Genomic DNA, 94,241 nt, shown 5'->3' on the forward strand with positions numbered 1-94,241 from the left:
CAAGGTGCCGAAGTCATGTGCGCAACCAGCGACCAGCGACGCGCGATCCCGGTCAGGCGGAGGCGCGCTCCGCCCGGTTCACCGCCGAAACGATCGCCTTGAGCGACGCTGTCGTGATGGACGGGTCGATGCCCACACCCCACAGGACGTCGTCGCCCACGGCGCACTCGACGTACGCCGCCGCGTTGGCGTCTCCGCCCTCGGACAGCGCGTGCTCGGCGTAGTCGAGCACGCGGACCTGGATGCCCACCTGCGAGATCGCGTCCAGGAAGGCGTCGATCGGGCCGTTGCCCGAGCCCGTCAGGGTCAGCTCGGACCCGCGGTCGAGCACGTCGATCTCCAGCGTGGCCGGCCCACCCTCGACGGAGGAGACCCGGGTGCCGCGCAGCTTGAGACGGCCCCACGGCTCCAGCCCGGGGTTCGTGTCCCCCTCGACCGGCAGGTACTCGTCGGTGAAGATGCGCCAGATGTCGCCGCCCGTGACCTCGGCCCCCTCGGTGTCCGTCACTTCCTGCACGGCCCGCGAGAACTCGATCTGGAGGCGGCGGGGCAGGTCGAGGGCGTGCTCGGCCTTCAGCAGGTAGGACACGCCACCCTTGCCGGACTGGGAGTTGACCCGGATGACGGCCTCGTACGAGCGGCCCACGTCCTTGGGGTCGATCGGCAGGTACGGCACGCCCCACACGAGGTCGTCGACGCCGACGCCGGCCGCCACCGCCTGGCCCTCCATGAACTCGAAGCCCTTCTTGATGGCGTCCTGGTGCGAGCCGGAGAAGGCAGTGAACACGAGGTCGCCCACGTAGGGGTGCCGCTCGTGGACCGGGATCTGGTTGCAGTACTCGACGGTGCGACGGATCCCGTCGATGTCGGAGAAGTCGATCTGCGGGTCGACCCCCTGGGAGAAGAGGTTCATGCCCAGCGTCACCAGGTCGACGTTGCCGGTGCGCTCGCCGTTGCCGAACAGGCAACCCTCGATGCGGTCGGCGCCGGCCTGGTAGCCCAGCTCGGCCGCGGCGACGGCGGTCCCGCGGTCGTTGTGCGGGTGCAGCGACAGGATGACGTTCTCGCGGTGGTCCAGGTTTCGCGACATCCACTCGATCGAGTCGGCGTACACGTTGGGCGTCGCCATCTCGACCGTGGCGGGCAGGTTGATGATCACCTTGCGGTCCGGCGTCGGCTCGAAGACCTCGATCACCGCGTTGCAGATGCGTGCCGCGAACTCCAGCTCGGTCCCGGTGTACGACTCCGGCGAGTACTCGTAGTACACCCGGGTGTCCGGGATGGTCTCCTCGAGCTTGCGGCACAGCCTGGCGCCGTCGAGCGCGATGTCGATCACGCCGTCCATGTCCGTGCGGAACACGACCTCGCGCTGCAGCACCGACGTGGAGTTGTACAGGTGGACGATCGCCTGCTTCGCGCCCCGGATCGACTCATAGGTGCGCTCGATGAGGTGCGCGCGCGCCTGGGTGAGCACCTGGATCACCACGTCGTCCGGGATGCGGTCCTCCTCGATCAGCATCCGGACGAAGTCGAAGTCCGTCTGGGACGCCGACGGGAAGCCGACCTCGATCTCCTTGTAGCCCATCTGGACGAGCAGCTCGAACATGCGGAGCTTGCGCTCGGGGTTCATCGGCTCGATGAGGGCCTGGTTGCCGTCCCTCAGGTCGACCGCGCACCAGCGCGGCGCCTCCGTGATGCGACGGTCCGGCCACGTGCGGTCCGGCAGCGAGAGCTCGATCTGCTCGTGGAACGGGCGGTACTTGTGTACCGGCATCCCGGACGGGCGCTGCGGGTTGTCCTCGATGATCCCGGCGGCAGTGCCGAAGACGGGGCTCCCGGTGACCGGGGCGGTGCTGTTCTCCATCGTGCGTCCTTCGTTTGCGGTGGACCTGGGGTCGGCCGGCACGACAAGTCCACCGCGGCGAGGGACCGGCCTTGTCAGGCCTCGCCGCGGCAGCGAAGGAGGAGGCTCATCGCCAGGTGCACATCGTCACTGTACCCCGGGCGCCGGTCGCGGGGTTCACTGTCCACATTCCGGCGCGGCGACCACCACTCAGACGCGCTTGGTCTCCAGGAACTCGGCGATGCGGCCGATCGCCTCCTCCAGCTGCTCCACTGCGGGGAGCATGACGAGCCTGAAGTGGTCCGGCCGCACCCAGTTGAACCCCGTCCCGTGCGTCACGAGGATCTTCTTCTCGCGCAGCAGCTCGAGCACGAGCTTCTCGTCGTCGTCCACCGGGTAGACGGCGGGGTCGAGCCGAGGGAAGCAGTAGAGCGCTCCCTGGGGCACCACCGTGGAGACGCCCGGGATCTCGTCGAGCAGCCGCACGGCCAGGTCCCGCTGCTCGCGCAGCCGCCCGCCGGGCAGCACCAGGTCCTCGATGGACTGGTGCCCGCCGAGCGCGGTCTGGATGGCATGCTGCGCGGGCACGTTGGCGCACATCCGCATGTTCGACAGCAGCGTCAGGCCCTCGAGGAAGTCCTTCGCAAGGTGCCGCGGCCCGGTGAGCACCACCCAGCCGGACCGGAACCCGGCCACGCGGTACGACTTTGACAGGCCGGAGAACGTCAGGCACAGCACGTCGTCGCCGGCGAAGGTGGCGGTGTGGTGGTGCACGGCCCCGTCGAACAGGATCTTCTCGTAGATCTCGTCCGACAGGAGCACCAGGTCGTGCTTCCGGGCGATCTCGACGAGGGCCTGCACCGTCTCGGCGGAGTACACCGCGCCGGTGGGGTTGTTCGGGTTGATCACCACGAGCGCCTTCGTGCGCGCCGTGATGCGCGACTCCAGGTCCGCCAGGTCGGGCGCCCAGCCGTTCGCCTCGTCGCACAGGTAGTGCACGGGCGTGCCGCCGGTGAGCGACACCGCGCCGGTCCACAGGGGGTAGTCCGGCGCGGGGACGAGCACCTCGTCGCCGTCGTCGACGAGCGCCTGCAGCACCATCGTGATCATCTCGGACACGCCGTTGCCGATGAACACGTCGTCCACCGTCACGTCGGCCAGGCCCCGGCCCTGGTAGTACTGGGCGACGGCGGTCCGCGCGGTGTAGATGCCGCGGGAGTCGCTGTACCCCTGGGCGTCGGGCAGGTGGTGGATGATGTCCTGCAGGATCGAGTCGGGTGCCTCGAAGCCGAACGGCGCCGGGTTGCCGATGTTCAGCTTGAGGATCCGGTGCCCCTCCGCCTCGAGGCGCTCGGCCTCGACGAGGATGGGGCCGCGCACGTCGTAACGGACGTGCTGGAGCTTGCGGGACTGGCCGATGTGACGCACGGGTGGATTCTGCCACCCTCGCCGGCTGCCTACCGCCGGCTTCGCAGCGCGGCGTCGACCGCCGGGTCGCCGAGCGCGCCCAGCCAGTCCAGGAGCGCCGGGTACGTGGACGGGTTGGCGGCGACCTGCGGGCGCAGGTGGGGCGCCTCCTGGACGATCAGGGCCAGGTCCGCGAGCGGCGTCGCGGGGTCGAGCGCCCGCGCGGCCGTCCAGCGCGGCGCGGCCGCCACGGGTGGCATCACGGCGGTCTCGCCGGAGATCACCTGCGTGTCCTGAACGGCCTGGCTGCCCGACGCCGGCCGGGTTACCTGCGTGTCATACCCCGCCTGGGGCGCGGCCTCCCGGGCGGGGGCGGCGGCCTGGGCAGGCGCGGCCTGGGCGGGCGCGGCCGGCTGGGCGGGGGCGACCGGCTGGGCGGGGGCGACCGGCTGGGCGGGGGCGACCGGCTGGGCGGGCGCGGCCGGCTGGGCGGGCGCGGCCGGCTGGGCGGGCGCCACGTCCCGGGCGGGCGCACCCGCCGGCCGGATGACGCCGCTCGACGTGACGCGTCGCGGCTCGGGCGGGCGGCGCGCCTCGGGCGGCGCGCTACGGACGGGCGCCGCGGGGAGCGACACCGGCGCGGGCGCGGCCTTGGCCACGGGCGGTTCCCACACGTACGCGCGTGTGCGGTCTGCGTCCGGGTCGCCCCCGATGCCGTCGGTCGAGAAGTGCTCGCGCACGGCCTGCGGCACCATGAGCGCGTACGCGACCGTGCCGGGCAGGCCGAACGCCAGAAGCAGGTCGACGACGTCGACCCCCGCTCCGGACTCGGACGTCGCCACGACGATCACGAGGCCGAGCACGCCGATGGCGCACACCGCCCCGACCGCGGGGACGTGCCCGGTGCTCGCGTCGCGGACGAGGGAACGCCGGGCGAGGACGGCCAGGGCGGCCACCAGCACGCCGAGCACGAGCCGCAGTACGAGCGTCACATCGAACCGCGGGGCGAGCAGGCCGGCGACGGCGCCGAGCGCCACGTAGCCGGCGAGGAGCACCACGACGCCGAGCGCCCGGACGGCGACGCGGACCCACACGTCGACCCCACGGTCCGGACTGCCGGTGACCTGCGCCTGGAGTCCGCGGCGGGCGGCGGGGCTCGCCGCGACGGCCGCGAGCGCCGGGAGCAGGACGAACCCGAACCTGGCCCCGTGCAGCGACTCCACGCCGGCGGTCGTGCCCGACGTCAGGACGAAGACTGTGGCGACGACGATGCCCGCCGCCACGAGCACGAGCCGCGACGCCTCGTCGCCGCGCACGGCGCCGGCGACGAGGAACCAGTCGAGGCCGAGCACGAGGAGGAGCGAGAGCACGGCCACCATGACGAGCGGGACACCGGGTCCGGTCACGAGCAGTACGACGAACGCGACGACCGCTCCCGCCGCGAGCAGCCCGCCGCCGCCGACGAGGACCGTGCGCCACCGCCGGGCGACCACGGAGTCCTGCTCGGACGGGCCGAGCTCGCTCTCGCGAGGTGCGGCAGCCAGGGCCGCGCCGGCGAGGCCGAGCCCGAGGCCGGTGCCCACCCCGCCGAACTCGCCGCCGTCGGCCCCGCTGGCGAGGTCGATCACGAGGTAGACGAGCGCGAGGAGCACGTACGGCGCGTTGGCCGCGACCCGGGCGCGCCGGGTTGCGTGCACGGTCCACGTGGCGGGCAGCGCGCCCATGCGGGCGAGGTACGGCAGCGCGAGCGAGACCAGGGAGGCGACCGTCAGGAGGACCACCTCGACCCGGTCGGAGCCGCGGTGGACCAGGTCCCACGGCAGCGCGAGCGACGTGAGCAGGGCGATCACGGCGATCGCGTCCCGCAGGTAGTCGCCCACCCGGACGTTCGCGAACGGGCCGCCGTCACGGCCGGTCGCGGGCGTCTGCTCGATCGGGTTCGCCGGGATGGCCTCGTGGGCCGATCCGTCGGCAGGTTGTTCCGTCATCCGTCACTCCTCGAAGGCGCCGCAGGTCGGGAAGAGGGGCGGCGCAGTACGTACGAAGTCGTTTCTACCTGCTTCCTCCCGGTGTGTCAGGCCGGACACCCCGGAGGAACGTCACACACACGAAAGGTCCACACAGCCGAGCGGTCAGATCCCCAGCTGGTAGACGCCCCAGTAGGCGAGCGTGACCAGCAACGCCGTGCTCGCCACGCACACCGCCCAGAACCCGAACGCCGCCACGACGGCGGCCACGCGGCCCCCCTCCGGCGGCCTGGCGGCGACCCGCCCGTGCAGCTCCCGCGCCCGGTTCAGCACGAGCGCGGCGCCGACGACGGTGACGAGCCCGAGGAGGCGGACCCCGATCCACCCGCCCTGCACCACGACCGCGTCCTTCTCGTAGTCCATGGCGAGGCGCGCCACCGCGACCAGGTAGGCGCCCAGCGCGACGGTCGTCAGCACGGCTCCCGCTCCGGTCACCGTGAGAGGCCCGCGCAGGCCCGGGGCGAGGATCGCACCCGGGTGACCCGTCCGGCGTCGGACCGCGGTGGAGCGGACCGCGACCCCGGCGAGGACGACGAGCGCCAGGACCAGCAGCCCCACCGCGCCGACCACGACGCCGAGGACGATGTCCCCGTTGCCATACCACTGCGGCTGCGGCACGGGCGCCGCCAGGTAGAGCTGGTTGGGCGTGGCGCCCGCCACCTGGGGCAGCGCGCCCGCCGTGCCCGGCAGGCCCTGGATCCACGTGGCGACATCTCGCGGGAAGTCCGGGACGAGCTCGCCGTTCACGTGCATGCCGTGGTTCGCGCCCTCGTAGAAGCGGACGGTCACGGGAGCGCCGTCACTGCCCGCCGTGTCAGCGAGAACCTGATGGGTGGCCTGCACGAGCGGCATCGACGCGTCGCCCGTGCCGTAGGTCATGAGGATCGGGGCCTCCTGACGCTCGAGCCACGGCCGCACGTCGAAGTCGGCGTACTCGAAGCCGCCACCCGGGAAGGTCATACCGACGGCGCGCGGGATGGCGCGGAACACCCCCGCCGGCACGTCGGTGTTGCGCAGGTAGTTGTCCACCGCGAACGCGGCCTGCTGGCGCGGCGGGACGACCGGCGCCGAGACGAGCACCTGGAACGCGAGCCGCCTGTCCTCGACCATCATGATCGGCGAGATCCAGGCGCCCTCCGACTCGGAGTACACCCCGACCAGGTCAGGATCGACACCGGGCACGCCCCGCAGGAGGTCGACCGAGTGCAGGTAGTCCCCGGCCATGGCGACGTAGTCCCGGTGCCGGGTGGAGTAGGTGTCGAGGCGCTTGTCGGGCACGAGGGTGACCACACCCGCGCTCGCCAGCTCGGTCGCGGCCGCCGTGAACGCCACGGTCGCCTTGCCGGTGCCCGCGCCATGGATGAACACCATGCCCGGGGCCTCGTCGGGGCCGTCCACGGGCTCGCGGAGGATCGCGCCGACCTCGGTCCCGTCCAGCGCGACGGTCATCTCGGTCTCACGCACCTCGAACGATCCGACGGCGTGCACCGTCGCGCCTGTCACGCCCCCGATCCGGGTGCTGCTCGTGACGGGTCGCAGGTGGTCGGTGACCGGCTCCGGCTCCCACTGCGGGCCCGCGACCGCGCCCACGACCGCGAGCACGACCGCGAGCGCGGCACTGGTGGCAGCCGTCCGGAAGATCACGTTCGGATGCTACCTGCCGGGTCCGACACTGCCCTGGTGAGACGCGCTCAGAAGCCCAGGCGGCGCAGCTGTCTGCGCGGTTCGTGTCGCGCTGCCAGTCCTAGAAGCCCAACCTGCGCAGCTGTTTGGGGTCGCGCTGCCAGTCCTAGAAGCCCAACCTGCGCAGCTGTTTGGGGTCGCGCTGCCAGTCCTTGGCGACCTTGACGTGCAGGTCGAGGTAGACGCGCGAGCCGAGGAGCGCCTCGATCCCCCGGCGCGCCTCCGACCCGACGGCCCGCAGCCGGGAGCCGCCACGGCCGATCACGATCGCCTTCTGCGACTCGCGCTCCACGAAGAGGTTCACGCGCACGTCCAGCAGCGGCGGACGGCCCTTGGCCGGGTCCCCCGAACCCTCCCGCTCGACGATCTCCTCCACCACGACCGCGAGGGAGTGCGGGAGCTCGTCGCGCACGCCTTCGAGTGCGGCCTCACGGACGAGCTCGGCGACCATCACCGCCTCCGGCTCGTCGGTCAGCTCGCCGCCGGGGTACAGCTCCGGCCCCTCGGGCAGGTGCGACACGAGGACGTCCTGCAGCTCGTCCACCTGGTAGCCGTCCTGGGCCGAGACGGGCACGATGTCCGCCCACTCCCGGTCGACCGCGTGCGCCAGCTCCTGGACGGAGAGCAGGTGCTCCAGGAGGGCACCCCGCTCGACCAGGTCGGCCTTCGTCACGACGGCGACGACGGGCACGGCCCGGCGGCCGCTCATCAGCTGGGCGAGCTGCGCCGCGATGTAGCGGTCGCCCGGGCCGACCTTCTGGTCGGCAGGCAGGCAGAACGCAATGATGTCCACTTCGGAGAGCGTGTCGCGCACCAGCTCGTTGAGCCGCTCGCCCAGCAGGGTGCGCGGCCGGTGCAGGCCCGGGGTGTCGACCAGGATGAGCTGGGCGTCCGGCCGGTGGACGATCCCGCGGATCGTGTGCCGCGTCGTCTGCGGCCGGCCGGAGGTGATCGCCACCTTCTGGCCGACCAGGGCGTTCGTCAGCGTGGACTTCCCGGCGTTCGGGCGGCCCACGAGGCAGGCGAAGCCGGACCGGTGCAGGCCTTGCCCGACGCCGGTCGCCCGGCCTGGGTGCAGATCGTCGCTCACGCGTGGTGTTCCTTCTCGTTCGTGCGGTCCGCGAGCGCGGACCGGTCGGGCTGATCGCCCTCGGAGTCGTCCTCTGGGTGGGCCGGGGCGACCCTGTGCACCAGGATCGTGGCGAGCTGCTTGCGGCGCCCTTCGACGCGCTCCCCCTCGAGGTGCAGGCCGCCGACCTCGGCCGCCGAGCCGGGCAGCGGCACCTTGCCGATCGTCTTGGCGAGCAGGCCCGCGACGGTGTCGACGTCGTCGTCGTCGAGGTGCCTGTCGAAGAGCTGGCCCAGGTCGTAGACGGGGAGCCGGGCGGGCACCCGGAACAGCCCGCCGCCGAGCTCCTCGACCTCCGGCACGGGAACCCGGTCGTGCTCGTCGGTGAGCTCGCCGACGAGCTCCTCCAGCAGGTCCTCGATGGTTACCAGGCCCGCGACGCCGCCGTACTCGTCGACGACGAGCGCGATGTGCGAAGCGTCCGCCTGCATCTGGCGCAGCAGGTCGTCGACCGGCTTCGACTCCGGCACGAAGGCCGCGGCGCGCGCGATCTCGCCCGCCGGGCGCGTCGCGGCGGCGTCGCCCGCCCCGGGGTCGTGCAGCGCGGCCACGACGTCCTTCAGGTAGGCGACGCCGACGACGTCGTCCACCGACACGCCCACGACCGGCACGCGCGAGAACCCCGACCTCAGGAACAGGCGCAGCACCTTCACCAACGGCGTGTCCGCCGTGACCGTCACCATGTCGGTGCGCGGCACCATGACCTCGCGGGTGATCGTGCCGCCCAGCTCGATGACGGACCGGATCAGCTCGCGGTCCTCCTCCTCGAACGCCTCGCTCTCGCCCACCCGTTCCGCGATGTCGCGCAGCTCGGCGTCGGTGAGCGGACCCGGGTCCGCCCGGGCCACCGACAGGCGCGTGAACCAGGCCACCGCGCGAGACGTGACCGTCAGCGGCCCGACCAGGGCGAGCAGCACCTGCACGGGATGCCGGAAGCCCAGCGCACGCGGGGAGACGCGCACGAAGACCACGCCGATCACGACGCCGGCCACGAGCGCGATCAGCATGACCGACCACTCCTGCGCGACCGCCTGCGCCACGAGCAGTGTCGCCGCCGCGATGGCGACCACCTCGGCGGTGACACGCACCAGCGCGAAGGACGCCACGGTCTCCGTCGGCTCGACGGCGAGCGCCTGGGCCTGCCGGACGCGGGCGGCACGCCCCTGGTCCAGCGCCTGCTCCGCCTCCACGAGGGCGTCGGCGAGAGACATGCGGGTGACGCGCAGCACCGCGGCCTCGCCGGCCGAGAGCACGCCCGCGAGGGCCAGGCCCACGACCGCCGTGACGGCCAGGGCGAGGGAGACGCCGGTCATCGCGTCGCGAGGAAGGTGAGGAGCAGCTTGCGCTGAAGGGCGAACATCTCCTTCTCCTCCTCGGGCTCGGCGTGGTCGTAGCCGAGAAGGTGCAGGATCCCGTGGGTGGTCAGGAGCAGCATCTCCTCGACCGTCGAGTGCCCGGCGACCTTGGCCTGCTCCACCGCGACGTCGGGGCACAGCACGACGTCGCCGAGCGTGCCGGGCGGCGACAGCTCGCCCTCGCGGCCCGGGCGCAGCTCGTCCATCGGGAAGGAGAGGACGTCCGTGGGGCCCGGCTCGTCCATCCACTGGACGTGCAGCTCGGACATCACGGTGGTGTCGACGAACAGGATCGACAGCTCCGACTGCGGGTGCACCCGCATGGCATCCAGCACGTAGCGCGCCAGCGCGGCGAACTCGGCCTCGTCGACCTCGAAGCCCGACTCGTTGTTGACCTCGATGCTCATGCTGGGGCCTTCACCGCCCGCCGCGCTGCGGCGTGCGGCGGTCCTGCGGCTGGCGGCCCGGCCGCTGGCCGCTCACCACGATGTCCCAGCGGGCGTAGGCGTCGATGATGTCGCTGACCAGCCGGTGCCGCACCACGTCCGCGGAGCCCAGCCGGCAGAACTCCACGTCGTCGACGCCGATCAGGATGTCCTCGACGACCTTGAGGCCGGAGGTCACCCCGCCCGGCAGGTCCACCTGCGTCGAGTCGCCCGTGATGACCATCCTCGAGCCGAAGCCGAGACGCGTCAGGAACATCTTCATCTGCTCGGTCGAGGTGTTCTGCGCCTCGTCGAGGATGATGAACGCGTCGTTGAGCGACCGCCCGCGCATGTAGGCCAGCGGGGCGACCTCGATGGTTCCCGCCTCGATCAGCTTGGGGACCTGCTCCGGGTCCACCATGTCGTGCAGCGCGTCGTACAGCGGGCGCAGGTACGGGTCGATCTTCTCGCTGAGGCTGCCCGGCAGGAAGCCGAGGCGCTCGCCCGCCTCCACGGCGGGGCGCGTCAGGATGATCCGGTTGACCTGCTTGGCCTGCAGCGCCTGCACGGCCTTCGCCATCGCGAGGTACGTCTTGCCGGTGCCGGCGGGCCCGATCCCGAACGTGATGGTGTTCGCGTCGATCGCGTCCACGTAGTTCTTCTGCCCCACCGTCTTGGGCCGGATCGTGCGGCCGCGGCTCGACAGGATGTTGAAGGTGAGGACCTCGGCCGGCCGCTTCGCCGTGGCGTCGGTGAGCATCGAGATCGATCGCGTCACGACCTCCGGCGTGAGCTGCGTGCCGGCCTCGACCACCTCGACGAGCTCGTCGAGCAGGCGGGACACCAGCACCACGTCACCGGCGGGGCCCGTCACTGAGATCTCGTTGCCGCGGGCATGGACGTCGACCTGCGGAAAGCCCTGCTCGATCGCCCGGAGCACCGAGTCCCGGCTCCCCAGGAGGCCAACCATCGGGACGTGCGACGGCACCACGATGCGGTGCTCGACACGGGCCGCGGACGCGGGGCGTCCGGCTGAGTGTGTGGTGGGTGTCGTTGTCATGAGCCGGCTGGCGCCGATGCACTCCTTCGGGGGGCGGTCGTGATGCTGTCCATCTTATCGACCGCGCCCGGTCCGCTCACGCCTATTCACCCGTGGTTCAGAACCCGGCGAGGTGCGTGCCGGACAGGACGTGCGCGTGCACGTGGAACACCGTCTGCCCCGCCTTGGGTCCGCAGTTGAAGATCATGCGGTACTGGCCGTCGGAGAGGTCCGAGGCCACCTCGTCGGCGAGAGACACGAGGTCGGCGAGCAGGGCCGGGTCGGACGCCGCGAGGGCGGACACGTCCGGGTGGTGCTCGCGCGTCACGACCAGCGCGTGCACCGGTGCCTTCGGCGCGATGTCGCGGAACGCGATCGCCGTCGCCGACTCCCCCACGAGCTCGGCCGGGACCTCGCCCGCGACGATCTTGCAGAACAGGCAGTCGGGGTCGGTCGTCGTCATGCGGGAAGGCTACCGGGGTCCGCACGGCCTCGCCCCTGCCTCCGTCACCGGACCGTAACATGTCCGATGTGCCGGAGTTCGGTCCTTGTGGGATGCTCTGCCGCATTCGACCCGCGCCCATGCTGTGCGACATTGTCTGCACACGTCGCGTCGTCGTGTCCGCCGTCACACATCACCGCACCTGCTGGAGGTCCGCGTGGCCTGGTTCATCGGCCAATCCCTCGCATTCATCGTCGTCGCCTTCCTGCTCGGCCTGCTCGTCGGCTGGCTGATCTGGGCACGCCGCACCGAACGCTCCACCGAGTCCCCGGCGGCGGAGGTGGAGGCGGCCACGACCGAGGAGCCGGCCCAGGCCGAGGAGCCCGCCGAGGAGGCCGTGGCCGTCGCCGTCGCGCCGGAGGCGGTGGAGGTCGTCGCGGCCGAGGTAGAGGCGGTCGAGGTGGCCGACGCCGCCGGCGCGCCCGTCGCGGCCGTCGCGCCCGAGAAGCCGGCCAAGCGCGTGCAGAAGCCCGTCAAGAAGGCGACCGGCGGCACGCCGGACGACCCGGAGCTCGACGAGGCCGTGGCGGCCGAGGTCGTCGCCGAGGCCGAGGCTGTCGCCCGCGCGGCGGCGGAGGGCACGGCGGAGGCCGGGGACGCGGAGGACGCCGACGCGCCGGGGGCGGGTCCCGAGGACGCCGCCGCGGCGGCCGCGGCGGACGCTGACGCGGACGCGACCGCCCGGCCCGAGGAAGCGGCCGCCGTCGTCGAGGAGCCGCAGGACCTCCAGCGCATCGAGGGCATCGGCCCCAAGATCGAGGCCGCGCTCAAGGCGGCGGGCATCACGACCTACGCGAAGGTGGCCGCCGCCACGGAGGCGGAGCTGCGCACCGCGCTGAGGGCGTCGGGCATCAGGTTCGCTCCGGCGGCGAGCTCGTGGTCGGCCCAGGCCGAGTACCTCGTGAGCAGCGACGAGAAGGGCCTCGAGGAGTACCAGGACTACCTCGTCGCGGGCCAGGACCGCGCCCGGAAGTTCGACGCGAAGGTGGACTACGCCGACGTCGACGAGATCGAGGGCCAGGCCGCCAAGGCCGCCGCGATCGCCCAGGACGACGCCGAGGCCGCCGCCCTCGCGGCCGCCCCCGAGCCCGAGCCGGAGCCGCAGGACCTGCAGCGGCTCGAGGGGATCGGCCCCAAGATCGAGTCCGCGCTCAAGGCGGCGGGCATCACGACCTACGCGAGGGTGGCCGCGGCCACGGAGGCGGAGCTGCGCGAGGCCCTGCAGGAGTCCGGCATCACGTTCGCCCCCGCTGCGGCCTCGTGGTCCGACCAGGCCCAGTACCTGGTCGACGGCGACGAGCTGGGCCTGGAGGAGTACCAGGACTACCTGGTCGGCGGGCAGGACCGCGCCCGGAAGTTCGACGCGAAGGTGGACTACGCCGACGTCGACGAGATCGAGGGCCAGGCCGCCAAGGCTTCCGCCCTTGCGCAGGACGACGCCGAGGCTGCCGCCGAGACCGAGGTGCCCGAGCCCGGGGTGCAGGCATGAGCCGTCGGCGCCGGGTGATCGCGCCGATCGTGGTCACGGTGGTGGGCCTCGGCGCGCTCACCGGCCTGCAGGACACGTACTTCCGCGCCGGCATGGTCGAGGACTCGCTCACCGCGGCGTCGCAGGTCGCGCTGGCTGATGCCGGCCTGGACGACGTCGAGGTGTCGTTCGCCGGGCGCGACGCGACGCTCGTGGCGTCGTCGGAGCGCGACGCGGAGCGTGCGGCGGAGGTCGTCGAGGCGGTGCGCGGCGTGCGGGTCGCGACGGCGACCGGCGGTGAGGTCGTGGTCCGGCCGGCCGTTGGGCCGTCGCCGAGCGCGTCCACCACGAAGAGCGCCGCGCCGAGCCCGTCGCCGAGCGCCACGCCGACGCCCACGCCCACGCCCAGCCCCAGCCCGACCGCGGCCACCGAGGAGCAGGTCCAGGAGCAGCTCGTCGCGATCCCGACGATCACGTTCGTGACGAACAGCGCCGACCTGACGCCCGAGGGGCGCGCGACGGTCCAGCAGGCCGCCGCGGTGCTCCTCGCCAACCCGCAGGTCAAGGTCACGATCGAGGGTCACACGGACTCCGTCGGCACCGAGGAGGCGAACCTGGTGCTGAGCCAGGCGCGCGCGCAGGCGGTGCTGAGCACGCTCGTGGAGCTCGGCGTGACGGCCGACCGGCTGGCCGCCCAGGGCTTCGGCGAGACGCGACCCACCGTGCCCGACACGACGCCGGAGAACCAGGCGACCAACCGCCGCGTGGACTTCATCGTGCAGCAGTAGCAGTAGCAGTAGCTGTAGCGGCCGCGGGTCGCCGCGGCGCGAGAACGACATGGTGGCCCCAACCCGCCCGGGTTGGGGCCACCATGTCGTTCTCCGTGGCTCAGAGAGCCCAGCGGCCCAGTCGCTCGCTCAGCAGCGCGATCGCGATCGGCCCGGCGGTCGAGGTCCGCAGCACGTGCGGCCCGAGCCGTGCCGCGACCGCCCCGGCCCCCGTGAGGGCCGCGAGCTCGCCCTCGCCGATCCCGCCCTCCGGCCCGACCACGACCAGCAGCTCCCGCGCGGGACCGCCCTCGGTCGGGACCGGCAGCGGCACCGAGGCGAGCGGCGTCGTCGCGTCCTCGTGCAGCACGACGACGGTGCCGCCCGCCTCCACGACCGCCGTCGTACGCGTGACGAGCGCCTTCGTCGTCAGCGCTGCCTCCACGACGGGCATCCGCGCGCGCCGCGCCTGCTTCGTCGCGGCCCGTACGGTGCTCACCCAGCGAGCCTGCGACTTGGCGGCCCGTTCCCCGCGCCACACCACGACGGACCGCTCGGCCTGCCACGGCACCACCACGTCGACCCCGACCTCGGTCGCGGCCTCGATCGCCATCTCGTCCCGGTCGCCCTTCGCGAGGGCCTGCACGAGCGTCAGCAGCACCGGCGGCTCGGGCTCGGTGACCACGCGCTCCACGCGCAGGTGCACCTCGGCGCCCGACACCGACTCGACGACGGTCTCGAGGCGCACCCCGGCGCCGTCGACGACGTCGATGCGCTCGCCCGGGCCGCGCCGCTGGACCACGCCCGCGTGCCGCCCCTCGGCGCCGTCGAGCAGGTAGACCGCGCCCGCCACGACGCCCGCCAGCGGGGAGGTCGTCGAACGCTCGGCGAGGAAGACCGGTGCGCTCACGTCACCGCCCGGAGAGCTTGTCGCGCAGACGCGAGAACACGCCGGGGTGCGCCGCGGACAGCCGCGGCTCCGGCCGCTCCTCGCCGCGCAGGCGGGCCAGCTCGCGCAGGATCGCCTCCTGCTCGTCGGACAGCGCGGTCGGCACCAGGACCTCGATGTGCACGTTGAGGTCTCCGCGCCCGCCGGCGTGCAGGTGCCCCACGCCCAGGCCCTTGAGGGTCAGGATCTGACCCGGCTGCGTGCCCGGACGCAGGTCGATCTCCTGCGCGCCGTCGAGCGTGTCGAGCTCGAGCACCGTGCCGAGCGCCGCGGCCGTCATCGGGACCTGGAGAGTGCAGTGCAGGTCGTCGCCGCGGCGCACGAACGTGTCGTGGGCGCGCTCGCGGATCTCGACGTACAGGTCGCCGGCGGGGCCACCGCCCGGTCCGACCTCGCCCTGGGCGGTGAGCTTGATGCGCGTGCCGGTGTCGACGCCCGCAGGGACGTTGACCGAGACAGTCCGGCGGGCGCGGACGCGGCCCTCGCCGGAGCAGTCGGCGCACGGCTCAGGGATCACGGTGCCGAAGCCGCCACAGGCGGCGCACGGCGCGGTCGTCATGACCTGCCCGAGGAACGAGCGGGCGACGCGCTGCACCGACCCGCGACCGTGGCACACCTCGCAGGTGTGGGCCGAGGTACCGGGGCGCGCACCGTCGCCACCGCACGTCGTGCACACGACGGCGGTGTCGACCTGCAGCTCGCGCTTCGTGCCGAACGTCGCCTCGACGAGGTCGATGTCGAGGCGCACCAGCGCGTCGTTGCCGCGGCGGGCGCGCGGCACCGGGCCGGACGGCTGCCCACCACCGAAGAACGTCTCGAAGATGTCCTGGAAGCCGAAGCCGTTGCCGAACCCTCCGCCGGCGCCGCCGCCCGGGGCGGTCGGGTCGACGCCCATGTCGTACTGCTGTCGCTTGTCAGGGTTCGACAGCACCTCGTAGGCGCGGGCCACGTCCTTGAACCCTTCCTCGCCCGTCTCGCCGGCCACGTCCGGGTGCAGCTCGCGCGCGAGCTTCCGGTAGGCCTTCTTGATCTGCTCGGGCGTGGCGTCGCGCGGGACGCCGAGGATCTCGTAGTAGTCGGTCACAGGTCTCTCTTCGCTGACGGTCGGTCGGCAGGTCGGATGGTCAGGTCCGGCGGGCGGTCGGGGCGGCCCCTGTCGGGCGCGCCCGTCGTCGCCCGACGGCGGTCGCGGGCGGGGGGGGCCCGGGGCCCCCCCCGCGGGGGTTGGGGGTGGGGGGGGGGGGCGCGCCGGCGCGCCCCGGGGGGGGGGCGCGGGCGGGGGGCCCGGGCCCCCCCCCGCGCTGGGTTCGGATGAGGTGTCGGGTGTCAGGTGGGCAGCACCCGCGAGAGATAGCGCGCGACCGCGCGCACTGCGGCGATGGTGCCCGGGTAGTCCATGCGGGTGGGGCCGATCGAGCCGAGGAGCGCGACGGTGTCGCCGTCGGTCCCGTAGCCCGTGGTGACGACGGACGCCTCCGTCAGGCCCTCGAGCCGGTTCTCGTGGCCGATCCGGACCGAGACGCCGGCCTCGACCGCCATCTCGGTGAGCAGCCCGAGGAGCACGACCTGCTCCTCCAGCGCCTCGAGGACGGGGCTCAGTCCCTGCTCGAACCGCATGCCCGCCCGGGCGAGGTTCGCCTGCCCCGCGAGCACGATGCGCTCCTCGCTCTCCTGCCCGAGGGTCTCGGTCACGAGCTCCGCCACGGCGACCGCGAGCGGCCGGTGCTCGGCCGGCACCGCGTCCGCGACGCGCTCGAACGCGGCGTCGAGCTGGCCGAGGCGCTTGCCGGCGGCGGCCGCGTTGAGCCGCGCGCGCAGCTCGCCGAGGGTGCCGTCGTCGAGGCCGGCGGCCACCTCGAGGAACCGCTGCTCCACGCGACCGGTGTCGGTGATGACGACGACGAGGAGGCGGTTCTCCCCCGTCGGCACGAGCTCCAGGTGCCGCAGGCCCGAGCGCCGCAGCGACGGGTACTGCACCACCGCGACCTGGCCCGTGAGCTGCGCGATGAGCCGGCCGGCGCGGGTCATCACGTCGTCCAGGTCGACCGAGTCGGACAGGAACGTCTCGATGGCTCGCTTCTGCGGCGCCGTCAGCGGCTTGACCTCGGCGAGCCGGTCGACGAACAGGCGATAGCCCTTGTCCGTGGGGATGCGGCCCGCGGACGTGTGCGGCTGTGCGATGTAGCCGGCCTCCTCGAGGGCGGCCATGTCGTTGCGGACCGTCGCGGGCGACACGCCGAGCCGGTGGCGCTCGGTGAGCATGCGCGAGCCGACGGGCTCGCGGGTGTGGACATAGTCCTCCACGATGGCCCGCAGGACGTCCAGCCTGCGCTCCTCGCTCACGGTGTCCACCTCCGTCCGACGTCGTCAGGGCACCGAGAGCCGGATCCGTCCGTCAACGGTCCCTCACCCGCCCCAGCACTCTCGCTGCCTGAGTGCCAATTCTACGCGTCGTCACCGACACCCCGAACGTCCGCCGCGCGTCGCAGCGCCGCCACCAACGGGCGGACCGCCTCCGCGAGCGCCTCGATGCTGTGCCGGCTCGCGGCGGTCGCGTTGGCCCACGCGTGCACGTGGCCGGTGACGACCTGGACGGAGACCGGCACGCCCGACTCGCGCAGCCGCTCTGCGTACCGCAGGCCTTCGTCGCGCAGCACGTCGAACCCCGCGACGGCGACGTGCGCGGGGGCCACGCCGGACAGGTCGTCGGTCAGGAGCGGCGAGACGCGCGGGTCCGCCATGAGCGTGGCGTCGGGGATGTACCGGAGGCGGTACCAGCCGAGCCGCGCGGCGGCCAGCGCGTACCCGTCGAACAGCTTCTCCGACGGGTACGCCCGCGTCAGGTCGGTCGCGGGGTACATCAGGAGCTGGAAGGCGGGCCCGCCGCCGTCGTCGTCCCGCGTGAGGTTGCTGACGACCGCGGCGAGGTTCGCGCCGGAGCTGTCGCCCGCGACGGCCACCGGCAGGCGCACGCCGGGGCGCCACAGCTCGGCGCCGCGCGCCCAGCGGAACGCGTCCACGCAGTCGGTGAGCCCCTCGGGGAACGGATGCTCGGGCGCGAGGCCGTAGTCGACGGAGAGCACCAGGAGCTTCGTGTGCCGGGCGATCGCCCGGCAGATCGGGTCGGCGGTCTCCAGGTCGCCCAGCACCCAGCCGCCGCCGTGGAAGTAGACGACCACGCCGTCCGGAGGCACGTCCGGGTCCCCCTGGTAGAGGCGGGCGCGGACCGGCCCGCGCGTCCCGGGGACGGTCACGTCCTCGACGCGCCCGACCTGCGGGCGGTCGCCGAGCAACCGTGCCTCGCGCGCGACGCGCGCCCGCGCACGCGCGACGTCCTCCTCCTCGCCGGCGCGGACGACCCGGCGCAGGCGGAGCGCGACCTGCACCTCGGGGTACAGGCGCTGCCCGTCCACGACGTGCGGCCGCCCGGCGAGCACCCGCAGGACCGGATCGGGCAGGCGTCCGACGGCGCGCACCACCACCCCGGCCGCGCGTTCGGTCCGCTCGTTCACGCCCCCACCTCCTGCCGCGACCGGGATCCCAGCCCCGTCCGGTCGACACTACCGCGCGGCCAGCGTCCGACGTCGGCCACGGGACACGCGGGCGCGCTTCCGCGGGCGGCGCGCGCAGCCGCCTAGGCTCGCGTCCGTGCGCGACGACCGCTACGGCTCCGACGTCCTGTCCCCCGCCTTCCCTGGCGCGTCCCGGGGGCGGCGCCCCGTCTCCCGCCCGGTGCCGGCCGAGGCGGGCCTCGTCGTGGAGGACGTCGGCACCGGCTGGGTCGGCGCCGTGGTGCGCGTGGAGAAGTCGGGCGGGATGCACCTGGTGGTGCTGGAGGACCGGCGCGGCCGCACCCGCTCGTTCCCGCTGGGCGCGGGCTTCTGGGTCGAGGGGCAGCCGGTCGAGCTGACCGCCCCGGTGACGAGCCGCGCCCCGGTCGCGCCGTCCCGCACGGCGTCGGGCTCCGTGGCGGTGCACGGGGCGCGTGCGCGCGTGGCCCGCGGGAGCCGCATCTGGGTGGAGGGCCGGCACGACGCCGAGCTCGTGGAGAAGGTCTGGGGCGACGACCTGCGCGTCGAGGGCGTCGTCGTGGAGATGCTCGACGGCGTGGACCACCTCGCCGAGCGCCTTGCCGGGTTCGAGCCCGACCCCGAGCGGCGCGTCGGCGTCCTCGTGGACCACCTGGTGCCCGGCTCGAAGGAGCAGCGGCTGGCCGACGAGGCCCTGCGCACGGTCGCCCCGGGGACCGTGCTGGTCCTCGGCCACCCGTACGTCGACGTGTGGCAGGCGGTCCGCGCCGAGCGGCTCGGCCTCGCCCGCTGGCCGGTGATCGAGCGTGGCACCGAGTGGAAGCGCGGCATCCTGCGCGAGCTCGGCTGGCCGGCCGACTCCCAGGAGGACGTGGCCCGCGCCTGGAAGCGCATCCTGGGCACCGTCCGGGACTACAAGGACCTCGACCCGGCCCTGCTGGGCCGGGTCGAGGAGCTGATCGACTTCGTGACCGCCTGAGACGGCGGGATCTGCCGGCCGGGGCCGGCGACGGAGCCTAGGCCACCGCGACCGGGCCGCCCGTCAGGCGACGGAACCCGTACGCGATCCCGATCATGATGATCGGGAGCGTGATGAACGTCCCGAGGCCGCACGGGATCGCACCGAGGATCGCCAGCCCGAGGCAGGCGAGCAGCAGCAGGAACACGGCCCCGAAGTTCTGGGCCACGAGCCGGAAGCTCGCCGTGAAGGCCTCCCAGGCGGGGAGCCCCTTGTCGTGGACGTTGTGGTACGTGAACGTCGCGAAGATGATGATCGCGAGGCCCGGCAGGATGCAGGCGACGAGGCCGACGAACGTCAGCACGCCGACGATCACGGCCGCCAGCACGACCACGCCCAACCGCTCTGTCGAGAAGAAGGACGCGAACGTGGGCTTCTCGCCCGACACCTCCTTCAGCGCCGCACGCACGCCGAGGGCCTGCACGACGGAGGACAGCAGCCAGCCGATGATCGAGAACAGCGTGCCGGTGACCGCCATGCCCGTCTGGACGAATGGTCGGCCCTCGAGGGCAGAGTCCATCTGGCGCTGATAGTCACCGAAGGAGGGGCCGGAGAACACGGAGCTGATCACCAGGAGGACCAGCACGAACAGGACCCACGGCAGGGCGTTGGCCTTGAACCGGTTCCAGGCGAAGCCGATGGCCTCTCCGACGGTGAACGGCGACACGGCGGCGGCGCCGTAGGCGCCCGCCGGCCCGCCGTAGGCGGGCACCCCAGGGTAGGGAGTCCCTGGGTAGGGCGCCCCGGGGTAAGGCGTCCCCCCTGGAGGGGTCACGCCGGGCGGGGGCACGTTCGGGTCCGGCATTCCGTACGGGCTGCCCGAAGGGGTCTCGCTGCCCATGCCCGACGTGCCGTAGGTGGGGGGCTCGGCCGGCGCCGGGGGCGCGCCGTAGGCCGGCGGCTCCTCCGGCGGGACGGGCTCACCCGGGACAGGCGGCGGCGCGGGCGTGCCCGGTATCGGAGGTACCGTCGGCCCGCCGGGGACGGGCGGCTCGTAGGCTGGCGGCTCGGGCGTGCCGGGCGACGGCGGTGGCTCGGGCGACGGCGGTGCGAACGGGTCGGGCTCCGCGGGCTGCGGCGGGGTCTTCTCCGGCTCGTCCGGGTCGGCCGGGTCGCGTGGCACGCCGCCAGGAGTGTTCTCGCTCATCGAATCCCTCTCGTCAGGACCTTCGGAGCCACTTTCGCCTGTCGGCGGGCCGGACGCGACCCGAACCGGGACCGGGACCTGCTCAGACGGGCTGCCCGCCGGTCAGACGCCCGTAGAGGTAGGCATTCATGAGGATCACGACGGGCAGAGCGACGAGCGTGCCGACGAAGCACGCGAGGACCCCGGCGACCGTGAGGACGAACAGCACCAGGACGGCCAGGACCGCCAGCCCGAGGTTCGCTCGGGCGAGCCCGACGGCGGACCGGATCGCGGTCACGCCGTCGGCGCCCTCGAGCACGGCGAACGGCGCCCACACCAGCGCGACGAGCGCCGCGAGCTGCACGACGAACCCGAGGACCGGCACGATGCCGAGCAGCGACAGGACCACCTGGACCGCGGCGAACACCGCGACGGCCGGCCAGCTCCGCACGGTGAAGAAGTCGCCGAAGCCCACCGTCCCGTTCCGGGTCGCGACGAGCGCTCCCTGGTACAGGAAGATGCTCAGGAAGGTCAGGAGGGCCGCACCCACGGCCCCGAGCACGACGCTGCCGGGAGTGGTCGCAGGGACGTCCACGGCTGCTCCCGTCGCGGCACGCTCGAGGTCCATGGCCATCTGGAACGACTCCATGAGCCCTGGCGACGTCACGATCACAGCCACCGCCGAGGCGATCACCGTCAGGAGCGTCATGACGACCCACACGCCCCAGCTCCGCCCGAACGCCGAGAACGCGTAGCCGAGCGCGCTGCCGATCGAGACCGGCTGCTCGGAGGCCGTGTTCCAGGCCGGCGGCACCTGCGGCGCGGCCGGCGGGCCGTAGGGCGAGGGTCCCGGGGTGCCGTACGCGGGCGGCTCCCCGGGCGGGGCGTACTGACCGTACTGGGGCACCGGGCGCTCGCCGGACGACGGCTCCGCGGACGGAGCGGGCGTGGCCGGCGGCGTGGCCGGAGCCTGCTCCGGCGTGTCCCCGCCCGTGGGCTGCTGCGGGTCGGGCGCAGGTCCGGCGGCATTGGTGTCGCTCATAGGGTCACCCTCCAGGCGTTCTGACGTAAAGGTACAAATCAGGTAAAGCGTATCGACTCAGGCGGGCTGTCCGCCGGTGAGCCGCACGTAGACATAGGCGGACATGAGCATCGACACGGGCACCGCCACCACGAGGCCGACGACGGGCACAGCGCCGGCGACCGCTGACACCGCCATGAGCCCGAGATACAGCATCGCGACCGTGCCGAGTTTCTGCGTCACGAGCCGATAGCTGGATCGCACGGCATCGACCAGCCCGAGCCCACGGTCGATCGCGAAGTACAGCGTGAACTGAGCCAGGAACGCGATCGCGACGCCGGGGAGATAGCAGAGCAGCATGCCGAGCGCGGTCGCGATGCCGAGCACGAGGCTGTCGACGAGCGCGTTCCCGTAGCGCGGCACCGCGAGCACGCTCTCCCCCGTGACCGGCGCGCCGCGCGCCACGCGCAGCGCCACGGAATACAGCACAGGCCCGAAGAGCCACAGCAGCACCACGCCGACGACCAGCAAGCCGGCGAAGGTGCCGTGCGGCACCTCGAAGGGGAGCTCCTCACCCTCCGCCTGGCCGACGAACGCCCCGAACCCGAGGGCCCACCAGAGCGTGAGCACCACGGCGACGACCATCGCGAGCAGGCTGTAGACGACCGACACCGCGGACAGCGGCAGCCAGTGCTTGCCGAAGCGGCTCCACGCCCAGGAGAACGAGTCGCTCAGGATCGACGACGCCGTCGGCGCGGCCGGCGCATACCAGGGCGGCGGCCCGTACCCGGAGGGTTCCGCCCCGGGCGCCGGCGCAGGAGCGGGCTGCTCCCGGGCCACGGCCGGAAGCGGCGCGCCGGGCGGCGCGTACGGGTTGTTCGGGTCGCTCATCGGTTCTCTCTCCAGGGCACGTCGTCGCAGGTGGCGCAACCATAGCGCCAGCCTCCGACATGACCTGCGGAGCTCCGGGTCAGGGCCGCCCGAACCGGCGTCAGTCCGTCAGCTCCCGCACGACGGCGTCGGCCAGGAGCCGCCCTCGCCGGGTGAGCTGCGCCCGCCCCGTCACTGCCGCGCGGCCGTCGAGCAGGCCGCGCGCGACGAGCCCGGCGACGGCCCGGCGGCCGCTCGCCGACAGCACGTCCAGGGACAGCCCTTCGCGCAGCCGCACGCCCAGCATCACGCGCTCGAGCTGCGCCTCCCCGGCGGTGAGCAGCTCGCGCCCCGCCCCTGGCGAGCTGCCGGCCTCGAGCAGCGTGGCGTACCGCCGCGGATGCTTCACGTTCCACCAGCGGACGCCGGCCGGGCCGTCGTCGTCGGATCCGCCGGACGCCGCCGCGACGTACGAGTGCGCCCCCGGGCCGATCCCCCACCAGTCGTCGCCGCGCCAGTACGCGAGGTTGTGCCGGCACGCGTGCTCGTCGCCACGCGCCCAGTTCGACACCTCGTACCAGGTCAGCCCGGCGGCCGTGAGCAGGTCGTCGGCCAGCTCGTACTTCGCCGCCTGGTCGTCCTCGTCGGGCAGGGCCAGCTCGCCCCGCCGTACCTGGACCGCCATCTTGGTCCCTTGCTCAACCACCAGGGCGTACGCCGACACGTGGTCCACGCCCGTCGCGAGCGCGGTCTCCACGGACGCCCGCCAGTCGTCGAGCGACTCACCGGGCGTGCCGTAGATGAGGTCGAGCGAGACGTCGAGACCGGCGTCGCGCGCCCAGCGCACCACGTCGGGGATGCGCCGCGGGTCGTGGGTGCGCTCGAGGGTCGCCAACACATGCGGCACGGCGGACTGCATGCCGAAGGACACCCGCGTGAACCCGGCGCGCGCCAGCACCTCGAGCGAGGCGGGCGTCACGGAGTCGGGGTTGGCCTCGGTCGTGACCTCGGCGCCGGGCTCGAGGCCCCAGGCCGAACGGATCCCGCCGAGGATCCGCGCGAGGTCCTCCGCGGGCAGCATCGTAGGGGTGCCACCCCCGAAGAAGACGGTCGAGACGGGCCGGTCGCCCACGCCCGCCCGCTCGAGGACGTCCTGGGCGAGCACGACCTCCCGCAGGGCGGTCGACGCGTACGCGACCTGCGACGCCCCGCCGCCCAGCTCGGACGCCGTGTACGTGTTGAAGTCGCAGTACCCGCAGCGCACCGAGCAGAACGGGACGTGCACGTACACCCCGAAGGCAGAGCTGCGCGGACCGCCGCCGACCTCGGGAGGCAACCCACCGTCGTCGGGCACGGGGACGCCCTCGGGAAGGGACGGCACGTTACTTCCGCTTCTCCTTGGCGTCCTTGGCAGCAGTCGACTCCGAGGAGAGCGCCGCGATGAAGGCGTCCTTCGGGACCTCGACGGACCCGATGGTCTTCATGCGCTTCTTGCCCTCCTTCTGCTTCTCGAGGAGCTTGCGCTTGCGGGAGATGTCGCCGCCGTAGCACTTGGCGAGGACGTCCTTGCGCATGGCTCGGATGGTCTCGCGGGCGATGACGCGGGCGCCCACCGCCGCCTGGATCGGCACCTCGTACTGCTGGCGCGGGATGAGGTCCTTGAGCTTGCCCGTCATGAGGACGCCGTAGTCGTACGCCTTGTCCTTGTGCACGATCGCGCTGAAGGCGTCCACCTGGTCGCCCTGCAGCAGGATGTCGACCTTGACGAGGTCGGCGGCCTGGTCGCCCGACGTGTCGTAGTCGAGCGACGCGTAGCCGCGCGTGCGGGACTTGAGGTGGTCGAAGAAGTCGAACACGATCTCCGCGAGGGGGAGCGTGAACCGCAGCTCCACCCGGTCCTCGGACAGGTAGTCCATGCCGAGCATCTCGCCGCGACGGTCGTTGCACAGGCCCATCACTGTGCCCACGAACTCCGACGGCGTGAGGATCGTGGCCCGCACCACGGGCTCGCGGACCTCCTTGATCTTGCCCGTCGGGAACTCGCTCGGGTTGGTCACCTTGATGACCGTGTTGTCGTCGAGAGTCACGTCGTAGACGACGTTCGGCGCTGTCGAGATGAGGTCGAGGTTGAACTCGCGCTCAAGGCGCTCGCGGACGATCTCCAGGTGCAGCAGGCCGAGGAAGCCCACGCGGAAGCCGAAGCCGAGCGCCACGGACGTCTCGGGCTCGTAGTTGAGCGCGGCGTCGTTGAGCTTGAGCTTGTCCAGCGCGTCGCGCAGCACGGGGTAGTCGGTGCCGTCGATCGGGTACAGGCCCGAGAACACCATCGGCTTGGGGTCGGAGTAGCCGCCCAGCGACTCGGTCGCAGGCTTGGCCGCGTTGGTCACGGTGTCGCCGACCTTCGACTGGCGCACGTCCTTCACGCCCGTGATCAGGTAGCCGACCTCGCCCACGCCCAGGCCCTTGGTCGGGATGGGCTCCGGCGAGATGACGCCGATCTCCAGCAGCTCGTGCGTGGCCCGCGTCGACATCATCGCGATGCGCTCGCGAGGGTTGAGGTTGCCGTCCACGACGCGCACGTAGGTGACGACGCCGCGGTAGGTGTCGTACACGGAGTCGAAGATCATGGCGCGCGCCGGGGCGTCCGGGTTGCCCACCGGCGCGGGCACCCGCTGCACGATCCGGTCAAGCAGCGCCTCGACGCCCACCCCCGTCTTGCCCGAGACCCGCATCACGTCGTCCGGGTCACCGCCCACCAGGTTGGCGAGCTCCTCCGCGTACTTCTCGGGCTGCGCGGCCGGCAGGTCGATCTTGTTCAGCACCGGGATGATCTCGAGGTCGCCCTCCATCGCCAGGTACAGGTTGGCGAGCGTCTGGGCCTCGATGCCCTGCGCCGCGTCCACCAGCAGGACCGCGCCCTCGCACGCCGCGAGCGACCGCGAGACCTCGTACGTGAAGTCGACGTGACCGGGCGTGTCGATCATGTTCAGCGCGAACGGCGTGCCGTCGACGTCCCACGGCATGCGCACGGCCTGCGACTTGATCGTGATGCCGCGCTCACGCTCGATGTCCATGCGGTCCAGGTACTGCGCGCGCGCCGCGCGCTCGTCGACGACGCCGGTCAGCTGGAGCATCCGGTCGGCGAGCGTGGACTTGCCGTGGTCGATGTGCGCGATGATGCAGAAGTTGCGGATCAGCTCGGCCGCCGTGGCGTTCGGCTGGATGCGCGCGATGGACGCGGCGGAGGGGATCGGGGGCAAGGCGGGTTGCTCCTGAGGAATCGGGTGGCTTCGGCCGGCTGGATGGACGACGCCGGACTGGTCGTCCCGGCGGTGACGTCGCGTTCCGCTCATTGTCCCACGGCGGCGGGAGCCGACGCGCAGGGCCGCGGCCGGGCGGTGGGTCACCCGTGTCGGTGGCGGGCGCTACCGTGCTGCCATGACGACGGTCGAGACCACGCCGGCAGACGGCGCCGACCCCGCGAGCATCGCGTACCTGCCTCTCCTCGCGCGCCTGCAGGGCGAGTTCCTTGCGGGGATCGCCGAGGCCGACCTCGCGGCGCCGGTCCCGGCGTGCGGCCGCTGGAAGGTGCGGAACCTGGTGGAGCACCTGGCCCGGATCCATCACTGGGCGGCCGCCCAGGCTCGCCGGACCACGGAGACCCCGCTGGGCCGCGGACCCTTCGACCTGGAGACGCTGTATGCGGACTGCGCTCGTGAGCTCCTCGAGACGCTCACCGAGCTGGGACCGCACGCCGACGCGTCCACGCTGGTCGGCAGGGGCCCTGCCAGCTTCTGGCACCGCCGCCAGGTGCACGAGACACTCGTGCACCTGCACGACCTGCGCGCCGCCGCTGCCGGGACGCCCGCCCTCGGCCTGGCGGATGCCGAGCCGCAGGTCTGGGCCGACGGCGTGGACGAGATCGTGACCATGTTCCAGCCGCGCCAGGTGCGGCTCGGACGCATGGAGCCCCTCCGCTTCCCCGTGCTCCTCCTCGCGGACGACGTGCCGGGCGCCCGGAGCTGGGTGCTCGGCTTCCCCGAACCGGACCGTGCGCGCGAGGTCGCGCCGGACGTCGTCGTCTCGGGCACCTCCGAGGCCCTGGCCCTCGTCCTGTGGCACCGGCTCACCCCCGAGGAGGCGGGCCTGACGGTGCAGGGCGACCGCAAGGACCTCGCCGCGGCCCTGGCGGAACGGCTCACGCCCTGACACGAGACGGCACGACCGGCCGAGACCCAGGACCTCAGGAAGACAGACCGGATCTCTAGAGTTTAAGATTGCCTGGTCTGGTTCGCTTGACCAGACCAAGTAGCGTCCCTACCGTCGAGGTGTGACCACGGTGAACGTGCAACAGGCCAAGACCAACCTCTCCAGCCTCCTGGCCCGCGCCGAGCGGGGCGAGGAGGTCATCGTCGCCCGCGCGGGCCGCCCCGTGGTCCGCCTCGTGCCAGTTGATGCGGTCCCCCCGCGCCAGTTCGGCACCGTGCCGATCGACCTTCCGGACGACTTCTTCTTCGCGCCGCTGCCGGAGTCGGAGCTTGCAGCATGGGAGTGACGTACCTGCTCGACACGCACACCCTGATCTGGCTGCTCGGAGCGCCACACCGGGTGGGGGCAGACGTCCGTGACGAGCTCGCCCGCGGCGAGAATCGGCTGCTCGTCTCCGCGGTCTCCGCCATGGAGGTCGCGACGAAGGTGCGGCTCGGCAAGCTCGACGAGGCAAAGTTCCTGGTGAGCACTTGGGAACAACGCATCGCTGACCTGCGCGCGGAGGAGCTGAGCGTCTCCCCGCCGCATGCTCTGCTCGCGGGGTCGATGGACTGGGATCATCGCGACCCGTTCGACCGGATGCTCGCGGCGCAGGCACTGGTCGAGAACGTCCCCCTCGTCACGGCGGACAGCGTCTTCTCCGGGCTACCCGGACTGCGCACGCGCTGGTAGCGCCCCTCACGCGATCCGCGTGATCTCCACCGTGACGTCCAGCGTCGAGCCGCCGCTCCCGGCGTACACGCCCTTGAGCGGCGGCACGTCCCCGTACTCGCGGCCCCTGCCCACCACGACGTGGTCCTCGCCGGCGAAACGGCGGTTGGTCGGGTCGTAGCCCACCCACTCGCCGGCCCACCACTCGACCCACGCGTGGGAGTCGCCCGCGACCGTCTCCCCGACGCCCGCGTCCCCCCTGGGGTGCAGGTAGCCCGACACGTACCGGGCGGGGATTCCCACGGAGCGCAGGGCACCGAGCGCGAGGTGTGCCATGTCCTGGCACACGCCCTTCTGGGCTTCCCACGCCTCCGCGGCGGGCGTGTGCACGGTGGTCACGCCCGGCACGTAGTCGAGCCGGTCGCGCAGGGAGAGACAGATCGCCTCCGCCGCCTCCGCGGGCGGCAGCCCGCCGGCTGCCTCCAGGGCGAGGGCGGCGAGGGCGGGCGGCGGCGCCGTGACGGGCGTCTCGGCGAGGAACGCGGCCTGCGCATCGAGCACGGCGTCGGCGGCGAGGTCCGTCCACCGCGGGGCGGCCCCGGCGGGCCGCCCGCCCTCCGAGTAGCCGGACGCCTCGATGATCGCCTCAGCGACGATCTCGAGGTGCCGGTGCGGGCGCAGCACCTCGAACGTGGTCACCGCAGTGCCCCAGTAGTCCGTGTACTCGGACATCCACGTCTGCGGACCGATGGCGAGGGTCGCGCCGAGGACCTTCTGCCGCGCGTCGTCGACGGGCCGCATCCGCGCCTCGTTGTACGAGGCGGTGACGGGCTCGGGATAGTCGAACCTGGTGGTGTGGACCACCTTCAGCACGGTCACAGCGCCTCCTCCACCCAGGCCGTCGTGGCCGGTGCCGGGAAATACCGATCCTTGATCGCGTTGCTCGCCCGGGCGCACGCCACCTGGACGCGCTCCATCGTGTCGGGCAGGTCGGTGAGCAGGTCGCCGAGACGCGCGAACTCGAGCTCGGATCGTACGAGGCCGAGCTCGCGCCGCGCCTCGTCGCTCACGAAGTGGCGCCCCTCGACGGGCTCGAGCGCGCGCAGCGCCCGCTCGGCCGCGTGCAGCGCGTACACGATGGAGCGCGGGAAGAGCCGGTCGAGGATGAGGAACCCGGCCGCGTCCTCGTCGGAAGCCCGCCCGCGGTACGTGCGCAGATACGCCTCGTACGCGCCGCAGGAGCGCAGCAGCGTGGTCCAGCCCGGGCCCGACGCACCCAGGCGGGCCTGGGTCGTGACGAGGCGGGCCGTCATGTCGGCCCGTTCGAGCGCCTGGCCGAGCACCATGAAGTGCCAGGTGGAGTCGCGCGGCGTCGCCGACTCCATGAGCCCCGCCACGACGGCGGCCCGCTCCCGCACCCAGGCGAAGAACTCGTGCGTGCCGAGCGCGCCCATGACGCGCACCTGGTTGCGGGTCGTGTTGAGGCACTCCCACAGGTCGGTGGAGACGATCTCGCGCGCCCGGCGGGCGTTCTCCCGTGCCGCGACCAGCGACCCCGCGATGGACGACGGGTTCGTCACGTCGTGCGCGAGCAGGCGCACCACCATGGCGCGGTCCACGTCCGACGCGTCGGCCGGAGCCGGGTGGTCCATGATCGCGAGCAGCGAGCGGCAGGCAGTCGCCTCGTCCGCCCAGGGATCTTCCGACAGCAGCTGGACATGGACGTCGAGGATGCGGGCCGTGTCGTCGGCACGCTCGACGTACCGCCCGATCCAGAACAGCGACTCCGCGATCCGGCTCAGCATGGTGCCCCTCCCGTGTCGTCCGTGGCCTGCTGCTGCTGTTGCTGCTGCTGGCCGGCCTGAGCGTCGTGAGGGTTGGTCGCGCGCGGCACGCCCGCCCGCGCTGCCGCCCCGCCCCGGGCCCCCGACGTCGGACGCGGGCCTCTCTGCGCAGGTGTGCCACCGGCATCGGCCGCCAGGACGGGCGACGTGACCCAGGTGTCCTTGGAGCCGCCGCCCTGTGAGGAGTTGACGACGAGCTGGCCCTCCGGGAGAGCGACCCGCGTGAGACCGCCGGGCAGCACCCACACCTCATCGCCGTCGTTGACGGCGAACGGGCGCAGGTCCAGGTGGCGGGGGCGGAACGTCCCGTCGACGAAGGTCGGTCCGGTGGACAGCTGGACGACGGGCTGAGCAATCCACCCGCGCGGGTCCTCCAGGATGCGGGTGCGGACGGCGTCGATCTCCGCGCGCGTCGCGCTCGGGCCGACGACGATGCCCTTGCCGCCGGACCCGTCGACCGGTTTGACCACGAGCTCGTCGAGGCGGTCGAGCACCTCGGCCCGGGCGGCCGGCTCCTCGAGGCGCCACGTGTCGACGTTCTTCAGGGCGGGTTCCTCGCCGAGGTAGTAACGGATGAGGTCCGGCACGTAGGTGTAGACGAGCTTGTCGTCGGCGACGCCGTTGCCGATCGCGTTCGCCAGCGTGACCGTGCCCCGGCGCGCGGCGTTGACCAGGCCCGGGACACCGAGCACGGAGTCGGCGCGGAACTCCACAGGGTCGAGGAACTCGTCGTCCACCCGTCGGTAGATGACGTCCACGCGCCTCGAGCCCTCCGTGGTGCGCATGTACACGCGGCCCGCGGAGCAGAACAGGTCGCGCCCCTCGACCAGCTCCACGCCCATGAGGCGGGCCAGCAGGGTGTGCTCGTAGTACGCCGAGTTGAAGACGCCCGGGGTGAGGACGACGACGGTCGGGTCGGGGACTCCGTCGGGCGCAGCGGCTGCGAGGGCGGCCAGGAGCCGCTGCGGGTAGTCCACCACCGGCTCGACCCGCAGGCGGCCGAACAGCTCGGGGAACGTGCGGACCATGGCGCGGCGGTTGCTCACCACGTAGCTCACCCCGCTCGGCACCCGGACGTTGTCCTCGAGGACCCGGTACTCGCCCTCCTCGTCACGCACCAGGTCGACCCCGCTGACGTGGCAGCGCACCCCGTTCGGCGGCTCGATGCCGTGCGCCGCACGCTGGAACTCCGAGCTCGACAGGATGAGGCGCAGCGGCACGACGCCGTCCTTGACGACCTCCTGCTTGCCGTAGACATCGGCGAGGAACGCCTCCAGGGCGCGGACCCGCTGGCTCACTCCCACCGCGATGCCGTCCCACTCGTCCAGCTCGATCACGCGAGGCACGCAGTCGAGCGGGAACGGACGCTCCTCCCCCGCGAAGTCGAAGGTGACGCCCTGCGCCAGGTACGACTTGGCGAGCGCGTCGGCACGCGCCGCCACCTCCTCAGCCGTGAGCCCCGCGAGGGTGGCGTGCACCTGCTCGTAGCGAGGCCGCAGGGAGCCCTCGCGGTCGATCATCTCGTCGAAGGCTCGCTGCAGTGGGTACCCATCGAACAGGTCGCTCATGTCGGCACACTACGGCGCACCGGACGACGGTGGGGTTCCGGTCATGTTTCGGTGTGATGACGGTATGGGCTGTGCCCGTCACTCGTCCTGCAGGACGGCGGCGATGCGGGCCTGGCTCGCGCGGGCGAACTCCGGCCACCGGTCCCAGTAATAGGGCAGCGCGATCACGGCCTCCACCAGGACCCAGCCCCGCGCCCGCTCCCAGGCGTCGTCGAGGCCGGCGGACGCCCGGAAGGCGGCGCGGGCCGTGCCGCGGAACAAGGTCCAGGCGGGGATCAGGTCGGCCGCCGGGTCGCCGACGCCGATCCCGCCCCAGTCGATGACCGCGGCGAGGCGCCGACCGTGGGCCAGCAGGTTCCCCGGCAGGAGGTCGCCATGGATCCAGGCGCCGCCCGACGCCGGCCAGGCACCCAGGGCACGGTCCCACACCCTGGTCACGGCTTCCGCCCCCGCCCGGCGACCGTCGCCGAGCGGCACCTCGAGCCGGCTGCCGGCCGCGACGCTCGCGCGGCGGACCGCGTCGTCGAGCCGCTCGAGGGGGACGCCGCGACTCGTGCCGTCCGTGACGGGGCCGCCCGCCGGATCGACTCCGCGCAGCGCGGTGACGAAGGCGGCGAGCGTGCGCGCGCCGCCGTCCTGGTCGGTATTGTCCGCAGTGGGCGGCTCGCCTGGGAGCCACGGCACGACGGACCACTGGAACGGGTAGCCGTCAGCGGGCTCGCCGACGGTCAACGGCGCAGGGACCGCGAGCGGCACGTGGGGCGCGAGGATCGGGAGCCAGCGGGCGTCGTTCACGGCCTGCTCCGCGGCCCAGGCGATCTTCGGCATCCGGACGAGCAGCTCGTCGCCGAGCCGGTACAGCAGGTGGTCCGTCCCGCCCGCGGGGCCCGGCGTCACCGCGAGGTGCGCCCAGTGCGGGAACTGCTCCGCGACGAGCCGCCGGACCTGGTCCGGGGTGGTCTGGACCTCGTCGTCGTGGAGCTGCGGCACGCTGCGACCGTAGGGGTGCGGATGCGGCCGGGCCGAGACTTTTCCGGGTGCCGGCGACGCGGGCGGCGCCAGCGGCGCGCACGACGCCCGCGACGCGGCGGCGCCGGCCACGCCCGAACCGGCGACCGTGCAGTGGTTCGGCCGATCTGCCCGGATGGGCCGATACAGTGCCTGGCGTGACTCGTAATCCCTGGCTCAGCCTGCTCGAGGACGTCGTCGAGGCCGTCAAGTCGTCCGTCGCCGAATCGCCCAAGGACACCGGCCGTGAGCCCGCACGCGTGCCCGCCCCCGGCCCGTCCGACGTGCCGGCACGACCGCGCCCGGCCCGCGCTCCGGCGTCGGCCGGCAGGGCGCCCCGGACCGTGGGCTACCCCGGTGACTTCGACGGGACCGTCGAGCCCGTCTACGCCCCCGACCTTGACGGTGAGCCCGACCCGGGCGAGGTCGTCTGGACCTGGGTCCCGTACGAGGAGGACCACGCCCAGGGCAAGGACCGACCGGTGCTGCTCGTCGGCCACGACGGGCCCTGGCTGCTCGCGCTGCAGCTCACGAGCCAGGACCACGACCGCGACGCCGAGCAGGAGGCGCGGGCCGGCCGGATCTGGTTCGACATCGGCTCGGGCCCGTGGGACCGCGAGGGCCGGCGGTCGGAGGTGCGGATCAACCGCGTCATCCGCGTGCACCCGGACGCGGTTCGGCGCGAGGGAGCGATCGTGCCGCGCGGAACGTTCGACGACGTCGTGAAGTACATGCACCGCGCGCTCGACCTGACGTGAAGCCTGTGACGTTCGCGGCGTCGTTACCCGGTCGGATCAGCATGAAGCGACACTGCTTGCACCGCCTCTGACCAGCGGTTCTGCTCGCCGCCGGACGTTCGTGACCGTGAGGCCGGGTTCACAGCCGCACGCCTCGGCCATGCCCGGGGATTCTGCTAACCTTGGTGGTTGCGTGTCCGCCCAGGTCGGCGGGCACCGTCCCAGCTCCTCTCCACGGGTTTCCCCACCCCAGTCCCGGAGCTGCGACCGCCCTCTACGACCTATCCGCTCGCCGCCAGGCGAACACACCAGGAAGTCCACACGTGGCAAACATCAAGTCCCAGCTCAAGCGCATCAAGACGAACGAGAAGGCGCGCCTCCGCAACAAGGCCGTCAAGTCTGAGCTCAAGACGTACGTGCGCAAGGTCCGCGAGGCCGTCGCCGCCGGCGACAAGGAGGCCGCGACCACGGCGCTCGTCGCCGCCACGCGCAAGCTCGACAAGGCCGTCTCGAAGGGCGTCATCCACACGAACCAGGCTGCGAACCGCAAGTCCTCGATCGCGAAGCAGGTCTCGTCGCTCTGATCGTGATGCCCGGGCTCTGCTGAGCCCGCAGCGCGAACTTCGTCAGGCGCCGCTCCTCCGTCCCCTCGCCAGGGACCACGGGAGCGGCGCCTTTCGTGCGCCCTCCCGCGGGTGACGCGCCGCGCGCTCAGCCTCGGCGTGCGCGGGAGATCGTCATCACTGCCCGTTCGACCGCGAACACAGGGTCGCGAGCCTCGCCCTTGACGTCGGCGTCCGCCTGCGCCACGGCCGAGATCGCGACGGCCAGCCCTTCGGGCGTCCATCGCCGCAGGTCCTTCTGCGCCCGGTCCACCTGCCAGGGTGCGAGACCGAGCTCACGGGCGGTCACTCCCCCGCCGCGCAGCGCCGCGACCTTGGCGAGCGTGCGCAGGCGCAGCGCCAGCGCGGCGACGAGCGGCACCGGGTCGACGCCGGTCGCGAGCGCGTGGCGGAGCAACGCAACGGCGGTTCCCGTGTCCCCCTCGACCGCGGCGTCCGCGACGCGGAACCCCGTAGCCTCGACGCGTCCGCCGTAGTACCGGTTGACGACGGCCTCGTTGATCGCTCCCGTCGTGTCGGCGACCAGCTGCGAGCACGCGGCCGCGAGCTCTCGCAGATCGTTGCCGAGCGCGTCGACGAGGGAACGCACGGCCGCGGCGTCGGCCCGACGGCCCGCTCCGCGGAACTCGTTCATCACGAACGACGCCTTCTCCGCGTCCTTCGTGACGGGGTCGCACGTCATGACCGGCGCACCGGTCGCGGTGATCGTGTCGAGCATCTTCTTGCCGCGCTGCCCGCCGCCGTGCACCACGATCACCGTGGTCTCCGGGTCGGGCCTTCCGACGTAGGCGATGATGTCCGCCATCAGCTCTTCCGTGCCGGCGTCCGCACCCAGGATCACGACGACCTTCGCCTCGCCGAACAGCGACGGGCTGGCGGCGACCGTGAGCTGCCCGGCCCCGTAGGTGGCCCCCTCGAGCTCGACCTTCTCGACCTCCGGGTCGCGCTCGCGGGCAAGCCGCACCACCGCGTCCACCGCCCGCTCGGTCAGGAGCGGCTCGGCTCCGCGCACCAGCACGACAGGTGCGAGCGTGGGCTCGTCCCAGGTGCGGGCGGGTGCGGTGGCACGGCTCTTGCGGGTAGCGGGAGGCACGAGCAAAGCCTGCCACGCCCCACCGACACGAGTCTTCGGTCGCAGTGGAGCGCTCGGTTCAGCAGCCCGCCAGCCCGATCTGCCCCTCGCGGACCACCAGCGCGAACGTGCCGCACTCGTCCGTGCGGACCACCGCCGCGCCAACACCTTCGTAGAGGCCGATCGCGATGTCCGTCGGGTGTCCGTAGGTGTTGCCCTCGCCGGACGACACGATCGCGACCGCGGGGCTCAACAGCTCAGCCAGGCCCGGCGACTGCACGCGCGAGCCGTGGTGCGCCACCTTCACGACGTCCACCGCCCCGGCACCGCGCCGCAGGAGACCGGCGAGCAGCGCCTCCTGCCCCGCGTCCTCCAGGTCACCGAGCAGCACGACGTCCAGGTCCGCGGTCCGGACGGCCAGCGCGACGCTCGCGTCGTTCGCGCCGTCGCCGCCTGCCTCCCCGCCTTCACCTCCGCCCGACGACGGCCGCTCGTCGTCCAGGCCCGCGAGCAGCACCTCCCACCTCGCGGTCCCGGCCGTCCCCGTCTCGCCGGCGGACGCCGCCCGCACCGGCACACCGGCCTCCTCCAGGCGCGCGACGGCCCACGCGGCGTTCGCGTCCGGCACAGCGAGCGGCGAGACGAGTGCCACGTCCACCTGCCGTCCCGAGAGCACGGCTGGCAGCCCGCCGACGTGGTCGGCGTGGAAGTGGCTGAGGACGAGCAGGTCGACGCGGGTGATCCCGAGGTCGTCCAGGCAGCGTCCGGCAGCGTCGCCATCCGGGCCGACGTCGATCACCACCGCCGAACGCGTTCCCGTCCGCAGGACGAGACCGTCGCCCTGCCCCACGTCGCAGGCCACCACCTGCCAGTCCCCCGGTAGCTCCGGCCCGGGACGCAACACCCGGGGAACCGCCACGCACGCCGCGGTGGCCGCGACCGCCACGACGACCGCGAGGGCAAGGAGGCGTGCCCGGGCGCCCGATCGGCGTCGGGCGGCGATCGCCCTGCGCAGGCCGGACCGTGCCGCATGGCGCCAGGCGTCGGGCCAGCCGCGGCGCGGCGAGGCCCGCAGCACCACCCAGAAGCCGGACAGCGTGACCGCGGCGAGCAGCAGCGCCCCGGCCGGTCCGCCCGGCCAGGGCAGCGAGGCACCGGGCAGCGCCGCGCCCCACGTCGCGACCTGCGCGATCCACCAGGTGGCGCCGCTCGCGGCCCACGCCACCGCGTGCGCGACCGGTGGAGCCCACGGTGCGAACAGCGTCGCGACAAGTCCGAGCACCGTCGCAGGCACGAGTGCGGGCGCCGCCAGGAGGTTGGCCGGCACCGTCACCGCCGAGACCGACGGCGAAAGGAGCACCAGGATCGGACCGCACGCTGCCTGGGCCGCCACCGGCACGGCGAGCGCGAAGGCGGGGACGCGTCCGATCCACGGCTCCAGCCGACGCCCGAGCGGCGCCACCAGCAGCACGAGCCCCGCGGTCGCGGCGGCCGACAGCGCGAAGCCGAACGATCGCGACAGCCACGGGTCGACGACCAGCAGCCCCACCGCGGTCGCGGCGAGCGCCGGCACCGCCTGGGACGGCCGGCCGATCGCCGTCCCGGCCAGCGCGAAGGCTGTCATGACGGCGGCGCGCAGCACGCTCGGCTCGGGCCGGACGAGAACGACGAACCCCGCCGCGGCAACCGCGAGCACACCGACGCGCGCCGCCCGCGGCATCCGCGCGGTCGCGCACAGCCCGGTCAAGACGGCGACCACGATCGCGAAGTGGCTGCCGGACACTGCCGTGATGTGCGTGAGGCCGGTGGTGCGGAGGGCGTCGGCGATGTCGGGCGGCAGCCGCGACGTGTCGCCGATGGCGGCGCCCGGGACCAGCCCGCGGCCCTGCGGCGACAGGTCCGCGGTGACGGCCAGCAGCGACGTGCTCAGCGTGTCCGCCACCCGCAGCAGACCGGCCGGCGGAGCCGTCTGCGCGACCCTCGTGGCGGCGACGCGCGCAGCCTCCGCGGCCCCCGGGTCCGCAGGGCGCGACCGGCCGGTCACCGTGACGAAGGCGCCGTACCGGGGAACGGCGGTGGACGTCACCTGGACGTGGCCTCCGGCCGGGGTGGCGACGCCCCGCGCCGACACGACGCGCGCCGCCAGCACCCAGCGCACCTCGGGCCCGGGTCCGATCGCGCCCAGGCCGCCCGACGGCAACCGGGTCGTGACGGGCTCCGGCTGGGCCACGACGGTGCCCGTCATCGTGACCACCGCACCCGCCGCGGCGAGCCGTTCCAGCGGCGCGCGACCGGCGAGCTGGACGTGCGCGCTCGCCACGACCGTGAGCAGGCAGGCGGATGCGAAGAGGGCGTGCGCGAGGGCAGCCGGCCGGAGATCGCCACGCCCGGCGGAGGCAGCAACCACGGCCCCTGCCGCGACGACGAGGGCGACCCCGAGGCCGAGGAGCACCGGCCACGTGCGCAGCGATGCCGGGCCGGTGACGAGCCAGGCCGCCACCCAGGTCGCGAGCGCCGCCGGAGCAAGACGCAGGTCTGTCATGAAGACTCTCCGGTGTCGTGCCCGGCGATCACCGGACGCGCACGGAGTCGCGGACCTTGTCCAGCAGGGCCGGTCCGATGCCGTCGACCTCCCCGAGCTCGTCGACGCTCGTGAACGGGCCGTTCTCGTCCCGCCAGGTGACGATCCGCTCCGCGATGACCGGGCCGACGCCCGGCAGCGTGTCGAGGAGGGCGGCGTCCGCCGTGTTCAGGTCGACGATCCCGTCGCCCGCTGCTCCGCCGGCCGCAGGCGCACCGGACCCGCCGCTGTCCGGGGCAGCGACCACCTCGCCCGCGGCCGGCACGCGGAGCTGTTCCCCGTCGGCCACCTCGCGGGCAAGATTGACGCCCGACAGGTCGGCGGTCGCGGTCGGCCCGCCGGCCGCCTCCACGGCGTCGGCGATCCGCGCCCCCTCGGGCAGCGTGACGAGCCCCGGACGGTTGACCTGCCCGACCACGTGGACGACGACCTCGCCCGCCGGGGCGGTCTCGCCCCCGCCGGCCGCACCGGGTCCGGTCTCGTCCGAGGAAGCGTCCGGCAGGCCTGCACCCGCGTCAGCACCGGCGACGTCGGCGGCGCCGGCAGGTGCCAGTCCCTGGACGTCGTCCACGGACCCGATCCCGCCGCTGAGCGCAAGGGCCGCGACGCCCGCGCCGAGCAGCAGCACCGCCACGGCCGCGACGACGGCGGTCCGGCCGCGCAGCGCCCAGCGGCGCCCGCCGTCCTCGCCCCGGAGGTCGCCCGGGTGCCCGTGCGCCGCCGCGTAGGCGGCGGCCACGCCCGCGGCGGACCGGCGCGCCCGCAACCGGTCGACGAGCTCCGCGGCCGGATCGTCCGGCTCGCCGACCGGCGCGAACGGCCACAGGTCGGGCGGCGGGCCTGGCGTCCCGTCGGGTGCCGGCCGGCCCCGTCCGCCTGCGGAAACCTCGGAGATCACGTCCATGCCGCGACCGTAGGCGCGGCGATCTGCCGGGCGGGCCGTCTCAGGGGCGCCTGTGCACAGGAACCTCTCGCGCACGGATGTGGTCGGCCACGCACCCGCGCAGCGCCATGGTCACGTGCCGTCGGCCGCGCGTACGAATCCCACGAGCCCGGAACGTGGGATCACCTCAGTGTGCGTGGTCCCCGAGGTCCGCGGTCACGACCGCGAGCGTCCCCGGCCCCACGTGCACACCCAGCACGGCGGAAAGGGGCGCGACCTCGACGTCGGCCCGCGTCCGTGTGCGCAGGCGCCCGGCCAGGACCTGCGCCCGGTCGGGCGCGCCGAAGTGCTGCACCGCGACGACAGGTCGCACCGCAGCGGCGACGTCGGCGGCGGCTTCCTCCAGGAGCCGCTCGGCGACGGCGGCGCGGGTGCGGACGCGCTGCAGCAGCTCGATCCGGCCGTCGCGCAGCCCGAGCACGGGCCGCACGCCGAGGACGGTGCCGATCGCGGCGGCCGTGCCCGAGAGCCGCCCGCCGCGCCGCAGGTGATCGAGCGAGTCGACGACGAACATGGCCCGGACCGTGCCCGCGACCTCGAGAGCGCGCGCGGCGACGTGGGCGGCGTCACACCCAGCGGCCGCGCACTCGACGGCGGCGCGGGCGGCGAAGCCGAGGCCGATGGCGGCGGTCCGGGAGTCGACGACCCGGACTGCGAGCGGCGTCCGGGCAGCGGCGGTCGCGGCCGACCCTACGGTGCCCGACAGCTCCCCGGACAGGTGCAGCGACACGACCGCGCGCGCCCCGTCGTCGGCGAGCATCCGGTACACGGCGGCGAAAGCCTCGGGTGGCGGCTGCGAGGTGGTGACCCGCTCCCCGCCGGCCACGAGCGCCGCGACCTCGTCGGGCGTGATGTCCACGCCTTCCTCGTAGGAGCGGTCGCCCACCAGCACCCGCAGCGGCACCACGACGGGCTGCCCGACGCCGGTCCCGCTGCCTCCGGAGCCGCCCGTCGGCAGGCATGCCGTCGAGTCGGTCACGACCCGGACGACGGGTCGCACCTCGGGCCGGGATCGTCGGATGGCGCGCATGTGCGCGCAACGATACCGACTCGCACCAGCTCACCCGATCGCGGACAGCACGATGCCCGGCGCCGGAAGACGGGTCCGGCGCCGGGCGTCGAGGTGAGGTCAGCGCTCCTCGCGGAAGTCCACGTGTCTGCGGACCATCGGGTCGTACTTGCGGATGACGAGCCGGTCGGGGTCGTTGCGCCGGTTCTTGCGCGTCACGTACGTGAAGCCGGTCCCCGCGGTGGAGCGGAGGCGGATCACGGGGCGCAGGTCGATCTTCGAGGCCATCAGCTGTCCTTCCCTGTGGTTGCGCGGGCGCCGTAGCGGCGCCGGAACTGCTCGACACGGCCGGCGGTGTCGACCACGCGGGACGAGCCGGTCCAGAACGGGTGACTGGCGCTCGAGACCTCGACGTCGACCACCGGGTAGGTGTTGCCGTCCTCCCACTCGATCGTGCGGGCCGGGCGGCCGGGCCCCGCAGGCGTGCCGGCGACCAGCGTGGACCGCGTGAGGAACGCGAAGCCCGCGCTCGCGTCGCGGAACACGACGGGCCCGTACTCGGGGTGGATGTCCTTCTTCATGGTGTCCTCCTGATGACCGATGTCGGATACCGCAACGTAACGAGAATCATTCTCATTCCATGGACCGCGGATGCCGCCACACGGCGATCGTGCGACCATCCGGTGTCATGATGAGAACGACTCTCGTTACCGGTTGGTGACGCCATGGCCACGCTGCTGATGATCGAGAGCTGGCTCCAGTCGACCGGCGTCAAGCTGCCACCTCTTCTCCGTGGGTCCGGACACCGCTACGTCCTGCTCGCTCGCGACCCGGCCATCTACCGCCTGCCCGGCGGCGGCACGCACCCCGTGCTGGAGCAGGCGGACGAGGTCGTCGTCGTGGAGACGAACGACGACGACGCCACCGTCGAGGCCGCTCGTGCGGTCGCGTCCCGACGCCGCATCTGCGGTGTGCTGACCACGTGCGACTACTACCTGCCTGTCGTCGCCCTCGTCTCCGCTGCCCTGAGCCTGCCCGGAGCCCCGCCCGACGTCCTGCGGGCGGCGACCCGCAAGGACCTCGCCCGGCGGGCGTTCGCCCGGGGCGGCGTGCCCGACGCTGCCCACGCCGTCGCCGGCACCTGGCGAGAGGCGCGCAAGGCGGCCTCCGACCTCGGTTACCCGCTCGTCGCCAAGCCGGTCGACCTGAACTCCGGGACCGCGGTGCGGCGCGTCGTCGACGAGACGAGCCTCGCGGACGCCTTCGCCGTGATCACGGGGCCGGAGCGGAACTCGCGTGATCAGCCGCTCGAGCGCCTGGTGCTCCTGGAGGCCGTCCTCGACGGCCCGGAGGTGAGCGTCGAGGCCGTCACGCAGGACGGCCGGACCCGGGTCCTCGGCATCACGGCCAAGACCGTGACCGAGGTGGCAGCGCCCCGCGGCGCCACCGGGTACATCGAGACCGGCCACCTCTTCCCGGCACCGCTGGACGACGTCACGCGAACGGCCGTGGAGTCGCACACCGTCGCCGCGCTCGCGGCGCTCGGCTACCGGCACGGCCTGAGTCACACGGAGCTGCGTCTCACCGCGGCCGGGCCGCGCGTGGTCGAGCTCAACCCGCGGCAAGGCGGCGGGTTCGTCTTCGACCTGGTCCGGCTCGTCACAGGCGTGAGCCCGCTCGCGCTGCTCGTCGATCTCTCGCTCGGGCGGGACCTGGACGCGACGCTGGACGGTTCGCGCGGGGGCGCCGCAGCCAGTGCCGCCGTCTCCTTCCTCATCTCTCAGGCCGACGGCGTGCTCCGCGGCGTCCGGGGGGCGGAGCACCTGGCCCACGATCCCCGGGTCGTCGCCTGGGAGATGCCGCAGCCGGGTCGCGTCGTGCTGCCCTCCGACAACAACGACCGCCTGGGCCACGTCCTGGTCGCCGACCGGACCGGCCGGCAGGCCAAGGCGTGGGCCGACGAGATCGTCGCCGGCCTGGTGCTGGACGTGGACCCCATCGGCTCCGACGCCGTGACGGCCTGACGCGCAGGCGAGCAGGGTCCGTCCGGAGGGACGGACCCCGCTCGCCCGCCCGAGGCGTCAGCCCTGCCGCGCCTTCCCGCGCGGGTTCAGCGTGTTGATGACGAAGACCTTCCCGCGGCGGCGGACCACCTTCGCCCCGGGCTTGTTCTTCAGCGAGCGGAGCGATGCGCGCACCTTCATGAGTCGTCTTCTCCCTTCACCAGCTGGACTTCGTGACGCCGGGCAGCTCGCCGCGCAGCGCCAGCTCGCGCAGCCGGATCCGGGAGAGCCCGAACTTCCTCAGGTGGGCGCGCGGGCGGCCGTCGACGGCGTCGCGGTTGCGCACGCGCGTGGCGCTCGCGTCCCGCGGCTGGCGGCGCAGCTCCTGTGCCGCGAGGGCCTTCTCTCCGGCCGTGGCGACCGGCGACGCGATGACACGCCTGAGCTCGGCGCGCCGCTCGGCGTACCGGGCGACGACGGCACGCCGTCGGGCGTCCGCGACGATCTTGGACGTCTTTGCCATCAGACCCTCTCCCCGCGAGCGAGGATCCTGGCCACCACCACGTCGATGCCCGCGCGGTCGATCGTCTTGATGCCCCGCGCGCTCACGCGGAGCTTCACGTAGCGCCCGAGGCTGGGCACCCAGTACCGCTTGCGCTGGATGTTGGGGTCGAAGCGCCGCTTCGTCCGCACGTGCGAGTGCGAGATGGAGTGGCCGAAGCCCGGCACGGTCCCGAGCACCTGACACCTGGCTGACATGGGAAAAGAACCTCCAGTTGTGAGAATCGTTCTCATCTACGGGGTAGAGTGAATCATGGAATGAGAACCATTATCAACATTGACACCGGAGGTCCCGTGTCCCACTTCCCCCTGAGCCTCCTCGCCACGACCGACCCCGTCGTGCGGGACAGCACGCTCTTCGGCCTTCTCGTCGACTCCCCCGGCCTGGTCGCCGTGCGCCACGACATCGTGGCGACCGAGGGCGCGCTGCGCCGCCTCGTCCTGGATGCGACGGGCGTGCTCGAGGACGTCACGATGCCCCTGGAGCACGCGTGCCTGTCGTGCGCGGTGCGGGAGGACGCCCTGCCGACGCTCGCCCGCCTCACGGACGACGGGCGGTGGACGAGCGCGCTGCTGGCCCTGCCCGTCAGCGCCGAGACCCTCCCGGCCGCACGCGCGCTGACGAGCGCGTGCTCACCCGGTGGACAGCTCGAGGGCGCCTACGTGTCCACGGTGGCCGCCGCCGTCGACCTCGGCACGCTGGCGGACGACCTGCTCGGCGACGACACGCTGGCCGAGCGGGGCCTCGCCCTCACCGACGACGACGAGCGATCGGTCGGCGAGGCGCTCGCCGCCCAGCTCGAGCACGCCGACCTCGTCGTCACCGCACAGGGAGGCACCACGCAGGGCGCCGCGCCGACCGGCTCGGGCCTGGTCGATCGCCTCCGGTCGACAGGGTCGCGGCGGGTCGACGGGCTGCACACCCTCACGCTCACGCACCTCCTCGCCGGCCGGCACGACCGGGCGCTGGGCGAACGGCGGGCGCACCCGCTCGCGGCGCGCTCCGCCGCCGGGTACCGGCGTGGTGCGGACGACACGAGCTGGACGCTCGAGCTGCGCTCGCCCCTGCCCTTCCACCCCGACCGGCTGCTCGACAGCATCGAGTCCCTCGGCGCCGGGCGCCTGCGGGCTCGCGGAGTGTTCCACGTGGCGGACCGCCCAGGAACGGCGTGCCTGTGGGACGGCGCCGGCGGTCAGCTCGCCGTCGCCACCCTCGGCCCGTGGGCCGAGGTGTGCGCCGGCACGACGCCGCAGACTCGCATCGTGATCGCCGGCGCCCACGACGGCGACGGTCTCGACGACCGGCCGCGCCTGCGCGAAGCCTTCCACACCGCGCTCGCCACGCCCGAGGAGCTGCGGCAACCCCGCCGATGGGCCGCGCAGGAGGACGTGCTGGCGCCCTGGCTGGGGGCGCGCCGCTGAGCCGGCGCCCGCTGGCTAGGCCGGGTCCTCCGGGAGCCACGTGAACCACGCCGGCTCCGGGACCTCCTCGAGGCGGCGCACGTCACCGCGGCGCAGCAGGCCCGCGCCGACGAGGCCCCGGGCCATCATGAGGGCGATGGCGGCCGCGCCCGGGGTGTTGAAGTGCGTGTTGTCGCGACGCCCGTCGTCGGTGTGGAGGAAGTACCGCGTGGTCTCCTCGGGGCCCAGCTGCTGCCACAGCGCGAGCGTCTCGCGCTGGACGTCGACGAGCGCCACCCCCTCGCTCGCGGCGAGGGCCCGCATCGCGTCGGGGTACTCGCCGTGGCTCGAGTACGCGTTGCCGTCGGCGTCGAAGCGCCGCCGCTCGGCGGGCGTCGCGAGCACGGGCAGGGCTCCCCGCTCACGAGCACCGTCCAGGTAGCGCGTCAGGTATTCCTGATAGGTGGACCACGGCTCGGTGTACCGCACCACGTCCGTCGCCTTCTGGTCGTTGTGCCCGAACTGGACCACGACCACGTCGCCCTCACGGAGCACGGCGAGGATCGCCTCGAGGCGGCCCTCGTCGACGAAGCTCTTCGAGCTCCTGCCGTTCCGTGCGTGGTTGGCCACGGTGATCCGGTCGGCGAGGTGGTACGGCAGCGCCATCCCCCAGCCGGTCTCGGGCGCCTTCGCCGCACTCTTGGGCGCGGCGGTGGAGTCTCCCGCGACGAAGATCGTCCGGCGGGGCCACGGGTGCGCCGGCTGGTCGGGCTCGTCGGCGGCAGCTTGTCCGGCGACCGCCGCGGCGAACGGGACGCTCGCCAGGCCGGCGAGCACGGACCTGCGGGTGATGTGGTGCGAGGTGGTCATGGGCGTCGTTGCCTCTCGTCCTCGGGAGCGCTCTCGTCCTCGGTGAGCGTCTGGGAAAGCGCTTGCCACCCTACCGGGACGACGACGACCGGGCAATGATCCGCCCGCTCACGACAGCGGCTGTCAGGGCGCGGCGGACAGCACCGGCGCAACGGGGTCCGGGGCCGGCCCGGCCGCCCGCTCCCTCACCGGTCCCGGCACCGCCAGCGCTGCGATCGCCGTCGTGATCGGGATGGCGAGCACGAGCCCGATCGAGCCGACGAGCGTGCGCACCACCTCCTCCGCGATCTCCCCCGAGCTGAGCGCAGCGACGGGCGACTGGTCGATGAGCCACACGGCCAGCAGCAGCGGCAGCGCCGCGCCGACGTACGCGAAGGCGATCGTGTAGACGGTGGAGGCGATGTGGTCGCGCCCGATCCGCATCGCCCGCGCGAACAGCACCGACCGGGGCGCGTCGGGCGCCACCTCCCGCAGCTCCCACACGGCGGACGCCTGCGTGATCGTCACGTCGTTGAGCACACCCATGCCGGCGAGCACGAGCCCGCACAGCGCGATGCCTCGCAGGTCGGCGCCGGGCGCGCTCATCGGCAGGTACTGGGCGGCCTCCGACGTCGCACCCGTGAGCTGGGCCGCGCCCGCCGCCCATGCCCCGATGCCCGCGGTGAGTGCGAGGCCGGCGAGCGTGCCGAGCAGGGCCGCGGACGTCCGGGCACTGAGCCCGTGCGCCAGGTAGAGCGTCACGAACATGACCAGGGACGCCGTCACCAGCGCGACCGGCAGGGCCGCCTCCCCGGCGAGCAGGGCGGGCAGCGTGAAGCCGAGCAGCACCACGAAGGCGAGGGCGAGGCCCGCCATCGCCGCGAGGCCGCGCCACCGCGCGACGAGGAGCACCACGAGCGCGTAGGCGCCGGCGAGGAGGCCGAGCGGCAGCTCCCGCTGGAAGTCCATGAACACGAGCGGGTCGACGGCCTGCGCCACCTCGGACAGGTCGAGCGCGATGATGCGGTCGCCCTCCTCCAGCGGGATCGTCGGCCCGGGCGACTGCATCGTCGACGCCTCACCCGACTCCAGCTCCACCGGGATGCTGCCCGTCGCCGGGTCGGCCGGGCCCGTCACGGTCACGTCGACGAACCGGCTGCCCTCCGCGACCACCGGCACCCTGTCGGGCACGTCGGACGCGTCGGGCCACAGGGCCCAGAGCCCGATCAGCGTCGCGAGCAGGGCCGGGACGAGCGCGGCCGCGAGTACCGCACGGGTCCGCGGGGCCGACGGGCCCGTCGGCCCCGCATGTGCGTGGGAGTGCGCCATGCAGGGCATCCTCACACACGGGAACGACGCCGGTGGCGCACCTCCACGGGGAGGCGCGCCACCGGCGTCGGACGTGCGGCGTCAGGCCGGGACGATGTTCACCAGCTTCGGCGCCCGGACGATCACCGTACGGACGCCACGCCCGTCCAGCGCCTTGACCACGTTCGGCTCGGCCAGGGCGGTCTCGCGCAGGTCGTCCTCGGAGATCGCCGGGGCGACCTCGAGCCGGGCACGGACCTTGCCCTGCACCTGGACCACGCAGGTCACGGTGTCCTCGACCAGGTAGGCGGGGTCGGCCACGGGGAACGGCTCGTAGGCCAGCGACCCCTCGTGCCCCAGCCGCGACCACAGCTCCTCCGCGATGTGCGGCGCGACCGGCGCCGTCATCAGGATCAGCGGCTCGACCACGGCACGCGGCACGCTCGACAGCCCCGTCAGGTGGTTGTTCAGCGTGATGAGCTTCGCGATGGCCGTGTTCGGGCGCATTCCCTCCATCTCGGTCCGGACGTCCGCGATCGCACGGTGCAGCGCACGCAGGGTCGTCGTGTCGGGCGCGTCGTCCGTCACGGTCACCTCGCCGGTCTCCTCGGAGACCACGTTGCGCCACAGCCGCTGCAGGAAGCGCTGCGACCCGACGACGGCGCGCGTGTCCCACGGGCGCGACAGGTCCAGCGGACCCATCGACATCTCGTAGACGCGGAACGTGTCGGCGCCGTACGCCTCGTACATGTCGTCCGGCGAGACGACGTTCTTCAGCGACTTGCCGATCTTCCCGTACTCGCGGTTCACGGGCTGCCCACGCCAGGTCCAGCCGGTCTGCTCGTCGCCCTCGACCTCGGCTGCGGGGACATACTGCCCGCGCGAGTCGGTGAACGCGTACGCCTGGATGTAGCCCTGGTTGAACAGCCTGCCGAACGGCTCCAGGCTGGTCACGACGCCCAGGTCGTACAGGACCTTGTGCCAGAACCGCGCGTACAGCAGGTGCAGCACCGCGTGCTCCACGCCGCCCACATACAGGTCGACGCCGCCGGCGGGCCCGCTCGTCGGGTTGTGCCGGGGACCCAGCCAGTACTCCTCCAGCGCAGGGTCGACCGCGTGCTCCGTGTCGGCCGGGTCCAGGTAGCGCAGGTAGTACCAGCAGGAGCCCGCCCAGTTCGGCATGGTGTTCGTGTCGCGGCGGTACTGCTTCGGGCCGTCGCCCAGGTCGAGCGTGACCTTGACCCAGTCCTCGTTGCGGCCCAGCGGCGCCTCCGGCTCGGAGCTCGCGTCCTCCGGCTCGAACGTGCGCGGCGCGTAGTCGGGCACGTCCGGCAGGTCGACCGGCAGCATGGCGTCGGGGATGGCGACCGGGCGGTCGTCCTCGTCCCAGACCACCGGGAACGGCTCGCCCCAGTAGCGCTGGCGGCTGAACAGCCAGTCGCGCAGGCGGTACGTCGTCGTGCCCTCGCCGACGCCGTTCGACTCCAGCCACGCGATCATCGCGGCCTTGGCCTCGGGCACGGACAGGCCGTCCAGGCTCAGGCGGTCCGACGACGAGGCGACCACGGAACCGTCGCCCGTGTAGGCCCCGGTGAAGTCCGCCGGGAGCCCGCCCTCCGGCTCCACCGTGCGGATCACCGGCAGCTCGTACGCCTCGGCGAATGCGAAGTCGCGCTCGTCGCCGCCGGGCACGGCCATGATGGCGCCGGTGCCGTAACCCATCAGGACGTAGTCGGCGGTGAACACCGGGATGTATGCGCCGTTGACCGGGTTCACGGCCAGGTGGCCGGTGAACACACCGGTCTTCTTGCCGGCATCCGCCTGGCGCTCCACGGCCGACTTGGCCGACGACTCCTTGCGGTAGGCCGCCACCGCCTCGATGGGCGTGGCGTTCCCACCGGTCCAGGTGTTGCGCGTGCCGTCGGGCCACGCCGCGGGCACCTCGTCCAGCAGCGGGTGCTCCGGGGCCACCACCATGAAGGTCGCCCCGAACAGCGTGTCGGGGCGCGTGGTGAAGACCTCGACCTGCGACCCGGCGCCCGCCGGGTCGGTCGTCCCGTCTGCGCCGAGCGTGTGGAACCGGACCTTGGCGCCCGTCGAGCGGCCGATCCAGTTGCGCTGCATCGACTTGACCTTCTCGGGCCAGTCGATCAGCTCCAGGTCGTCGATCAGCCGGTCCGCATAGGCGGTGATGCGCATCTTCCACTGGCGCAGGTTGCGCGTGAACACCGGGAAGTTGCCGCGCTCCGACCGGCCGTCCGCGGTGACCTCCTCGTTCGCCAGCACGGTGCCCAGACCCGGGCACCAGTTCACCGGCGACGAGTCCACGTAGGCCAGGCGCTGGGCGTCCAGCACGTCGCGCTGCTCCTCGCGGGACAGACCGGCCCACACCGCGCCGCCCGCGTTGTCGCCCTCGTGGCCGGGCACGGGGCGCGCGCCGGCGGCCAGCTCCGCCTCCAGCTCGGCGATGCGGCGGGCCCGGCCGCGGCCGCCGTCGGGCCGCGCGGCCTCGGCGTCGTACCAGGAGTCGAAGATCTGCAGGAAGATCCACTGCGTCCAGCGCACGTACTCGGGGTCGATCGTCGCGAACGAGCGGCGCTGGTCGTGCGCCAGGCCGGCGCGGCGCAGCTGCCGCTTGTAGGTGACGATGTTGCGTTCGGTCACCAGGCGCGGGTGCTCGCCCGTCTGTACGGCGTACTGCTCGGCCGGCAGGCCGAACGCGTCGAAGCCCATGGTGTGCAGCACGTTGTCGCCGCACATGCGGCGGAAACGGCCGACCACGTCCGTGGCGATGAAGCCCAGGGGGTGGCCCACGTGCAGTCCCGCACCCGACGGGTACGGGAACATGTCCATGATGAAGTACGGGTCCCCGGTCGCGTCCGCGCCGCCGGGCCCCTTCAGGTCACCGGTCGGGTTGGCGGCGTGGAAGGTGCCCAGCTCCTCCCACCGGTCCTGCCAGCGCAGCTCGATCTCCTGCGCGAGGGCCGGGGTGTAGCGGAATCGGGGCTCGTCCGGGGCGGACGATGCTGCGGCAGTGCGTTCTGCGGCGTCGGGCGTGGTCACCCGGCCGATTCTACCGACCGCCTCCGTGACGGCCTGCTGCGTCGTGGCGTGTGCGCTCATGGTGCTGCTCCTGTGCTCTGCGATCGGGATCCGGGCACGAAAAAGCCCCTCGCAGGGAGGGGCGGCCGCGCTGGGTGTGCCCGATCGGGGGCGAGGTCAGCGCGGCTGGATAAGGAGCGAGCGGATACGACTCATGGCACAACCGTACCGGCGCCCGTGCGACCGAGGCAACGACCTGTGGATGACACGCCGACAGCGGGCGCGCCGCCGACCAGGGCGTGTGAATCGCGGAGCGAGAGGACGACGGCGGCGAGGACGACTTCGGCGGTAGCATGCGGCTCTCTTGGTGAAGGCTGACCGTTCTCACTGGACCCTGGTGACCGGTACGTTCGTCTCATCGAAAATCGAGCGCTTGGGTGGGGGATGCCGTGCTGGAGGCTCTGGTGACGACAGCTGCCGGGGCTCTGTCCGCCACGGTGGGCGTCCTGGTCGGCGGCATCGTGGCGCGACGCGCTCAGGACAACCAGTGGCTACGTGATCAACAGCTCGGCGCCTACCAGGATCTGTTCAGCCACTACGCCAAGTTCACGATGGAGCTCAGGCAGGCGCACGGAGCGCAACGCGGCTGGGACTACGACTGGGGCGAGTGGAACGCAGCCCTGATGCGAGCGGGTCTGGTCGCCCCCGGCGACGTGGCGGCTGAGATCGACGGCTTCGGCCGGGCCATCAACTCCTTCCTGGACCAGGTGGCGCGGAGTCGCGACCCGCGGCTCGATCCGCTGAGCCCCGAGGCGTTCGAGCAGGCAAGGCAGGCACCGGCTCAGGCGCAGGTGAAGCTGGTCAACGCCATACGACGGTCACTGAGCCGCGATGCTGAAGGACTGCCCTTCGGGATCGGTGGGTGACGCGGGTCGAGGAGGCCGCGATCCTCGCCGAGGTGTCCGACGACGGTGACGGCGTGTGGAACTCTGGGGTTACTCGACATCAATGGTGGGCTGAGGGTCTGTGGAAGACCTCGCACGAGAGGCTGCGGCTGTGGACCGCGGACGGGACGTGGGAGAAGATCCTGAACCACGTGATCGTCAAAGACGACTCCGTGGGTCGCGTGGAGTGGACGTTCAGGAGAACGAACGGATCAGGTCCCCGCCGACCGACAGCATCAGCCAGCCGACCGCCACGACGTAGCCGATCGCCAGGATCGTCCACCGGTTGCCGACCACGACGGACCGGAGGCCCGCGGAGGCGGGCAGGTCGCCGGACTGCACCAGGCGCACGATCTGCACCCACAGCAGCGGCCACATGACCGTCCAGACGATCATGCAGGCGGGGCACAGGGCGACGATCGTGTAGAAGCTCGTGTACATGAGGAAGAACACGAGCGCCTGACCGAGCACCGTGCCGCCCAGCAGCGACAGCCAGTACCAGCGCGGCAGGCGGGCTCCGACGAGCAGCACCACGGCGGTGGTCATGACGACGGGGAACGCCGCGAGCCCGATGTACGGGTTCGGGAAGCCGAGCACCGCACCCTGCGAGGAGCCCATCGCGGCGCCGCACTGGACGAACAGGTTGAGGGTGCAGGACGCGACCCGGTCCGGCTCGACGAACGCCAGGTACTTCTCGATCGCGAGCCACAGCGACGCCCCGAACCCGATCGTGCCCAGCACGAGCAGCAGCACGGCAAGGGTCCGGCCCCCGGGGCCCCGTCCGACGGCGGAGCTCGCCCCGGTTGGTTCGCCCGGCTCGGTCTCGGGCCGGGCTGTGGTGCTGCTGTCGGTCACGTGCATACCGTACCGCCCTGCACCTGGACGCCCGCTGTACGTCACGCCACGGCGTGCACGACCCTCTGCCTGCCCGCGACGAGCACCATGGCCAGGCCGAGGAACGTGACGACGACGCCGGCCCAGGTGGGCGCGAGGTAGCCCCATCCGGCGGCGATCACCGCCCCGCCGAGGAAGGCGCCGGCCCCGTTGGCGGCGTTCAGGGCGGAGTGGCACAGGGCCGCCCCGAGCGACGGCGCACCGGGCGACAGGTCCATGAGCCGCGTCTGGAACGCCAGGCCGAGCACCTGCGACGTGACGCCGAGCAGGAACAGCGACGCGAGGGCGGGCACGACCGAGTGCCCGGTGAGACCGAACAGGACGAGCGACACGCCGGTGGCGACGAAGCCGATGACGACGGCCCGCAGCACGCCGCGGTCGGCGAGCCACCCGCCGACCTGCGTGCCGACCGTCATCCCGACGCCGAACAGCGCCAGCACCCAGGGCACGGAGCCCTCCGTCAGGCCGGTGACGCGCATCATCGTGGGGGCGACGTAGGAGTAGACGGCGAAGAGCCCGCCGAACCCGACCGCCCCCGCGCCGAACGCGATCCACAGCGGCGGGTTGCGCAGCGTCGCGAGCTCGGACCGCACGGACGTGCCGCCGCCGCCCGCGCCCTCGGGGACGAGCCGCCACAGGCCGAGCACCGTCAGCGCGCCGAGGACGCCGACCACGACGTAGGACACGCGCCAGCCGAGCTCCTGGCCCACGTAGGTCGACAGGGGCACGCCCACCACGTTGGCGATGGTCAGGCCGGTCATCATGGTCGCGACGGCCCGCCCGCGCAGCCCAGGTCCGACGACGGCGGCCCCGACCGCCGCGCCGACGCCGAAGAACGCGCCGTGCGGGAGCCCCGCCAGGAAGCGTCCGACGACGAGCCACTCGACCGCGGGCGCCGCGGCGGAGAGCACGTTGGCCAGGGTGTAGCTGGTCATGAGCAGGGTCAGGAGGGTCTTGCGCGACATCCGCGCGGCCGAGACGGTCAGCAGCGGCGCGCCCACCACCACACCCAGCGCGTACGCGGTGATCGTGTGCCCCACGACGGGATCGCTCACGCCGAGGTCGGCGCCGATCTGGGGCAGCAGCCCCATGGCGGCGAACTCCGTGGTGCCGATGGTGAACCCGCCGACGGCGAGCGCCAGGAGTGCGGGCGCAGCGCCCCGCAGAGTCCGGTCCATGCGTCTCCTGTGTGCGTGTCGAATCGATCTGATCATCGACGTCGACTGCACCGGCGACGAAGGGTGGGACGCGGGAAACCCTACCCTGCGGCGCCCACCCAGACACGCGAGGCGGCGAGCAGCCCGAGGTCGGCGGTGCGGTCGCCGTCGGGCCGCCCGGACGGGGTCCAGCGCACGGCGAGGGTCCCCGCGTACTCGCGGCGCGCCGTCACGGCGACGTGCACGTCGAGCTCGAGGCCGAGGCCGCCGAGGTACCGCAGTGCGTCGGGATCGGCGTCGCTGATCCGGACGACCGTCCCGGACTGGCCGGGCTCCATCGTGGACAGCGGGACGGCGTCGGGCCGCACCACGCTGCCGTCGGGGCCGGGGATGGGGTCGCCGTGGGGGTCCCGGGAGGGCCGGCCGAGCCGCGCGTCGATCCGCTCGATCAGCAGGTCGGACACGGCGTGCTCCAGCACCTCCGCCTCGTCGTGCACCTCGTCCCAGCCGTAGCCGAGCTCGACCACGAGGTAGGTCTCGAGGAGCCGGTGCCGCCGCACCATGGCCAGCGCGTGGCGCCGCCCGGCGGGGGTGAGCTCGATCGCCTTGTACGGCGCGTGGTCGAGCAGGCCCTGGTCGCACAGCCGGCGCACCGTCTCGGAGACGGTGGACACGCCCACCCCCATACGGTCCGCGAGCTGCTTGGTGGTCACCTTCTCGTCGGACCACTCCTGCGCCGACCACACCGCCTTGAGGTAGTCCTGGGCGACGGTGGTGAGTTCGGCCGGGTCGGTGCGTTCGTCCACGGCACGAGCCTACGGGGACACGGTGGGCGCCGGTTCCGGCGCCGGCTCGCCGGCCTCGGGCGGCACCTCGCCCGGGTACGGCACCGGGTCCGGGACCGCCTGCCGGTCGCTCACGGTGGCCGCACCCGACGGCGTGACGGTGACGAGCTGCCAATCGACGAACCGGCGGGAGGCGAGGTCGAAGCGCAGGAGCGTCATCTCGGCGGTGCCACGCAGCGGCCCGACGGTCGGCTGGCCGGTGGCCGCGCCCGCGGTGCTCGCGTTGACGTACCGGACGCCGTACCCGACGGCCTCGGGTCCGGAGCGCTTGTGCGTGTGCCCCGAGATCTGGAACGGCACGCAGCCGGAGTCGAGGGCGGCGTCGCCGACGGGCGGCGTGTGCACGAGCAGCAGGTCAACCCGCTCCTCTGCGGTGCCAGGCCCCTCGAAACCGGGGTCGCCCGCCGCCTCGCACGCGGCGTCCGCAAGGCGCTGCGCGGTCTCGGCGGGGGTCTCGGCCCGCGCGGCGGTGGTGCCGGCGCCGACACGGGTCTCGAGCGGGTCGCGGTCGCCGAGGATGCGCACGCCGGCCACCTCGACCACCTCCCCGTCGAGCACGATCTCGCCGTGCGCCCTCTCCTGGCCCGACGTGATCAGGGAGTCGTGGTTGCCGTCCGAGACCACCATCGGCACGCCGCCGGGCACTGCGGACGCGAACGAGTCGACGCAGACCGACTCGACCGCTGTGCCGTTCATCGTGGTGTCGCCGGCGTTGACGACGGCGTCGACGTCGGCCCGCGTGGCGAGCTCGCGGATGAGGGGCGTCATCCCCGTGTTGCAGTGCAGGTCGCTGACGACGAGCAGCGTCACGAGGTCGGCCTCTGGCGAGGGTGTGGGCGACGGGAACGGCGGCAGCGTCGCCGCGGGCGAGGTGTCCGGCGTCGGCGATGCGTCCGGACCTGGGGCCGACGGCGGCTCCGCCCGGGCCTCCCACTCGGTCCAGGAGGCGACGAGGCTCTCGCGTGCCCCCGCGTAGAAGGCCTCGTTCTGCCGGTAGAGGCCGACGAGCTGCCCGCCGTAGGTGTCGATGACGCCGGCGAGGCGCCCCGTGATCCTGGCGCCCTGCAGCGAGGTGCCGTCGAAGACGGCCGAGGCGGGTACCCCCCGCTGGTCCGGGATCGCTATGCCGCTCGCCGTGGACGAACCCCACACGAGCGCGACGAGCACCACCGAGGCGGTGATCTCCCAGGTGCGCGGCACCACGACGCGGTTCAGCTCGGTGCGCCGGTCCCGCCCGAGGAGAGCCCGCACGCCGAGGAACGCGCCGGCGACGACGACGAGCGCGACGCCGGACCGCACGGCGGCGTCGAGCAGGAGCGCCCGGGCGACGGTACCGACGGTCCGCTCGGGCGACGAGAAGAACTGGAGGTAGGAGTCGAGGTCGCCGCCGAGGGCGTTGAGAGTCGCCGCCGGCGTGACGGCCGTCAGGTCGGCCGGGATCTCCTTCACGGTGACCGTGACGCCCAGGTTCAGCGGCAGCGGCGAGTCGACCTCCAACGTGCCGAGCGGCCCGAGGTCGGCGACGACGGCGTCCTCGGCCGTCACCTCGTAGAGCGCCTCGTGCGGGCCGAGGCTGAGCTCGGCGCGGGCCGTGGTGAGTCCGAACACCACGCAGGCGAGGACGACCGCCACGGAGGCGAGCGCCCATCGGACCCAGCGGGGCGGTACGGGGCGAGGTCGGCTCATCAGTGCCCCACCCTTTCCGATCGGCGGTCCGTTCACAACTCGGACCTCCCGGACACGGGAGCGCTGACGAGTACCTCAGCCGGTCTTCTTCGTCTTCGCGCTCTCCACACTGCGACGCAGGGCCTCCATGAGGTCGACGACCTCGGCGCCGCGGCCCTCCTCCTCGCGCTCCCCGAACGTCTCGGCCGTGTCGATCGCCTCGCCCTTCTCGATCTTGGCCTCGATGAGCTGCTTGAGCTGCACCTGGTACTCGTCCTCGAAGCCCTCGGGGCTGAAGTCCGACTCGAAGCTCGAGACGAGCTGCGCCGACATCGCGAGCTCCTTGGCGCTGACCTTCGCCGGCTCGTCGAGAGCCGGGAACGCGGCCTCGCGGACCTCGTCCGCCCAGAGCAGGGTCTGCAGCACCAGCACGTCCTCGCGCACCCGCAGCGCGGCCAGCCGGGTGCGCTGCCGCAGCGCGAACTTCACGACCGCCGTGCGCTCGGTCTCCTCCAGGGTGCGCCGCAGCAGCACGTACGCCTTCGTGGACCGGGAGTCGGGCTCGAGGTAGTAGGTGCGGTCGAGCATGATCGGGTCGATCTGGTCGCTCGGCACGAACTCCACGACCTCGATCTCGCGGTCCCGCTCCGCCGGCAGCGCCGCCAGGTCGTCCTTGGTCAGGACGACGGTGCGCTCGCCGTCGTCGTAGGCGCGGTCGATGTGCTCGTACGACACCTCTTCGCCGTCGACCTCGCAGACGCGCCGGTACCGGATGCGGCCGCCGTCGGCGTCGTGCACCTGGTGCAGGGGCACGTCGTGGTCCTCGGTGGCGCTGTACAGCTTGACCGGGACGTTGACGAGGCCGAAGGTCACGGCGCCTTTCCAGATCGCCCTCATACCTCTATGGTGCGCCCCGCGCCTGCCGCCCGCCAGGTGCGGGCATACTGTCCGCCGTGAACATCCCCGTCGGTTGGTCGATCCTGCTGCTCATCACGGCTGTGTGGAACCTGCTCATCTGGCCGCGGTTCTGGCGCCGGGTCGCGAGCGACCCGCGCGCCCGCGACGAGGCCGGCGGCGTGACGCCGTTCCTGCAGGTGCACGCCGGGCTCATCGGCGTCTCGCTCGCGCTGGCGGTGGCGGTCGGCGTGCTGGGCGTGCTCGGCCTCGTCGGCTGAGCCGGAGGTGCAGCGCAGGGTGAGGGCCGAGGAACGAGGCACTCGCCCGAAGCGGAACCGCAGGCTCAGCCGATCAACAACATCGGCTGAGAGCTCTCAGAGCCCGCGGGCGTCCAGGTTCGCGGCGAGCTCGGCGTTCGTCGGCTCGACGAGGTGCTCGCCGTCCGGGAAGACCAGCACCGGGATGTTGGTCCGGCCGCTGATGGCGTGCGCCTCGTCGGCCCGGACCGGGTCGACCTCCAGGTCGACGTACACGTAGTCGATGCGCCGCACGTCGAGCACAGCCTTCGAGCGACGGCAGTCGCGGCACCAGGCTGCCCCGTACATGGTCAGACGTTCGGGCAGGTGGGTGGAGTTGTCGTCCGAAATCACCCGCCGGAGCCTAGCGGACACGCGCGTCCGACTTGACACGCGCCCCTGTGACGTCGGTCGCCGCGGGCGACGCGCGCCGCATCGGGCCACCATGTGGAGATGGGAGCATCCCAGACCGTCACGGTGGACGGCCACCGACTGCGCCTGAGCAACCTCGACAAGGTGCTGTACCCGGCGTCGGGCACCACGAAGGGCGAGGTGCTGCACTACCTCGCGCAGGTCGCGCCGGTGCTGCTCCCCCACGCCGCAAACCGTCCCGCCACGCGTAAGCGCTGGCCGGACGGCGTCGACGGTCAGATGTTCTTCCAGAAGAACCTGGAGGTCTCCACCCCCGACTGGGTACGCCGCCGCGCGATCCAGCACCAGCACAGCCGCAACGACTACGCCCTGGTCAACGACCTGGCGACCCTGACCTGGCTGGGCCAGACGGCCACCCTGGAGCTGCACGTGCCGCAGTGGCAGTTCGGTCGCACCGGCGTGCGGCACAACCCCGACCGCCTGGTGCTGGACCTCGACCCCGGGCCCGGGGCGGGCCTGCCCGAGTGCGCCCAGGTCGCCCGGTTGGCGCGCGAGATCCTCCAGGGAATGGGGCTGGACCCCTTCCCCGTGACGAGCGGCTCGAAGGGGATCCACCTGTACGCCGCTCTGGACGGGAAGCAGGACTCGGACGGCGTGTCGGCCGTCGCCAAGGAGCTCGCCCGCTACCTCGAGGCCGAGCACCCCGACCTCGTCGTCAGCGACATGAAGAAGACTCTGCGGGAGGGCAAGGTCCTCGTCGACTGGTCCCAGAACAACGGGAACAAGACCACGATCGCGCCCTACTCGCTGCGGGGCCGCGAGCATCCCACGGTGGCGGCGCCCCGCTCGTGGGACGAGCTCGACGACCCCGGCCTGCGCCAGCTCGAGTACCCCGAGGTGCTGGAGCGCGTGGCCCGCGACGGCGACCTCCTCGCGCCACTCCTGCGGGGTCACCTCGCGTCGCTCGAGCCGACGGCGGAGCGCCTCGCCACGTTCGAGCCCGCTGACGACAGGCTCACGGTCTACCGGTCCAAGCGGGACGCGTCGCGCACGCCGGAGCCCGTCCCGGCGCCGCCCGACGCCGGTGGCGCGCCGCCACCGGACGGCTCGCCCGCTGCAGAACCCACGTTCGTCATCCAGGAGCATCATGCGCGGCGGCTGCACTGGGACTTCCGGCTGGAGTACGACGGCGTCCTCGTGAGCTGGGCGCTGCCCAAGGGCGAGCCGGACGACCCGGCCCAGAACCATCTCGCTGTCCAGACCGAGGACCACCCCCTCGAGTACGGGTCGTTCGAGGGCACCATCCCGAAGGGCGAGTACGGGTCCGGCGAGGTGACGATCTGGGACGCGGGCACGTACGAGCTGGAGAAGTGGCGCGACGACGAGGTGATCGTGACCTTGCACAGCGCCGAGCGCGGCTCTCGCCGGCTCGCCCTCATCCGGACCGGCGGCCGTGGCGGTGACGACGAGAACAGCTGGCTGATCCACCGCACGCGGGCACAGCCGGGCGGCGCCGAGGACGAGCCCGCGCCTGCGTCGGCGTCGACGTCGGCGTCGGCGTCGGCGTCGGCGTCGGCGTCGGCGTCGGCGTCGGCGTCGGCGTCGGGCACCGTGCCGGACGCGGGGACGACCGCGACGAAGGCGCCCGACCTGCGGCCGATGCTCGCGACCGCGGCGACGCCCGGGGACATCACGGGCGACGGTTGGTCCTTCGAGATGAAGTGGGACGGGTTCCGCGCGATCTGCGTCGTGGAGGGGGGCCGGGTGCGGTTGATCAGCCGGTCCGGCCAGGACCTCACGGTGACGTTCCCCGAGCTGCAGGCCCTGGCCGGGACGGTCGACGGCGACGCGATCCTCGACGGGGAGATCGTGGCCCTGGACCCGGCCGGGCGGCCGGAGTTCGGGCGGCTGCAGCAGCGCGCCAACCTCCGCAGGCCGGGCGACGTCGAGCGGGCGCGCAAGCGGTTCGCGGTGGACCTCATGCTGTTCGACGTGCTGGCGGCCGGCGGGCGGTCGCTCGTCGGCGAGCCGTACGACGCGCGCCGCGCCGAGCTGGAGCGCGTGGTGCACCCGAAGCCCCCGATCCACGTGCCGCCCGCGTTCGACGGGCACTCCGCCGAGGATCTCCAGGAGGCGCTGGACACGTCGCGCGAGCTGCGCCTGGAGGGCGTCGTCGCGAAGCGGCGCCGGTCCACCTACGCCCCGGGACGGCGGTCGCGCGACTGGCTGAAGATCAAGCACGAGCGCGTGCAGGAGGTCGTGGTCGTGGGGTGGCGGCCGCTGCACGCCAAGACCGGGCGTGCCGACCCGCGATCCATGGGCGCCCTCCTTCTCGCGGTGCCCGACGGCGGCGCGGCGGACCTGCGGTTCGCCGGACGGGTGGGGACCGGCTTCAGCGAGAAGGACCGGCGCACCCTGGCGACGCTTCTCGGCGAGCGGGAGCGGCCGGACCCGCCCGTCCCCGACGTGCCGCGCGAGGAGCTGGCCGGGGCCCACTGGGTGACGCCGCAGCTGGTGGGTGAGGTCGCGTACACCGAGCGCACCACCGACGGCCGCCTCCGCCAACCGGTCTGGCGGGGTCTGCGTCCCGACAAGTCGGTCGAGGACGTCGAGCTGGAGCCGTGAGTCCCCGGCCGGTCGCGTGACCGCTGTGGCAACCTGGCCGCATGACGCCCTTCTCCCCCGCCGAGCATGCCGACCGCAGGCGCCGGGCGGCCGCGCAGGCCACCGCGGCGGGCCTGGACGGTGTGCTCGTCACGCCCGGCCCGGACCTCCTGTACTTCCTCGGGTACACGCCGTCGGCCGTGACGGAGCGCATCACCCTGCTGGCGATCCCGGCCGACGGCGACCCGGTCGCCCTGGTCCCGCGGCTCGAGGCGCACGACCTCGAGCTCGGCACGGGTGGAGCGATCGAGGCGGTGCCGTGGTCCGACGGTGAGGACGAGTACGCGGCCGCGGCCCGGCTCCTGCGGCCCGGGGCCCGGTACGCGATCTCGGACTCGGCGTGGGCGATGCACGTCCTGGGGCTGCAGCGCACCCTGCCGGGCTCGACCTACGAGGCGTTCACGCGGGCACTGCCGATGCTGCGGGCCGTGAAGACGCCCGAGGAGGTGGGGCGCCTGGCCGCGGCCGGCGCCGCCGCCGACGCCGCCTTCGACGGGATCCTCGGCGTGCCGTTCGCGGGCCGCCGCGAGCGCGACGTCGCCGCCGACCTGGACCGACTGCTGCGCGAGCACGGCCACGAGCAGGTCGACTTCACGCTGGTCTGCGCGGGCGAGAACGGCGCCGACCCGCACCACCACGCCGGCGACCGCATGATCCGCCAGGGCGACATGGTGGTCCTGGACTTCGGCGGGCTGCGCGACGGCTACGGGTCGGACACGACCCGCACGGTGCACGTCGGGACGCTCACGGCCGACGAGCGGGAGGTGCACGACGTCGTGCGCGCCGCGCAGGAGGCCGGCGTCCGCGCCGTCGTGCCGGGCGCCACCTGTGAGGACGTCGACCGCGCCGCCCGCGCCGTGATCGAGGGCGCCGGGTACGGCGAGCTCTTCGTGCACCGCACCGGTCACGGCATCGGCCTGACGACACACGAGCCGCCGTACATGGTGGAGGGCGAGGCCCAGGCGATCCAGCCCGGCATGTGCTTCTCCGTGGAGCCCGGCATCTACCTGCCCGGCCGGTTCGGCGTCCGGATCGAGGACATCGTGGTCGCCTTTCCGGGCGCGCTCCCGGCACCCGCCCCGGGTGTCGACCCGGTGCCCGACGCCGCGGCGCGCCTCAACCGCTCGCCGCGCGAGGTCCAGCTGGTCGGGTAGTCCCGCGCCGCCCCCCACCTGCCCACCCGCCCACCCCGCGTGATCGGCAGTTGGTCGGGTGATCGGCAGCCCGGGCTGCCGATCTCGGCACAAACTGCCGATCACGCGGGGTGGGCGGGTGGGGAAGGCGACCGCGCCGAGTCCGACCACAGCGTCCAGATCCCGGGATCTGTGCACAGTCCGACCCTGCGACGCCCGGCGTGCTGCGTCCAGAACACCACGCTGTCTGCATGACCCCGATCCATTCCGACATCCTCATTGCACGCGAGCACGACCGCGACGCGCTGCGCCGCGCCCTGCGCACCGGCTCGGTCGAGCAGCTGCGTCGCGGCGCCTACCGGGCTGCCCGAGGCGGCGCGGCGCCCACGGACCGGTTCCATGCGGCTCGCGACCAGGCCGTCGCGCGCGTTGTCGCCGTCGGCCGACAGCTCGGCGAGGCCTGCGTCAGCCACGAGTCGGCGGCGCTGCTGCACGGGCTCCGCCTCTGGCGGCTGCCGACCCAGGTGCACGTCGTGCAGGGCTACAACCCGTCGTCGGCTTCCGCTCCGGACATCGCCCGACACCGCGTCACGCTGGACGATCACGAGCGCGCCGTGATCGGGGGTGTCGTCACGACGTCGCTCCCCCGTACCGTCGCCGACTGCTTGGCCACTCTTCATCCCCTGCGGGCGCTCGTCATCGCCGACCATGCGCTGGCGTCGGGGATGGACCGGGCCGCGGCGTCGGGCTGCGTGGACGCCCGCCGCGACCCACGCGGCCGACGTCGAGCCCAGCTCGTCCTGCAGCTGGCGGATTCCGGCGCCGAGTCGGCGTGGGAGAGCTGGCTGCGGTACGCGGTCCTCCGCGCGGACCTACCGCGGCCGACCACCCAGCTCCCGGTGTGGACCCCGTACGGGGCATACCGCGCGGACCTCGGCTGGGAGGGCTTCCGGCTGCTCGCCGAGTTCGACGGCCGGGTCAAGTACCGGCCGGGTGCCCTCGGAGCGGGATACGACGCCGAGCGCGCGCTCTTCGACGAGAAGCGACGCGAGGACCACATCCGGGAGGATGGCTGGAGCGTCGTCCGGGTGACGTCGTCGGACACCCCGGACCAGGCGGTCGCGCGGATCGCGCGCCGGATGCCCGAATCGGCGCGGGAGAGGATGCGGCTCGTACGGCTGTTGCCGCATCCCTCGACCGACCGGCCGTGGGGGGGCGGTAGTGGGGGGGGGGGGGGGCCCCGGGGGCGGGGGGCCCCCCCCCCCCCCCGGGCGTTCATCGCCTTTTGGGGGCGTGATCGGCAGCCCGGGCTGCCGATCACCCGACCAACTGCCGATCACGCGGCACCATCGCTCGCCGGTCACTCGTACACCGGCGGGTACCCGATCTTGCCGCGCAGGGTCGGGTCTGCTCGGTCGTAGGACGGCAGGAGGTAGACCTGGCCGGCGTCCGGCGGCGCCCAGTCGGGCAGCGTGAAGATCAGGCCGTAGAGCCGCGCCGGCTCGAACCCGAGCGCGCCGTAGTAGGTCGGGCTCCCCTCGAGGACGACGAGCGGCTCCCCCGCGGCCTCTGCGCCGGCGAGCACCGCCCGCACGAGCGCGGCGCCGATGCCCTGCCGCTGCCGGTCGGGTGCGACGGCGAGCGGGGTCAGCATCGCCACGACCCGGTCCCCCGCGTCGCCACTCACGGTGCAGCCGGTGATCATGACGCAGCCGACCACGACGTCGTCCGACACCGCGACGAGGGAGGTCGCGGGCCGGTAGATCCACGACTCCCGGATCCGCTCGACGCCGTCGGCGACCCGATCTTCGCCGAAGGCCGCGACGAGCACGTCGCGGATCGCGGGGAAGTCGGCGGGCTGCTCGGCCCGGATCTGCACCGTCACGCGTCCGTGCCCGACGCCGCAGACGCCGCCTCCGCGGCCGCGAGCTGGGCGCGCGAGCGGAGGATGCAGAACTCGTTGCCCTCGGGGTCGGCGAGCACCACCCAGCCGGTGCCGGGACCGTGGATCCCGCGCCGGTCGGCGACGACGGTCGCGCCGTGGGCGAGCAGCGCCGCCAGCTCCTCGTCCTGGTCGCGCTCGTGCGGGCGCAGGTCGAAGTGGAGCCGGTTCTTCACGGCCTTGTCGTCTGGGACGTCGATGAACAGGACGTTAGGGCCGGCGCCGTCGGGGTCCTGGATCCAGCACTCGTCGTGCCCGGGCGCGTTGGGGTCGTCGGGGTGGTCGACGTAGCCGAGGACGACCTTCCACCACTCGGAGAGGGCGAAGGCATCGCGGGAGTCGACGGTCACGTGGGAGATGAAGGCCACCATCCTGGGACCTTCCCACGCGCCCGGGACGACGGGCCAAGGGTTTTCGCACGCGGACGCCGCCGTCGGTTCCAGGTCCGGATCAGTCCGCGAAGAGCTCAAGGGCCTGCTGCAGCACGACGTCGGGTCGCTCGTCGGGGATGAAGTGCGATGCCCCGTCGACGATCACGACGGCGAGGTCGTCGGCGTGGCCCTCGTGGCCGCCGAGGATCTCGGGCGTGATGACGGGATCGTCCGCGCCGACGAGGCTCCTCGTCGGAGTCGTCAGCCTCGCCGTTCGGTAGACCCCGCGCAGGACGCCGGACAGTTCACGCGTGATGAAATCACGGTAGAGCGCCGAACCCGCGCGCGCGTGCGCCCGGTCGCGCAGCGGGGCGAGGAACAGCTCGATGTCGGCGTCGGTGAACGCAGCCTGGTTGGACGCGAAGCGGCGAAACAGGTACCGCGGCAGACGCTGCCTGCCGCCGGCGAGGAGACGTGCGCCGATGACCGGCGCCGAGATGGCCAGCTGGTACCAGGCGTACCGCAGCCCCGCGAGGAGCTTCGGGTGGAACGAGATGAACGGATGCGGGATCGCCAGGCTGACGAAGCTGCGCACCCGCCCGGGACGGCTGAGGCAGAGCTGGAAGCCGACGATCGCCGCCCAGTCGTGCGCGACGAGCCTGACGGTGTCGAGGTGCATGGCGTCCAGCAGCGCCACGACGTCGGCGAGCAGCTGCTCGCGGTCGTAGCCACCGCGAGGCGCCTCGGTCCAGCCCGCCCCGCGCAGGTCAGGGACGATCACCCGGTAGTGCTCGGCCAGCCCGGGGATGACACCACGCCACTCCCACCAGTGCTGCGGGAAGCCGTGCAGCAGCAGAACGGGCTCGCCGCTGCCCGCCTCGGCGACGTGCATGCGAAGGCCCGGGAGGTCGACGAAGTGATGCCTGACTCCGTCGAGCTGGGGAAGCTCCGGCAGCCGGGTCTCGCTCGAGCGCGCCACGTCTGTCATGACCCCAGGCTACTAGGATCATAGTGATCTGTCACTAGGTCTATAGTGGGGTGTGACGCCGACGAAGATCCGCGCCCTGGACGCGGCCATCGAACTGGTGGGAACCGCGGGCCTGCGCGCACTCACCCACGCCCGGGTGGACGAGCGGGCAGGCCTGCCGAAGGGATCCACCTCCAACTACTTCCGGACCCGGGCGGCGCTGACCACCGGCGTCGTGGAATGGATGGCCCAGCGCGAGCTGGCTGACATGCGCCCGCCGGAACCTCCGGCCTCGGCGGCCGGCCTGGTCGACCTGCTGTCCGGGATGATCGAGTACGCGACCGGCCCCAATCGCACGCTGACCGCCGCACGGATCACTCTCTTCGGCGAAGCCGGCCACGATCCCGCGATCCGGGCCGCCGTCGCCGGCGGGCACGCGCTCATGAAGAGCTGGGCGGTCGCCGTCCTGACGGGTCTCGGCGCAGCCGATCCGGGCGCCGGGGCCACGGCGCTCATGAACTGCTGCGAGGGGTTCATCCTGCACCGCATCGCCCGCGGCGACACCGCCGACCCCCGCCCTGCGCTCGAGGTCGTCGTCCGCGGCGCGCTCGGCCGACCGTGATCGCGGCGCGGCCCGGCACCCGGCTGGGGCTGCGTGTCAGGCCTGGGCGGCCGCTGCAGCCAGGAGCCGGCCGAGCTCGATCGGCTTGCTGATCATGGGCCAGTGCCCGGAGTCGATGTCGACGAACGACCCGGCGACAAGCGCCCTGCCCGCGCCCTCTACGAGGCGCTCTTCGCCCGGCTGCGCCGCCGCGGCTACCGGCGCGCCGCGGCCGGCGTCGCGCTGCCGTACGACGCGAGCGTCGCCATGCACCTCGCGCTCGGCTTCCGCGAGGTGGGCGTCTTCGACGGGATCGGCTGGAAGCTCGGCGGCTGGCGCGACGTCGCGCGCTTCCAGCTCGACCTCGTCCCCGGCGCTCCGCTGCCCGACGGCGTCCGGGTCGCCCCGGTCGGGCCCGGCACCGATCAGAAGTAGTCGCGCACGTGCACCTGGCGGCCGCCGAACAGGGCCGTCCAGGTCGCGTCGTACGTGTCCGGTCCGGTCAGGTCGCCGGACGCCCGCAGGTTCGCCGCCGGCTGGGCGCCCGCGTACGACAGGGCGAGCCCACGTCCGGTGAGCACCGGCCGGTCGTCGGCCTCTGGCCCGGCCGACGTGTCGCGGGTGGCGAGCGGGACGCCGTCGGACACCTCCAGGACGTAGGCGCCCGTGACCTGCTCGTCCGCGCCGCCGCCGCGGACCGCGAACGGGACGCGTGCAGTGAGCGGCGCGAGCCGCACGGCGCCGAGCGCGCCCGGTACGTCGAGGATGCTCAGCATGTAGGGGCGGGTGCGGACGATGCTCGTGGTGAGGTCGGGCAGGACGAGCCAGGCCGGGTCGGTGCCCGACGTCGACACGCGCACCCGGCCCACGACCGAGGCGTGCGACCCGAGCGACGCCCACAGGGCCCGGGCGGCGCCGGGTGTCAGGGCGTCGAGGTCGTCGACCTCGATCACGGCCTTGCGCGGGTCGTAGCCCTCGCCGCGGTCCCACGAGACGAAGCCGGTGATCTCGCCGTCCTGCTCGGCGACCGTCACGCCCGTGTACTCGGTGAACCACTCCTCGGCGGGCACGGCGAACGGCTCCTCGTCGCGGGTCAGCGGCCCGTTCTGGGCGGCGGCCCAGCGGGCGTGCACCCCCTCGAGCGCGGGCACGTCCTCGATGGTGGCGCGCCGTACCGTCACGCCCTCGGGTGCGCGCACCCGGGAGAGCGCCGACAGCGGCAGCTCGACGTCGTCGTACGAGCCGACGATCTCGTACCCGAAGCCGCGGTAGATGCCCGGTGCGGTCGGGAAGAGGGTCGAGATCACCTCGCCGCGCTCGCGCGCCTCCGCGAGCGCCGCAGCGAACACCGGCCGCAGCAGCCCGCGTCCGCGGTGCTCCGGCGACACGGCGACGCCCGCGATGCCCGCGGTCGGCACCTTGGCGCCGCCGAACCACGAGGTCACACCGTAGACGCTGAGGCGGGCGACCAGGATGTCGCCGTCGAACGCACCCCAGCTGCGCACCGGTGACCGTGACCATTCCTCCTCGGAGGGCAGCGGTGCCGGCACCCGCGAGCCGCCGTAGGCCTCGGTGCCGAGGCTGTGGGACTGCGCCAGGTCGGGGTGCTCGAGCCGGCGGGTCAGGATCTGGTTCACGAGCGTGAGCGTAGCTCTGGGGCTCTCGGCGGGTCGCGGGAATTGCCCCCATACCTGGAGGTAGGTATGGTGACGACGTGGTCACCGACTCCCGGACACGCCTCGTCGAGGCGGCGCAGCAGCTGTTCGCCCAGCAGGGCGTCAGCGCGACGAGCCCGCGCGACGTGCTGGCCGCCTCCGGCGTCGGCCAGGGCAGCCTCTACCACCACTTCCCCACGAAGCACGACCTCGCGCTGGCCGCGGTCGCGGCCACCGCGGCCGAGACCCTGGAGGCCGCGCGCGGCCGGCTGCAGGGCGACGCAGCGCCGCTCGACCGCGTCGTCGCCTACCTCGAGCGCCCGCGCGACGCCCTCGGCGGGTGCCGGGTGGGCCGTCTCACGGCGGACCAGGCCGTGGTGGACGACGACGGGCTGCGCGCCGAGGTCGCCGGCTACTTCACCGGCCTCATCGACGAGGTCGCCGCGGTCCTGCGCGAGACCGGGCTCGACGCCGACGCCGCGCTCGACCGCGCCCGGGCCTGCGTCGCGATCATCCAGGGCGGGTACGTACTGGCCCGCGCCACCCAGGACCCGGAGCTGTTGCGCTCGGCCGTGCGCGGTTTCGTCGCGCTGCTCACCGGTCCCGCCACCGCCTGACGAAGGAGAAGAGATGGCCACCACGTTCCGCGAGCGCGTCCGCGCGCTGCCGACCTTCGGGACGGGACTGCCGACCCTGGACCCCGAGGATGCGGCGCCGACGCCGCACGAGCTGTTCGTCCGGTGGTTCGACGAGGCCGTGGACGCCGGCCTCCCGGCGCCGCACGCCATGACGCTCTCGACCGCCGACGCCGCCGGCCGGGTGCACGCACGCACCGTCGTGCTCAAGGACGTCACGCCGGACGGCTGGTGGTTCGCCGGGCACGCGAACAGCCGCAAGGGCCAGGACCTCACGGAGAACCCGAACGCCGCCCTGACGTTCCTCTGGCTGGGGATGGGCCGCCAGGTCCGCGTGACCGGGCCGGTCGTGACGGCGGAGGCGGACCAGTGCGCAGCCGACTTCCTCGCGCGGCCCGACACCTCCCGGGCGGCCGGCCTCGTGAACCGCCAGGGCGAGCCCCTCGCGTCGCGCGAGGACTACGCCGCCGAGTTCGCGAGGGCGCTCGACACCGTCCGGGCCGAGCCCGGCACGGTCTCCCCGACGTGGACCGCCTATGCGCTCGCGCCCACGGAGGTGGAGTTCTGGCAGGCGGGCGACGACAAGGGGCAGACCCGGCTGCTGTACCGCACGGACGGGATCCACTGGGAGAAGGGACTGCTGTGGCCATGACCACCGCACCGCGCACCATCGACCCCGAGGTCACGCAGCACGTCCTCACGGACGCGACAGCGGCCCTCGACGCGCTGATCGAGGCGGTCCGCGCGCTGCCGGAGGGCGCCGAGCGTGCGGCGTCGCCCCTGCCGGGCTGGACACGCGGGCACGTGATCGGCCATCTGGCCGGCAACGGCCGCGCGCACGCCCGCCAGGCGGAGTACGCCACGCGGGGCGAGAAGGTCGACTACTACGACGGCGGCCTGGCGGGCAGGGAGGCGGAGATCGAGGCGGACTCGACCCTGCCCCTGGCGACCCACGTCGCCGCGCTGGAGGCCGTCCGGGAGCGCCACGCCGTCGCCTGGCCGGTCCCCGGAGCGCCGCTGTGGCGGGCGCCCGTCACGTACCGGGACGGCATCCTGCACGACTGCCTGTTCGCGTGGTGGCGCGAGGTGCGCATCCACGCGGTGGACGCGCAGGTGGGCATCGGCTTCGACAGCTGGGACGACGCGTTCTGCGGGCACCTGCTGACGTGGCTCGCCCCGCGCCTGGCCCACGGCGTCTCGATCGCACCGGAGCCGTGGCCGCCGGCCCCGGCAGGCTCGCCGTCGGCCCCGGCAGGCTCGCCGCAGGCCGTGGCTGGCTCGCCGTCCGCCGGCACCGTGGTCACCGGCCGCCTCCGCGACATCGTGGCGTGGCTCGCCGGGCGCGAGCCGGAGCGCCGTCCGGTCGCGGTGCGGAACGGCGAGCCGGTCCCGCTGCCCGAGCTCCTCCCGTGGCCGTGACCCCGGCTCCGGCGTGAGGTGACTCATGTCACGGCCTGACCAGGTGTGACGTGAGTCACCGAGTTCGTTCGGTATTTCACAAGCGCCTATCATCGAGCGCGTGACTTCTTACCGCAGCGGAGACGAGATCGACGTCGCGCTCGTGGGCGGCGGCATCATGAGTGCCACGCTCGGCGCGCTCCTCACGATCCTCGAGCCCACCTGGCGCATCCGGATCTACGAGCGTCTCGACGACGTGGCGCTGGAGTCCTCCAGCCCCTGGAACAACGCCGGCACCGGGCACGCGGCCCTGTGCGAGCTGAACTACACGCCCGAGCGCAAGGACGGCTCGGTCGACATCTCCAAGGCGGTGAAGATCAACGAGCAGTTCCACGTCTCGCGCGAGTTCTGGAACCACCTGCTCACCGCCGGCCTCATGGACGGCACCGAGTTCATCAACGTCACCCCGCACATGACGTTCGTGCGGGGCGCCGAGAACGTCGAGTTCCTGCGCCGCCGCTTCGAGACCCTCGTCGCGCACCCGCTGTTCAACGACCTCGAGTTCTCGTCCGACCCCGCCGTCATCGCGCAGTGGGCGCCGCTGCTGACGATCGACCGCGACGCGGACGAGCCCGTCGCCGCGACGCGCGCCGCCGGCGGCACCGACGTCGACTTCGGCGCGCTGACGCGCAAGCTCGTCGCGTTCGTCACCGGTCATGGCGCCGAGCTCAAGGTGAAGCACGAGGTCAAGGGGCTCAAGAAGCTGCGCGACGGCCGCTGGCGCCTGTCCGTGCGCGACAACTCGTGGAACGCGCTCAAGCGCAACCGCGAGGTCACCGCACGCTTCGTCTTCGTCGGCGCGGGCGGCGGCGCGCTGCCGCTGCTCCAGGCCGCAGGCATCCCGGAGATCCGCGGCTACGGCGGCTTCCCGATCAGCGGCGAGTTCCTCCGGACCTCCGACCCGAAGATCGTGGCCCAGCACAACGCGAAGGTGTACGGCAAGGCCGACGTCGGCGCCCCGCCGATGTCCGTGCCCCACCTCGACACCCGCGTGGTCGAGGGCAGGTCTTACCTCATGTTCGGCCCGTACGCCGGGTTCAGCCCGAGGTACCTCAAGCACGGCCAGTACCTCGGCCTCATCACGTCGCTGCGCCTGCACAACGTCTTCTCGATGCTCGGCGCCGGCGTGAAGAACCTCGACCTCACCCAGTACCTGGTGGGCCAGCTCGCGGCGCGGCCCGAGACGAAGTTCCTCGCGCTGCAGCAGTTCATGCCGTCGGCGAAACCTGGCGACTGGGAGAAGATCACGGCCGGCCAGCGCGTGCAGGTCATCAAGTGGGTCAAGGGCAAGGGCGGCGTGCTGGAGTTCGGCACCGAGGTCGTCGCGGCGAAGGACGGCTCCATCGCCGGCCTGCTCGGCGCCTCCCCCGGCGCGTCGACCGCCGTGCCCGCGATGGTCGACCTCCTGGAGCACTGCTTCCCCGCGAAGGCCGTCGAGTGGCGCCCCACGCTGGCCTCCATGATGCCGAGCCTCGGCGGCTTCGCCGACGACGCGGCCTCGCTCACCGGGGCGACCGAGCAGGTCTCCGCGACGTAGCACCTGCCGGAAGAGCGCGGTCCTGCTTCGCGCGCGCGGTGTCCGGGATGTACGGGTGCAGGAAGCCGCACATGCCCAGCGTGGTGTTCGGCCCGCCGTCGAGCGCACCGACCGACCCGTCGGCGAGGTGCGCGACCGACCCGCCCGAGAGCGCCTCGACGTGCGCTGCGCTCAGCGCCGCCTCCGCGGCCGGCCCGGCGGCCAGCAGGTCCCGCCAGGCGGGCAGCCGCGGCGCGACGAGTGCCCCGGCCGCCTCGTGGAACTGGCGCAGTGGCTCGACGTCCCCGGCCTGCGCGGCCTCCCGCAGCCGCAGGTATCCCCGCACGGCCAGGTCGCGGCGGGCGCGCGCGAGCTCTTCCGACGGCTCCCCGGCGGCGTCGCGCACGGAGGCGGCGCGTGCGTAGGCGTCGGCGTCCCCGACGACGTCGGCCGGGAACGTCATGACCGCGTCGCCCGCCTCGGGCAGGCCGCTGTTCGACATGACGACCACGACGCGGAGGTCTCCGGAGTCGTTGATCGCCCGGTGGATGGTGCCGGGGGCGAACCAGACGATCTTGCCGGGCCGCAGCTCGTGCGTCTCCAGCGCGTCGAGGGTCAGGGTCTCGAGCCGCCCCTCCCCGCCGACGACGAGGTAGCACTCGGTCGACACCAGGTGCAGGTGCGGCGACCCGCCGGCGAGGCCGTCCTCGGTGGGCCAGGGATAGACGCGCAGGTCGGTGAGCCCGACGGCGCCGGGGAGGTTCTGCTTCACGCCTTCCATCCTGGCCCATCCGGATAGGCTGCGGCGACGGAGGACATGATGACTGCAGACAGCACCGTCGAGCTGGGGCTCGACACGTTCGGTGACGTGACGTTCGACGACGACGGGCGGCCCAGACCGCACGCCCAGGTCCTGCGCGACGTCGTCGAGGAGGCCGTGCTCGCCGACCAGCTCGGGCTGGACGTGTTCGGCGTGGGCGAGCACCATCGCGCCGACTTCGCGGTCTCCGCGCCCGAGGTGGTCCTGGCTGCGATCGCGGCACGTACCGAGCGCATCCACCTGGCGTCGGCGGTGACGGTGCTGAGCAGCGACGACCCCGTCCGCGTGCACGAGCGGTTCGCCACTCTCGACGGCCTCAGCGGCGGCCGGGCCGAGGTGATCCTCGGCCGGGGCTCGTTCACCGAGTCGTTCCCGCTGTTCGGGTACGACCTCGACCAGTACGAGGCCCTCTTCGAGGAGAAGCTCGACCTGTTCGCGGCACTCCTGCCGCAGGAGCCGGTGACGTGGCAGGGCCGCCTGCGGCCGTCGATCGACGGGCTGTCGGTGTACCCCACGGTCGAGGGCGGGCCCCTGCGCACGTGGGTGGGCGTGGGCGGCAACCCGGAGTCGGTGGTGCGGGCCGCGCGGTACGGGCTGCCGCTCGCGCTCGCGATCATCGGCGGCGCGTCGGCCCAGTTCAAGCCCCTGACGGACCTGTACCACCGGGCGCTCGACAAGTTCGAGAAGCCCGGGCTGCCGATCTCGGTGCACTCCCCCGGCCACGTCGCGGAGACCGACGAGGAGGCCAAGGAGCAGCTCTGGCCGCACTACGAGCAGATCATGTCGCGCATCGGCCGAGAGCGCGGCTGGGGGGCGACGAACCGCTCGCAGTTCGAGGCGTCGGCCTCCCGTGAGGGTGCGCTCTACGTCGGCTCGCCCGAGACCGTGGCCCGCAAGATCGCCACGACCGTCAAGGTGCTCGGCCTGTCCCGGTTCGACCTCAAGTACTCGAACGGGACCCTGCCCCACTCGCAGCTGATGCGGTCGATCGAGCTGTATGGCACGAAGGTGGCCCCGCTCGTGCGGGACCTCCTCGCGGCGGCCTGAGACCTCGCTGCTACCGCGGGGCGCTGACGTGGGTCGCGATGCGCGTGAGCACGTCAGCGAGGACGGGGGTCGGGACCCCGTGGGCCAGGCCGCGGCGCAGCATCGCACCGCCGATCGCGTCGAGCTCGCCGGGGCGGCCGGCCTCGACGTCGGCCTGCAGCGAGGAGCGCATGGTCGACGGGAAGCCCCGCAGCAGGCCCTCGAGCTCGGCGGCGGTCGTGGGGACCCCCTCCGCCGTGGCGACGGCGGCCACCTCGGCGATCAGGGCGGACGTCAGCTCAGGATCGCTGTCGAGGGCCTCGCCCAGGTTGCTCTCCCGGAGGGTCGTGAGCAGCGCCATGGGACCGAGGAACCGGAGCTTCTTCCAGAGGACCTCGGCCTGGGTGCCGCCCGACAGCACCTCGATCGGGGTGTCCCGCAGCGCGGAGACGACGCCGAACCGCGCTGCGTCGTCGGGCACGACGATGCGCAGGAGGCTCCCGCGGTGGCGTACCCGTGCCGGGCCGAAGCTGTCCGCGCCGGTGCGCAGCGTCTCGCCCGCGATGGTCGCGCCCACGACCTGCACGCCGGGCAGCGCGGCCCGCAGCGCGTCGAGGTGCTCCAGCCCGTTGAGCAGCGACACCACCTCGGTCGGCTCGGCGTCGGCGAGCAGCGCCGCTGCGTCGTCCACGCCCTCGGCCTTGACCGCGACGATCACCCGCGCGCCCCGAGGCACCTCCGTCGCCGCGGCCAGCGGCGCGTGCCACGTGCCGTACTCGTCCGTCTCGATGTCGAGCCCGTGCTCGGCGACCCTGCGGGCGGTCCGCTCCCGCGCGACCACGACGACGTCGTGCCCCGCTCGCTGCAGCATGGCGGCCACGAGGCCGCCTATCGCACCCGGACCGATGACGGCGATGAGGTTCTGGCTCGGCATGCCGCCATGCTAGGCCGTCGGTCTCGGAGTCGGGGCAAATCGGTACCGCGAGGACGGCCACGCGTACAGCCCCGACAACGGGAGTGCCACGACTCGGTAGGAACACACCAGCACGGAGCAACCCCGGGCTCGCTACCGTCGGGGGCGGCAGTGTTCCGCCCATCGAAAGGCACGCCTGTGTCCTCCATCGCCTTGCCCACCGTTCCGGTCATCGCCGACCGCCTCCTGCCGCGCAGCATCGCGACCGACGCCGCGCTCGTACTGGGCGGTGCCCTGCTCACCGCGCTCTTCGCGCAGATCTACATCCCTCTCCCGCTCGTCCCGATCACCGGCCAGACCGCGGCCGTGCTGCTGGTCGGCGCGACGCTCGGCGCATCCCGTGGCGCCCTCTCGATGGGCCTGTACGCGGCCCTCGGCATGGTGGGCCTGCCCGTCTACTCGGAGGCCCAGGGCGGGATCGACGTCGTCTTCGGTCCGACCGGCGGCTACATCGTCGGCTTCGTGCTGTCGGCCTGGCTGGTCGGCCGGCTGTCCGAGCGGGCCTGGGACCGCACGTTCCTCAAGGCGGCCGCGACGTTCCTCGCAGGAACGGGCGTCACGTTCCTCGTGGGCCTTCCGTGGCTCGCCCTCGTCGCGGGCCTCGACCTGCAGGCGACGCTCGAGAACGGCCTCTACCCGTTCGTGCTGCCCGGCATCGTGAAGGCGCTGGTCGTGGCCGCCCTGCTGCCCGCCGCCTGGTGGGGGGCCGACCGGCTGGCCGCGCGCCGCGAGCGCGACGCCGCGTCCGACCGGGACTGACCGCCGCCGCCACGACGACGCACAAGGTCCGCTTCGATCACACGGTTGCGCACCATGAAACCTGCCGTTCGGTGCACAACCACGTGATCGAAGCGGACCTTGTGCGCTGGGCGGACCTGACGACGGCCGAGCACTCGTCGATGCGTTTGCCCTGGCCGAGGCTGGGGCGCAGCACGACGTCTCCGTGACCGGACGGCCGGAGTCGATCGGGTACGACGTGCAGACAAGGACCTGTCCGAGTGGGACCGGTTCTCCGGGCTCGCTGCGGAGCTGGGCATCGAACATCTCGAGCTGAACGTCGGCTGAAGGCCAGAGGTCACAGCGCCCGAAGGATCGCGTCCACCTGCTCCTTCGCGTCACCGAACAGCATCGCCGTGTTCTCGCGGAAGAACAGCGGATTGGCCACGCCGGCATACCCGGTGGCCATGGACCGCTTGAACACGACGACGTCGCGCGCCTTCCACACCTCGAGGACGGGCATGCCCGCGATCGGCGAGGCGGGGTCTTCCTCGGCGGCGGGGTTGACGGTGTCGTTCGCGCCGATGACGAGCACGACGTCGGTGGAGGGCAGGTCGCCGTTGATCTCGTCCATGCCGAGCACGATGTCATACGGCACGCGCGCCTCGGCGAGCAGCACGTTCATGTGGCCCGGCAGCCGCCCGGCGACGGGGTGGATCCCGAACCGCACGTCGACCCCGCGATCGCCGAGCCGGGAAGCCAGCTCCGCGACCGGGTACTGCGCCTTCGCGACCGCCATGCCGTACCCGGGCACGACGACGACGGACCGGGCGCCGCTCAGCAGGGCGGCGACGGCGTCGGACGACGTCTCGCGGTGCTGCCCGACGCCGGACGGGTCCTCCGCGCCACCCGTCGCGCCCGGGGCGGGACTCCCGTAGCCGCCCAGGATGACGGACACGAACGACCGGTTCATGGCCTTGCACATGATGTACGAGAGGATCGCACCGGACGACCCGACGAGGGCACCGGTGATGATGAGCAGGTCGTTGCCGAGCATGAACCCGGCGGCGGCCGCGGCCCAGCCGGAGTACGAGTTGAGCATCGACACGACCACCGGCATGTCGCCCCCGCCGATCGCGGCGACCAGGTGCCAGCCCAGGGCGAGCGCCAGCAAGGTCATCAGGATGAGCGGGGCCAGCCCGGAGCGGTCCCGGGCGGCCAGGAACCACCACAGCAGCACGGCACACATCACGAGCACGGCGAGGTTGAGCCAGTTCCGGCCGGGCAGGGTGAGCGCCGCAGAGCGGATCCGCGCCGACAGCTTGAGGAACGCGACGATCGAGCCGGTGAACGTCACGGCCCCGATGAGCACGCCGAGGTACACCTCGACGAGGTGGACGGTGCCGGCGTGCGTGCCCTCGGTCAGGTACGACCCGTACCCGACCAGCACCGCGGCGATGCCCACGAACGAGTGGAGCAGCGCGATGAGCTCGGGCATCTGGGTCATCTCGACGGTGCGCGCCCGCCAGGTCCCGACGCTCGCCCCGACGACGAGGACCAGCACGATGAGCGCGGCGGTCACCGCGACCGGCCGCTCGGACCGGTCGAGCGCGAGCGCGACTGTCGCCGCGAGCGCCAGCACCATGCCCGACATGCCGAGCACGACCCCGCGCCGCGCCGTCTCCTGCCGCGACAGCCCCGCCAGGGACAGGATGAACAGCACGGCCGCCGCCAGGTAGGCGGCCTGCACGATGGACGCCACGCTCACCGGGCACCTCCCCGCGACGCGGCAGACCTGACGGGTCCCCTGCGGAACATGCCGAGCATCCGGTGCGTCACGAGGAAGCCGCCGAAGATGTTGATGCTCGCCACGGACGCCGCGACGACGGCCAGCAGGGTGACGATCCAGCTCGACGAGCCGATCTGCAGCAGTGCACCGACGAGGATGATCCCGGAGACCGCGTTCGTCTGGGACATGAGGGGCGTGTGCAGGGAGTGCGACACGTGGGAGATGACGTAGAAGCCCACCACCACCGCGAGTGCCAGCACGGTGAAGTGGCCCGTGAGCCCTGGTGGTGACGCGGCCACGAGCAGCCCGGCCAGCGCAGCGGCCAGGGCGAAGGTGACAGCCCTGGTGAGGCGTCGGGAACCATCCTTGTCGTGCCCGACGGCGGAGCGCACCTCGGGCGCGGGCGGCGCCGGAGGCGGGGCGGGCACCACCGAGACCTGGACCGGTGGTGGCGGCCACAGCACGTCGCCCTGGTGCGTCACCGTCATTCCCCGCACGACGGGGTCGGTGAGGTCGAGGACGAGCCGGCCGTCCTCGCCCGGCGTGAGCAGGGTGAGCACGTTCGCGACGACGGTCCCGACCAGCTCGGAGGAGTGTCGCGGCAGGCGCGCGGCGAGGTCGGTGTATCCCAGGATCACCACGCCGTTCGCCGTCACGACCCGCTCCCCGGGCACGGTGAGCTCGCAGTTGCCGCCACCCGGTGCGGCGAGGTCGACGATCACGCTGCCGGGCCGCATCGCGGCGACCATCTCCGCGGTGATCGTGCGCGGCGCGGTGCCGCGCACGAGCGCGGTCGTGACGACGATGTCCGCGCCGGCGGTCTCGGTGGCGTAGACGCGGGCGGCCGCGGCCTCCTGGTCCTCCGAGAGGGTCGAGGCGTAGCCGTCGGCGCTCACGGTCTGCGTGGCGCCCGACGCCCGCACGACCGTGCCGCCGGTCGACTCGATCTGCTCGGCCGCCTCCGGCCGCACGTCGAACGCCCGGACCTGCGCGCCGAGGCTTGCCGCAGCCCCGATCGCCGCCAGCCCGGCCACACCGGCGCCGACGACGAACACCGTGGCCGGCTTGGTGGTGCCCGCGGCCGTGACCTGGCCCGCGAGCATCCCGCCGTACTCGGCCGCGGCCTCGACGACCGCGCGGTAGCCCGCCACGTTCGACAGGGCGCTGAGCACGTCGAGGGACTGCGCTCGGGAGATCCGGGGCACGGCGTCGAGGGCGAGAGCCGTGACCGCGTGCTCGGCCAGGTCGTGCAAGAGGACGGCGCGCGTCGCGGGGGCGAGCTGCGCGATGAGCGTGGCCCCCGGCCGGAGCAGCCCTGCGGGTGCCCGAGGCTGCCACTCGACCGCCGTGACGACGTCGGCGCCCCAGGCATCGGCGGCCGAGCCGATCGACGCCCCGGCAGCGAGATACGCGGCGTCCGGGAAGCTCGCAGCCTCACCGGCCCCGGCCTCGACCAGCACCTCGTACCCGAGCCCGGTCAGCCGGCCGACGGTCGTGGGCGTCGCGGCGACGAGCCGCCCCGCCTCCCGCGGGACACCGATGCGCATGCGGACCTCCTCGACGTCACGACCGTGGTTCCCCCACGGGCTGCAACCTATCCTCGCCCACCGACACCGCGCCCTGCGGAGGGTCGCCGGACACGCTGATCAGGGCAGAAGGTCCCGGTGTCATGGCACGCAGAGCGTCAGACGCTCCCGGTGCGCCGCCACGGTGAGCGGCAGTGGCCCCACACGCTCGCCGTCGGCGTACGCGACAAGACCCGCCGGCGCCTCGAGCCGCACGGACGCGGCCCGTGCGCTCGTCACCAGCGGGTGCGACAGGTGCTGCCCCTTCTGGATCAACGGGTCGAGCGTCACGAGGCCGCGGCGCCCGGTCGGCCCGACGAGGGTCACGTCGAGCAGCCCGTCCGCCGGGTCGGCGTCCGGGCAGATCGGCGTCCCGCCGCCGTAGTACGGCGTCAGGCCCACCGCGACGAGGTGACCGGGCCGCTCGAGGCGGTCGCCGTCGGTCAGCAGGACGTAGTCGAAGGTGCGCAGGCCGATCGCCTCGAGGTACTTCGCGACCACGTAGCGGGCAGCGCCGCGCGGCCAGGTCATGCGGTTGGTCCGCTCGGCGACCCGGGAGTCGAACCCGGCGCACACGATGGTCAGGAAGTGGCGCACCGTCCCGTCGTCGGCCGTGATCGTGCCGGTGTCGACGCGGCGGCGCCTGCCGTCGAGGATGACGTCGGCTGCGCCGACCGGGTCGGCGGGGATGCCGTGCGCGCGCGCCAGGTCGTTGCCCGTGCCGCCGCCGAGCAGCGCGAGCGCCACGCCGGACTCCAGCACGGGCAGGAGCACGGACGCCAGCGTCCCCTCGCCGCCCACCACTGCGAGCACGTCCGGCTCGGCCTCGATCGCCTTCGCGGCGAGCCGGACGGTGTCCGCGGCGTCGGTCCCCTCGTAATCGCGCGCCTCGACGCCGCGCTCGCGCAGGCGCGCCACCGCCGCGAGGCCTTGGGCCTCGCCCGCGCCGCGCCCCGCGACGGGGTTGACGAGCACCGCCACGTGCCGCCGGATCTCCGGCATCCCTGCCTCCTTCTCCACGGGTCCCGCCCGCCTCCATGATGGCCTCGTCGCCGCCGACCGGTAGCGGGCGCGCCACGCCGTCGGCAGATCGTGGGCGACGCCCTTTGCGCGCTAGCCTCGCGACATGGCGACCGTCGAGTCCGCAGAGGTCCGCGTGGTGCCCGCGAACGAGGCCTCGTGGGACGACCTGCAGGCCGTCTTCGGCGAGCGCGGGTACCCGTCGCAGTGCCAGTGCCAGCGCATCCGCCTGGGCGACCACGACTGGTGGGACATGCCGGTCGAGGAGCGCGCCGCCCTCCTGCACGAGCAGACGAGCTGCGGCGACCCGGACGCCCCGGCCACGAGCGGGCTCGTCGCCTACGTGGACGGCGAACCGGCCGGCTGGGTCGCCGTCGCGCCGCGGACCGAGTACCGGCGCTACCGAAACAGCTCTGTGCCGTGGGCCGGGCGGCACGAGGACAAGGGCGACGACTCCGTGTGGACGATCGCGTGCTTCGTCGTCCGCGCGGGCTTCCGCGGCCGCGGTCTCACCTACGACCTGGCGCGGGCCGCCGTCGAGCACGCGCGCTCGCGGGGCGCCGAGGCGGTCGAGGGCTACCCGATCGTCGCGCCGCCCGGGAAGGAGATCACCTGGGGCGAGACGAACGTCGGCACGCCAGGGCCGTTCGCCGCCGCGGGGCTCGAGGAGGTCTCCTCGCCGACCGTGCGGCGGCGGGTCACGCGTCTCGACTTCTGAGCCGCGCCAGGACGGTGCGCGGGCTGGTCTCCAGCCGCGGGTCGGGCGACCGGAGCACGCCCACGGCGACGGCGACGGCGAGAGCGCCCAGCACCCAGCCGCCGGGGATGTCGCTCAGCCAGTGGTAGTCGAGGAGCGCCATGAGGGTGCCGGACACCAGGGCGACCAGGCAGGCCGGGACGAGCCACAGGCCGAGCCGGAGACGGTCCGGCCGCAGGCCGAGCGCCCCGAACAGCAGGATGACGAGGAAGACCCACGTGAAGGTGGCGTTCGCGGCGTGGCCGGAGGGGAAGGCGCGGCCGCCGGCGTACAGCGCGTCGACGCCCGTCCAGGGCGCCGCGCGGCCGAGGCCGAACTTGATGGAGTAGCCGACCACGGCGATCGTCACCAGGCCTGCGGCGCTGGCCACCAGCGGCCGGACCCGGTCCTGCCGGTAGGCGACCCAGGCCGCGACGCCGCCGACGGCCGGGATCGTGAAGAGCCGCTCCCCCGTGACGCTCGCGAACCAGTCGAGCGCGGCCTTGTCCCAGCCGCCCGGATGACGGGTGTCGGCGTACAGGTGGAACGACCAGTCCCAGGCGACGAGCGGGCCCTCGACCGCAACCTGCCACGTCCCGACGACGAGGAGGGCGACGGCGATCACGGCGGTCCAGGCCACCCCGGACCGGTGCCACGCCCGGCTGTTCGGCATCCCCGAGGCGCTGCGGGATGCGGCGATCGTCTGGCTTGTCACGTGTTTGTCGTGCCCTTCCTGATGGAAACGGGCCCGATCCTACGGCGCGACGGTGAACACCAGGCGACGCGCCCGACAACACGTCGCGCCGCTGGGAGTCGTGAGCACCGGTGTGCCTCACCCTCAGTAACCAGGCATCCGGGGCAGAGTGCCCTCATGTCCGACGACCGCTTCTGGGCCGCCCGCTTCCCCGACCTGTTCGCCGAGTCGTACGTCGACTACGCGGACGCCCACGTCCGGCTCACTCTCCAGGTCCCTCCGGAACCTCTGGTGTCACGCCTCCATCTGATCGCGGTCACCGACGAGGGAACTGTGGTGGTCTGCCGCAGCGACCGCGGCTGGCGCTTCCTACCGGGAGGCACACGGGAGCCCGGCGAGACGATCCAGGATCTCGCGCGCCGGGAACTCCTCGAGGAGTCCGGTGCCGAGCTGCTGGACGCTCCGGCGCACTTCGCGTCCTTCACCGCTGACCTGCACGGCCCCGCCCCGTACCGTCCGCACCTGCCGCACCCACGGGCGCACTGGGCGTTCTCGACGGCCCGCGTCCGCATCGCCGGCGCTCCCACCTGCCCGCCAGACGGGGAGCAGGTCATCGAGGTCCTCGCCCTCCCGGCCGCCGACGCCGCCGACTACCTGCGCCCGCGCGCGCCGGAGCATGCCGACCTGGTGCTGCTCGACGCCGCCCGCTCGCTCGGCAACGCGGCCGGCGTCCGCCGCTCAGGCCGCCGTGGTGAAGCCTCCGCCCGCAGACCGGGCCACCGCCGGTCCCGGCGCACCCGGGTGCCGGAGGAGGCGCACATCCTGGACCGCGGTCCAGAGCCGCCGCGAGATCCCGCCCTCGCGCGCGACGACCGTCACGTCGCACCCGCCGGCGCCGAGCCGTGCGGCGGCCTCCGCGAAGATCCCGTCGCCGGACGCGATGACCACGTGGTCGAACCGCGTGGTCACGTCCTCCTCGAGCACGCCGAGCAGGGCCAGGTCGGCGCCGTCGTGCCCGCTGCGCCACACGAACCGCGCCACGCCCCAGCCCTCGAAGATCGCGAGAGCGGCCGCGTGGCTCGACCCGACGACGACAAGGTCGCCCGCACCGACCGGCACCGCGCCGTTGAGCGCGTGCCGCGCCCGCTGCACCGCCCGCGGGTCGGGCAGACCCGTCCCGGTGAGGTTCTCGATGTCCACCAGGTGCAGGGCGCGATCGCGGAACTCGCGCGGCAGGGCTCGACTGCGGTCTCTCATGGCTCGCTCCGATCGGTGCGCCGCGGCGGTGGAGGTACACCGTAGACGTCGGAGGGTTGTAAGAGGTTCCACATCGCGGCGTGTCCGACGTCGTCGAGCCGGGCGTGCGACACGACCGGCCCGGAGACCGGGCATGATCCACCTCATGTCCTTCACCGCATCACCTGCCCTGGTGCGTCAGGCCGAGCGCTGGTTCGTCCGCGGCGGCACGCCGACGATGATCGAGGGTTACGGCTTCGTCCGGCACGTCCTGCCCCGGATGCTGCCGGCGCTGGCCTTCGTCACGCTCGCCAGCCTCGCCTGGCTCGTGCCGCTGAAGGCCGCGGGTCCGGAGCGCTGGTTCCTGCTCGGCGCGGTGTCGGCGGTGACGCTGGCCGTGTGGGTGACCGTCCGCTCGTTCGTCCGCCGGATGCCGCGCTTCTCACCCACGGCGACCGTCGCGATCCTCGTCGCGTACGCCGCGATGCCGGTCGTCGTCCCGCTGATGCAGCTCGTCGTCGACGACGCCGTCACCCCGCCGGGAGGTACCGCGGCCGGGCTGCTGGAGTTCGTCGTCTTCTTCGCCGTCGTCTTCGTCGCCACGGCCTCCGGCACCACGTACGGCCTCGGCACGCTGGTGCACCGGGCAGTCCGGCACACGGCTCGCGATCTGCGCAACAACGTGCACCTGCTGGGCCGGGCGCTGCCCGCGATGCTCTTCGTCACGCTCTTCCTGTTCTTCACCGGCGAGCTGTGGCAGGCGATGAACCGGTTGACGTGGTGGCGGCTCGCACTCGTCGTCGTGCTGTTCGGCGCCATCACCGTGCTGGCCGCCGCGGCCCGGCTCCGCGACGAGATCGGCCGCGTCGAGCAGGATCTCAGCCCGTCGCGGCTGTCCGCCGCCTGCGCAGGCACGCCGCTGGCCTCGGTCCCGATCGACGGCCCGTTGCCCGCCGTCCCGCTCGACGGCCGTCAGGGCCGCAACCTCCTGCTGAAGCTCGCGACCCGCCAGCTCGTACAGGCGATCGTGGTCGGGATCGCGCTGAACGCGTTCTTCCTCGTCCTGGGGTCGATCGTGGTCACGCCCGAGACGGCCGAGCAATGGATCGGCGCGGCACCCCTGTACTCGGACCTGCTGCCAGGGATGCCGGTCGCACTGGTGGGCAACGCCATCCTGTTCGCCGGCTTCGGCAGCATGTACTTCGCGATCACCTCGATGAGCGATGCCGACCACCGGGCACAGTTCTTCGCCCCGATGATCGACGAGATCGAGCGCACGCTGGCCGTGCGCGCCGTGTACCTCACCGTCCGGCACGCGGCGGAGCCGGGAGTCAGGCTCGAGGCTTGACCGGTGCCCGGTCTGCCGCCGGGGCGGTGTCGTCGGTCTCGACGGCGGGCGGCGCGGCACCTCCGCGGCGCAGCCGGGCCACGAGCGGCAGCAGGAGCACGACGACGAGTACCGCGACGAGGGTCCCCGAGATCGGCCGGGTGAGGAATCCCGTGACGTCCCCGTCGAAGAGGATGAGCGAGCGGCGGGTGGAGCTCTCGAGCAACGAGCCGAGCACGAAGGCGAGCAGGAGGGGTCCCGGCTCGAACCCGAACTTCTTCATGAGGTAACCGAGCACGCCGAACACGCAGACGAGCAGGATGTCGAACGTGCTGTTGGCGACGGTATAGACGCCGATCAGGGTGATGAGGACCGTGATGGGCGCGAGGATCGACGTGCGGACCCGGAGGACCTTCACGAAGACGCCCACCAGCGGCATGCTCATGACGAGCAGCAGGATGTTCCCGATGTACATCGAGTTGACGACGCCCCAGAAGAGCTCGGGGTGCTCGTCGACGAGCTGCGGCCCGGGCGTGACCCCGTGGATGAGCAAGGCGCCGAAGATCACCGCGATCGTCGCGTTGGCGGGGATGCCGAGCGTCAGCAAGGGGATGAAGGACGAGGTCGCGGCAGCGTTGTTCGCGGTCTCCGGCGCCGCGACGCCCTCGACGGCGCCCTTGCCGAAGCGCGACGGGTCCTTGGCCCGTCTCTTCTCGAACGCGTAGGCCGCCAGCGACGACAGCACGGCGCCGCCACCGGGCAGGATGCCAAGGACGAACCCGATGACCGAGCCGCGGCCGATGGCCCCCGTGGAGCGGCGCAGGTCCTGGCCGGACGGCCAGACGTTCGCGATCTTCGCGGGCGGGCGGAGGGGGCCGTCCCGGCTCTCGAGGTTGTACAGGATCTCACCGAGGCCGAAGAGGCCCATGGCGATCGGTACGAAGTCGAGGCCGTCGGCCAGCGAGAGGGAGTCGAAGGTGAAGCGTTCGGCGCCGGAGAACCGGTCCCGGCCGACCGTGGCGAGCAGCAGCCCGACGGTCGCGGCGACGACCGCCTTGAGGCGGCCGCCGTTGCTCACGGTGGCGACGAGCAGGATGCCGAGCACGGCCAGGACGGCGTACTCGGGTGGACCGAAGTCGAGCGCGAAGCTCGCGACGACCGGGGCGAGGAAGGTGAGCGCGATGATGGAGACCGTGCCGCCGACGAACGAGCCGATCGCCGCGATGCCCAACGCCGTGCCCGCCTTGCCCTGGCGCGCCAGGGCGTAGCCGTCGAAGACGGTGACCACGGAGGACGCCTCGCCGGGCAGCCGGAGCAGCACCGAGGTGACGGTGCCGCCGTACTGCGCACCGTAGAAGATGCCGGCGAGCATGATGATGGCGGTCACCGGCTCGACGTCGAACGTCAGGGGCAGCAGGATCGCGATGGTCGCCGCCGGCCCGAGGCCCGGCAGGACACCGACGAACATGCCCACGAGGACGCCGACCAGGCAGTAGAGCAGGTTCGTCGGCTGGAGCACGACCGCGAAGCCGTCGAGCACAGGGGTGAATGAATCCATGAGGCCTCAGAACAGGTGCGGGATGGTCACGCGCAGCGCGACGACGAAGACGAGGTAGAAAGCGACGACCATGGCGACGCCGCCGACGATCGACACCCGCCAGCTCTCCCGGCCGAGGAACCGCAGCCAGACGAACGCCAGGACGACCGCTGGGATCTCGAAGCCGACGGTGCCGACCAGGAGGGCGAACACGAGCAGCGTGCCGAGCCCGACCAGGACCTTGAGGCTCGCGGGGACGAACCTCTCGGCGTCGTTCGTGGAGCGGGCGGTCAGGGCGAGCGCGAGCCCGAGGACCGTCAGCACGGAGCTGACGAACAGGGGCCACGTGCCGGCGGCCGGGTCGCTCAGCGTCCCCGTGCCCAAGCCGAGCGAGAAGACGACGCCCGCCGTCCCCAGCCCGACCACGACCGCGGCGACCCCGTAACCCGCCAGGGCGCCCGCGGCGGGACGCGTGCCGGTGGTCACCCCGCCGCCCCGAGGTCGATGTCGTACTCCTCGACGATCGACTCGTACTTCTCCTTGGCAGCCGTCCACTCCTCGACCACCTGCTCGCCGCTGACCTCGTGGGGCGTGAGCAGCGCCTGCTCGTTGAAGTCCTGGTAGCCCTGGTCCGCGAACGCGGCCTCGAACGCGCTGCGGAGTGCCTCCACGGTCGCGTCGGGTGTGCCCGCCGGCACGGCGAGGGCCCGGTACTGCGCGACCGGCACGTCGTATCCCTCCTCGACCGCGGTGGGCACGTCGGGAAGATACTCGTTGCGCTCCGGCGAGAAGACCACCAGGGGCACGAGCTCGCCCGCCTCGATCTGCGGGTACGCCTCGCCGAGCTGGATGCTCGCCACGTCGACCTGCTTGCCCAGGACCGCCGTGAGCGCCGGCGAGCCGCCGTCGAACGGGACGTCGTTGCCCTGCACGCCCATCTGGTGGAAGAGCAGCTGCTGCGACAGCTGGCTGCCGGTACCGACGCCGGTCGTCGCGAAGTCGAGCGTCTGGCCCGAGGCGGCGATGTCGCCCAGGGTCGCGAGGCCGCTCTCAGGGTGGGTGACGAGCACGTAGTCGTCCCGGGAGATGCCGGTGATGATCGTGAAGTCGTCGAGGCTCACGGCGTCGTCCGGGGACACCAGGGAGGTGATGGCGATGAGGGAGGCGTTGAGCACCAGCACGGTCTGGCCGTCCGGCTCCGAGTCCGCGACCTCCTGCGAGGCGACGGCACCGTTGGCGCCCGGGCGGTTCTCCACGGGCAGGGCTACGCCGAGCTCGTCCGAGGCGAGCTCGGCCACGGCACGGCCGATGAGGTCGGTGCTGCCGCCGGGGTCCTGGCCGACGACGACGGTCACGGGGCCGTCAGGAAAGTCGCCTCCCGCCCCTCCGGCGGTCCCGAGGTTGCCACCGCACGCGGCGAGGGCCAGGACGACGACGGAGGCGGTCGCAGCACCTCGGACGCCGGTGACGATGGTGCGTCGCATGGCTGAGCTCCTTTGCTCTGCGGACTTCGTAGACAGGATCGGCGAGGGCACTCGTCCCTTTTCGGGAGCCTAGGGAGGACCTTCTATGCGTGTCCAAACCCGATGGCGCATCGGGTGATACCGTCCGAGCATCATGTACTCGTTCGAGCAGCTGCGGGGTTTCGTGGCCGTCGCCGAGGAGCTCCACTTCGGCAGGGCGGCCGCGCGGCTCAGCATGACCCAGCCACCCCTCAGCCGGCTCATCCAGAAGCTCGAGCGCGCGATCGGCGTGCGCCTGTTCGACCGGGACAACCGGGGCGTGGCGATCACACCGGCAGGCCGGGCGTTCCTCGGCGAGGCGAGACGGCTTCTCGCTCTCGCCGAGAGCGCTCCCGATCTCGCTCGCCGGATCTCGCGCGGGTCCGTCGGACAGCTCCGGATCGGGTTCACCGCCGCGTCGGCCTACGGCGTGCTGCCGCGGTTGCTGGACCACCTCGCCCGCACCGTCCCGGACATCGACCTCGACCTGCAGGAGATGGTCACCCGGGAGCAGGTCGACGCGCTGCTCGGTCACGAGCTCGACCTCGGCCTCGCACGGCCGCCCTTCGACCCGGCAGAGTTCGGAAGCCGTCTGCTCCGGCGCGAGGAGATGGTCCTTGCCGTGCCGACGGGCCACCCGCTGACCGCGCTCCGCCGGCCGGTGCGACCGCAGGACCTCCTGACCGAGCCGCTCATCATGCACTCCCCGTCGAAGGCCAGGTACTTCTACGACCTGGTCGTCAGCATGGTGCCGGTGGTCCACGAGAACGTCGTCCACACCGTGAGCCAGATCCTCACGATGGTCTGGCTGGTGAGCGCGCGCCGCGGCGTGGCGTTCGTACCGCAGTCGACGTCGCTGCTGGGCATCGACGGCGTGGAGTACCTCCCGCTGCGGACCACCTCGTCCCGGCCGGTCGAGCTCCACCTGCTGTGGCCGAAGGACTCCCCGAACCCCGCGCTGGGCGTGGCGCTCGGCGCGCTCGAGAGCTTCAAGTGATGCCCGCTCGGTATCGGCCCATGTCGGGATCGACTTGGACAGGAATCGCGCCGCCTTCCTAGGGTTCCCCCATGACCGAGCTCCCGCGCGCCGGACGCGTGCCCACCGTGGCGACGGTCGAGGTGGTTCCCGTCGCCGGCCACGACTCGATGCTGCTCAACCTCAGCGGCGCCCACGCACCGTACTTCACGCGCAACGTGGTGGTCGTGACCGACAGCGAAGGACGCACCGGCCTCGGTGAGGTGCCGGGCGGCGAGGCGATCCGCCGCACCATCGAGGACGCCGCCACGCACGTGGTCGGCCGCCGGGTGAGCGAGTACCCCTCGCTGCTGCGCGAGGTCCAGGCCCGGTACGCGACGCGCGACGCCGCGGGCCGCGGTCAGCAGACGTTCGACCAGAGGGTGACCATCCATGCGGTCACCGCGCTGGAGTCGTCGCTGCTGGACCTGCTGGGCCAGCACCTCGAGGTTCCCGTCGCCGAGCTGCTCGGCGACGGGCGCCAGCGCAGTACCGTGCCGATCTTGGGCTACCTGTTCTACGTCGGAGACTACACAGGGACCGACCTGCCCTACGTGGTCGAGCCCGACCCGGCCGACGACTGGGAACGGGTGCGCCGGCAGCCCGCGCTCGACCCCGAAAGCATCGTCCGGCTCGCGGAGGCGGCCCGGGCGCGCTACGGATTCCACGACTTCAAGCTCAAGGGCGGCGTCTTCGCCGGTGAACAGGAGATGGCCGCGGTCCGCGCGCTCGCCGAACGGTTCCCCGAGGCACGGGTGACTCTCGACCCCAACGGCGGCTGGCTGCTCGCCGACGCGATCGAGCTCTGCCGGGACGCCGCCGGCGTCCTCGCCTACGCCGAGGACCCCTGCGGCGCCGAGGACGGACTGTCGGGCCGCGAGACCATGGCCGAGTTCCGCCGCGCGACAGGGATCCCGACCGCGACCAACATGATCGCGACGGACTGGAGGCAGATGGCCCACGCCGTCAGGGCGGCGGCGGTGGACATCCCGCTCGCCGACCCGCACTTCTGGACGATGCGGGGATCTGTGCGGGTCGCGCAGCTCTGCCACGACTTCGGGCTGACCTGGGGGTCGCACTCCAACAACCACTTCGACATCTCGCTGGCGATGTTCACCCACGTCGGGGCCGCCGCACCGGGCAACATCACCGCCCTGGACACGCACTGGATCTGGCAGGACGGTCAGGCCTTGACGCGTGAGCCGCTGACGATCCGCGGCGGCGCGATCGCCGTCCCCGATCGCCCTGGTCTGGGGATCGAGGTCGACCGGGACGCCCTGACCGCCGCGAACGAGCTCTACCTGGAACAGGGTCTGGGCGCGCGGGACGACGCCGTGGCGATGGGGAGGCTCGTCCCCGGCTGGACGTTCGACCCGAAGCGGCCGGCCTTCGTCAGGTGACCGGCCTCACGGGCGCGCGCCGAGCTCGGCCGTGGCGACGGTCCAGGCCCGCGCCTGCTCGCTGAGCGTGAACCCGAGACCGGGCCGGTCGGAGACGTACATCCGGCCGTCGCGGGTCTCGAGCTGCTCGTCGAACAGCGGCGCCAGCCAGTCGAAGTGCTCCACCCAGGGCTCGAGGGGGTACGCCGCGGCCAGGTGCAGGTGGATCTCCATCGCGAAGTGCGGGGCGATCTCGATCTGCTTGTTCTCCGTGTACGCGGCCAGCTTGAGGAACTGGGTGATGCCGCCGATGCGGGGCGCGTCCGGCTGCACGATGTCGGAGGCACCGGCGTCGATGAGGCGCACGTGCTCGGCGACGCTCGACAGCATCTCGCCGGTCGCGATCGGGGTGTCGAGGGACCGGGCGAGGTGGGCGTGGCCCTCGGCGTCGTACGCGTCGAGGGGCTCTTCGATCCACACGAGGTCGAGCTGTTCGAAGATCCGGCCCATCCGCATCGCGGTGGGCCGGTCCCACTGCTGGTTGGCGTCGACCATGAGGGGCACGTCCGGGTCGAGCGCCTCGCGGACCGCGGTGACCCGCGCGACGTCGAGGCGCCAGTCCGGCTGGCCGACCTTGAGCTTGATCGCCCCGATGCCGTTCTCCAGCGAGCGGCCGGCATTCTCGATGACCTCCTCGATCGGCGTGTGGAGGAAGCCGCCGGACGTGTTGTAGGTGCGCACCGAGTCGCGGTGCGCACCGAGCAGCTTCGCCAGCGGGAGCCCGGCGCGCCTGGCCTTCAGGTCCCACAGTGCGACGTCGACGGCCGCGATCGCCTGGGTCGCCAGCCCGCTCCGGCCGACCGAGGCACCCGCCCACGCCAGCTTGCTCCAGATCTTGCCGATGTCGCTGGGATCCTCCCCGATCAGCACCGGCGCGATCTCCCGGGCGTGCGCGAACTGGCCCGGGCCTCCCGCGCGCTTGGAGTACGAGAAGCCGACGCCCTCGAAGCCCTGGTCGGTGGAGATCTCGGCGACGAGGAACACCACCTCGGTCATCGGCTTCTGGCGACCGGTCAGCACCTTGGCGTCGCTGACCGGAGCGCCCAGCGGCAGCACCACCGACGACAGCCTGACGTGGGAGATCCGGTCGAGCGTCGCCTCGGCCTGAGCCGCGGCGAGGAGGGCGGCGCCCGGGCCGGTAAGGGCGCTGGCCGGCCGGCCGGTGGTCATCGTCACGGGTTCTCCTGTCGTGGGGACGGGGCGAACGGGCCGCCGTCAGATCTCCGGGAGGCCGTCGACCCGACGGAAGACGTGCCGCGGGTTGTCGTCGCGAAGCTCGGCGGGCAGCAGTTCCTCCGGCACGTCCTGGTAGGCCACGGGTCGGAGGAACCGTTCGATCGCCCGCATGCCGACCGAGGTGGTGGCCGGTGCGGAGGTCGCGGGAAACGGCCCGCCGTGCACCATGGCATGTCCTACCTCCACGCCCGTGGGCCAGCCGCCGTAGAGTACGCGTCCCGCGAGGAGCTCGAGCCGTTCGACGAGGTCGGCGGCGAGCTCGCGGTCGCGGGGGCTCCCGTGGACCGTCGCGGTCAGCTGGCCCTCGAGGACGTCGATGATCCGGGCGAGCTCGTCGTCGTCGCCCACGCGGACCACGAGCGAGGCCGGCCCGAACATCTCCCCCTGGAGGCCCGGCCGCGCCAGGAAGGCGGCCCCGTCGGTCTCGAAGAGCACCGGGACCCCCGAGCACGCGATGGCCTCGACCGGGACACCTTCAGCGACCCGGCGGACGCCGTCGGACGACGCCGTGGCCCGGGTGGCCGTACCGAAAGCCTCTGCGATGCCCGGGCTCAGCATCGCGGCCGCGCTCACCGCGCCCAGCGCCCGGCCGGCGGCGGCGACGAAGTCGTCGGCCCCCGGGCCGTCCATCAGGAAGACCAGGCCGGGCTTGGTGCAGAGCTGGCCCGCGCTCCCCGTGACGGAGGCGACGAACGCGGCGCCGAGCTCGCTGCCGCGCTCGGCGAGCGCACCGGGTAGGACGAAGACGGGGTTCACCGACGACATCTCGGCATAGACCGGGATCGGGACGGCCCGCTGCTGAGCCGACACCACCAGGGCCAGGCCTCCCCGTCGCGAGCCGGTGAACCCCACGGCCTTGATGCGGGGGTCGGTCACCAGTGCCGCACCGAGCTCGTGGCCGGCTCCCTGCAGCACCGAGAACGTGCCCTCGGGCAGACCCTGCTTCTGGACCGCGGCCCGGATCGCGCGGCCCACCAGCTCGGAGGTGCCGGGATGCGAAGGGTGCGCCTTGACGACGACGGGTGCGCCGGCGGCGAGAGCCGAGGCGGCGTCGCCGCCGGCGACGGAGAAGGCGAGGGGAAAGTTGCTCGCGCCGAACACGGCGACCGGTCCCAGCGGCACGGAACGCTGGCGCACGTCCGGCTTCGGCAGGGGCGTGCGCCCGGCGTCCCCCCGGTCGATGCGGGCCTGGAGCCAGCTGCCCTCACGGAGGGTGGCGGCGAACATCCGCAGCTGTCCGGTCGTCCGTGCGGTCTCCGCGGCGACGCGGGGTGCGGGCAGGCCCGTCTCCGCCATGACACGCGCAGCGATCGCGTCCCCGCGCGCCTCGATCTCGTCGGCGATCGTCTCCAGGAAGGCGGCCCGCTCGTCGGGGGTGGTGCGCCGGTAGGCGGCGAACGCGGTCGCGGCGAGAGTGGTCGCGCGCACGACGTCGTCCGGCCCGCACTCGTCGTAGTCGGGACCGATCGCCTCGCCCGACATCGGGTCGACGGCACGAAACGCGCTGCCGCCGGTACCGACGACGTCGTTCTCGCCGATCAGCGAGCGCCCGACCAGGTCGGTGGTGATACCGGTGCCGGCCATGGATCAGCTCACCTTCTTCACGAGGGTCTCGAGCTCTTCGATCTCGAGGTGGGTCAGGTCGGTCAGGGGAGGGCGCACGGGCCCCGCCGGGCGGCCGATGACCTTCATGCCCGCCTTGACGATGCTCACGGCATAGCCCGGGGCCCGGTTGCGCAGGTCGCAATAAGGGATGACGAACTCGTTCAGGGCCGCCATCACATGTCCGGCGTCCCGGCGACGGACTGCGTCGTAGAAGGCCAGCGCGAAGTGGGGCAGGAAGTTGAAGATCGCCGAGGAGTACGTCGTGAGCCCGAGGCTGAGGTACGGCAGGGCGAAGAGCTCGGCAGTGGGCAGGCCACCGATATAGAGCAGACGGTCACCGAGGCGCGCGTAGATCCGGGCCATCTGCTCGACACTGCCCACGCCGTCCTTGAAGCCCACGAGCGTCGGGCACTCGTCGGCGAGCGCCGCGACGGTGTGCTCGTCGTACACGGCGTTGGCCCGGTTGTAGAGGATCACGCCGAGGTCGGTCGCGGCGCAGACGGCGCGGACATGAGCGGCGAGCCCCTCCTGTCCGGCCTCCGTGAGGTAGGGCGGAAGCAGGAGGATGCCGGACGCCCCCGCACGTTCGGCCGCCTGGGCCAGCTCCACCGCCGTCGCCGTCCCATAGCCCGCCGGCGCGATGACGGGCAGGTGGGGCGGCGCCTCGTCCACGGCGGCGCGCACGGTCTCCTCCACCTCGGCTGGTGTCAGGGAGAAGAACTCTCCGGTACCGCCCGCTGCGAACAGGCCCGCCGACCCCGACCGGGACAGCCACGACACGTGCTCCCGGTAGCCCGCGAGGTCGAGAGTACGGTCGGCGGCCAGGTGAGTGACCGGGAACGCCAGCAGGCCGCTCCCGAGCCGGTCGGCGACCTCGGACGGTGACATCTGCGACAACGGTGGCTCCTCGGACGACGGGGCAGGCGTCATCGACCCTAGGAACGCTCGGCGATTCGCGTCCAACACTCTTTGTGGATGAGGCGATACCCCCCGAGCATCGCCGGAGCCGTCTCCGTCAGCCCAGGTCCACGCCGGGAGCACGTCATCCTGACACCGGTGCCTCAGCGGCGGAGGCGGTCGAACCGGAAGGGCGCCAGGACCTCAGGACGGCGGCCGGTCAGGACGTACTCGGCGAGCCTGTGCCCGGTGACCGGACCCAGCGTGACGCCCAGCATGCCGTGGCCGGTCGCCGCGAAGGCGTTGCGATGCCCCGGGACACGGTCGATCACGGGCAGCCCGTCGGGCAGGAACGGCCGTCCCCCGACCCAGGGATCGCGGATCAGGCTGACCAGGTCGTCGGGGTCGTCGAACCAGCGGCCGAGGTAGTGCCGGCTCGCGAGGGCGACGGCGACGACCCGGCGCCAGTCGAGCCGGTTGTTGTTGCCGCTCAGCTCCATCGTGCCGCCTATCCGCGTGGTACCGCCGATCGGCGAGGCGACGGCCCGGCGCTCCCCGAAGTACAGCGTGTGCCGGGGTGCCGGGTCGAGGTCCACCGAGAAGCTGTAGCCCTTGCCGGCCTGGAGGGGCAGCGACTGCCCGAGGGAGCGCACCAACGCGGGAGAACGCATGCCGGCCGCGATGACGACGCCGGCGCAGGCGATCTCACCCTGCGCGGTGCGCAACGCAGTGACCCGGTCACCCGTGGTCCGGAACCCGGTGACCTCCGCGTTCTCGTGGATCTTCACCCCGGAGGCTGTGAGCGCCTCCCCGAGCGCGCGGGCGAAGGCCTCCGGGTCCACCACCCCCTCCCCCTGGACGAGGTAGGCCGCCCGCACGCCGGGCGACAGCGCGTCGTCGAGCAGGTGGGCCTCGTCACCCGTGGTGACGTCGTCCGGCAGCGGATAGCGGCCGTCCGCCATCTCCCGCTGGATTGCGAGGTGATGCCGGGCCTCCCCGGGCGACAGGAAGGCGTGCACCATCCCGGGGCGGCTCAGCGTCGTCCCGACCCCGGCGTCGTGCAGGCCGTCGAACAGGTCGAAGGTTTCGCGGTTCAGCTCTGCGACCGCCGCGTAGCCGCGCCGGAAGGTGGCCGGCGTGCTGCTGCGCCAGAACCGCCACAGCCACGCCGCGAACGCCGGGTCCGGCAGCGGCCGCAGGTAGAGAGGCGAGTCCGGGCGGCCCAGCGACCTCAGCGCGTACTGCACCACGCCCGGGGCCGGCACGGGGGTCGAGTGGCTGAGGCAGACCCAGCCGGCGTTGCCCCGCGACGCCCCGGAACCCATGGCGCGCCGCTCGACGACCTCCACAGCCAGACCTGCCGAGGCCAGGTAGTACGCCGTGCACAGCCCCACGACGCCACCCCCGACGACCACGACGGGGCCGTCGCCGAGCGCGCCCGGCGTACCGGCCGCACCCGTCATGACGTGGACCCGTACGAGGCCAGGAACTCCCGGGTGCGCGGCTGCGCGGGGCTGCCGAGCACGTCGTCCGGGTGACCCTCCTCCACGATCCGGCCGCCGTCGACGAAGACCACGTGGTCGGACACCTCGCGGGCGAAGGGCAGCTCGTGGGTGACCAGCATCATGGTCATCCCGTCCGCGGCCAGCTCCCGCATGACGCTCAGCACCTCGCGGGTGGCCTCGGGGTCCAGCGACGACGTCGGCTCGTCGAAGAGCAGCACCTCGGGCTTGAGCGCGAGGGCCCGCGCGATGGCGACGCGCTGCTGCTCGCCCCCGGAGAGCTGTTCGGGCTGTGCGAGCCCGCGGTGGGCCACGCCGACCCGGCGCAGCAGCGCGACAGCTCGCTCCAGCGCCTCCTGTTCCGGCACGCCCGCCCTGCGCTGGGCCAGGACGACGTTCTCCACGGCCGTGAGGTGCGGGAAGAGATGGAAGCGCTGGAACACCATGCCGACGGTGCGGCGCAGCCGTGGGAGGTCGCGGCAGACCATGTGACCGTCGTCGTGCACCACCTCTCCGGCGACCTCGACCATGCCCCGGTCCGGCCGCTCCAGCAGGTTGACGCAGCGCATCAGGGTCGACTTGCCGCCGCCGCTCTGCCCGATGACGCTGACGATGCGGCCTCGGCCGACCTCCAGGTGCACGTCGTCGAGAACCAGCCGGCCGTCGAAGGACTTGCGCAGCCCCGAGATCCGGATGACGGGCTCTGGGGAGGCCTTCGTCTCCTTGGCTTCTGTGACTGGCTGCGTCATGCCGCCGCCTCCCTCAGACCGACGTCCGCGGGGCTGGTGTCCCCGGGGCTGGTGTCCTGGGCGAGCAGGGCGCGGGCCGCCTGCATGCGACGCCGCCTCCACGGGGACAGGGGATCGCCCGCCCGCACCTTCCGCTCCAGCCACAGCAGGAGCTGCGACAGCGGGTAGCAGAGCGCGAAGTAGATGGCCGAGATGACGATGTAGACCTCCAGCGCACGGAACGTGGCCGAGGTGATGAGCCGCCCCTCGGACATGAGCTCGGCGGCGGAGATGGTGACCAGCAGCGACGTGGACTTCAACAGGTCCACGAGGAAGGTGTTGGTGCCAGGCAGCGCCAGCCGCAGCGCCTGGGGCACGACGATGTGGCCGAAGATGCCCGCCCTGCCCAGCCCCAGCGCCTCGCCCGCCTCGGTCTGCCCGGCGTGGACCCCGCTGATCGCGGAGCGGAAGGTCTCGGACAGGTAGGCGGCGTAGAAGACGATCAGGCTGAGGGCTCCCGCCGTGAACACGTCCAGCCGGATCCCGGCCGAGGCCAGGCCGAAGTAGGTCAGGAAGATGATGGCCAGGAGCGGGACGTTCTTGAAAACCTCGGTGTAGACGGTGGCGATCGCGCGGGCCGGCCAGGCCCGGTTCAGCCGCAGCAGCGCCACGCCCAGGCCGAGCACCACGGCGCCGGCGAAGCTCACCACCGTGTAGAGGAGGGTGCGCCCCAGCGCGTCGATCAGCTCCGACTGATAGTCGGACCACGGCACCATGAACAGGTCGGACATGTCAGCCCCTCACTGTGCGATGGACGGCGCGTTCCAGTCGTCAGGCCGGTCCACGCCTCTGCGCGCGGTGGCGAAAGCGTCGGTGGGCGTCAGGAACTGCTCGGCGTCACCACCCCACTTCTCGACGAGCTTCTGCATCTCGCCGTTCTCGTACATGGCGTCGATCTGCTCGGAGATGGCCGTCTCCAGCTCGGTGGCCTCGGGGGGCAGGTAGAAGCCCGTCTGGTAGGGCTGGAAGTACTCGAAGGCGGGCTCGGCCGCGACCTGCTCGGCGGTCGGGGGCGTCATGTAGAGGGTGCTGATCTCCAGGTCCGGCCGCTCCTCCTGCGCCGCGGTGACGAGGAGCGGGTCGAGGAAGCCGACGTCGAGCCGGCCCGCCGCGAGGTCGTCGAACACCCCGTTGGCGTCGGGATAGGCATGCAGCGTGGCACCGGGAACGGCCTGGATCGACTCGACCCAGACATAGCCCTCGACCGTGCCCAGCTCCAGGCCCTCCAGGTCCTCGACCGTCTCGTAGGTCTTGTCGCCATGGACGGCCATCACCGGCGGCGAGTAGTAGGGCGGATCGGTGAACAGCCCCTCCTTCTGGCGGTCCTCGCTCCAGGCGACGCCCCCGATGGTGATGTCGACCCGGCCGGACTGCACGCCGGCGAGCATGCCTGCGAAGTCGGTCACCTCGGGTACGACCTCGAGGCCCAGCTTCTCGGCGGCGTAGTTGAGGATGTCGCCGTCGAGGCCGACGATCTTGCCGTCCTCGACGCTGGTGTACGGCGCGTACGGCTGGACGGCCACCTTGAGCACGCCGGGCTCGATCGTGCCCAGCGCGGCGGTCTCGGCCGACACGTCCTGGCCGACGCCGTCCGAGCTGCTGCAGGCAGCCGCTGTGAGCACGAGCGCGACTGACAGTGCTGCGGAGATTGAACGCACACGAGACATCGGTCCGGTCCTTCCGTTCGGGGCTGAAGGAACCCGCCGTTTCACCTCTGTGTGCCGGGGCGGGGATCTGTGTGACGGATCCATACGCTAGGGAAGGCGTGTGCCGTGCGTCACTGGACGCTTCGTACGGACTTCTCGCCGAGACGGCGGTCGCTGCTGTACGGTTCGCCCCATCTTTCCGGCCCTTCCTCGACGGGAGGAACGCCAGTGCTGAGCCCGTCACTCGCCCAGGAGATCGCCGGGGACACCTCCGCGGTGATCGGCTTCAACGTGCTGATCACCGATGCGGACGGCGTGGTCATCGGCAGCGGCGACGGCAGCCGGGTCGGGAGCTTCCACGAGGCGTCCGTCGAGGTCATCCGCACGAGGGAGCCCGCCGCCCACAGCGCGTCACAGGCTCAGCAGCTGCGCGGGGTGCGCCCCGGGATCACCCTGCCGGTGGTCATGGAGGGCCAGGCAGTGGGGACCGTCGGGATCACCGGCCCGCCCGCCCAGGTACGTCGCTTCGGGCTTCTGGTCAAGCGCCAGACGGAGATCCTGCTCCGCGAGTCGGTCATGCTGCGCTCCCGCCTGCTCGCCGAGCGAGCCGCCGAGAAGCTGCTCTCCGACATCGCCTCCTACGACCCCCACGTCGTGGAAGGCGAGTTCGTGGCGTTCCGGGCAGCCGAGCTGGGCTTCGACATACGTCTGCGACGGGTTGCGGTGGCCTTCGAGGTGACCGTGCCCGAGGGCGCCAACCGCCGCCACGGCGGTCCCGGCCGGGACATGGTGCTGGCCCGCTCGGAGCTGCTCCGCACCGTCCGCGAAGTCTTCGCGGGCGCCCAGGACATCGTCGCGAGCTCGGCTCCCGGACGGATCGGCGTGCTCCACCGGCTCCCGGCCGGCCGGCCGGTGACCTCCGTGGTGAGCGACTGCCGGCGGGTCTCCGATGTCATCGCCGCTCAGGACGGTCTCTCCACCCGCGTGGGGATCGGTGAGCCGGCCGACTCGGTGGCCGGCCTGCACGAGTCCTACCAGGACTCGTGCGACGCGCTCCGGCTGGGGGCTCGCCTGGCGGGGAGTCCCGCCGTCCACCTCATCGCCGACCTGCGGGTCCACCAGGTCCTCGCGGCGCTGGGCCAGCCCGCCCGCACCCGCCTGATCGACCTCACCGCGGCGGCCCTGCGCACCCACCCGGACTGGCCGGTGCTTCGCGACACGATCGCCGCCTGGTGCGAGAGCGGGTTCAACCTCGTGCGGGCGTCCGCGGCGCTGCACATCCACCGCAACACCCTCGTCTACCGGATGAGCAAGATCGAGCAGGTCACCGGGCGCCCGCTCCGCGACCACCGGACCACCATGGCGCTGTACCTCGCCTGCCTGGCCGACCGGCTCGACGGCGAGGGAGCGACGGGTCGTGCTGACCCAATGTGGGCCGGGGGGGGGGGGGCCCGGGGGGGGGGGGGGCGGGCCCGGGGGGGGCCTGCGTGGGGCGGGTGGGGGGGGGGGCCCGGGGGTTGGGGCTCACCCC

General features: G+C 73.0%; 89 protein-coding genes and 1 pseudogene. 29 read left to right on the forward strand and 61 right to left on the reverse strand.

Features of this window, described 5'->3' with window-relative positions:
• Positions 1–52: 52 nt before the first annotated feature.
• The 9 genes from leuA to L1785_RS11190 form a co-directional block, all read right to left on the reverse strand.
• Positions 53–1,864, reverse strand: a complete 1,812-nt coding sequence (gene leuA / locus L1785_RS11150; RefSeq protein ID WP_372461857.1) for a 2-isopropylmalate synthase — start codon at positions 1,862–1,864, stop codon at positions 53–55.
• Positions 1,865–2,053: 189 nt separating this feature from the next.
• On the reverse strand, positions 2,054–3,271 hold the full coding sequence (locus tag L1785_RS11155; protein ID WP_236089339.1) for a pyridoxal phosphate-dependent aminotransferase: 1,218 nt from the start codon (positions 3,269–3,271) through the stop codon (positions 2,054–2,056).
• Between the two features lie 29 nt (positions 3,272–3,300).
• A complete protein-coding gene (locus tag L1785_RS11160) occupies positions 3,301–5,238 on the reverse strand; it encodes a DUF7937 domain-containing protein (protein WP_236089340.1) in 1,938 nt (645 codons plus the stop codon).
• A gap of 144 nt (positions 5,239–5,382) precedes the next feature.
• Complete coding sequence (locus L1785_RS11165; RefSeq protein WP_236089341.1) at positions 5,383–6,921, reverse strand: alpha/beta hydrolase family protein; 1,539 nt, start codon at positions 6,919–6,921, stop codon at positions 5,383–5,385.
• Positions 6,922–7,066: 145 nt separating this feature from the next.
• Complete coding sequence (gene era, locus L1785_RS11170) at positions 7,067–8,050, reverse strand: GTPase Era (protein ID WP_236089342.1); 984 nt, start codon at positions 8,048–8,050, stop codon at positions 7,067–7,069.
• Complete coding sequence (locus L1785_RS11175; protein ID WP_236089343.1) at positions 8,047–9,402, reverse strand: hemolysin family protein; 1,356 nt, start codon at positions 9,400–9,402, stop codon at positions 8,047–8,049. The genes era and L1785_RS11175 overlap by 4 nt, the downstream gene beginning before the upstream one ends.
• Positions 9,399–9,851, reverse strand: a complete 453-nt coding sequence (ybeY, locus tag L1785_RS11180; RefSeq protein WP_236089344.1) for an rRNA maturation RNase YbeY — start codon at positions 9,849–9,851, stop codon at positions 9,399–9,401. Before ybeY ends, L1785_RS11175 begins: the two co-directional genes overlap by 4 nt.
• A 10-nt stretch (positions 9,852–9,861) precedes the next feature.
• A complete protein-coding gene (locus L1785_RS11185; RefSeq protein WP_236089345.1) occupies positions 9,862–10,929 on the reverse strand; it encodes a PhoH family protein in 1,068 nt (355 codons plus the stop codon).
• Positions 10,930–11,026: 97 nt separating this feature from the next.
• The gene (locus tag L1785_RS11190; RefSeq protein WP_236089346.1) at positions 11,027–11,371 is read right to left on the reverse strand and encodes a histidine triad nucleotide-binding protein; all 345 of its coding nucleotides are present in this window, start codon (positions 11,369–11,371) and stop codon (positions 11,027–11,029) included.
• 196 nt (positions 11,372–11,567) lie between these two features.
• Here L1785_RS11190 and L1785_RS11195 point away from each other — a divergent pair, with 196 nt between their 5' ends.
• Together L1785_RS11195 and L1785_RS11200 are read left to right on the forward strand one after the other, a co-directional pair.
• Positions 11,568–12,899, forward strand: a complete 1,332-nt coding sequence (locus L1785_RS11195; RefSeq protein ID WP_236089347.1) for a helix-hairpin-helix domain-containing protein — start codon at positions 11,568–11,570, stop codon at positions 12,897–12,899.
• Positions 12,896–13,666 carry an OmpA family protein gene (locus L1785_RS11200; protein ID WP_236089348.1) on the forward strand — a complete coding sequence of 257 codons (771 nt, stop codon included), beginning with the start codon at positions 12,896–12,898 and terminating at the stop codon, positions 13,664–13,666. The genes L1785_RS11195 and L1785_RS11200 overlap by 4 nt, the downstream gene beginning before the upstream one ends.
• Positions 13,667–13,766: 100 nt before the next feature.
• Here L1785_RS11200 and L1785_RS11205 read toward each other — a convergent pair whose 3' ends face one another.
• The 4 genes from L1785_RS11205 to L1785_RS11220 all read right to left on the reverse strand — a co-directional run bounded on the left by L1785_RS11205 (position 13,767) and on the right by L1785_RS11220 (position 18,106).
• Complete coding sequence (locus L1785_RS11205; protein ID WP_236089349.1) at positions 13,767–14,555, reverse strand: 16S rRNA (uracil(1498)-N(3))-methyltransferase; 789 nt, start codon at positions 14,553–14,555, stop codon at positions 13,767–13,769.
• Position 14,556: 1 nt separating this feature from the next.
• Positions 14,557–15,678, reverse strand: a complete 1,122-nt coding sequence (dnaJ, locus tag L1785_RS11210; RefSeq protein WP_236089350.1) for a molecular chaperone DnaJ — start codon at positions 15,676–15,678, stop codon at positions 14,557–14,559.
• 242 nt (positions 15,679–15,920) lie between these two features.
• Entirely contained in the window at positions 15,921–16,937 is a 1,017-nt protein-coding gene (gene hrcA, locus L1785_RS11215; RefSeq protein WP_236089351.1) for a heat-inducible transcriptional repressor HrcA, read from the reverse strand.
• Between the two features lie 101 nt (positions 16,938–17,038).
• Entirely contained in the window at positions 17,039–18,106 is a 1,068-nt protein-coding gene (locus L1785_RS11220) for an alpha/beta hydrolase (protein WP_236089352.1), read from the reverse strand.
• 136 nt (positions 18,107–18,242) lie between these two features.
• Here L1785_RS11220 and L1785_RS11225 point away from each other — a divergent pair, with 136 nt between their 5' ends.
• Positions 18,243–19,103, forward strand: coding sequence for a DUF3097 domain-containing protein (locus L1785_RS11225; RefSeq protein ID WP_236089353.1), 861 nt, complete (start codon positions 18,243–18,245; stop codon positions 19,101–19,103).
• A 37-nt stretch (positions 19,104–19,140) separates the two neighbouring features.
• Here L1785_RS11225 and L1785_RS11230 read toward each other — a convergent pair whose 3' ends face one another.
• From L1785_RS11230 to lepA, 5 genes are all read right to left on the reverse strand, one after another.
• Positions 19,141–20,289: a hypothetical protein gene (locus L1785_RS11230; protein WP_236089354.1), complete on the reverse strand. Its 1,149-nt coding sequence runs from the start codon at positions 20,287–20,289 to the stop codon at positions 19,141–19,143.
• An 82-nt stretch (positions 20,290–20,371) separates the two neighbouring features.
• Positions 20,372–21,310: a hypothetical protein gene (locus L1785_RS11235; RefSeq protein WP_236089355.1), complete on the reverse strand. Its 939-nt coding sequence runs from the start codon at positions 21,308–21,310 to the stop codon at positions 20,372–20,374.
• Positions 21,311–21,367: 57 nt separating this feature from the next.
• Positions 21,368–22,180, reverse strand: coding sequence for a hypothetical protein (locus L1785_RS11240; RefSeq protein ID WP_236089356.1), 813 nt, complete (start codon positions 22,178–22,180; stop codon positions 21,368–21,370).
• Positions 22,181–22,280: 100 nt separating this feature from the next.
• Entirely contained in the window at positions 22,281–23,540 is a 1,260-nt protein-coding gene (hemW, locus tag L1785_RS11245) for a radical SAM family heme chaperone HemW (protein ID WP_236089357.1), read from the reverse strand.
• Between the two features lies 1 nt (position 23,541).
• Positions 23,542–25,419 carry a translation elongation factor 4 gene (gene lepA, locus L1785_RS11250; RefSeq protein ID WP_283250190.1) on the reverse strand — a complete coding sequence of 626 codons (1,878 nt, stop codon included), beginning with the start codon at positions 25,417–25,419 and terminating at the stop codon, positions 23,542–23,544.
• A gap of 178 nt (positions 25,420–25,597) precedes the next feature.
• Here lepA and L1785_RS11255 point away from each other — a divergent pair, with 178 nt between their 5' ends.
• The 3 genes from L1785_RS11255 (at position 25,598) to L1785_RS11265 (ending at position 27,100) form a co-directional block, all read left to right on the forward strand.
• On the forward strand, positions 25,598–26,368 hold the full coding sequence (locus L1785_RS11255; RefSeq protein WP_236089358.1) for a maleylpyruvate isomerase family mycothiol-dependent enzyme: 771 nt from the start codon (positions 25,598–25,600) through the stop codon (positions 26,366–26,368).
• Positions 26,369–26,489: 121 nt separating this feature from the next.
• Positions 26,490–26,714, forward strand: coding sequence for a type II toxin-antitoxin system Phd/YefM family antitoxin (locus tag L1785_RS11260; protein WP_236089359.1), 225 nt, complete (start codon positions 26,490–26,492; stop codon positions 26,712–26,714).
• On the forward strand, positions 26,705–27,100 hold the full coding sequence (locus L1785_RS11265) for a type II toxin-antitoxin system VapC family toxin (RefSeq protein ID WP_236089360.1): 396 nt from the start codon (positions 26,705–26,707) through the stop codon (positions 27,098–27,100). Before L1785_RS11260 ends, L1785_RS11265 begins: the two co-directional genes overlap by 10 nt.
• Before the next feature lie 6 nt (positions 27,101–27,106).
• On the opposite strand, the gene L1785_RS11270 is transcribed toward L1785_RS11265, so the two are convergent.
• The 4 genes from L1785_RS11270 to L1785_RS11285 form a co-directional block, all read right to left on the reverse strand.
• Entirely contained in the window at positions 27,107–27,958 is an 852-nt protein-coding gene (locus L1785_RS11270; RefSeq protein WP_236089361.1) for a transglutaminase family protein, read from the reverse strand.
• Positions 27,955–28,884, reverse strand: a complete 930-nt coding sequence (locus L1785_RS11275) for an alpha-E domain-containing protein (RefSeq protein WP_236089362.1) — start codon at positions 28,882–28,884, stop codon at positions 27,955–27,957. Before L1785_RS11275 ends, L1785_RS11270 begins: the two co-directional genes overlap by 4 nt.
• On the reverse strand, positions 28,878–30,491 hold the full coding sequence (locus tag L1785_RS11280) for a circularly permuted type 2 ATP-grasp protein (protein WP_236089363.1): 1,614 nt from the start codon (positions 30,489–30,491) through the stop codon (positions 28,878–28,880). The genes L1785_RS11275 and L1785_RS11280 overlap by 7 nt, the downstream gene beginning before the upstream one ends.
• Positions 30,492–30,569: 78 nt before the next feature.
• The gene (locus L1785_RS11285) at positions 30,570–31,481 is read right to left on the reverse strand and encodes an aminoglycoside phosphotransferase family protein (protein WP_236089364.1); all 912 of its coding nucleotides are present in this window, start codon (positions 31,479–31,481) and stop codon (positions 30,570–30,572) included.
• Between the two features lie 176 nt (positions 31,482–31,657).
• Between L1785_RS11285 and L1785_RS11290 the strand changes: the two genes are divergently transcribed.
• Positions 31,658–32,257 carry a type II toxin-antitoxin system PemK/MazF family toxin gene (locus L1785_RS11290; RefSeq protein ID WP_236089365.1) on the forward strand — a complete coding sequence of 200 codons (600 nt, stop codon included), beginning with the start codon at positions 31,658–31,660 and terminating at the stop codon, positions 32,255–32,257.
• Positions 32,258–32,559: 302 nt separating this feature from the next.
• Positions 32,560–32,820: a 30S ribosomal protein S20 gene (rpsT, locus tag L1785_RS11295; RefSeq protein WP_236089366.1), complete on the forward strand. Its 261-nt coding sequence runs from the start codon at positions 32,560–32,562 to the stop codon at positions 32,818–32,820.
• Positions 32,821–32,947: 127 nt separating this feature from the next.
• Here the strand turns inward: rpsT and holA are convergent, their stop codons facing one another.
• The 6 genes from holA to L1785_RS11325 form a co-directional block, all read right to left on the reverse strand.
• Complete coding sequence (gene holA / locus L1785_RS11300; protein ID WP_236089367.1) at positions 32,948–33,952, reverse strand: DNA polymerase III subunit delta; 1,005 nt, start codon at positions 33,950–33,952, stop codon at positions 32,948–32,950.
• A 58-nt stretch (positions 33,953–34,010) separates the two neighbouring features.
• Positions 34,011–36,473, reverse strand: coding sequence for a ComEC/Rec2 family competence protein (locus tag L1785_RS11305; RefSeq protein WP_236089368.1), 2,463 nt, complete (start codon positions 36,471–36,473; stop codon positions 34,011–34,013).
• Positions 36,474–36,501: 28 nt separating this feature from the next.
• Positions 36,502–37,416, reverse strand: coding sequence for a ComEA family DNA-binding protein (locus L1785_RS11310; protein ID WP_236089369.1), 915 nt, complete (start codon positions 37,414–37,416; stop codon positions 36,502–36,504).
• Positions 37,417–37,582: 166 nt separating this feature from the next.
• Positions 37,583–38,485 carry a DegV family protein gene (locus L1785_RS11315; RefSeq protein ID WP_236089370.1) on the reverse strand — a complete coding sequence of 301 codons (903 nt, stop codon included), beginning with the start codon at positions 38,483–38,485 and terminating at the stop codon, positions 37,583–37,585.
• 99 nt (positions 38,486–38,584) lie between these two features.
• Positions 38,585–38,752, reverse strand: coding sequence for a 50S ribosomal protein L33 (gene rpmG, locus L1785_RS11320; protein ID WP_236089371.1), 168 nt, complete (start codon positions 38,750–38,752; stop codon positions 38,585–38,587).
• Positions 38,752–39,045 (reverse strand): type B 50S ribosomal protein L31, encoded by a 294-nt coding sequence (locus tag L1785_RS11325; protein WP_236089372.1) that lies wholly within the window; start codon positions 39,043–39,045, stop codon positions 38,752–38,754. The genes rpmG and L1785_RS11325 overlap by 1 nt, the downstream gene beginning before the upstream one ends.
• Before the next feature lie 144 nt (positions 39,046–39,189).
• Between L1785_RS11325 and L1785_RS11330 the strand changes: the two genes are divergently transcribed.
• On the forward strand, positions 39,190–40,488 hold the full coding sequence (locus tag L1785_RS11330) for an ATP-grasp domain-containing protein (RefSeq protein WP_236089373.1): 1,299 nt from the start codon (positions 39,190–39,192) through the stop codon (positions 40,486–40,488).
• Positions 40,489–40,545: 57 nt separating this feature from the next.
• On the opposite strand, the gene ykgO is transcribed toward L1785_RS11330, so the two are convergent.
• The 3 genes from ykgO to rpmB are packed head-to-tail and all read right to left on the reverse strand — an operon-like array spanning position 40,546 to position 41,226.
• Positions 40,546–40,668 (reverse strand): type B 50S ribosomal protein L36, encoded by a 123-nt coding sequence (ykgO, locus tag L1785_RS11335; protein ID WP_236089374.1) that lies wholly within the window; start codon positions 40,666–40,668, stop codon positions 40,546–40,548.
• A 16-nt stretch (positions 40,669–40,684) separates the two neighbouring features.
• Positions 40,685–40,990, reverse strand: coding sequence for a 30S ribosomal protein S14 (gene rpsN, locus L1785_RS11340; RefSeq protein ID WP_236089375.1), 306 nt, complete (start codon positions 40,988–40,990; stop codon positions 40,685–40,687).
• Positions 40,990–41,226, reverse strand: coding sequence for a 50S ribosomal protein L28 (gene rpmB, locus L1785_RS11345; RefSeq protein ID WP_236089376.1), 237 nt, complete (start codon positions 41,224–41,226; stop codon positions 40,990–40,992). The genes rpsN and rpmB overlap by 1 nt, the downstream gene beginning before the upstream one ends.
• 96 nt (positions 41,227–41,322) lie before the next feature.
• Between rpmB and L1785_RS11350 the strand changes: the two genes are divergently transcribed.
• Positions 41,323–42,450, forward strand: coding sequence for a GTP-binding protein (locus tag L1785_RS11350; protein WP_236089377.1), 1,128 nt, complete (start codon positions 41,323–41,325; stop codon positions 42,448–42,450).
• Positions 42,451–42,465: 15 nt separating this feature from the next.
• On the opposite strand, the gene L1785_RS11355 is transcribed toward L1785_RS11350, so the two are convergent.
• From L1785_RS11355 to leuS, 3 genes are all read right to left on the reverse strand, one after another.
• Positions 42,466–43,299, reverse strand: a complete 834-nt coding sequence (locus L1785_RS11355; protein ID WP_236089378.1) for a rhamnogalacturonan acetylesterase — start codon at positions 43,297–43,299, stop codon at positions 42,466–42,468.
• Between the two features lie 123 nt (positions 43,300–43,422).
• Positions 43,423–44,607: a YibE/F family protein gene (locus L1785_RS11360; RefSeq protein ID WP_236089379.1), complete on the reverse strand. Its 1,185-nt coding sequence runs from the start codon at positions 44,605–44,607 to the stop codon at positions 43,423–43,425.
• Between the two features lie 81 nt (positions 44,608–44,688).
• A complete protein-coding gene (gene leuS / locus L1785_RS11365; RefSeq protein ID WP_236089380.1) occupies positions 44,689–47,709 on the reverse strand; it encodes a leucine--tRNA ligase in 3,021 nt (1,006 codons plus the stop codon).
• A gap of 368 nt (positions 47,710–48,077) precedes the next feature.
• Between leuS and L1785_RS11370 the strand changes: the two genes are divergently transcribed.
• Entirely contained in the window at positions 48,078–48,554 is a 477-nt protein-coding gene (locus L1785_RS11370) for a hypothetical protein (protein WP_236089381.1), read from the forward strand.
• A 213-nt stretch (positions 48,555–48,767) separates the two neighbouring features.
• On the opposite strand, the gene L1785_RS11375 is transcribed toward L1785_RS11370, so the two are convergent.
• The 5 genes from L1785_RS11375 to ku form a co-directional block, all read right to left on the reverse strand.
• Positions 48,768–49,427, reverse strand: a complete 660-nt coding sequence (locus tag L1785_RS11375; RefSeq protein WP_236089382.1) for a vitamin K epoxide reductase family protein — start codon at positions 49,425–49,427, stop codon at positions 48,768–48,770.
• Positions 49,428–49,468: 41 nt separating this feature from the next.
• A complete protein-coding gene (locus L1785_RS11380) occupies positions 49,469–50,644 on the reverse strand; it encodes an MFS transporter (RefSeq protein ID WP_236089383.1) in 1,176 nt (391 codons plus the stop codon).
• Between the two features lie 80 nt (positions 50,645–50,724).
• The gene (locus tag L1785_RS11385; protein ID WP_236089384.1) at positions 50,725–51,429 is read right to left on the reverse strand and encodes a metal-dependent transcriptional regulator; all 705 of its coding nucleotides are present in this window, start codon (positions 51,427–51,429) and stop codon (positions 50,725–50,727) included.
• Between the two features lie 9 nt (positions 51,430–51,438).
• Entirely contained in the window at positions 51,439–53,154 is a 1,716-nt protein-coding gene (locus L1785_RS11390) for a metallophosphoesterase family protein (protein WP_236089385.1), read from the reverse strand.
• Positions 53,155–53,229: 75 nt separating this feature from the next.
• A complete protein-coding gene (gene ku / locus L1785_RS11395; protein WP_236089386.1) occupies positions 53,230–54,030 on the reverse strand; it encodes a non-homologous end joining protein Ku in 801 nt (266 codons plus the stop codon).
• A 56-nt stretch (positions 54,031–54,086) separates the two neighbouring features.
• Between ku and L1785_RS11400 the strand changes: the two genes are divergently transcribed.
• Positions 54,087–54,308: an SCO4848 family membrane protein gene (locus tag L1785_RS11400; RefSeq protein ID WP_236089387.1), complete on the forward strand. Its 222-nt coding sequence runs from the start codon at positions 54,087–54,089 to the stop codon at positions 54,306–54,308.
• Positions 54,309–54,404: 96 nt separating this feature from the next.
• Here L1785_RS11400 and L1785_RS11405 read toward each other — a convergent pair whose 3' ends face one another.
• Positions 54,405–54,635, reverse strand: coding sequence for a glutaredoxin family protein (locus L1785_RS11405; RefSeq protein WP_236089426.1), 231 nt, complete (start codon positions 54,633–54,635; stop codon positions 54,405–54,407).
• A 144-nt stretch (positions 54,636–54,779) separates the two neighbouring features.
• On the opposite strand from L1785_RS11405, the gene L1785_RS11410 reads away from it, so the two are divergent.
• The 3 genes from L1785_RS11410 (at position 54,780) to L1785_RS11420 (ending at position 59,916) form a co-directional block, all read left to right on the forward strand.
• On the forward strand, positions 54,780–57,323 hold the full coding sequence (locus L1785_RS11410; protein WP_236089388.1) for an ATP-dependent DNA ligase: 2,544 nt from the start codon (positions 54,780–54,782) through the stop codon (positions 57,321–57,323).
• Positions 57,324–57,364: 41 nt separating this feature from the next.
• Positions 57,365–58,516 (forward strand): aminopeptidase P family protein, encoded by a 1,152-nt coding sequence (locus tag L1785_RS11415; RefSeq protein WP_236089389.1) that lies wholly within the window; start codon positions 57,365–57,367, stop codon positions 58,514–58,516.
• Between the two features lie 230 nt (positions 58,517–58,746).
• Complete coding sequence (locus L1785_RS11420; protein ID WP_236089390.1) at positions 58,747–59,916, forward strand: hypothetical protein; 1,170 nt, start codon at positions 58,747–58,749, stop codon at positions 59,914–59,916.
• Here L1785_RS11420 and L1785_RS11425 read toward each other — a convergent pair.
• From L1785_RS11425 to L1785_RS11435, 3 genes are all read right to left on the reverse strand, one after another.
• Positions 59,856–60,380 carry a GNAT family N-acetyltransferase gene (locus L1785_RS11425; RefSeq protein ID WP_236089391.1) on the reverse strand — a complete coding sequence of 175 codons (525 nt, stop codon included), beginning with the start codon at positions 60,378–60,380 and terminating at the stop codon, positions 59,856–59,858. The two genes, L1785_RS11420 and L1785_RS11425, sit on opposite strands and share 61 nt — an antisense overlap.
• Positions 60,377–60,808 carry a VOC family protein gene (locus L1785_RS11430; RefSeq protein ID WP_236089392.1) on the reverse strand — a complete coding sequence of 144 codons (432 nt, stop codon included), beginning with the start codon at positions 60,806–60,808 and terminating at the stop codon, positions 60,377–60,379. Before L1785_RS11430 ends, L1785_RS11425 begins: the two co-directional genes overlap by 4 nt.
• Positions 60,809–60,887: 79 nt before the next feature.
• Positions 60,888–61,796 carry an alpha/beta fold hydrolase gene (locus L1785_RS11435; RefSeq protein ID WP_236089393.1) on the reverse strand — a complete coding sequence of 303 codons (909 nt, stop codon included), beginning with the start codon at positions 61,794–61,796 and terminating at the stop codon, positions 60,888–60,890.
• Between the two features lie 52 nt (positions 61,797–61,848).
• Between L1785_RS11435 and L1785_RS11440 the strand changes: the two genes are divergently transcribed.
• Together L1785_RS11440 and L1785_RS11445 are read left to right on the forward strand one after the other, a co-directional pair.
• Complete coding sequence (locus tag L1785_RS11440) at positions 61,849–62,397, forward strand: TetR/AcrR family transcriptional regulator (protein WP_236089394.1); 549 nt, start codon at positions 61,849–61,851, stop codon at positions 62,395–62,397.
• 102 nt (positions 62,398–62,499) lie between these two features.
• Positions 62,500–62,811 (forward strand): GNAT family N-acetyltransferase, encoded by a 312-nt coding sequence (locus tag L1785_RS11445; protein WP_236089395.1) that lies wholly within the window; start codon positions 62,500–62,502, stop codon positions 62,809–62,811.
• Here the strand turns inward: L1785_RS11445 and L1785_RS11450 are convergent.
• The gene (locus L1785_RS11450) at positions 62,802–64,013 is read right to left on the reverse strand and encodes a GNAT family N-acetyltransferase (protein WP_236089396.1); all 1,212 of its coding nucleotides are present in this window, start codon (positions 64,011–64,013) and stop codon (positions 62,802–62,804) included. The genes L1785_RS11445 and L1785_RS11450 overlap by 10 nt on opposite strands.
• A 77-nt stretch (positions 64,014–64,090) precedes the next feature.
• On the opposite strand from L1785_RS11450, the gene L1785_RS11455 reads away from it, so the two are divergent.
• From L1785_RS11455 to mqo, 4 genes are all read left to right on the forward strand, one after another.
• A complete protein-coding gene (locus L1785_RS11455; RefSeq protein ID WP_236089397.1) occupies positions 64,091–64,648 on the forward strand; it encodes a TetR/AcrR family transcriptional regulator in 558 nt (185 codons plus the stop codon).
• 13 nt (positions 64,649–64,661) lie between these two features.
• On the forward strand, positions 64,662–65,318 hold the full coding sequence (locus L1785_RS11460) for a pyridoxine/pyridoxamine 5'-phosphate oxidase (protein ID WP_236089398.1): 657 nt from the start codon (positions 64,662–64,664) through the stop codon (positions 65,316–65,318).
• Positions 65,315–66,085 (forward strand): maleylpyruvate isomerase family mycothiol-dependent enzyme, encoded by a 771-nt coding sequence (locus L1785_RS11465; protein ID WP_236089399.1) that lies wholly within the window; start codon positions 65,315–65,317, stop codon positions 66,083–66,085. Before L1785_RS11460 ends, L1785_RS11465 begins: the two co-directional genes overlap by 4 nt.
• 157 nt (positions 66,086–66,242) lie before the next feature.
• Positions 66,243–67,661, forward strand: coding sequence for a malate dehydrogenase (quinone) (mqo, locus tag L1785_RS11470; protein ID WP_236089427.1), 1,419 nt, complete (start codon positions 66,243–66,245; stop codon positions 67,659–67,661).
• Here mqo and L1785_RS11475 read toward each other — a convergent pair.
• Positions 67,627–68,412 (reverse strand): cupin domain-containing protein, encoded by a 786-nt coding sequence (locus L1785_RS11475; protein ID WP_236089400.1) that lies wholly within the window; start codon positions 68,410–68,412, stop codon positions 67,627–67,629. The genes mqo and L1785_RS11475 overlap by 35 nt on opposite strands.
• A gap of 48 nt (positions 68,413–68,460) precedes the next feature.
• Here L1785_RS11475 and L1785_RS11480 point away from each other — a divergent pair, with 48 nt between their 5' ends.
• Positions 68,461–69,507 carry an LLM class flavin-dependent oxidoreductase gene (locus L1785_RS11480; RefSeq protein WP_236089401.1) on the forward strand — a complete coding sequence of 349 codons (1,047 nt, stop codon included), beginning with the start codon at positions 68,461–68,463 and terminating at the stop codon, positions 69,505–69,507.
• 10 nt (positions 69,508–69,517) lie between these two features.
• Here L1785_RS11480 and L1785_RS11485 read toward each other — a convergent pair whose 3' ends face one another.
• Positions 69,518–70,420, reverse strand: coding sequence for a ketopantoate reductase family protein (locus L1785_RS11485; protein WP_236089402.1), 903 nt, complete (start codon positions 70,418–70,420; stop codon positions 69,518–69,520).
• 177 nt (positions 70,421–70,597) lie between these two features.
• Here L1785_RS11485 and L1785_RS11490 point away from each other — a divergent pair, with 177 nt between their 5' ends.
• Positions 70,598–71,218 (forward strand): biotin transporter BioY, encoded by a 621-nt coding sequence (locus tag L1785_RS11490; RefSeq protein ID WP_236089403.1) that lies wholly within the window; start codon positions 70,598–70,600, stop codon positions 71,216–71,218.
• Between the two features lie 316 nt (positions 71,219–71,534).
• Here L1785_RS11490 and pntB read toward each other — a convergent pair whose 3' ends face one another.
• The 3 genes from pntB to L1785_RS11505 form a co-directional block, all read right to left on the reverse strand.
• Positions 71,535–72,944, reverse strand: coding sequence for a Re/Si-specific NAD(P)(+) transhydrogenase subunit beta (pntB, locus tag L1785_RS11495; RefSeq protein ID WP_236089404.1), 1,410 nt, complete (start codon positions 72,942–72,944; stop codon positions 71,535–71,537).
• A complete protein-coding gene (locus tag L1785_RS11500) occupies positions 72,941–74,512 on the reverse strand; it encodes a Re/Si-specific NAD(P)(+) transhydrogenase subunit alpha (protein ID WP_236089405.1) in 1,572 nt (523 codons plus the stop codon). The genes pntB and L1785_RS11500 overlap by 4 nt, the downstream gene beginning before the upstream one ends.
• A gap of 120 nt (positions 74,513–74,632) precedes the next feature.
• Positions 74,633–75,532, reverse strand: coding sequence for a diacylglycerol kinase family protein (locus tag L1785_RS11505; RefSeq protein ID WP_236089406.1), 900 nt, complete (start codon positions 75,530–75,532; stop codon positions 74,633–74,635).
• 124 nt (positions 75,533–75,656) lie between these two features.
• On the opposite strand from L1785_RS11505, the gene L1785_RS11510 reads away from it, so the two are divergent.
• On the forward strand, positions 75,657–76,268 hold the full coding sequence (locus L1785_RS11510) for a GNAT family N-acetyltransferase (RefSeq protein ID WP_236089407.1): 612 nt from the start codon (positions 75,657–75,659) through the stop codon (positions 76,266–76,268).
• Here the strand turns inward: L1785_RS11510 and L1785_RS11515 are convergent.
• Positions 76,249–77,001: a phosphatase PAP2 family protein gene (locus tag L1785_RS11515; RefSeq protein WP_236089408.1), complete on the reverse strand. Its 753-nt coding sequence runs from the start codon at positions 76,999–77,001 to the stop codon at positions 76,249–76,251. The genes L1785_RS11510 and L1785_RS11515 overlap by 20 nt on opposite strands.
• Before the next feature lie 156 nt (positions 77,002–77,157).
• Between L1785_RS11515 and L1785_RS23385 the strand changes: the two are divergent.
• Positions 77,158–77,574: pseudogene (locus tag L1785_RS23385) on the forward strand (NUDIX domain-containing protein); the annotation flags it as partial.
• 144 nt (positions 77,575–77,718) lie between these two features.
• Here the strand turns inward: L1785_RS23385 and L1785_RS11520 are convergent.
• On the reverse strand, positions 77,719–78,237 hold the full coding sequence (locus L1785_RS11520; RefSeq protein ID WP_236089409.1) for an NYN domain-containing protein: 519 nt from the start codon (positions 78,235–78,237) through the stop codon (positions 77,719–77,721).
• Between the two features lie 145 nt (positions 78,238–78,382).
• Here L1785_RS11520 and L1785_RS11525 point away from each other — a divergent pair, with 145 nt between their 5' ends.
• On the forward strand, positions 78,383–79,564 hold the full coding sequence (locus tag L1785_RS11525) for a hypothetical protein (RefSeq protein WP_236089410.1): 1,182 nt from the start codon (positions 78,383–78,385) through the stop codon (positions 79,562–79,564).
• On the opposite strand, the gene L1785_RS11530 is transcribed toward L1785_RS11525, so the two are convergent.
• From L1785_RS11530 to L1785_RS11540, 3 genes are read right to left on the reverse strand one after another with little or no spacing between them, the layout of a single operon-like run.
• Positions 79,548–81,101: a tripartite tricarboxylate transporter permease gene (locus L1785_RS11530; RefSeq protein ID WP_236089411.1), complete on the reverse strand. Its 1,554-nt coding sequence runs from the start codon at positions 81,099–81,101 to the stop codon at positions 79,548–79,550. The two genes, L1785_RS11525 and L1785_RS11530, sit on opposite strands and share 17 nt — an antisense overlap.
• Positions 81,102–81,107: 6 nt before the next feature.
• Positions 81,108–81,566 (reverse strand): tripartite tricarboxylate transporter TctB family protein, encoded by a 459-nt coding sequence (locus L1785_RS11535; RefSeq protein ID WP_236089412.1) that lies wholly within the window; start codon positions 81,564–81,566, stop codon positions 81,108–81,110.
• A complete protein-coding gene (locus tag L1785_RS11540; RefSeq protein WP_236089413.1) occupies positions 81,563–82,564 on the reverse strand; it encodes a Bug family tripartite tricarboxylate transporter substrate binding protein in 1,002 nt (333 codons plus the stop codon). Before L1785_RS11540 ends, L1785_RS11535 begins: the two co-directional genes overlap by 4 nt.
• Before the next feature lie 133 nt (positions 82,565–82,697).
• On the opposite strand from L1785_RS11540, the gene L1785_RS11545 reads away from it, so the two are divergent.
• Entirely contained in the window at positions 82,698–83,579 is an 882-nt protein-coding gene (locus L1785_RS11545) for a LysR family transcriptional regulator (protein ID WP_236089414.1), read from the forward strand.
• Between the two features lie 71 nt (positions 83,580–83,650).
• Positions 83,651–84,997 carry an enolase C-terminal domain-like protein gene (locus L1785_RS11550; RefSeq protein WP_236089415.1) on the forward strand — a complete coding sequence of 449 codons (1,347 nt, stop codon included), beginning with the start codon at positions 83,651–83,653 and terminating at the stop codon, positions 84,995–84,997.
• 6 nt (positions 84,998–85,003) lie between these two features.
• Here the strand turns inward: L1785_RS11550 and L1785_RS11555 are convergent, their stop codons facing one another.
• The 7 genes from L1785_RS11555 to L1785_RS11585 form a co-directional block, all read right to left on the reverse strand.
• Positions 85,004–86,212, reverse strand: coding sequence for an L-talarate/galactarate dehydratase (locus L1785_RS11555; RefSeq protein WP_236089416.1), 1,209 nt, complete (start codon positions 86,210–86,212; stop codon positions 85,004–85,006).
• A 39-nt stretch (positions 86,213–86,251) separates the two neighbouring features.
• Positions 86,252–87,856, reverse strand: a complete 1,605-nt coding sequence (locus tag L1785_RS11560) for an aldehyde dehydrogenase (NADP(+)) (RefSeq protein WP_236089417.1) — start codon at positions 87,854–87,856, stop codon at positions 86,252–86,254.
• Positions 87,857–87,859: 3 nt separating this feature from the next.
• Positions 87,860–88,774, reverse strand: coding sequence for a 5-dehydro-4-deoxyglucarate dehydratase (gene kdgD, locus L1785_RS11565; protein WP_236089418.1), 915 nt, complete (start codon positions 88,772–88,774; stop codon positions 87,860–87,862).
• Between the two features lie 164 nt (positions 88,775–88,938).
• The gene (locus L1785_RS11570) at positions 88,939–90,237 is read right to left on the reverse strand and encodes an NAD(P)/FAD-dependent oxidoreductase (protein WP_236089419.1); all 1,299 of its coding nucleotides are present in this window, start codon (positions 90,235–90,237) and stop codon (positions 88,939–88,941) included.
• Complete coding sequence (locus L1785_RS11575) at positions 90,234–91,025, reverse strand: amino acid ABC transporter ATP-binding protein (RefSeq protein WP_236089420.1); 792 nt, start codon at positions 91,023–91,025, stop codon at positions 90,234–90,236. Before L1785_RS11575 ends, L1785_RS11570 begins: the two co-directional genes overlap by 4 nt.
• Positions 91,022–91,795: an amino acid ABC transporter permease gene (locus L1785_RS11580; RefSeq protein ID WP_236089421.1), complete on the reverse strand. Its 774-nt coding sequence runs from the start codon at positions 91,793–91,795 to the stop codon at positions 91,022–91,024. Before L1785_RS11580 ends, L1785_RS11575 begins: the two co-directional genes overlap by 4 nt.
• Positions 91,796–91,804: 9 nt before the next feature.
• Positions 91,805–92,731 (reverse strand): substrate-binding periplasmic protein, encoded by a 927-nt coding sequence (locus L1785_RS11585; protein ID WP_236089422.1) that lies wholly within the window; start codon positions 92,729–92,731, stop codon positions 91,805–91,807.
• Between the two features lie 207 nt (positions 92,732–92,938).
• On the opposite strand from L1785_RS11585, the gene L1785_RS11590 reads away from it, so the two are divergent.
• A partial coding sequence (locus tag L1785_RS11590; protein WP_236089423.1) for a CdaR family transcriptional regulator occupies positions 92,939–94,241 on the forward strand: 1,303 nt, incomplete at its 3' end.

Origin of the sequence: Antribacter soli (assembly GCF_021568775.1) — a bacterium.
In the GTDB taxonomy this organism is placed as follows: domain Bacteria; phylum Actinomycetota; class Actinomycetes; order Actinomycetales; family Cellulomonadaceae; genus Antribacter; species Antribacter soli.

Coding starts and splice junctions, on each gene's coding strand:
- leuA (WP_372461857.1), bottom strand. CDS start 1,864: ATGGAGAACAGCACCGCCCCGGTCACCGGGAGCCCCGTCTTCGGCACT.
- L1785_RS11160 (WP_236089340.1), bottom strand. CDS start 5,238: ATGACGGAACAACCTGCCGACGGATCGGCCCACGAGGCCATCCCGGCG.
- L1785_RS11175 (WP_236089343.1), bottom strand. CDS start 9,402: ATGACCGGCGTCTCCCTCGCCCTGGCCGTCACGGCGGTCGTGGGCCTG.
- ybeY (WP_236089344.1), bottom strand. CDS start 9,851: ATGAGCATCGAGGTCAACAACGAGTCGGGCTTCGAGGTCGACGAGGCC.
- L1785_RS11185 (WP_236089345.1), bottom strand. CDS start 10,929: ATGACAACGACACCCACCACACACTCAGCCGGACGCCCCGCGTCCGCG.
- L1785_RS11190 (WP_236089346.1), bottom strand. CDS start 11,371: ATGACGACGACCGACCCCGACTGCCTGTTCTGCAAGATCGTCGCGGGC.
- L1785_RS11200 (WP_236089348.1), top strand. CDS start 12,896: ATGAGCCGTCGGCGCCGGGTGATCGCGCCGATCGTGGTCACGGTGGTG.
- L1785_RS11230 (WP_236089354.1), bottom strand. CDS start 20,289: ATGAGCGAGAACACTCCTGGCGGCGTGCCACGCGACCCGGCCGACCCG.
- L1785_RS11235 (WP_236089355.1), bottom strand. CDS start 21,310: ATGAGCGACACCAATGCCGCCGGACCTGCGCCCGACCCGCAGCAGCCC.
- L1785_RS11240 (WP_236089356.1), bottom strand. CDS start 22,180: ATGAGCGACCCGAACAACCCGTACGCGCCGCCCGGCGCGCCGCTTCCG.
- L1785_RS11255 (WP_236089358.1), top strand. CDS start 25,598: ATGACGACGGTCGAGACCACGCCGGCAGACGGCGCCGACCCCGCGAGC.
- L1785_RS11265 (WP_236089360.1), top strand. CDS start 26,705: ATGGGAGTGACGTACCTGCTCGACACGCACACCCTGATCTGGCTGCTC.
- L1785_RS11275 (WP_236089362.1), bottom strand. CDS start 28,884: ATGCTGAGCCGGATCGCGGAGTCGCTGTTCTGGATCGGGCGGTACGTC.
- L1785_RS11280 (WP_236089363.1), bottom strand. CDS start 30,491: ATGAGCGACCTGTTCGATGGGTACCCACTGCAGCGAGCCTTCGACGAG.
- L1785_RS11305 (WP_236089368.1), bottom strand. CDS start 36,473: ATGACAGACCTGCGTCTTGCTCCGGCGGCGCTCGCGACCTGGGTGGCG.
- L1785_RS11310 (WP_236089369.1), bottom strand. CDS start 37,416: ATGGACGTGATCTCCGAGGTTTCCGCAGGCGGACGGGGCCGGCCGGCA.
- L1785_RS11315 (WP_236089370.1), bottom strand. CDS start 38,485: ATGCGCGCCATCCGACGATCCCGGCCCGAGGTGCGACCCGTCGTCCGG.
- rpmG (WP_236089371.1), bottom strand. CDS start 38,752: ATGGCCTCGAAGATCGACCTGCGCCCCGTGATCCGCCTCCGCTCCACC.
- L1785_RS11325 (WP_236089372.1), bottom strand. CDS start 39,045: ATGAAGAAGGACATCCACCCCGAGTACGGGCCCGTCGTGTTCCGCGAC.
- L1785_RS11330 (WP_236089373.1), top strand. CDS start 39,190: ATGGCCACGCTGCTGATGATCGAGAGCTGGCTCCAGTCGACCGGCGTC.
- ykgO (WP_236089374.1), bottom strand. CDS start 40,668: ATGAAGGTGCGCGCATCGCTCCGCTCGCTGAAGAACAAGCCCGGGGCG.
- rpsN (WP_236089375.1), bottom strand. CDS start 40,990: ATGGCAAAGACGTCCAAGATCGTCGCGGACGCCCGACGGCGTGCCGTC.
- rpmB (WP_236089376.1), bottom strand. CDS start 41,226: ATGTCAGCCAGGTGTCAGGTGCTCGGGACCGTGCCGGGCTTCGGCCAC.
- L1785_RS11355 (WP_236089378.1), bottom strand. CDS start 43,299: ATGACCACCTCGCACCACATCACCCGCAGGTCCGTGCTCGCCGGCCTG.
- L1785_RS11360 (WP_236089379.1), bottom strand. CDS start 44,607: ATGGCGCACTCCCACGCACATGCGGGGCCGACGGGCCCGTCGGCCCCG.
- leuS (WP_236089380.1), bottom strand. CDS start 47,709: ATGAGCGCACACGCCACGACGCAGCAGGCCGTCACGGAGGCGGTCGGT.
- L1785_RS11380 (WP_236089383.1), bottom strand. CDS start 50,644: ATGGACCGGACTCTGCGGGGCGCTGCGCCCGCACTCCTGGCGCTCGCC.
- L1785_RS11390 (WP_236089385.1), bottom strand. CDS start 53,154: ATGAGCCGACCTCGCCCCGTACCGCCCCGCTGGGTCCGATGGGCGCTC.
- ku (WP_236089386.1), bottom strand. CDS start 54,030: ATGAGGGCGATCTGGAAAGGCGCCGTGACCTTCGGCCTCGTCAACGTC.
- L1785_RS11405 (WP_236089426.1), bottom strand. CDS start 54,635: ATGTACGGGGCAGCCTGGTGCCGCGACTGCCGTCGCTCGAAGGCTGTG.
- L1785_RS11410 (WP_236089388.1), top strand. CDS start 54,780: ATGGGAGCATCCCAGACCGTCACGGTGGACGGCCACCGACTGCGCCTG.
- L1785_RS11415 (WP_236089389.1), top strand. CDS start 57,365: ATGACGCCCTTCTCCCCCGCCGAGCATGCCGACCGCAGGCGCCGGGCG.
- L1785_RS11420 (WP_236089390.1), top strand. CDS start 58,747: ATGACCCCGATCCATTCCGACATCCTCATTGCACGCGAGCACGACCGC.
- L1785_RS11430 (WP_236089392.1), bottom strand. CDS start 60,808: ATGGTGGCCTTCATCTCCCACGTGACCGTCGACTCCCGCGATGCCTTC.
- L1785_RS11435 (WP_236089393.1), bottom strand. CDS start 61,796: ATGACAGACGTGGCGCGCTCGAGCGAGACCCGGCTGCCGGAGCTTCCC.
- L1785_RS11460 (WP_236089398.1), top strand. CDS start 64,662: ATGGCCACCACGTTCCGCGAGCGCGTCCGCGCGCTGCCGACCTTCGGG.
- L1785_RS11465 (WP_236089399.1), top strand. CDS start 65,315: ATGACCACCGCACCGCGCACCATCGACCCCGAGGTCACGCAGCACGTC.
- mqo (WP_236089427.1), top strand. CDS start 66,243: ATGAGTGCCACGCTCGGCGCGCTCCTCACGATCCTCGAGCCCACCTGG.
- L1785_RS11480 (WP_236089401.1), top strand. CDS start 68,461: ATGACTGCAGACAGCACCGTCGAGCTGGGGCTCGACACGTTCGGTGAC.
- L1785_RS11485 (WP_236089402.1), bottom strand. CDS start 70,420: ATGCCGAGCCAGAACCTCATCGCCGTCATCGGTCCGGGTGCGATAGGC.
- L1785_RS11500 (WP_236089405.1), bottom strand. CDS start 74,512: ATGCGCATCGGTGTCCCGCGGGAGGCGGGGCGGCTCGTCGCCGCGACG.
- L1785_RS11505 (WP_236089406.1), bottom strand. CDS start 75,532: ATGCCGGAGATCCGGCGGCACGTGGCGGTGCTCGTCAACCCCGTCGCG.
- L1785_RS11510 (WP_236089407.1), top strand. CDS start 75,657: ATGGCGACCGTCGAGTCCGCAGAGGTCCGCGTGGTGCCCGCGAACGAG.
- L1785_RS11520 (WP_236089409.1), bottom strand. CDS start 78,237: ATGAGAGACCGCAGTCGAGCCCTGCCGCGCGAGTTCCGCGATCGCGCC.
- L1785_RS11525 (WP_236089410.1), top strand. CDS start 78,383: ATGTCCTTCACCGCATCACCTGCCCTGGTGCGTCAGGCCGAGCGCTGG.
- L1785_RS11530 (WP_236089411.1), bottom strand. CDS start 81,101: ATGGATTCATTCACCCCTGTGCTCGACGGCTTCGCGGTCGTGCTCCAG.
- L1785_RS11540 (WP_236089413.1), bottom strand. CDS start 82,564: ATGCGACGCACCATCGTCACCGGCGTCCGAGGTGCTGCGACCGCCTCC.
- L1785_RS11545 (WP_236089414.1), top strand. CDS start 82,698: ATGTACTCGTTCGAGCAGCTGCGGGGTTTCGTGGCCGTCGCCGAGGAG.
- L1785_RS11550 (WP_236089415.1), top strand. CDS start 83,651: ATGACCGAGCTCCCGCGCGCCGGACGCGTGCCCACCGTGGCGACGGTC.
- L1785_RS11560 (WP_236089417.1), bottom strand. CDS start 87,856: ATGGCCGGCACCGGTATCACCACCGACCTGGTCGGGCGCTCGCTGATC.
- L1785_RS11570 (WP_236089419.1), bottom strand. CDS start 90,237: ATGACGGGTGCGGCCGGTACGCCGGGCGCGCTCGGCGACGGCCCCGTC.
- L1785_RS11575 (WP_236089420.1), bottom strand. CDS start 91,025: ATGACGCAGCCAGTCACAGAAGCCAAGGAGACGAAGGCCTCCCCAGAG.
- L1785_RS11580 (WP_236089421.1), bottom strand. CDS start 91,795: ATGTCCGACCTGTTCATGGTGCCGTGGTCCGACTATCAGTCGGAGCTG.
- L1785_RS11585 (WP_236089422.1), bottom strand. CDS start 92,731: ATGTCTCGTGTGCGTTCAATCTCCGCAGCACTGTCAGTCGCGCTCGTG.